The 109,788-nt window shown below is 64.1% G+C and carries 123 protein-coding genes (2 of these 123 running past the window's edge); 101 read left to right on the plus strand and 22 right to left on the minus strand.

What is annotated here, in order from left to right; translation table 11 throughout:
• The 11 genes from rfbD to ACPYIS_RS05805 all read left to right on the plus strand — a co-directional run.
• A protein-coding gene (gene rfbD / locus ACPYIS_RS05755; RefSeq protein WP_425973968.1) for a dTDP-4-dehydrorhamnose reductase crosses the window boundary here: on the plus strand, positions 1-446 show its final stretch. 496 nt of this gene lie to the left of the window's left edge; the window shows 446 of its 942 coding nt (coding positions 497-942); its start codon lies off the left edge, out of view; its stop codon occupies positions 444-446.
• A gap of 4 nt (positions 447-450) precedes the next feature.
• Positions 451-1,335 carry a glucose-1-phosphate thymidylyltransferase RfbA gene (gene rfbA, locus ACPYIS_RS05760; protein ID WP_424859782.1) on the plus strand — a complete coding sequence of 295 codons (885 nt, stop codon included), beginning with the start codon at positions 451-453 and terminating at the stop codon, positions 1,333-1,335.
• Positions 1,336-1,340: 5 nt separating this feature from the next.
• A complete protein-coding gene (gene rfbC / locus ACPYIS_RS05765; RefSeq protein WP_424859781.1) occupies positions 1,341-1,898 on the plus strand; it encodes a dTDP-4-dehydrorhamnose 3,5-epimerase in 558 nt (185 codons plus the stop codon).
• Between the two features lie 96 nt (positions 1,899-1,994).
• Positions 1,995-2,618 carry a hypothetical protein gene (locus ACPYIS_RS05770; RefSeq protein ID WP_424859780.1) on the plus strand — a complete coding sequence of 208 codons (624 nt, stop codon included), beginning with the start codon at positions 1,995-1,997 and terminating at the stop codon, positions 2,616-2,618.
• A 47-nt stretch (positions 2,619-2,665) separates the two neighbouring features.
• Positions 2,666-4,360: a type I secretion system permease/ATPase gene (locus ACPYIS_RS05775; RefSeq protein WP_424859779.1), complete on the plus strand. Its 1,695-nt coding sequence runs from the start codon at positions 2,666-2,668 to the stop codon at positions 4,358-4,360.
• Positions 4,357-6,102, plus strand: coding sequence for a type I secretion system permease/ATPase (locus ACPYIS_RS05780; protein ID WP_425973970.1), 1,746 nt, complete (start codon positions 4,357-4,359; stop codon positions 6,100-6,102). Before ACPYIS_RS05775 ends, ACPYIS_RS05780 begins: the two co-directional genes overlap by 4 nt.
• A 39-nt stretch (positions 6,103-6,141) precedes the next feature.
• Positions 6,142-7,497 carry an HlyD family type I secretion periplasmic adaptor subunit gene (locus tag ACPYIS_RS05785; RefSeq protein WP_424859777.1) on the plus strand — a complete coding sequence of 452 codons (1,356 nt, stop codon included), beginning with the start codon at positions 6,142-6,144 and terminating at the stop codon, positions 7,495-7,497.
• Positions 7,498-7,500: 3 nt separating this feature from the next.
• Complete coding sequence (locus ACPYIS_RS05790) at positions 7,501-8,862, plus strand: TolC family outer membrane protein (protein ID WP_424859776.1); 1,362 nt, start codon at positions 7,501-7,503, stop codon at positions 8,860-8,862.
• An 81-nt stretch (positions 8,863-8,943) separates the two neighbouring features.
• The gene (locus tag ACPYIS_RS05795; RefSeq protein WP_425973972.1) at positions 8,944-9,708 is read left to right on the plus strand and encodes a glycosyltransferase family 2 protein; all 765 of its coding nucleotides are present in this window, start codon (positions 8,944-8,946) and stop codon (positions 9,706-9,708) included.
• Positions 9,705-10,511, plus strand: coding sequence for an ABC transporter permease (locus ACPYIS_RS05800; RefSeq protein ID WP_424859774.1), 807 nt, complete (start codon positions 9,705-9,707; stop codon positions 10,509-10,511). The genes ACPYIS_RS05795 and ACPYIS_RS05800 overlap by 4 nt, the downstream gene beginning before the upstream one ends.
• Entirely contained in the window at positions 10,429-11,760 is a 1,332-nt protein-coding gene (locus tag ACPYIS_RS05805) for an ABC transporter ATP-binding protein (RefSeq protein WP_424859773.1), read from the plus strand. Before ACPYIS_RS05800 ends, ACPYIS_RS05805 begins: the two co-directional genes overlap by 83 nt.
• A 169-nt stretch (positions 11,761-11,929) precedes the next feature.
• Here ACPYIS_RS05805 and ACPYIS_RS05810 read toward each other — a convergent pair whose 3' ends face one another.
• From ACPYIS_RS05810 to ACPYIS_RS05825, 4 genes are all read right to left on the minus strand, one after another.
• The gene (locus tag ACPYIS_RS05810; protein WP_066708478.1) at positions 11,930-12,919 is read right to left on the minus strand and encodes an IS5 family transposase; all 990 of its coding nucleotides are present in this window, start codon (positions 12,917-12,919) and stop codon (positions 11,930-11,932) included.
• A 74-nt stretch (positions 12,920-12,993) separates the two neighbouring features.
• Positions 12,994-13,512 carry a hypothetical protein gene (locus ACPYIS_RS05815; protein ID WP_424859772.1) on the minus strand — a complete coding sequence of 173 codons (519 nt, stop codon included), beginning with the start codon at positions 13,510-13,512 and terminating at the stop codon, positions 12,994-12,996.
• Between the two features lie 614 nt (positions 13,513-14,126).
• On the minus strand, positions 14,127-15,245 hold the full coding sequence (wecB, locus tag ACPYIS_RS05820; protein ID WP_424859771.1) for a non-hydrolyzing UDP-N-acetylglucosamine 2-epimerase: 1,119 nt from the start codon (positions 15,243-15,245) through the stop codon (positions 14,127-14,129).
• The gene (locus tag ACPYIS_RS05825) at positions 15,242-17,152 is read right to left on the minus strand and encodes a glycosyltransferase (protein ID WP_424859770.1); all 1,911 of its coding nucleotides are present in this window, start codon (positions 17,150-17,152) and stop codon (positions 15,242-15,244) included. Before ACPYIS_RS05825 ends, wecB begins: the two co-directional genes overlap by 4 nt.
• Before the next feature lie 275 nt (positions 17,153-17,427).
• Between ACPYIS_RS05825 and ACPYIS_RS05830 the strand changes: the two genes are divergently transcribed.
• Together ACPYIS_RS05830 and ACPYIS_RS05835 are read left to right on the plus strand one after the other, a co-directional pair.
• Positions 17,428-19,185, plus strand: coding sequence for a PIG-L family deacetylase (locus ACPYIS_RS05830; protein ID WP_424859769.1), 1,758 nt, complete (start codon positions 17,428-17,430; stop codon positions 19,183-19,185).
• A 25-nt stretch (positions 19,186-19,210) separates the two neighbouring features.
• On the plus strand, positions 19,211-20,137 hold the full coding sequence (locus tag ACPYIS_RS05835; RefSeq protein WP_424859768.1) for a GNAT family N-acetyltransferase: 927 nt from the start codon (positions 19,211-19,213) through the stop codon (positions 20,135-20,137).
• Here ACPYIS_RS05835 and ACPYIS_RS05840 read toward each other — a convergent pair.
• Both ACPYIS_RS05840 and ACPYIS_RS05845 read right to left on the minus strand, forming a co-directional pair.
• Entirely contained in the window at positions 20,110-21,150 is a 1,041-nt protein-coding gene (locus tag ACPYIS_RS05840; protein WP_424859767.1) for an acyltransferase family protein, read from the minus strand. The genes ACPYIS_RS05835 and ACPYIS_RS05840 overlap by 28 nt on opposite strands.
• Positions 21,147-21,821: a Crp/Fnr family transcriptional regulator gene (locus tag ACPYIS_RS05845; RefSeq protein WP_424859766.1), complete on the minus strand. Its 675-nt coding sequence runs from the start codon at positions 21,819-21,821 to the stop codon at positions 21,147-21,149. The genes ACPYIS_RS05840 and ACPYIS_RS05845 overlap by 4 nt, the downstream gene beginning before the upstream one ends.
• Before the next feature lie 99 nt (positions 21,822-21,920).
• On the opposite strand from ACPYIS_RS05845, the gene ACPYIS_RS05850 reads away from it, so the two are divergent.
• The 7 genes from ACPYIS_RS05850 (at position 21,921) to ACPYIS_RS05880 (ending at position 31,290) form a co-directional block, all read left to right on the plus strand.
• Positions 21,921-23,255 carry a FecR family protein gene (locus ACPYIS_RS05850; protein ID WP_424859765.1) on the plus strand — a complete coding sequence of 445 codons (1,335 nt, stop codon included), beginning with the start codon at positions 21,921-21,923 and terminating at the stop codon, positions 23,253-23,255.
• On the plus strand, positions 23,252-25,294 hold the full coding sequence (locus ACPYIS_RS05855; RefSeq protein WP_424859764.1) for a CHASE2 domain-containing protein: 2,043 nt from the start codon (positions 23,252-23,254) through the stop codon (positions 25,292-25,294). The genes ACPYIS_RS05850 and ACPYIS_RS05855 overlap by 4 nt, the downstream gene beginning before the upstream one ends.
• Positions 25,291-26,607, plus strand: coding sequence for a tetratricopeptide repeat protein (locus ACPYIS_RS05860; protein ID WP_424859763.1), 1,317 nt, complete (start codon positions 25,291-25,293; stop codon positions 26,605-26,607). Before ACPYIS_RS05855 ends, ACPYIS_RS05860 begins: the two co-directional genes overlap by 4 nt.
• A gap of 169 nt (positions 26,608-26,776) precedes the next feature.
• The gene (locus ACPYIS_RS05865; protein WP_425973974.1) at positions 26,777-29,401 is read left to right on the plus strand and encodes a beta strand repeat-containing protein; all 2,625 of its coding nucleotides are present in this window, start codon (positions 26,777-26,779) and stop codon (positions 29,399-29,401) included.
• Positions 29,402-29,578: 177 nt separating this feature from the next.
• Positions 29,579-30,196 carry a hypothetical protein gene (locus ACPYIS_RS05870; protein ID WP_425973975.1) on the plus strand — a complete coding sequence of 206 codons (618 nt, stop codon included), beginning with the start codon at positions 29,579-29,581 and terminating at the stop codon, positions 30,194-30,196.
• Between the two features lie 82 nt (positions 30,197-30,278).
• Complete coding sequence (locus tag ACPYIS_RS05875) at positions 30,279-30,680, plus strand: hypothetical protein (protein ID WP_424894951.1); 402 nt, start codon at positions 30,279-30,281, stop codon at positions 30,678-30,680.
• 4 nt (positions 30,681-30,684) lie between these two features.
• Entirely contained in the window at positions 30,685-31,290 is a 606-nt protein-coding gene (locus ACPYIS_RS05880; RefSeq protein WP_424894950.1) for a hypothetical protein, read from the plus strand.
• A 156-nt stretch (positions 31,291-31,446) separates the two neighbouring features.
• On the opposite strand, the gene ACPYIS_RS05885 is transcribed toward ACPYIS_RS05880, so the two are convergent.
• Positions 31,447-31,596 (minus strand): hypothetical protein, encoded by a 150-nt coding sequence (locus ACPYIS_RS05885; protein WP_424894949.1) that lies wholly within the window; start codon positions 31,594-31,596, stop codon positions 31,447-31,449.
• A 414-nt stretch (positions 31,597-32,010) separates the two neighbouring features.
• Here ACPYIS_RS05885 and ACPYIS_RS05890 point away from each other — a divergent pair, with 414 nt between their 5' ends.
• The 11 genes from ACPYIS_RS05890 (at position 32,011) to ACPYIS_RS05940 (ending at position 41,970) form a co-directional block, all read left to right on the plus strand.
• Positions 32,011-33,282, plus strand: a complete 1,272-nt coding sequence (locus tag ACPYIS_RS05890) for a glycine hydroxymethyltransferase (RefSeq protein ID WP_424894948.1) — start codon at positions 32,011-32,013, stop codon at positions 33,280-33,282.
• Positions 33,279-34,286 carry a hypothetical protein gene (locus tag ACPYIS_RS05895; RefSeq protein ID WP_424894947.1) on the plus strand — a complete coding sequence of 336 codons (1,008 nt, stop codon included), beginning with the start codon at positions 33,279-33,281 and terminating at the stop codon, positions 34,284-34,286. The genes ACPYIS_RS05890 and ACPYIS_RS05895 overlap by 4 nt, the downstream gene beginning before the upstream one ends.
• Positions 34,287-34,652: 366 nt before the next feature.
• On the plus strand, positions 34,653-35,228 hold the full coding sequence (locus tag ACPYIS_RS05900) for a hypothetical protein (RefSeq protein ID WP_424894946.1): 576 nt from the start codon (positions 34,653-34,655) through the stop codon (positions 35,226-35,228).
• Positions 35,228-36,226, plus strand: coding sequence for a ParB/RepB/Spo0J family partition protein (locus ACPYIS_RS05905; protein WP_409710419.1), 999 nt, complete (start codon positions 35,228-35,230; stop codon positions 36,224-36,226). The genes ACPYIS_RS05900 and ACPYIS_RS05905 overlap by 1 nt, the downstream gene beginning before the upstream one ends.
• Positions 36,219-36,755 carry a hypothetical protein gene (locus tag ACPYIS_RS05910; RefSeq protein WP_425973977.1) on the plus strand — a complete coding sequence of 179 codons (537 nt, stop codon included), beginning with the start codon at positions 36,219-36,221 and terminating at the stop codon, positions 36,753-36,755. Before ACPYIS_RS05905 ends, ACPYIS_RS05910 begins: the two co-directional genes overlap by 8 nt.
• 215 nt (positions 36,756-36,970) lie before the next feature.
• The gene (locus ACPYIS_RS05915; RefSeq protein WP_425973979.1) at positions 36,971-37,579 is read left to right on the plus strand and encodes a hypothetical protein; all 609 of its coding nucleotides are present in this window, start codon (positions 36,971-36,973) and stop codon (positions 37,577-37,579) included.
• Between the two features lie 10 nt (positions 37,580-37,589).
• A complete protein-coding gene (locus ACPYIS_RS05920) occupies positions 37,590-38,444 on the plus strand; it encodes an ATP-binding protein (protein ID WP_424894884.1) in 855 nt (284 codons plus the stop codon).
• A gap of 6 nt (positions 38,445-38,450) precedes the next feature.
• On the plus strand, positions 38,451-39,086 hold the full coding sequence (locus tag ACPYIS_RS05925; RefSeq protein WP_425973981.1) for a hypothetical protein: 636 nt from the start codon (positions 38,451-38,453) through the stop codon (positions 39,084-39,086).
• 15 nt (positions 39,087-39,101) lie between these two features.
• Complete coding sequence (locus tag ACPYIS_RS05930) at positions 39,102-40,796, plus strand: DEAD/DEAH box helicase (RefSeq protein ID WP_425973983.1); 1,695 nt, start codon at positions 39,102-39,104, stop codon at positions 40,794-40,796.
• A complete protein-coding gene (locus tag ACPYIS_RS05935) occupies positions 40,793-41,233 on the plus strand; it encodes a DUF6511 domain-containing protein (RefSeq protein WP_425973984.1) in 441 nt (146 codons plus the stop codon). The genes ACPYIS_RS05930 and ACPYIS_RS05935 overlap by 4 nt, the downstream gene beginning before the upstream one ends.
• Positions 41,233-41,970: a hypothetical protein gene (locus tag ACPYIS_RS05940; protein ID WP_425973985.1), complete on the plus strand. Its 738-nt coding sequence runs from the start codon at positions 41,233-41,235 to the stop codon at positions 41,968-41,970. The genes ACPYIS_RS05935 and ACPYIS_RS05940 overlap by 1 nt, the downstream gene beginning before the upstream one ends.
• Positions 41,971-41,986: 16 nt before the next feature.
• On the opposite strand, the gene ACPYIS_RS05945 is transcribed toward ACPYIS_RS05940, so the two are convergent.
• Positions 41,987-42,307 (minus strand): helix-turn-helix domain-containing protein, encoded by a 321-nt coding sequence (locus ACPYIS_RS05945; protein ID WP_425973988.1) that lies wholly within the window; start codon positions 42,305-42,307, stop codon positions 41,987-41,989.
• A complete protein-coding gene (locus tag ACPYIS_RS05950) occupies positions 42,297-42,578 on the minus strand; it encodes a BrnT family toxin (protein WP_425973990.1) in 282 nt (93 codons plus the stop codon). The genes ACPYIS_RS05945 and ACPYIS_RS05950 overlap by 11 nt, the downstream gene beginning before the upstream one ends.
• 50 nt (positions 42,579-42,628) lie before the next feature.
• Here ACPYIS_RS05950 and ACPYIS_RS05955 point away from each other — a divergent pair, with 50 nt between their 5' ends.
• From ACPYIS_RS05955 to ACPYIS_RS06025, 15 genes are all read left to right on the plus strand, one after another.
• Positions 42,629-43,114, plus strand: a complete 486-nt coding sequence (locus ACPYIS_RS05955) for a hypothetical protein (RefSeq protein WP_425973991.1) — start codon at positions 42,629-42,631, stop codon at positions 43,112-43,114.
• Positions 43,107-45,281, plus strand: a complete 2,175-nt coding sequence (locus ACPYIS_RS05960; protein ID WP_409707868.1) for an AAA family ATPase — start codon at positions 43,107-43,109, stop codon at positions 45,279-45,281. The genes ACPYIS_RS05955 and ACPYIS_RS05960 overlap by 8 nt, the downstream gene beginning before the upstream one ends.
• 307 nt (positions 45,282-45,588) lie before the next feature.
• A complete protein-coding gene (locus tag ACPYIS_RS05965; RefSeq protein WP_424894944.1) occupies positions 45,589-45,864 on the plus strand; it encodes a hypothetical protein in 276 nt (91 codons plus the stop codon).
• The gene (locus ACPYIS_RS05970; protein ID WP_425973992.1) at positions 45,861-46,328 is read left to right on the plus strand and encodes a crossover junction endodeoxyribonuclease RuvC; all 468 of its coding nucleotides are present in this window, start codon (positions 45,861-45,863) and stop codon (positions 46,326-46,328) included. Before ACPYIS_RS05965 ends, ACPYIS_RS05970 begins: the two co-directional genes overlap by 4 nt.
• Positions 46,325-46,693 carry a hypothetical protein gene (locus ACPYIS_RS05975; RefSeq protein ID WP_424894942.1) on the plus strand — a complete coding sequence of 123 codons (369 nt, stop codon included), beginning with the start codon at positions 46,325-46,327 and terminating at the stop codon, positions 46,691-46,693. The genes ACPYIS_RS05970 and ACPYIS_RS05975 overlap by 4 nt, the downstream gene beginning before the upstream one ends.
• Positions 46,690-47,268: a hypothetical protein gene (locus ACPYIS_RS05980; RefSeq protein ID WP_424894941.1), complete on the plus strand. Its 579-nt coding sequence runs from the start codon at positions 46,690-46,692 to the stop codon at positions 47,266-47,268. Before ACPYIS_RS05975 ends, ACPYIS_RS05980 begins: the two co-directional genes overlap by 4 nt.
• A gap of 59 nt (positions 47,269-47,327) precedes the next feature.
• Positions 47,328-47,606 carry a DUF1778 domain-containing protein gene (locus tag ACPYIS_RS05985; protein ID WP_424894940.1) on the plus strand — a complete coding sequence of 93 codons (279 nt, stop codon included), beginning with the start codon at positions 47,328-47,330 and terminating at the stop codon, positions 47,604-47,606.
• On the plus strand, positions 47,603-48,109 hold the full coding sequence (locus tag ACPYIS_RS05990) for a GNAT family N-acetyltransferase (RefSeq protein WP_424894939.1): 507 nt from the start codon (positions 47,603-47,605) through the stop codon (positions 48,107-48,109). Before ACPYIS_RS05985 ends, ACPYIS_RS05990 begins: the two co-directional genes overlap by 4 nt.
• Before the next feature lie 178 nt (positions 48,110-48,287).
• Positions 48,288-48,491, plus strand: a complete 204-nt coding sequence (locus ACPYIS_RS05995; protein ID WP_424894938.1) for a hypothetical protein — start codon at positions 48,288-48,290, stop codon at positions 48,489-48,491.
• Entirely contained in the window at positions 48,478-49,047 is a 570-nt protein-coding gene (locus ACPYIS_RS06000; protein WP_424894937.1) for a hypothetical protein, read from the plus strand. The genes ACPYIS_RS05995 and ACPYIS_RS06000 overlap by 14 nt, the downstream gene beginning before the upstream one ends.
• A 256-nt stretch (positions 49,048-49,303) precedes the next feature.
• Positions 49,304-49,834 carry a hypothetical protein gene (locus tag ACPYIS_RS06005; RefSeq protein WP_424894936.1) on the plus strand — a complete coding sequence of 177 codons (531 nt, stop codon included), beginning with the start codon at positions 49,304-49,306 and terminating at the stop codon, positions 49,832-49,834.
• The gene (locus ACPYIS_RS06010; RefSeq protein ID WP_424894935.1) at positions 49,831-50,073 is read left to right on the plus strand and encodes a hypothetical protein; all 243 of its coding nucleotides are present in this window, start codon (positions 49,831-49,833) and stop codon (positions 50,071-50,073) included. The genes ACPYIS_RS06005 and ACPYIS_RS06010 overlap by 4 nt, the downstream gene beginning before the upstream one ends.
• 79 nt (positions 50,074-50,152) lie before the next feature.
• Positions 50,153-51,556 carry a site-specific DNA-methyltransferase gene (locus ACPYIS_RS06015; protein WP_425973995.1) on the plus strand — a complete coding sequence of 468 codons (1,404 nt, stop codon included), beginning with the start codon at positions 50,153-50,155 and terminating at the stop codon, positions 51,554-51,556.
• A complete protein-coding gene (locus ACPYIS_RS06020; protein ID WP_425973997.1) occupies positions 51,543-52,811 on the plus strand; it encodes a DNA modification methylase in 1,269 nt (422 codons plus the stop codon). The genes ACPYIS_RS06015 and ACPYIS_RS06020 overlap by 14 nt, the downstream gene beginning before the upstream one ends.
• A gap of 118 nt (positions 52,812-52,929) precedes the next feature.
• Positions 52,930-53,166, plus strand: a complete 237-nt coding sequence (locus ACPYIS_RS06025; protein ID WP_425973999.1) for a DUF7220 family protein — start codon at positions 52,930-52,932, stop codon at positions 53,164-53,166.
• Here ACPYIS_RS06025 and ACPYIS_RS06030 read toward each other — a convergent pair.
• The 6 genes from ACPYIS_RS06030 to ACPYIS_RS06055 form a co-directional block, all read right to left on the minus strand.
• On the minus strand, positions 53,142-53,348 hold the full coding sequence (locus tag ACPYIS_RS06030) for a hypothetical protein (protein WP_424894930.1): 207 nt from the start codon (positions 53,346-53,348) through the stop codon (positions 53,142-53,144). The genes ACPYIS_RS06025 and ACPYIS_RS06030 overlap by 25 nt on opposite strands.
• A gap of 10 nt (positions 53,349-53,358) precedes the next feature.
• On the minus strand, positions 53,359-53,727 hold the full coding sequence (locus ACPYIS_RS06035) for a hypothetical protein (protein WP_424894929.1): 369 nt from the start codon (positions 53,725-53,727) through the stop codon (positions 53,359-53,361).
• Positions 53,728-53,831: 104 nt separating this feature from the next.
• Positions 53,832-54,098 (minus strand): hypothetical protein, encoded by a 267-nt coding sequence (locus ACPYIS_RS06040; protein WP_424894928.1) that lies wholly within the window; start codon positions 54,096-54,098, stop codon positions 53,832-53,834.
• Positions 54,099-54,168: 70 nt separating this feature from the next.
• Positions 54,169-54,366, minus strand: a complete 198-nt coding sequence (locus tag ACPYIS_RS06045; protein WP_424894927.1) for a hypothetical protein — start codon at positions 54,364-54,366, stop codon at positions 54,169-54,171.
• Positions 54,363-54,959 (minus strand): DUF3489 domain-containing protein, encoded by a 597-nt coding sequence (locus ACPYIS_RS06050; RefSeq protein WP_424894926.1) that lies wholly within the window; start codon positions 54,957-54,959, stop codon positions 54,363-54,365. Before ACPYIS_RS06050 ends, ACPYIS_RS06045 begins: the two co-directional genes overlap by 4 nt.
• A 36-nt stretch (positions 54,960-54,995) precedes the next feature.
• Positions 54,996-55,241 (minus strand): hypothetical protein, encoded by a 246-nt coding sequence (locus tag ACPYIS_RS06055; protein ID WP_143902457.1) that lies wholly within the window; start codon positions 55,239-55,241, stop codon positions 54,996-54,998.
• A 100-nt stretch (positions 55,242-55,341) separates the two neighbouring features.
• Between ACPYIS_RS06055 and ACPYIS_RS06060 the strand changes: the two genes are divergently transcribed.
• Positions 55,342-57,198: a phage terminase large subunit family protein gene (locus ACPYIS_RS06060; protein WP_425974002.1), complete on the plus strand. Its 1,857-nt coding sequence runs from the start codon at positions 55,342-55,344 to the stop codon at positions 57,196-57,198.
• Here the strand turns inward: ACPYIS_RS06060 and ACPYIS_RS06065 are convergent, their stop codons facing one another.
• Positions 57,199-57,612, minus strand: coding sequence for a type II toxin-antitoxin system VapC family toxin (locus ACPYIS_RS06065; RefSeq protein WP_424894861.1), 414 nt, complete (start codon positions 57,610-57,612; stop codon positions 57,199-57,201).
• Complete coding sequence (locus ACPYIS_RS06070) at positions 57,609-57,857, minus strand: type II toxin-antitoxin system Phd/YefM family antitoxin (protein WP_424894860.1); 249 nt, start codon at positions 57,855-57,857, stop codon at positions 57,609-57,611. The genes ACPYIS_RS06065 and ACPYIS_RS06070 overlap by 4 nt, the downstream gene beginning before the upstream one ends.
• A gap of 84 nt (positions 57,858-57,941) precedes the next feature.
• Here ACPYIS_RS06070 and ACPYIS_RS06075 point away from each other — a divergent pair, with 84 nt between their 5' ends.
• The 31 genes from ACPYIS_RS06075 to ACPYIS_RS06225 all read left to right on the plus strand — a co-directional run bounded on the left by ACPYIS_RS06075 (position 57,942) and on the right by ACPYIS_RS06225 (position 84,578).
• Positions 57,942-58,154 (plus strand): phage head-tail joining protein, encoded by a 213-nt coding sequence (locus ACPYIS_RS06075; RefSeq protein ID WP_347286749.1) that lies wholly within the window; start codon positions 57,942-57,944, stop codon positions 58,152-58,154.
• A gap of 5 nt (positions 58,155-58,159) precedes the next feature.
• Positions 58,160-59,620 (plus strand): phage portal protein, encoded by a 1,461-nt coding sequence (locus ACPYIS_RS06080; RefSeq protein ID WP_424894859.1) that lies wholly within the window; start codon positions 58,160-58,162, stop codon positions 59,618-59,620.
• A gap of 9 nt (positions 59,621-59,629) precedes the next feature.
• The gene (locus ACPYIS_RS06085; protein WP_425974005.1) at positions 59,630-60,928 is read left to right on the plus strand and encodes a S49 family peptidase; all 1,299 of its coding nucleotides are present in this window, start codon (positions 59,630-59,632) and stop codon (positions 60,926-60,928) included.
• Positions 60,925-61,317 (plus strand): head decoration protein, encoded by a 393-nt coding sequence (locus ACPYIS_RS06090; protein ID WP_425974007.1) that lies wholly within the window; start codon positions 60,925-60,927, stop codon positions 61,315-61,317. The genes ACPYIS_RS06085 and ACPYIS_RS06090 overlap by 4 nt, the downstream gene beginning before the upstream one ends.
• A gap of 23 nt (positions 61,318-61,340) precedes the next feature.
• A complete protein-coding gene (locus ACPYIS_RS06095; RefSeq protein ID WP_425974008.1) occupies positions 61,341-62,369 on the plus strand; it encodes a major capsid protein in 1,029 nt (342 codons plus the stop codon).
• Positions 62,370-62,374: 5 nt separating this feature from the next.
• On the plus strand, positions 62,375-62,728 hold the full coding sequence (locus ACPYIS_RS06100; protein WP_425974009.1) for a head-tail joining protein: 354 nt from the start codon (positions 62,375-62,377) through the stop codon (positions 62,726-62,728).
• Positions 62,700-63,254, plus strand: coding sequence for a hypothetical protein (locus ACPYIS_RS06105; RefSeq protein ID WP_425974010.1), 555 nt, complete (start codon positions 62,700-62,702; stop codon positions 63,252-63,254). Before ACPYIS_RS06100 ends, ACPYIS_RS06105 begins: the two co-directional genes overlap by 29 nt.
• Positions 63,251-63,727: a phage baseplate assembly protein V gene (locus ACPYIS_RS06110; protein ID WP_425974011.1), complete on the plus strand. Its 477-nt coding sequence runs from the start codon at positions 63,251-63,253 to the stop codon at positions 63,725-63,727. Before ACPYIS_RS06105 ends, ACPYIS_RS06110 begins: the two co-directional genes overlap by 4 nt.
• Positions 63,728-63,771: 44 nt before the next feature.
• Positions 63,772-64,059 carry a PAAR domain-containing protein gene (locus ACPYIS_RS06115; protein ID WP_291454955.1) on the plus strand — a complete coding sequence of 96 codons (288 nt, stop codon included), beginning with the start codon at positions 63,772-63,774 and terminating at the stop codon, positions 64,057-64,059.
• A 79-nt stretch (positions 64,060-64,138) separates the two neighbouring features.
• Positions 64,139-64,501 (plus strand): GPW/gp25 family protein, encoded by a 363-nt coding sequence (locus tag ACPYIS_RS06120; RefSeq protein ID WP_425974013.1) that lies wholly within the window; start codon positions 64,139-64,141, stop codon positions 64,499-64,501.
• Entirely contained in the window at positions 64,498-65,352 is an 855-nt protein-coding gene (locus ACPYIS_RS06125) for a baseplate assembly protein (RefSeq protein ID WP_425974014.1), read from the plus strand. The genes ACPYIS_RS06120 and ACPYIS_RS06125 overlap by 4 nt, the downstream gene beginning before the upstream one ends.
• 37 nt (positions 65,353-65,389) lie before the next feature.
• Positions 65,390-66,964 carry a phage tail protein gene (locus ACPYIS_RS06130; RefSeq protein ID WP_425974015.1) on the plus strand — a complete coding sequence of 525 codons (1,575 nt, stop codon included), beginning with the start codon at positions 65,390-65,392 and terminating at the stop codon, positions 66,962-66,964.
• 33 nt (positions 66,965-66,997) lie between these two features.
• Positions 66,998-67,690 carry a hypothetical protein gene (locus ACPYIS_RS06135; RefSeq protein ID WP_424894912.1) on the plus strand — a complete coding sequence of 231 codons (693 nt, stop codon included), beginning with the start codon at positions 66,998-67,000 and terminating at the stop codon, positions 67,688-67,690.
• A gap of 15 nt (positions 67,691-67,705) precedes the next feature.
• Positions 67,706-70,867, plus strand: coding sequence for a DUF4815 domain-containing protein (locus tag ACPYIS_RS06140; protein ID WP_425974016.1), 3,162 nt, complete (start codon positions 67,706-67,708; stop codon positions 70,865-70,867).
• A 12-nt stretch (positions 70,868-70,879) separates the two neighbouring features.
• Positions 70,880-71,086 (plus strand): hypothetical protein, encoded by a 207-nt coding sequence (locus ACPYIS_RS06145; protein WP_347286763.1) that lies wholly within the window; start codon positions 70,880-70,882, stop codon positions 71,084-71,086.
• Between the two features lie 12 nt (positions 71,087-71,098).
• Entirely contained in the window at positions 71,099-71,659 is a 561-nt protein-coding gene (locus ACPYIS_RS06150; RefSeq protein WP_347286764.1) for a hypothetical protein, read from the plus strand.
• A 12-nt stretch (positions 71,660-71,671) separates the two neighbouring features.
• The gene (locus ACPYIS_RS06155) at positions 71,672-71,983 is read left to right on the plus strand and encodes a hypothetical protein (protein WP_424894910.1); all 312 of its coding nucleotides are present in this window, start codon (positions 71,672-71,674) and stop codon (positions 71,981-71,983) included.
• Positions 71,983-73,386, plus strand: a complete 1,404-nt coding sequence (locus tag ACPYIS_RS06160; protein WP_425974019.1) for a hypothetical protein — start codon at positions 71,983-71,985, stop codon at positions 73,384-73,386. Before ACPYIS_RS06155 ends, ACPYIS_RS06160 begins: the two co-directional genes overlap by 1 nt.
• Positions 73,383-73,832: a hypothetical protein gene (locus tag ACPYIS_RS06165; protein ID WP_425974020.1), complete on the plus strand. Its 450-nt coding sequence runs from the start codon at positions 73,383-73,385 to the stop codon at positions 73,830-73,832. The genes ACPYIS_RS06160 and ACPYIS_RS06165 overlap by 4 nt, the downstream gene beginning before the upstream one ends.
• Positions 73,832-74,164 (plus strand): hypothetical protein, encoded by a 333-nt coding sequence (locus ACPYIS_RS06170; protein ID WP_425974022.1) that lies wholly within the window; start codon positions 73,832-73,834, stop codon positions 74,162-74,164. The genes ACPYIS_RS06165 and ACPYIS_RS06170 overlap by 1 nt, the downstream gene beginning before the upstream one ends.
• A 79-nt stretch (positions 74,165-74,243) precedes the next feature.
• Positions 74,244-75,740 (plus strand): phage tail sheath subtilisin-like domain-containing protein, encoded by a 1,497-nt coding sequence (locus tag ACPYIS_RS06175; RefSeq protein ID WP_424894906.1) that lies wholly within the window; start codon positions 74,244-74,246, stop codon positions 75,738-75,740.
• Positions 75,740-76,252 carry a phage major tail tube protein gene (locus tag ACPYIS_RS06180; protein ID WP_424894905.1) on the plus strand — a complete coding sequence of 171 codons (513 nt, stop codon included), beginning with the start codon at positions 75,740-75,742 and terminating at the stop codon, positions 76,250-76,252. Before ACPYIS_RS06175 ends, ACPYIS_RS06180 begins: the two co-directional genes overlap by 1 nt.
• Positions 76,253-76,276: 24 nt before the next feature.
• Positions 76,277-76,528: a phage tail assembly protein gene (locus ACPYIS_RS06185; RefSeq protein ID WP_424894904.1), complete on the plus strand. Its 252-nt coding sequence runs from the start codon at positions 76,277-76,279 to the stop codon at positions 76,526-76,528.
• A gap of 170 nt (positions 76,529-76,698) precedes the next feature.
• Entirely contained in the window at positions 76,699-79,836 is a 3,138-nt protein-coding gene (locus ACPYIS_RS06190; RefSeq protein WP_424894903.1) for a phage tail tape measure protein, read from the plus strand.
• A gap of 30 nt (positions 79,837-79,866) precedes the next feature.
• Positions 79,867-80,766, plus strand: coding sequence for a phage tail protein (locus ACPYIS_RS06195; RefSeq protein ID WP_425974024.1), 900 nt, complete (start codon positions 79,867-79,869; stop codon positions 80,764-80,766).
• Positions 80,763-80,999 (plus strand): tail protein X, encoded by a 237-nt coding sequence (locus ACPYIS_RS06200; RefSeq protein ID WP_425974025.1) that lies wholly within the window; start codon positions 80,763-80,765, stop codon positions 80,997-80,999. Before ACPYIS_RS06195 ends, ACPYIS_RS06200 begins: the two co-directional genes overlap by 4 nt.
• 12 nt (positions 81,000-81,011) lie before the next feature.
• A complete protein-coding gene (locus tag ACPYIS_RS06205; protein ID WP_424894900.1) occupies positions 81,012-82,070 on the plus strand; it encodes a phage late control D family protein in 1,059 nt (352 codons plus the stop codon).
• A gap of 10 nt (positions 82,071-82,080) precedes the next feature.
• Positions 82,081-82,410, plus strand: a complete 330-nt coding sequence (locus tag ACPYIS_RS06210) for a phage holin family protein (protein ID WP_425974027.1) — start codon at positions 82,081-82,083, stop codon at positions 82,408-82,410.
• On the plus strand, positions 82,407-82,925 hold the full coding sequence (locus ACPYIS_RS06215) for a glycoside hydrolase family 108 protein (protein WP_425974029.1): 519 nt from the start codon (positions 82,407-82,409) through the stop codon (positions 82,923-82,925). The genes ACPYIS_RS06210 and ACPYIS_RS06215 overlap by 4 nt, the downstream gene beginning before the upstream one ends.
• A complete protein-coding gene (locus tag ACPYIS_RS06220) occupies positions 82,922-83,350 on the plus strand; it encodes a holin family protein (RefSeq protein ID WP_424894897.1) in 429 nt (142 codons plus the stop codon). The genes ACPYIS_RS06215 and ACPYIS_RS06220 overlap by 4 nt, the downstream gene beginning before the upstream one ends.
• 217 nt (positions 83,351-83,567) lie before the next feature.
• A complete protein-coding gene (locus tag ACPYIS_RS06225; RefSeq protein WP_424894896.1) occupies positions 83,568-84,578 on the plus strand; it encodes a Fic family protein in 1,011 nt (336 codons plus the stop codon).
• On the opposite strand, the gene ACPYIS_RS06230 is transcribed toward ACPYIS_RS06225, so the two are convergent.
• On the minus strand, positions 84,579-85,778 hold the full coding sequence (locus ACPYIS_RS06230; protein WP_424894895.1) for a tyrosine-type recombinase/integrase: 1,200 nt from the start codon (positions 85,776-85,778) through the stop codon (positions 84,579-84,581).
• Between the two features lie 123 nt (positions 85,779-85,901).
• On the opposite strand from ACPYIS_RS06230, the gene ACPYIS_RS06235 reads away from it, so the two are divergent.
• From ACPYIS_RS06235 to ACPYIS_RS06250, 4 genes are all read left to right on the plus strand, one after another.
• On the plus strand, positions 85,902-86,153 hold the full coding sequence (locus tag ACPYIS_RS06235; protein WP_424894894.1) for a helix-turn-helix domain-containing protein: 252 nt from the start codon (positions 85,902-85,904) through the stop codon (positions 86,151-86,153).
• 1,518 nt (positions 86,154-87,671) lie between these two features.
• Complete coding sequence (locus tag ACPYIS_RS06240; RefSeq protein ID WP_066708478.1) at positions 87,672-88,661, plus strand: IS5 family transposase; 990 nt, start codon at positions 87,672-87,674, stop codon at positions 88,659-88,661.
• Between the two features lie 177 nt (positions 88,662-88,838).
• Entirely contained in the window at positions 88,839-90,047 is a 1,209-nt protein-coding gene (locus ACPYIS_RS06245; protein ID WP_425974030.1) for a hypothetical protein, read from the plus strand.
• 175 nt (positions 90,048-90,222) lie between these two features.
• Positions 90,223-90,840 (plus strand): hypothetical protein, encoded by a 618-nt coding sequence (locus ACPYIS_RS06250; protein ID WP_424894893.1) that lies wholly within the window; start codon positions 90,223-90,225, stop codon positions 90,838-90,840.
• A 66-nt stretch (positions 90,841-90,906) separates the two neighbouring features.
• Here the strand turns inward: ACPYIS_RS06250 and ACPYIS_RS06255 are convergent, their stop codons facing one another.
• From ACPYIS_RS06255 to ACPYIS_RS06265, 3 genes are read right to left on the minus strand one after another with little or no spacing between them, the layout of a single operon-like run.
• The gene (locus ACPYIS_RS06255; protein WP_424894892.1) at positions 90,907-91,953 is read right to left on the minus strand and encodes an FRG domain-containing protein; all 1,047 of its coding nucleotides are present in this window, start codon (positions 91,951-91,953) and stop codon (positions 90,907-90,909) included.
• Between the two features lie 10 nt (positions 91,954-91,963).
• Entirely contained in the window at positions 91,964-92,812 is an 849-nt protein-coding gene (locus ACPYIS_RS06260; RefSeq protein ID WP_424894891.1) for a DUF2971 domain-containing protein, read from the minus strand.
• Positions 92,813-92,826: 14 nt separating this feature from the next.
• A complete protein-coding gene (locus ACPYIS_RS06265; protein WP_424894890.1) occupies positions 92,827-92,976 on the minus strand; it encodes a hypothetical protein in 150 nt (49 codons plus the stop codon).
• A gap of 409 nt (positions 92,977-93,385) precedes the next feature.
• On the opposite strand from ACPYIS_RS06265, the gene ACPYIS_RS06270 reads away from it, so the two are divergent.
• From ACPYIS_RS06270 to ACPYIS_RS06350, 17 genes are all read left to right on the plus strand, one after another.
• Positions 93,386-94,657 carry a glycine hydroxymethyltransferase gene (locus ACPYIS_RS06270; RefSeq protein WP_425974032.1) on the plus strand — a complete coding sequence of 424 codons (1,272 nt, stop codon included), beginning with the start codon at positions 93,386-93,388 and terminating at the stop codon, positions 94,655-94,657.
• Entirely contained in the window at positions 94,654-95,643 is a 990-nt protein-coding gene (locus ACPYIS_RS06275) for a hypothetical protein (RefSeq protein WP_424894888.1), read from the plus strand. Before ACPYIS_RS06270 ends, ACPYIS_RS06275 begins: the two co-directional genes overlap by 4 nt.
• 203 nt (positions 95,644-95,846) lie before the next feature.
• Positions 95,847-96,410 carry a hypothetical protein gene (locus tag ACPYIS_RS06280; RefSeq protein WP_425974033.1) on the plus strand — a complete coding sequence of 188 codons (564 nt, stop codon included), beginning with the start codon at positions 95,847-95,849 and terminating at the stop codon, positions 96,408-96,410.
• Positions 96,410-97,408 (plus strand): ParB/RepB/Spo0J family partition protein, encoded by a 999-nt coding sequence (locus ACPYIS_RS06285; protein ID WP_425974034.1) that lies wholly within the window; start codon positions 96,410-96,412, stop codon positions 97,406-97,408. The genes ACPYIS_RS06280 and ACPYIS_RS06285 overlap by 1 nt, the downstream gene beginning before the upstream one ends.
• On the plus strand, positions 97,401-97,934 hold the full coding sequence (locus ACPYIS_RS06290) for a hypothetical protein (protein ID WP_425974036.1): 534 nt from the start codon (positions 97,401-97,403) through the stop codon (positions 97,932-97,934). The genes ACPYIS_RS06285 and ACPYIS_RS06290 overlap by 8 nt, the downstream gene beginning before the upstream one ends.
• Entirely contained in the window at positions 97,934-98,806 is an 873-nt protein-coding gene (locus ACPYIS_RS06295) for an ATP-binding protein (protein ID WP_425974039.1), read from the plus strand. Before ACPYIS_RS06290 ends, ACPYIS_RS06295 begins: the two co-directional genes overlap by 1 nt.
• A 6-nt stretch (positions 98,807-98,812) precedes the next feature.
• Positions 98,813-99,457, plus strand: a complete 645-nt coding sequence (locus ACPYIS_RS06300) for a hypothetical protein (protein ID WP_425974041.1) — start codon at positions 98,813-98,815, stop codon at positions 99,455-99,457.
• Between the two features lie 14 nt (positions 99,458-99,471).
• Positions 99,472-100,329, plus strand: coding sequence for a P63C domain-containing protein (locus ACPYIS_RS06305; RefSeq protein WP_425974043.1), 858 nt, complete (start codon positions 99,472-99,474; stop codon positions 100,327-100,329).
• Positions 100,330-100,896 (plus strand): DUF6511 domain-containing protein, encoded by a 567-nt coding sequence (locus ACPYIS_RS06310; RefSeq protein ID WP_425974044.1) that lies wholly within the window; start codon positions 100,330-100,332, stop codon positions 100,894-100,896.
• The gene (locus ACPYIS_RS06315; RefSeq protein WP_425974046.1) at positions 100,896-101,444 is read left to right on the plus strand and encodes an HNH endonuclease signature motif containing protein; all 549 of its coding nucleotides are present in this window, start codon (positions 100,896-100,898) and stop codon (positions 101,442-101,444) included. Before ACPYIS_RS06310 ends, ACPYIS_RS06315 begins: the two co-directional genes overlap by 1 nt.
• Positions 101,431-102,186, plus strand: coding sequence for a hypothetical protein (locus tag ACPYIS_RS06320; RefSeq protein WP_425974047.1), 756 nt, complete (start codon positions 101,431-101,433; stop codon positions 102,184-102,186). Before ACPYIS_RS06315 ends, ACPYIS_RS06320 begins: the two co-directional genes overlap by 14 nt.
• Positions 102,186-102,659 (plus strand): hypothetical protein, encoded by a 474-nt coding sequence (locus ACPYIS_RS06325; protein ID WP_425974048.1) that lies wholly within the window; start codon positions 102,186-102,188, stop codon positions 102,657-102,659. The genes ACPYIS_RS06320 and ACPYIS_RS06325 overlap by 1 nt, the downstream gene beginning before the upstream one ends.
• Entirely contained in the window at positions 102,652-104,979 is a 2,328-nt protein-coding gene (locus ACPYIS_RS06330) for a phage/plasmid primase, P4 family (protein WP_424894878.1), read from the plus strand. The genes ACPYIS_RS06325 and ACPYIS_RS06330 overlap by 8 nt, the downstream gene beginning before the upstream one ends.
• A gap of 137 nt (positions 104,980-105,116) precedes the next feature.
• Positions 105,117-105,584, plus strand: coding sequence for a crossover junction endodeoxyribonuclease RuvC (locus tag ACPYIS_RS06335; RefSeq protein ID WP_424894877.1), 468 nt, complete (start codon positions 105,117-105,119; stop codon positions 105,582-105,584).
• A complete protein-coding gene (locus tag ACPYIS_RS06340) occupies positions 105,581-105,949 on the plus strand; it encodes a hypothetical protein (RefSeq protein WP_144326726.1) in 369 nt (122 codons plus the stop codon). Before ACPYIS_RS06335 ends, ACPYIS_RS06340 begins: the two co-directional genes overlap by 4 nt.
• Positions 105,946-106,533 carry a hypothetical protein gene (locus ACPYIS_RS06345; RefSeq protein WP_144326725.1) on the plus strand — a complete coding sequence of 196 codons (588 nt, stop codon included), beginning with the start codon at positions 105,946-105,948 and terminating at the stop codon, positions 106,531-106,533. The genes ACPYIS_RS06340 and ACPYIS_RS06345 overlap by 4 nt, the downstream gene beginning before the upstream one ends.
• Before the next feature lie 55 nt (positions 106,534-106,588).
• Entirely contained in the window at positions 106,589-106,852 is a 264-nt protein-coding gene (locus tag ACPYIS_RS06350; protein ID WP_424894876.1) for a type II toxin-antitoxin system ParD family antitoxin, read from the plus strand.
• Positions 106,853-106,914: 62 nt separating this feature from the next.
• Here the strand turns inward: ACPYIS_RS06350 and ACPYIS_RS06355 are convergent, their stop codons facing one another.
• Positions 106,915-108,153, minus strand: coding sequence for an IS256 family transposase (locus tag ACPYIS_RS06355; protein ID WP_132963481.1), 1,239 nt, complete (start codon positions 108,151-108,153; stop codon positions 106,915-106,917).
• Between the two features lie 63 nt (positions 108,154-108,216).
• Here ACPYIS_RS06355 and ACPYIS_RS06360 point away from each other — a divergent pair, with 63 nt between their 5' ends.
• Positions 108,217-108,528 carry a type II toxin-antitoxin system RelE/ParE family toxin gene (locus tag ACPYIS_RS06360; RefSeq protein WP_425974049.1) on the plus strand — a complete coding sequence of 104 codons (312 nt, stop codon included), beginning with the start codon at positions 108,217-108,219 and terminating at the stop codon, positions 108,526-108,528.
• Between the two features lie 248 nt (positions 108,529-108,776).
• Positions 108,777-109,788, plus strand: partial view of an IS256 family transposase gene (locus ACPYIS_RS06365; RefSeq protein WP_132963481.1) — the 5' portion only. The gene runs 227 nt beyond the window's last position; the window shows 1,012 of its 1,239 coding nt (coding positions 1-1,012); its start codon is at positions 108,777-108,779; its stop codon lies beyond the right edge, outside the window.

Here is a 109,788-nt window from a genome sequence, read left to right on the forward strand (position 1 = left end):
GCGTGCGGGGCGGTAATTTCGCTCGCACCATGCTGCGCCTGGCGCTCACGCGCGAGCGACTGACGGTGGTGGCCGACCAGATGGGTGCGCCCACGGGGGCCGACCTGATCGCCGACGTCACCGTCCACGCGCTGCGCCACGCGCTGGCCACGGGGCAGGGCAGCGGCACCTACCACCTGGCAGCAGCTGGGGTCACGTCGTGGCACGGCTACGCGTGCGTGCTGATCGAAGAGGCCCGGCGGCGCTGGCCCGACGCGCCGTGGCGCGTGCAGGCCATCGACCCGATTCCGAGCAGCGCCTACCCCACACCGGCCCAGCGTCCACGCAACAGTCGGCTCGATACCACACGCTTGCGCCAGACGTTCGGCCTGCACCTGCCGCCGTGGGAGTCCGGCGTGCGGCGTTGGCTGTCGTCTGTTTGCGCCGACCAGGGAATCACCTCGTGATCGTATGAATATTCGAAGCACTTTGCGCAAAGGCATCATCCTCGCGGGCGGCTCGGGCACCCGCTTGCATCCCGCCACGCTCGCGGTCAGCAAACAGCTGCTGCCGGTGTACGACAAACCCATGGTGTATTACCCCTTGAGCACGCTCATGCTGGCGGGCATCCGCGACGTGCTCGTCATCAGCACGCCACAAGACACCTCCCGTTTCGCGCAACTGCTGGGCGATGGCAGCCAATGGGGCATGAATCTGCAGTATGCCGTGCAGCCCAGCCCCGACGGACTGGCGCAAGCCTTCATCATCGGTGCCGACTTCGTCTCGGGTCAACCCAGCGCCTTGGTGCTGGGTGACAACATCTTCTACGGCCACGACTTGCAAGTGCTGTTGCAAGCCGCCAACGCCCAGGCGAGTGGCGCCACCGTCTTTGCCTACCACGTGCAAGACCCCGAACGCTACGGCGTGGTCGCCTTCGACGCGCAGGGGCGGGCGCTCAGCATCGAAGAAAAGCCCCAGCGTCCCCGGTCGAACTATGCCGTCACGGGCTTGTACTTTTACGACGAGCAGGTGGTCGACATCGCCCGCGCCGTGCGGCCCAGCGCCCGCGGCGAGTTGGAAATCACCTCCGTCAACCAAGCGTACCTGGAGCGCGGACAGCTCAACGTCCAGATCATGAAGCGCGGCTACGCCTGGCTCGACACCGGCACCCACGACAGCCTGCTCGATGCCGGCCACTTCATCGCCACGCTCGAGCGCCGCCAGGGGCTCAAAGTCGCCTGCCCCGAGGAAATCGCCTGGAGAGCCGGTTGGATCGACGACGCACAGCTGCAGCGCCTGGCTGCGCCGCTGGGCAAGACCGGCTACGGCCGCTACCTGCTGTCGCTGCTGGGGTGAGCCACATGCCCGTCACCGTCACCCCTACCGCGATCGCCGACGTGCTCATCCTCGAACCCCGGGTCTTTGGCGATGCGCGCGGCTTTTTTTTCGAGAGCTTCAACCTGCGCGACTTCGAGGCCGCCACGGGCCTGCAGGGCGTCACCTTCGTGCAGGACAACCACAGCCGCAGCGCGCGCGGCGTGCTGCGCGGCCTGCACTACCAAGTTCCCCCGCACGCGCAGGGCAAGCTCGTGCGCGTGGTGCGCGGTGCCGTCTTCGACGTGGCGGTCGACATCCGCCCCGACTCGCCCACCTACGGGCGCTGGGTCGGCGTCGAGCTCAGCGAATCCAACCACCGCCAACTTTGGATACCGCCGGGCCTCGCGCACGGCTTTCTGACACTCAGCGACGAGGCCGACTTCCTCTACAAAACCACCGACTACTACAGCCCCGCCCACGAGCGCTGCATCCGCTGGGACGACCCGACGCTGGCCATCGAGTGGCCGCTGGGGGGGAGGGCGCCTGTGGTTTCCGAGAAGGACGCCCGGGGCCAACCGTTCGGCGCGGCGGCCGATCGGTGACATTGCTCGGGGCCGCCTCCCGTTGATCGGTGCCAGTGTCACCGACGTAGCGACCAGCGTAACGCAAAGAGGAGTGTGCTACACTGAAACTCCTATATGAATATTCGTCGCATCGTCATCCCGCTGGACGCCGCCGCGCCGCACGTGGAGCAGCTGCGGGCGCTGCAGCGCGCGTTCGCCGACGCGTGCAACCTGCTCGCGCCAATGGTACGGGATCATCGGTGCTGGAACCGCGTCGCACTGCACCACCTGGCCTATCGCTCGTTGCGTGAGGCCATGCCCGAGCTGGGCTCGCAGATGGCGTGCAACGCCATTTACTCGGTGTGCCGAGCGGCGCGGTTCGTTTTTCAACACCCGAGCAGCCCTTTTCACGTCAGCCGCTGGGGTGAACGGCCGCTGCCCCTGCTGCGGTTTGCCCCCAATTGTCCGGTCTACTTTGATCGCCACACGCTCAGCCTGCGCAATGGGCGGGTGTCGTTATTCACGCTCGAAGGTCGTTTGCGCTTCGATGTGGGATTGAGCGCTGATGATGAACGGGCGTTTCGCGCCCTGCGCTTGCGTGAAGTGATGCTCACCAGCGGTGTCGACGGGCGTTACTACTTGACGTTTGTGTTGCAAGAAGACGAGCACGAGTCGTCGGGTGAACGAAGCTCGCCCAAACGGGTGGCAGAGGCGTCCAGCGATTGGCCGGAATATCTCATGGTCGAGGAAGCGCAATGACCCCTATTCAGAAGTCGTCCGAGCTCGCTCAAGCGGTGCGAGATCTCTTGCCATCGATTCGCCGTGCGTGGATTTATGCCACCGTCGCTTCACTGCTCATCTTCGCCCCAACGTTTTACATGTTCGAGGTGTACGGGCGTGTGCTCAACAGCCGCAGCGTCACCACGCTCGCCATGCTGACCCTGGCGGTGCTGCTGGTCTACGTCGTGATGGAAGTGTTGGAATGGTCCCGGTCGGAGATCATGCGCGAGGCGGGACACTGGTTCGACGAGCGACTCGTGCCCCGCGTGATCGATGCCATTCATGTGCTCAATCTTCAGCGTGGCGGGGCGGGCCAAATACAAGCCCTGAACGATTTGCGCACGGTGCGCGATTTTTTTCATCATCCCGCGGTGGCCGCCGTCATGGAAGCGCCGGTGGGCATCGTCTTTTTGTTGGTGCTGTTTTTGATTCACCCCATCTGGGGTTGGGCAGCGCTGATTGGTGCGGTGTTGCAGGTGGGTTTGGCGTGGTGGAACGAGTCGACGACGCGGCCACCGCTGACGCAGGCCAACCGCACCGCGATTGCCGCGCAGCAGTCCGCTGACGGCATGCTGCGCAATGCCGAGGTCGTGGAGGCCATGGGCATGATGCGCGCGCTACACGGGCGATGGTGGCGCCTGCAGCAGGAATTTTTGCGCTTACAGGCGCTGGCATCGGATCGCGCCGGGGTCTTCGCGGCCATCACCAAATGGGTGCAGACCGTGTGGGGCTCCTTGCTGCTGGGTCTGGGCGCGTGGCTGGTGCTCGAGAACGTGCTGCCCGGTGGGGCCGCGATGATGATCGTCGGCTCGGTATTGGCGGCACGCGTGTTGGCCCCTCTCGTGCAGCTCGTGACCCAGTGGCGGGGTGTGGTCGGTGCCCGCGACGCCTGGCAGCGCCTGGAGCAGTTGCTGCAACAAGTCCCACCCCAGCCGCCCGTCATGTCGCTGCCTGCGCCGCGCGGTGCGCTCAGCGTCGAGGGGGTGATCGTGGCTCCCCCCGGCACCCAGGTCCCTATTCTACGCGGCGTGGCCTTTGCCTTGCAGCCCGGTGAGGCGCTCGCGGTGGTTGGGCCCTCAGGGTCGGGCAAAACGACACTAGCGCGCGCGCTGGTGGGGCTGTGGCCCTCGGCGGGGGGCAAAGTGCGCCTCGACGGCGCAGACGTCTACGCGTGGCCCAAGGCCGAGCTGGGCCCCTACCTCGGCTACCTCCCTCAGGGGGTCGATCTCATTGAGGGCACGATCGCCGAGAACATCGCCCGCTTCGGCGACGTAGACACGCCCCGTGTGCGAGAGGCTGCGCGCTTGGTCGGGCTGGACGCGTTCATCGAATCCCTGCCCCAGGGCTATGACACCCCGGTCGGACCCGAGGGCGTCAACCTCTCTGGCGGCCAGCGGCAGCGCATCGCGCTGGCGCGAGCGCTCTACGGCGATCCGGTGCTTGTGGTATTGGACGAGCCCAACGCCAGCCTGGACGAAGCGGGGGATGCCGCCCTGGTCAACGCCATTCGCACCCTTAAAGCGCGCGGCACGACGTTCGTGGTCATCACGCACCGAACGAGTGTCTTGGTCGCCATCGACAAGATCCTCGTGTTGGCCGATGGAATGACCAAAGCATTTGGCCCGCGTGACGATGTCCTGGCTGCTTTGCGTCGTGCCCAGTTACCTGCGGAAGCCGGTTCGACCGCTGCCGCCCCACAACCGTTGGTGAAACCCGCATGAGCTTTTCCGACACCGCCCAGCGCTCCGAATTGCGCGCCTCGCTGTGGGCCTTTCGGCGCGAATTCTATGTGGTCGCACTTTTCAGCATGATTGCCAATGTGCTCATGCTGACTCCCACGCTGTACATGTTGCAGGTGTTCGACCGCGTCATGGTCAGCCGCAGCGAGCTGACCTTGCTGGTGGTCTCGATCATTGCGCTGGCGCTCTTGGCCATCATGGCGGTGACCGAATGGATGCGCTCGCGCGTGTTGGTTCGCGTGGGCATGCGCATCGACGATATGCTCAGCACCCGCGTCTTTCAGGCCGCTTTCGATGCCAGTCTGCGTCCGGATGCAGCCAGACAGGGCCGGGCCTTTGCCGATCTGACGGAACTGCGCCAATTCATCACTGGCAATGGGGTGTTTGCATTTTTTGATCTGCCGTGGATGCCGATTTATACCGCGGTGCTGTTCATCATGCACCCGCTCTTGGGATGGCTGGCCATTGGATTCGCCTGCGTTCAGGGTGGGTTGGCATGGGCCAGCCAACGGCTCATTCAGCAGCCTAGCGAGCGCCTGATGCTGGCGCAAGGCGACGAAGCGCGCACCCTGCAAAACAAGCTGCGCAACGCCGAGGCGGTCGAGTCCATGGGCATGCTCAAAGGGCTCAAGCAGCGCTGGCTGCAAAGGCATGCCGACGTCCTTCTGCAACATGGCCAAACACAGGGCTTACAGCACCGGCTCACCGCCATCAGCAAATTCGTGCGTTACAGCCAACAGTCCTTGGTGCTGGGGGCGGGCGCCCTGCTGGCGATCGAAGGCGAATTGACCCCCGGGGCGATGATCGCGGCTAACGTGCTCGCGGGGCGCGCCCTGGCGCCGATCGACCTGTTGGTGTCTACGTGGCGCTCGTTTGCCAGCGCTCGCGCCGCGTTTGCCCGTCTGGAACAGCTGCTCGCCACCCACCCTCCCCGAGACCCAGCGCTGCGCTACGTGGCGCCCAAAGGCGACGTCGAACTGCGCGGTGTCGCCGCCCGCGCTGCAGGAAGGATGTCCCCCATTCTCCAAGACATCAACCTGACCTTCGCGCCGGGGACCGTGACTGTGATCATGGGACCGTCAGGCTCTGGCAAATCGACGCTGGCGCGCGTCATCATCGGCATTTGGCCACAGGTCGAAGGCGAGGTGTTGTTGGATGACAAGCCCATCCGAGACTGGAGTCGCGACGACATTGGTCCCTTCATCGGCTACCTGCCGCAAGACGTCGAGCTGTTCGACGGCACAATCGCCCAAAACATCGCCCGCATGGGCGAGCCTGACCCCGAGCGCGTCATCGAAGCCGCCCAGATCACAGGGTTGCACGCCGTGATTCTGCGCTTTCCGAAAGGCTACGACACCCCGATGGGCGAGGCCGGCCAGCTCCTGTCGGGCGGGCAACGGCAACGCGTGGCGTTGGCGCGCGCGCTCTACGGCCAGCCCTCCCTCATCGTGCTGGATGAGCCCAACGCCAACCTCGACGACGCGGGCGAAGCCGCGCTGCAAAAGGCGCTTGCAACCTTGAAGACCATGGGCAAAACCGTGGTGGTTATTTCGCACCGCCCGGGCGTGCTGGCGGTCGCCGATCGCATCGTCTTGATGCGCGATGGCCGCGTGGTGGACGCCGGTGAGCGCGATGCGGTGCTGCGCCGACTGCAGGGCGCTGCCGCCCCCGCTCCGTCGCAACCCTTGCCGGACCCTGATGACCGCGCCGCAGCACCCGCCTAATGCCCCTTGTCGACGACTACCATGAGCAAAACACCTCCCATGAAAACCCACGAAGTCATCACAAAACCCGCCGACGTCGGGAACGATGCAGTGCTGGGGGCGCCGACCACCGTGCGGCCCCCCAGCCGTGCCGCGCGCATTGGCGCACTGGCCCTCGTGCTGGGGTTTGGGGCATTCTTGGCTTGGGCGGCGTTTGCCCCCTTGGACGAAGGCGTACCCACCCACGGCACCATTGCGCTGGACACCAAGCGCAAGGCTGTACAGCACCCCACCGGCGGCATCGTGCGCGAGATCCACGTGCGCGAGGGTGATGTCGTTCAAACCGATCAACTGCTGTTCGTGCTCGATGCGGCCATCTCTCGCGCCAACTACGAATCGGTGCGGCAGCGCTACCTGGGGCTGCGTGCCATGCAGGGTCGCCTGTTGGCAGAGCAGGCGGGCGCCGGTCGTATCGATTGGCACCCCGACTTGCTGGCGGCGCAGGATGACCCGTGGATTAGCTCGCAGATGATGGCGCAAGAGCAGCTGTTTCGCTCGCGCCGCGCCGCGCTGCAAGCGGAGTTGCAGGCCATCGAGGAGTCGATTCAGGGCCAACAAGCGCTGCTCAAGGCGCTGCGCGAGGCGCTGCCCAACCGACAGCAACAGCTCGCGCTGCTGCAAGAAGACTTGCGCAACATCAGCGCGCTCGCGGCCGAGGGCTACGCGCCCCGGGTGCGACAGTCCGAGCTGCAGCGGCAAGTGGCGGAACTACAAGCCAGTTTGTCCGAGCTGCAGGGCAACATCGCGCGCGTGCAGCGCGCCATCGCCGAGCTGCAGCAACGCGCCCAAGTGCGGCAACAAGACTATCGCAAAGAGGTCGAAGCCGATCTGACCCGTGTCAACCTGGACGTACAGGCCGATGCCGAGCGCTACGTCGCGGCCAAAGCCGACCTGGACCGCACCTACATCCGGGCGCCCGCTGCGGGCCAGGTCGTCGGCTTGGGCGTGCAAACCGTGGGCGCAGTGATTCAGCCGGGACAAAAACTCATGGACATCGTCCCCGAAAACGAGCCGCTGCTCATCGAAGCCAAGCTCGAGCCGCACCTGATCGACCGGGTGCGCGAGGGGCTAAAGACCGACATCCGGTTTTCGGTGTTTTCGCACTCGCCGCAGCTCGTGGTGGAGGGGGAGGTGATCTCCGTCTCCAAAGACCTGCTGGCCGACCCCCACACTGGCGTGCCATATTACCTGCTGCGCGTAGCGGTGACGCCCCAAGGCATGCAAACGCTGGGCGCGCGCCGCCTGCAGCCCGGCATGCCGGCCGAAGTCATTGTCAAGACGGGGGAGCGCTCGCTGCTGACCTACCTACTCAGCCCGCTGACGCGGCGGGTCGCTGCCAGCCTGACCGAGGAGTAAACCGTGCTCACACCGTTGCTGGCGCCGCTCGTGCGCCGACCCCTTCCCTGGTTGCTGTGGGCCTTATTGGCCGCACCGGCGGCCCACGGCATGGGCCTGGCCGAGGCGCACCGGCTAGCGTTGCAAAACGATGCCACGCTGCGCGCCGCCCGCGCCGCTGCCGACGTCCAGCGCGAGCGTCTGCCTCTGGCGCAGGCCCAGCTGCTGCCCAACGTGGCCTTGGGCGCCAGCCGCGTCTACAACGACCTTTCTCGCACCGCCTCCGACTTTTTGGGCCGACCGCAGCGCATCGACGAGCAATATCCCAGCTACAACGCGACGCTGTCGATCCGCCAGCCCCTGTACCGGCCAGCGCTGCGCGCCGGTGTCGAACAAGCGCGATCGGTGGTCGCCGACGCGGAAGCGGTGCTTGCCGCGGAGACCAACCGCCTGGCCGAGCGGGTTACCGCAGCGTACCTGGAGGCGCTGCTCAACCAAGACCAGCTTGAGCTCGTCCTCAAGCAGCAACAGGTGGCGTTGCGCCAGCTCGACGCCGCCGAAAAAGCCTGGAGGGTGGGCACGGGCATACGCACGGACATCGACGAGATACAAGCCCGGCTTGACCTTTTGCGTGCCGACGAGCTGCGCGCGCGCCAAGCGCACGACATGGCGCGCCGTCAGCTGGAAAACCTCACCGGCGTGAGCGCGTCTACCCTGTGGCCACTGGCGCCCGAACGACTGGTGCTCGAACCCCCGCAACCGTCCACACTGGCCGAGTGGCAGGCCGCTGCCGAAGCCAACAGCCCCGAACTCGCGGCACTGCGCGCCCGCCGCGATGCCGCCCGGCAAGAGATCGAACGCGCCCGTGCCGGCCACTTGCCCACGCTGGATGCCGTGGCACAGATCACGCGCAGCGCCAGCGAAAACGTCACCACCCCTAGCTCCAGCTACACCAACCGACTCATCGGGCTGCAGCTCAACGTGCCGCTCTATGCCGGGGGGGCGGTCGATGCCAGCGTGCGCCAAGCCGTGGCCGAACTCACCCGGGTCGAGGAAACCTTAGAGGCTACGCGCCGCGACCTCGGCCTGCGCGTGCACCGAGAATTTCGTGCCGTCACCGAAGGCGTTGCGCGCATTCGTGCCCTCGAGCAAGCCCTGCGCTCCGCCGATCAAGTCGTTACCGCCAACCGCCGCTCGTACGAGGCCGGCACGCGTACCGTGCTGGATGTCCTCAACGCCGAGCAGCAGCGCCAGTCCGTGCTGCGTGACCTGGCGCAGGCGCGCTATGAATACCTCCTGGCGCGTGTGCGGCTGGTCAGTTTATCGGGTGGCGATGTAGAAGGCACGATCGCGGGGGTCGATGGCGTGCTGCGGGGCGCGCAATAAAATTGCAAAAAAACGAAAAGGGAATTGGGCATCACTGATACCGGGCACGAACGCAAGTGCCGAGTCAGGCAAGATATTTCAATGTCTGTCACAAAAACAGTCACCGTTTCCATTGTTAGCCATGGTCATGGCGACATGATTCCCCTCCTGCTGCAAGATCTGGCGCAGCACGGGGCCACTGCTATCCATCGAGTGGTAGTGACGTTGAATATCCCTGAGCCGACACTGTTGCGGTGGATCACGAGTAGCTCGTGGCCTTTTTTTGTGCGTGTGTTGCAGAACGACCGTGCGCAGGGATTTGCGGCCAACCATAATCAATCCTTTGCCGAGTGTGACACGGAATATTTTTGTGTGATGAATCCGGATATTCACCTAATCGGGAACCCGTTTCCCGCCCTCATCGAGCGTCTGCAAGATGGGCGCGTGGGATGTGCTTACCCCATGCAGACCGATGGGCGAGGGCCGGCCAAAGACCTTGCACGAGAGGTGCCCTCTCCGCGGGGGTTGTTTCGCCGCTATGTTCCTTGGGGTAAATCGCAAGAAGCCCCCAAACACTGGATCAATGGTTCCTTTATGTTGTTTCCATCTGTTGTCTTCAAAGCCATAGGTGGCTTCGATGAACGCTATTATATGTATTGTGAGGACGTCGATCTGTGCCTGCGTATGCGCGCTCAGGGATGGCAGATTGCGGTGGCTACAAAGGCGATAGTACGGCATTCACCAAGGCGCGCGAGCCACCGCCACTGGCAGCATTTCTGGTGGCATTTGCAAAGTCTGTGGATGCTTTGGCATACACCCCATTATCGTGCTGTAATCAGCAAGCCCGTTCGATCTGTATGGCGATGACTTTCATTGCTTCCACCCGTCAAGGACTATATCTCTACCGACTATGGCTGAGACGGGAGATTCACGGTCGTTACCGTGGCTCCATGTTGGGGGTGGCATGGACATTGATTCAGCCAGTGCTGCAGTTAATGCTTTTTACCCTCGTGTTTCATGAATTCATGGGCATTAGATGGCCTATCGATGGGATGAGCGGAACTGCTACGGGCGTAGGATACTACATTGTGCAGGTCTTCGTGGGGTTGGCTGTGTTCAATTTTACGGCAGAGGTTTTGAACCGGTCGCCGCAAGCGATCCTCTCGCATGCCAATCTAGTGACAAAGGTTCGCTTTCCCGTGGTGCTACTACCGGTGGTAACCGTAGGCGCTGCAGCGGTGCAAGCCGTCTTAAGCTTGATTTTGGTTATGCTAACTGCCCCTTTTTGGGGAAAAGTGACACTCGCGTGGGTCGCTGTACCCGCCATTGTGGCTATTTTGGCCGTTTATGTCGTCGGATTGGCGTGGTGCCTTGCTGCGCTTGGTGTGTATGTGCGCGATACCGCGCAGATTATCCCCTTGGTGAGTTCGGCCCTTCTGTTTATTTCACCCGTATTTTATCCCGGTAGTTTTTTTCCTCCATCTTGGGATTGGTTGCTATGGGCAAATCCCGTCGCGTGGGCAATGGAGGCCGTGCGCTCGACATTGATGTTGGGGCGGCTATCGGATATTTCCTTGCTTTTCTGGCATGGCGTTTCTGCGCTTGGATTTGCCGCCGTGGGATACCTGTGGTTCCAGCGGCTACGTGAAGGGTTTTCTGATGTGCTCTGACTGGGTCATCGAAGCTGAGCAAATCGGTAAGTGCTATCGGGTTTTTCAGCGACCGATCGATAGGCTTCTGAATGCCTTGTGGCCACGGGCCGCAAGTGTTGGAAAAGATTTTTGGGCGCTTCGAGATGTGAGCTTTCGCCTGGCTCGCGGCCAGGCGATGGGAATCGTCGGTCTGAATGGCGCAGGCAAATCGACGCTATTACAGCTCGTCGCAGGCACCCTTGCCCCGAGCGAGGGGCGCATGCAAGTTCATGGACGCGTTGCGGCACTGCTGGAACTTGGGTCGGGCTTCAACCCAGAGTTTACTGGACGTGAAAATATTTATTTGAACGCAGTGACGTTGGGATTGAGTGAACAAGAGATCGCCCAGCGGATGGATGCGATCATCGATTTTTCTGGTATCGGTCACCATATCGATCAGCCCGTCAAGACGTACTCAAGCGGGATGTACGTCCGTCTGGCGTTTTCGATCGCCACGAGCGTCGATCCCGATATCCTCATCGTCGATGAGGCGTTATCGGTCGGTGACGGTGCGTTTGCGCGCAAGTCATTTGATCGTATTATGGAGATTCGGCAGCGTGGTGCAACCATTCTGTTTTGCAGCCATGCGCTTTACCACGTCGAAATCTTCTGCGATACCGCCATGTGGCTGCACGAGGGTCGGGTGCGTGAGCAGGGAGAGGTCAGCCGAGTGTTAGCGAAATATCAAGAATTTCTTGATCAATCGACCGGACAATTGTCCGACGCGAAGGGTCGATTGCACGAAGAGGAAGCACCAACCAATCCGCTCCATGCGCCTCCCTCGCCACGTGGTCATGCCAGGTTAGAAGCGGTGCGTGTTTTTCTCGATGGACAAATGGGGGATGAGCTTTATGGTCGCAGTGGTGAATCTAATTTGCGAGTAGAGATTGATGTGGAAAGTGATCCTGATATCCCGACCCCAACCGTGGCAGTCGTGGTTTCTGCGGAATCTGGGCGTATTCTAGCTACCCAATTTTCTCTCGATAGCGGGCGTCCTTTGTTGCGCGATCGAAAGGGGCGTTTAACCGCGATTATGGAGTGTGATCGTCTTCCATTCAACAAAGGTCGGTACCGCATCGGCGCTTACGTTCTGTGTGAGCGCGGGATGCACGTCTACCAGTGGATCGACCCCGTTGCTCACGTCAATCTTCATCGTGATACGCCGGATCTAGGATTCTTTGTCTGGGAGGGCCGTTGGTTGTCCAAGGCAAGCCGCGAGTGCGACTAGGGAACCTCTGCACTACCCCGCCCACTCGTTCGTGGCGACGAGTTCAGGGTCAATATCGTTTCGTAGGATGGGATCGAAACAGATGCTGAACGGTTCTTGGGCTCCAGCAAGCCCCTTCGTGGGCCCTCTGCAGCCTCATCCGGCCCCAGTGAGCCCACTGCGGGCGCACTTATCCCGTCGCAGCCAGCAAGGCTTTGCGCGCCAGCCACAGATTGACCAGCGCAAACAGGACGTTGAGCTGCGCGCCGTTCTTGGCCAAGCCTCGATAGGGCGTCTTGCGGTAGCCAAACTGGCATTTGAGTACCCGAAACGGATGCTCACCCTTGGCACGAATGCGCGCCTTGGTGCGTTCCAAGGCATCCATCACCTGGCCAAGAAAAGTGCGCTTGTCCAATGCCCGGCGCTTGCCCGGCCGCATGGCCACGTGCCAAGCGACTTGCTTGCCCTGGTTTTCCGCTCGCTTGTCCACTCCCTGATAGCCCGCATCGGCAAAGACGTCGGTCTCTTGCCCGTGCAAGAGCCGATGCGCCTGCGTCACATCCGAGACGTTGGCAGCGGTGGCCACCACCGTGTGTACCAGCCCTGTCTCGGCGTCGACCCCAACGTGCGCTTTCATGCCGAAGTACCACTGGTTGCCCTTCTTCGTCTGGTGCATCTCAGGGTCGCGCTCACGGCGGGCGTTCTTGGTCGAGCTGGGAGCAGCAATGAGCGTGGCATCCACGATGGTGCCGCTCTTGAGCATGAGGCCACGCTCGGTCAGGATGCGATTGACCGTCTCGAGGATACGCTGGCTCAGGCCGTGTTGCTCCAGCAGGTGGCGAAAGCGCAGGATGGTGCTCTCATCCGGCACGACATCCACCCCCAGGTCCAGACCAACAAAGCTCGCCAGCAGCGGCGTGTCGTACAAGGCTTCCTCCACCGCCGGGTCCGACAGACCAAACCACTGCTGCAAAAAATGAATCCTCAGCAGCTTCTCTACCGCAAAGGGTGGCCGCCCACCCTTGGGACCCGCCTTCGGCGCATACGGCTCGATGAGTGCGACCAACTCTGCCCACGGCACCACACGGTCCATCTGCTCCAAAAACGCACGCTTGCGGGTGCGCTTGGCGCGCAGCTCAAAGCCCGTATACATCGGCGCCTCCAGACTCATCTGCTTCATGTCGCTATTGTCCCATCCCGGCAGTCTGGCAGGAAGGTTTTGCAGACCTTCCCTAGAGGCCGACCGATAGCTGATCAGAGGGAAGCGGAGGAGCTGAACCAGGAGGCCAATCGTTCGAACCGCCGTGGCCAAGCGTTCAGCGCACAAAAACTTTGGCGGATAGTTTCATGCGATGCTGCCTTCGCGATGGCTTTCAGCTCTTGTGCCGTGGGTTGCGTATCGAAGAATAAAACCTGATCGTCGACGCCGCGATTCGCCATCGTTCCAAATCTTGTGCTCAGAACCCCCAGTCCTGCCGCACGGTATTCGTAATATTTTACGGGATCGACATGTTGCGTGAGCGAATTGCTCAAGAACGGAATCAGGCCGATGTCGGCTTCCTCCAACACGGTGGGGAGTTCCTCGTGCGGCAAGGGGCCGCAAAGAACCACGTTGGAGGGTGTGTCAGGGGGAGGCTTGCGGTAACAGGGGCCGTACAAACGGATGGGTGAAAATGGAAAACGCCTGGCGAGGGCGGTGACCACGTCCCAGTCGAACCAGTCTGCAATCACGCCGACATAGACGAAGCGCGGCGGTCGATCGATGGTGGACACCCGTTTAGCCGAGTGATTCGGAGGAGGTGGTTCCAGTCCGTTAGGGATTACGTTGACGCGAGGATCATTTGGATCGATTCCCAACCGAAACAGTAATGAGGGCGCCGAGACCACCACGCGTGTGCAGCACGTGGCGAGAAAGGCTTCGCAATGAGACAGCCAACGCTTAGATGCTCCGCTGCTAAACTCCGGTACGGCATCCATGACGTCGAACATCGTGGGGCGGTTGGCGTATCGACGACATAGGGTCAGCGCCAATGCACAGGGCTTGGCGAGTACTAGCCAGGTGTGCTCGTCGACCCAACGGTCGAGCTGGCGGATCGCGGAACGTTGCAGGCGGCCATTGATTGCACGGCCAACCGCCCAAGGTTCGAGTGGTATTGCAGGGAGGTGCAACCGCTCGATCCATGGTTGCTGCGTCCATGGACTCGCCAGCGCCCCACTACCGCCCGAGTTTAATATCAAACGCCGCACGTCAGCCCATCGCGGCAGCCGGGCGGGTGGGGGATCGATCCACAAGACACGCGCCCCGAAGCGTTCATGCACCCACCGGACGAAATGGTGGGGCCTCTGGGCAAAGCTTGCCAGTGGTACCGGTGCTAGGTAGAGTAGTTTCATTGGCGTGCCGCGGCGCGCAGATCGCCCATGAGGCGTGCGACGATGCGAACAGCCGCGTGTCCATCTCCGAATGGTGAGCCAGCGGCGGCCATGCGGGCGTAAAGCGCGGAGTCCTCCAACACTGCGTGGGTCGATGCAACGATATCCTCCGTCTGCGTACCCACAAGTCGGTTGGCGCCGATGGCCACGGCTTCGGGGCGCTCGGTTTCCTCTCGCAACACCAGTACCGGCACGCCAAGCGCAGGCGCTTCTTCTTGTATCCCCCCAGAATCGGAAAGGATGAGCCGTGCACCTTTCATTAGCCAGCAAAAACTGCCGTAGGGAACCGGCGCGATCAGACGCACATTGCTGACGCCGCTCAGAAGGCGCTGCAGAGACTCGCGCACGGCAGGGTTCGGATGCACGGGTACTATCCAATCGAAGCTGGGGTACCGGGTTGCCAATTGCCGCAACGCGTTGGCGATCCGAATCAGTGCTTCGCCATGATTTTCGCGCCGGTGTACAGTCACCAATACATAAGGGCGGTTTTCATCGACGGGAAGGTCCGCTGGCTTGGGCATGGCCAATACGTCGAGTAACGCATCGATCACCGTATTGCCTGTAACTTCAATCTGTGTCGCGGCGTGTCCTTCACGCAACAAGGCGGCGCGCGCGTTTTCGGTGGGGGCAAAATGCCAGCGAGCGACCTGTGCCGTCAGACGTCGGTTCATTTCTTCGGGAAAAGGCAGCAGTGGATTGCGTGTGCGCAAACCGGCTTCCACATGGGCAAACGGGATATGACGGAAAAAGCTCGCCAGCGAACCCGCGAGTACGCTCACCGTATCCCCCTGACCCAGTACCACATCGGGTTTTGCCGTCTCGAGCCAGCGATCCAATCCAGCCAATGCCCGTGAAGTCAGCGCCGCCAGCGACTGCTGCTCGCGCATCGCCTGCAAATCGTGTACGGCTTTCAGTCCGAAGAGATCCAAAATCGGTTGCACCAAGTCCCGATGCTGCCCGGTCAACACCAAACTGCAGTGCGCGTCATGCTCGGCCTCGATCGCTCGAACCACGGGTGCCATCTTGATCGCCTCGGGGCGCGTACCTATCAGCACTGCCAAATGCCAACGCTTCATACAGAGGTCTCCGGTTTATTTACGGGCGCCATGCGATAGCGGTGCGGCTCCCAGCGACCCCACTTCTCTTCGTATCGCTGCCGATTGCGTTCAAAGATTTCCCGCTTGCGTCGCGCACCTTCCTGGTCGAAGGTTGCCGACAGTTCGTGGTAGACGAACACGTCCTCCGCACACCCGATCTCAAATCCCGCGGCCTGCAGTCGCCGACAATAATCATCGTCCTCGAAAAAACCCGGGAAAAAACGCTCATCCATCGGGCCGATCTGCTCCCATACCCAACGTGGCAGCATCACGCAAAAGAAGGCTGCGGTTTGCAGAGGAAAACACTGCCCGGAATGACACCGGGTGTAAGTCCGTGCTGCGCGCAACACGGCTTCCAGTCCATCTGCGGGTAACTCGATCCGGGCCTCATTCCCGATGTTGTTCGTTACTGGACAAAGCAATCCCAGCCGCGGGTTGCGTTCGAAGTGCCGTCGCAAACCCCGTGCCCATCCCGGCGTGACGACGGTGTCGTTGTTGAGCACGACCAGGTAGTCACCCGTCGCGTGGGCCATGCCAGCGTTGACCCCGCCGGCGAAGCCAAGATTTTTTTCGAGGATGACCGCCCGACGTCGGTGTGGGTCTTGCGCTTGCCAGCGCTTTAGGCCTTGGGCGGTCTCGTCGCTAGAGGCGTTATCAACCGCGATGACCTGTGTGGGCACCCCATCGGTACACGCTTGCAGGCTGTCGAGACAGCGCTGGGTCAGGGGCCATTGGTTGTAGCAAACCACCACCACGCTCACGCGGGGTTCGGATACATCGTTGAGTGACGCCTGCAGGCTCTGTGCGCGTGCGTCCCACGTCTGTTGCCGAGCGAACGCCATCCGCCGCGCTTCCAATACCGTCTGGGTAACTGGCGATTCGGCCAGGGCGTTGCGAATCGCGCGCTCGAAGCCATCGACGTCGCTCGCCAGCGCCACTAACCCCTCATCGGCGAGAGGGGTCAATTCCGGCAGATCCGTGGCGACGACCGGTTTCCCGGCGCTCAAGTACTCGTAAACCTTCACGGGGTTGGTAGCCAGTGTCAGCGGTGTGCGTTTGAAGGGAATGAGACACACATCAAAGGAGGCCAACCATGACGGCAGCTCGGCATAGCGCACTTCGCCGGGTAAGCGGACGTGGGTATGGTGGGCCAACAACTGACGGGCGCCTACCGTGTCTTCGCCAATGAGTACCCAGTCGACATCCGGGATGCGGCTGGCAAGGGCATCGATCAGTGCCATGTCGAACCAGCTTGCGATGGCACCGTAGTAACCCACGACGGGCCGCGCCTTCGCAGGCGACGCCGGTGTTTGCGTCCGAGCCGCTCGAGAAAAGTGGGTGTAGTCAGCGGCGTTACGTATCATTGCTACCGCGCGCGCGTGAGGTCGTGCCCAGGTTTGCAGGAAGTCTGAAGTGACCACCGTCAAGTCACTCTGCGCCAGCAGTGCCAACTCCCGTGGCGCGTGGTCGTCCGCCGTGTTGTCGAATCCCGCGTGGTGATCCATGCAGTCATAAACCAGCAGCGCGTCGCCAAAGCCGCGGGCCAGCTCCAGCCAAAACGGGTGTTGCACGACGCAGACCGCTGAGCCGATCTCGGCATCCAGCCATAGGCGTGCGAGACCGGCGCGCAACTGGTCCAACGACTCGCCGTCGGCAACATGTTCATAGATGTTGGGGATCCGGGCCGTGTGCAAAGCGATCTGGTACACCGCCCTCTCGGGATCGACACACTCAGCCGCATAACCCGCACCCGCCACTGGCCGCAGATGCGGTGTCAGGTAAAAAACCCGTGCTTCGCATTGTCGCGCCAGCGCCAGCGCCAACTGCTGCGGTCTTTGATGGCGGAAGTGCCAATCGATCACCCCAAAAAAAATCCAGTCGCGCACCCCAGGTCGCGCAGATGGCCAAGAGGGGATCGCCCCGGCGTCGCTCCCCGCTGTCGAGGCCGCTGCCTCGTGTGACACGCCCTTCGCGCGCGCAACCTGCCAGCGGTGGCGCTGGGCTTGCAGCCAACGTTTCCAGCTCGGTGGCAGTGGGAGACGGTGATAAAGTTGGCGAAGCATGACATCCCATGACACGCCCGTGAGGGCGTTAGCAAAACACAAAACTATACCTGTAACCGAGATGAGAACCCAACGCTCGCTCAAGAGCCGTGCCGCCCATGCTCGATCGCCCGCATGACCCCGCATGGGGGCACCCGGCCCACCAGACGGCACTGGATCCGCGCGAACTCGGTCGCGTCCTGTGCGTCGCGCCCCATCCGGACGACGAGGTCCTTGGCGCGGGCGGCTTACTGGCGCAGCTCGCAGAGTCCGGCCTCGAGCCGCGAGTGTGGCTGTTGACGTCTGGCGAGGAGGGCTTCACCGACCGCGCAGTGGCCAACCCGCCCGTTGAGGATCGACTGCAGGAGTCGGCTGCGGCGGCGGCGCGGCTCGGGTACGCCCCGCCCATTCGTGTGCCGGGTCTTCGCGACGGCGCCGTACGCTACGGTCCGGCGCTCATAAACATGCTGGTGCGCGCCCTTGCCGAACACGCCTGCCAGACAGTGCTGCTGCCGGCGCTCACCGAGCCTCACCCCGACCATCAGGCCGTCGCCTTGGCCGGCGTGGCCGCGGTGGTCCAGGCGCTGGAAGCTGGACAGGCTGTCGAGCGTATCTTGTTTTACGAAGTGGGCGCACCCACGGTACCCAACGCCTGGGTCGATATCACGGCGGTGGCTGCGCGCAAATGGGCCGCCATCGAATGCTTCCAGTCCCAGCTGGCGTTACAGCCCTACCTCGAGCAGGCGCAGGCGCTCGCCCGTGTGCGCGCGTTCGGACATCCCGGTTGCGCGGCGGCCGAAGCGTTTCTGCTCGTGGATGCGGCGACACTGCGCCGTCAGGGACCGTCTGCCGCAGCCTGGTTTGCCCCGCGTCGCGCCCTGGCGCTGGCGCTGCAGCCAGCGGATTTGCCGCGCGTTGCGGTGCTCATCCGCAGCATGGACCGCGACTGCCTCGCCGACGCGCTCGCCAGCGTCGCGGCGCAGACCTATCCGAACGTCGAAGTGTGGGTGCTCAATGCCAGCGGCCGTCGGCACCGGCCTCTTCCATTGCTGGATCCGGCGCTGGCCTGCCGCTTGATCGAGCCCGGGCCCACCGTCAATCCGGGGGCGTTTGCCGATGGTGCGCCCCCGTTAGGGCGTGCCGAGGCCGCCAACCAGCTCCTCGACGCGTGCGATGCCCCCCTGGCCCTTTTTCTGGATGACGATGACGTTGTGCTGCCAGAGCACATCCAGCGGCTGGTCGCCGCGCTGGAGCGAGCCCCTCAGGCGGTCGCTGCCTACGCGGGTGTGCGCGTCATCGATGTGCTCGGCCAGACCGTGCGCGAATACGACCTGCCATGGGCGCCGCAGCGCCTTCACGGCATCAACTTTCTACCTATCCATGCAGTGCTCTTTCGGCGTGACGCGGTACGGCGTGCGCGGGCGCGTTTCGATCCTACCCTGCCTGTGCTCGAGGATTGGCATTTTTGGTGCCAGCTCGCCGCCCTTGGCCCCTTCGAGCACGTGCCCGGCGTCAGTGCGCTGTACCGCCAGGGGCAGGGCCATTCTCAGCTCGCCAACCCGGCGCATCCCCATCACTGGTCAGTTTGGCATCGTCGCATCCTCGAACGCGCGGCTGACCGATGGTCGGCGGCGCAGATCGCGGACGTGGTGGCGTGGCACGCCATCACCCTCGATGCGCGTGAAACCGACCTCGCCCGGGCGCACGTGCAGCTAAGCGCCGCCGAACAGGACCGGCACGCTACAGAGGCTCGCCTGCGCGACACCGAGGCCCGCTTGCGTCACACCGAAAGCGAGCTGGCTTTGGTTCTGGGTTCGCGGACCTGGCGCTGGACGCAGCCTTTGCGCTCGCTGGCACGGCGTCTGCGCGGAGGGTAAAGCGGTGGTGGTTCAGCTGCGGCCCATGACTGCGGACGACATCGAGTCCGCTTGCGCGCTTTTTCATACCGTTTTTGGCCATCCGCGTAGTCCACAAGAGTGGCGCTGGAAGTTCGCGCAAGCCCCGGGCTTGGGCGCGGTCAATATCGTCGCTGTCAACGGCAGCGGTCAGCTACTGGCCCACGCCGGCGCTCAGATGTTCGAGGGCCGTTGGGGCGACCAACCCGTGCGCTGGGTTCAAGTTTGCGATGTCATGGTCCATCCCCAGGCGCGTGGCGATTTGGGCCCGGGCAACCTCTACCGCAAGCTCATGCGCGCCCTCGATGACACGCTCCAGCCACTCGGCCCTGCATCGTGGCCGATGTTTATTTACGGTTTCCCAGGCATACGCCCCGCGCGCCTGGGCGAGCGCATGGGTCTCTACCGGCGGCTCTACACCTGTGCGGCGCAGCAAGGCGATGACCTTCCGCGCGGGCTGCTCGCGCGCTGGCGCGCCACCCAAGGTTGGCGTGCGCAGGCCGTGCCGTGGTCTGCCTTGCACGATCCAGGTTTGGCCGCGTTCTGGCGCCGCACCGCGGCGCCATCGGTTGCCGGCATCGGCCTGCTCAAAACCGCCGCCTACCTCGATTGGCGCTACGCCCGTCATCCCACGCAGCGCTACCGCCTGTGGCTGCTGCGCCGCGCCTGGGCATCGCCGCGGGGCTGGCTGGTCACGCGAGAAGCCGGCTCACCCGAGGTGATCGACGCCAGTCTGCCCGCAGATCTGCCGCTGCGGCCGGCACTGGCCGCTTTGGCTGCGGCCAGCCGAACCGGCGGCTGGTGCTGCTGGCTGCCAGGGGATTTTCCGATGGTCTCGACCCCGATCGTCGCGGTGGAGATCAGCGGCAACGGACGCTTCCACCCCGACTGGCCGCTGCCCCGGTTTCAGCCGGGTGACACCGACGTCTTTTGACGAATCCAAGCGGCAGCCCACTGCCGCCCCCAAGCGCGCGCGGGCGCTTCGACCAACCGGTGCAAGCCTTCGGCGCTCAAAATAAGCAACACCAAACCCAGCGCCAGTGCCTGCCATGCTCCGACTGCCGATCGCAGAACCACCAGCCACGGCAGCCATGCCATGTGCAGCAGATAAACCCCATAACTCAGTCGCCCAGCCCACCAACCCACATCACGCAACCAGCCCCAGACGGGCGTCGCGTGGGCCGTGCCGGCCAGCCACAACGCAAAGGCTGCCCCCGTTACCGCGCCGAGCTGCCCGTTCTTCCAATCGTGCCCGCCTGCCCAATGCTCGAGCACCGGGTACGCCCACACGGTCGCGACAGCCAGTGTTGCGCCCAGCACCGCGGCCAGGGGCCGCCGACTCTGGTTGGTTGTGCGCCCCCAGTGCCACGCCCACGCACCCAGCAAAAACTCCAGTATCAAGCCCGGCAGATGGTGCAGCGCGAGGTAAGCCAGGTTTTGCGACTGCGCATCCGCCGCTGCCATCAACCCCAGCCGCAGCGCGATGGCCGCGGCCAGCATCGCGGCGAACCCCCGCGGACCCCAGCGCGCACATACCCAGGCCAAGACCGGCAGCAGCGCGTAATACTCCAACTCCGCGGGCAGGCTCCAAAACGCCGGGTTGTAGTAAAACGCCATCTCCCGGCTTTGCAGATGTGCCAGCACCACATGTTGCGGCAGGTACAGCAGCGGCTTTCCGGCAGCGGCAGCCAAGGCGACATAGACTGCCAGCGCCACCCAGTAGGCCGGTAGCATCCGCGTGGCCCGCCGCACCGCATACGGCAGCAACGGCCCCACGCCGCCGAACAGACTCGGCGCAAACACAAAACCGCTCAGCACAAAAAACAGATCCACGCCCACGAAGGCATAGCGCCCATAGTTAGGCTCGAAGCCCAGCGGCACCGCCCAGTGCGCCCACACCACCAGCAGCGCCGCCGCGCCGCGCCATGCCTCTACCGACCAAATCATGTGGGGCTTTCCGGCTGCGCCAAGCGACGCAGCGCGTCGGGTTGATAAACCTGCCAGCGCTCGCCATCGCGCCGCACCACGCCATCCTGCTGCAGTCGCTGCAACACCCGCGTCACCGTCTCGCGTGTCGTATTCAGTCGCCAGCCCAGCTCCGCATGGGTCGGCAGCCGCAGACGGCCCCCTGGCTCCATCAGGTGCAGCAGGCTGGCGCACACCCGCGCACTCACCGGGTGGATGGCCAAAAACTTCTGCCATGCTGCCATGTCGTTGACTTGCTGCGCCAACCACCGCGCGGCGCGCAGCGCCACGGTGGGCATCTGCAGCCATTCCAAGGCCCGTGGTCGTGGCAAAACCGCCACCGTGGCTGGCCCTTGGACCGCCACCCAGTGCATGAGCAGCGGGCGATCGGCCAGCAGCTGCGCCAGTCCCAGCACATCGCCCGCAGAGGCAGAGACCAGCGGCGCCTCGCGGCCATCCAAGGTTCGCTCCACGGCTTGCACCGTTCCCTGAACCACCAGCGCAAAACCCGCAAACGGCCCTCCATTGGGGGGCAGAACCTCGCGACGGCGCAGGCTCCACAGCTCCATATGGCTGGCAGCGAAGCTCAGCACGTTTTCGGGTGTCTCGGCAAAAAAAGGGCTGGCCTGCAAAACCAGGGCTGAGACCGGCAAATCCGCTCCTCTCTTAGCGTAGATTTCGTAAAATGGGAACGATTCGAAACCGTCGCGGGGCATATTTTGCCTTGTGTGCTGGTTCTCCGGGAGCCGATCATGTGCACGCCTGTCCGCCTTTTGCTTACACTCGTTGGGGTCATCGTCGCCGCGACGATGCATGCCGTCGCGTGGGCGCAGTCGTCCGCGGTGCCGGTCGCGCGCGTGGCGCTTGCCGTGGGGCAAGCGCAGCGCATTGATGTGCGCGGTCAGGCGCAGCCCATAGTGCTGGGGTCCGAGCTTGCCGAGCAAGACCGTATCGTCACTGGCAAGGACGGCATGCTCATGCTGGTGTTTAGCGACCAGGCCCGGGTCGCGGTTCGGCCCGAGACCGAGCTCGTCATCCGTCGCTACCGCATCGATCCTGCTGGGGTTGATACCCGCATTCACATCGACCTCATTCGCGGCGCCATGCGCCAAATCTCCGGGCAGGGTGCGCAGCTGCAGCCAGAGCGCTACCGCCTCAACACCCCCATCGCCGTCATTGGCGTGCGCGGGACCGACTTTCTTGCCAAAGTGGGCGACAGCTCCGTCGAAACCTACGTTCATGAAGGCATGATCGTCGTCCTGCCAGTGTTGGAGGCGGAAGGCACTCTCAGCGCCATGGCGACCTTGAGCGCCAGCAACGCGGCGCAATACCTCGTCGTACGGCCCGGCGGCCAGATCGAGCGGCGCCACGTTTCCCCCGCCGAGATCGAAGCCCTCTTCGGCATTCGTGTCTCTGTCAATGGCCGCCCCGCCGCTGCCGAGCCCTCGGCGCGCGCCCCGCAAACTACTGCGCTCGACACCCGTCGCGTCGATTCGGGCCTCGATGTCGCCGACAACCAAACCCCCTCGGTCGCCGAAGTCTTGGCGACCAGCCGCGAGATTCGGCCCCTCCCCGCCGTTCCCCCCATGCCCAAGCAGCTCGTCTGGGGCCGCTTCTCGGGCGCGGACGATCTGCCCTGGCGGCTGACCCTCGAGTACGCCGCTGCCGCGGCTGGTCGTCACCCCACCGTCGGGGAGTTGGGCCAATTCGCGTTGTTTCGCGACGATCCCCGGGCAAGCCTCGACCGCAATCTGCGCGGGCAGGTCGATTTTGCGCTTGCTGCGGCCGATGCCCTGCTCATCCAGGCCACGCAAGCCAGCCCCGTGCGCATCAGCGCCCCCGCGTTGTCGGTCGACTTCGACCGCATGCGTTTTGCCACCCAAATGACGCTCAGTGCGGATGGCCAGCCGCAGCAAACGTTGTCGGCCAACGGCAGCGTCAACAGCGACGGTATTTTGCTGTCGCTCGGCCCGCAACAGCGTGTCGCGGGCGCCCTCACGGCCAATGGCCGCGAGGCGGGGTACTTCTTCAACCTTCAAGCGCCCGCGGGCCTGTACCAGGGTATGACGCTCTGGTCAGCCAAATGACCCCCGTGGCGGCTGCGCGCGCGTGGCGTGATCACGCCGTGCCCGGGATGCTGGCCTTGGCGCTGTCCCTGGCGCTTGCAGCCGTGCTGGCGCGGTTGCCCATCAGCGCCGGGCTCGACCGTCTTTGGCAAGACCAACTCACGCGCTGGCAAACACCAGTACCGGCGCCAGACGACATCATTCTCATCGACATCGACGAACGTAGCCTGCAAGAACTGGGCCCCTGGCCGTGGCCGCGCCCCGTGCTGGCGCGCATCGCCGAACGATTGCGCAGCCTGGGCGTGCAGCTGCAGGTCTGGGACTTACTGCTGCCCGAGCCGGCCGCGGGCGACGCGGAGCTGCAACGCCAACTTGCTGTGGGGGACATCGTTCTCGGCCAGGTTCTCGTGATCGACCCCGCCGTCCTCGATCCCCCTCGGCTCGGGCGCCTGCTAGCCGCCGATGACGCTCCCCCGCTGTGTACCCCGGGGATCACACTGCATGGCTACCTCGGCCTGGCCGAAGGCTTGACGCCACGCGCGAGTGGCCACCTCAGCGCCACGCCCGACGCCGATGGCCGCCTGCGCCGACTGCCCGCCGTCATTTGTGACCCCGCTGCGTCAGACGGCGAAACAACCGGGCAAACACGGCCCCCCGCGCCGCAGCGCTACCCCCAGCTCGCCCTGGCGGCGGCGGCAGCGGCCAGCCCGGCCGACTCGTCCTGGCAACTGCGCTCGGGGGACGGCTGGCTCGACGCCCCGCAATGGCTCCAGCGCGGCCGCTGGCGCTTCGCGCTCGACGCCCAAGGGCAACTCCACATCCCGTACCGTCGCGCGCACACCCAGTGGCACGCCATCAGCGCACGCCTATTGCTACAGTCCGACGCACCGCTGCCCCCGCTGCAAGGGCGCATCGCCTTTCTCGGTGCCACCGCGGTGGGCGTGGGCGACGTCATTCCCACCCCGCTACACCCCCGCGCCCCCGGCGTCAGCATCCATGCCGAGCTGGTCGCGCAATCGCTCAGCCCCGGGCCCTGGCCCGGCATCCCCCTGCCGCATCCAGTGACGCTGGCCGCGGGCATCACGGGGCTGGCGGCCTTGGCGCTGTGGCCCTGGTGGCGGGGGTTGGTGCGGCTCCGTGGGCGCCTCCTGCGTACCCATGGCTCGGTGCCGGCCGCGTTGCCCCATGACGCTGGCGGGTCCCGCACATCCGCGGCCGCGTGGGCTCCCCACGGTGCCAGTACGCTGGCGGCCTCGGCCCTGCTGGCGCTGGCCCTGCCCCTGCTGCTGAGCGCTTGGGCGCGTCTCCAGGCCGGGCTCTCCCTGCCCATGGCGGCTCCCACGGCTGCCGTCATGGGCCTGTGGGTCGTGCTGCTGGGGGCGCAGTGGATGGCCCAGCGCCGCCGCGCGCAGGCACTCGCGCGCATGCTCGAGAGCTTTGTGCCGCCACAGCTCGCGCACCGTATCGCGCACCAAACCGCCGACGGCGACAGCCTGGGACAAGCCTGCCAAGGCAGCCTGCTGGCGCTGCGCATCGAGGGGCTCGACGCCTGGGTGGCGCGGGTCGACAGCCTACAGGCGCTCGCCCTCATTCATGCCCTGCACAGCACCGTTCAGGACATCGCCCAGCAGCACGGCGGCACCATGGAGCACGCCCAAGGCGGCATCCTCTACCTAGGCTGGCCAGGCCAATCCCCGGTCGAGGCGCGCGCTGTCCTGGCGTGCGCCCGCGTGTTGCATGCCCAGCTCACGCCTTTGCTGCGCCAAAACGAGCACCCGGCCTGTCCCCTGTCCGCCTACATCGCCGTGGAGTGCGGCAGCTACCTGCTCGGGCTCGTCGGCGGCCCCCGCAGCCGCCGCAGCGTGCTGCTCGGGCCGGCGGCCAACGACGTCGCCGCCATGCTCGCCCTCGGGCCCGAACTGGCAGCCCCCATCCTCGTCGGCTCGGCGGCGGCGCAACGCCTACAGCAAGCAGACGCCGCGCCGCCGCTGCAACCCCTGGGCCACTTCCTCCTCCCGGATCGGCCCCAGTCGCAACCGCTGTGGTGGTGCGCCCCGTGACGTTGCCCTTGCTTGCGCATCGCTCGGGCGGCGCGATCGCGGTCGGCCCCGCACTGATACTTGCTGCGTCGTTGGCCTGGGGGCCGGCGGTGGCGCAGCCCGCAGTGGCCGACGCCGCGCCCGGCCCCGGCGCGGAATCCACCGCCCGCCCATCCCCCGATCTATCCCCCGAGGCCCAGGCCGCCTGGCAAGAAGCCCAAAGCGCGCTGGCCCGGCAGGACTGGGTGCAGGCCGAGCTCTGGCTCGAGCGTACCCTCATGCTAAGCCCCGAGCACGCCGAAAGCCTCATCCAGCTCGTGCTCGTGCTGCTGCACCGGGGTCGTACCGAGACCGCGCAAGCCCTCATCGCCGCGCTCGAAGCCGACCCCCGCACCCCCGCCGACCAACGGGCCCGCCTGGCGCAGCTGCGCCTGAGCGCGGTTGGCTCCATTCTGCCTGGGCCCGACACCCCCGCGCGCACCACCGTCCAAGTCGGCTTGGGCCGCAGCAGCAATCCGCTCGCCCTCACCGGCGCGCGCGAAATCCGCCTCACCCTGCCGGAAGGCGACGTTTTCGCGACCCTGAGCCAGCGTCCCCAACCCGCCGCCATCGCCAGCACCGAAGTGACCCACCAAGCCGCAAACGGCAGCCAATGGGGCCTGCAGCTGCGCCGCAGCGACCTGCCCGACACTGCGACCGCCTGGCGGCTGCGGGTTTGGGCTCCCCTGGGGCAGGGCGACGCGGCCACGCCCGCCGCGGCCAGCCAATGGGCGCTACAACTCGGCGCCCAGCGCGACCTCGACCACAGCGCCCGCGCCAACCTGCAGCTCATCCACCGCTGCGCTGACGCGCCCGATACGGGCACCGTCTGGCTCTGCGGCCTGGGTTGGTTCGACGAAAACAACGGCCGCCGTGGCCTGCTCGTGCGCGCGCTACGCACCCAAACCGCCCCTCGTCCAGCAGCGCGGTGGCCTTGGCCCTCCGCCACGCAGGCGTGGGCCGAGGCCGACATCCTGCGCCACGCCACACAGCCCAACCAAGTTCGCCTGGGCGCGCAGTTGGCGTGGCAGCTCGCGCCCCACTGGCAGCTGCTCGGCGCCCTGCAGTGGCAAAGCGACACCTCGGGCTACAGCCCCTTGCTCGCCAACGGCGCGCGCCGCCGCTTGCTCACCGGGCAAATCGTGCTGCAGTGGCGCCTGCCCATCGACCCCTCTGTGGGCCAATGGACCCTGCAACTCGCCTCCACCCGTCGGCACGCCAACCTGCCCCTATTTGCGTGGCGCGAGCACAACGTGCAGCTGCTGTGGCAGCGTACCCTGCCTAACGGCCGTTGACGTCGCGTACTGTTGTGCACACGCCACATGTTTTTGGGCAACCGTGTGACCGCCATCACATCCCGTGGAACCGCCGGCGGCGGCCGGTGACATACAATGTGCTCGGGCACCCGCAGCCTAAGCCTGCTTCGGGGTCGATCCATCTCTTTCCTTTCAAGGAGTGCAACCCATGGCTATGACCACTCAGCAACAAACCGATGCCTATCGGTTCTTTGCCATCGCGTTTGGTGCCGCCCCCGGCGTCACTTATATGAACCAAATCGCCGATGCCTACGCGGCTGGCATGACGACCAAGCAAATCGTCAACGTCTACACCACCAAGCCGCAGTTCACCTCGGTGTATCCCAACTTCTACACGAACGCGCAGTTCGCGAACGCCTTGATCGAAAACGTCGTTGGCACCTCCGCCAGCGCCGCCGCCAAGGCGCAAGCCAAGGCCGACGTCGAGGCTGCCCTCAATATCGGCTGGAGCCGGGGCGACGTGATCTACCAAATCTTCACCAACCTGGCCAACAAGCCCTTGACGGATCCCGACTGGGGCAACACCGCCAAGCTGCTGGCCAACCAAGTGGCCGTTGCGCGGTACTACACCGAAGTCAAGCTTGGCAACACCACCGATCTGGCCACTCTCAAGGCAGTTATCGCCAATGTGACGCCGACGACCGACGTGTCGACGCCGGCGGCGCTGGACGCGGTGTTGGCCGGTGTGGCGACGGGGCAGACGTTTATGCTCACTACAGGTATTGACACCCTGACCGGTACGGCTGGTAATGACACGTTCGTCGCCTCGTCCGACGGTGCTGCTACCTCCACGTCCAACCTGGGCGACAGCATCGACGGTGGTGCTGGTATCGATACGGTCAAGATTTACTCCAACGCCGCTAATACCGTCATCCCGAACCTGACCAACGTCGAAAACCTGTGGATTCAGGACACCGTCCATGAGTCGTACAACGTCTCGACTATTGCTGGTCTGACCAATCTGTCGCTGAACTCCGGAACGACGGTCGATGGCGCCACTATCACGCAGACCCTTGGCGCTGGCCAGTCTCTGACACTGTCGAATATTACCGACGGTGACACTGCTGCAGCAGCACTGACCGATGGCGGTATTTCTATCGCCCAAGCCGCCAGCATTACTTCGCTGAACCTGAACCTCAATGCTGTTGGCGCTCAAACTGCAGCTACGGCGAACAACGCCCTGCAACTCGACCTGGCCGGCACGGGTCTGAATACTCTGAACGTTGTTGCCACTGGCACGAACAACATTGGCCTTGCCAACGCTGGTGGTGCTTTGACCACTGTGAACATCTCCGGCGCAGGCACGATCACCGTCTGGGGCACGACTGCTGCCACCATCACCACCTTCAACGCAGCTTCGAATACTGGCGGCGTGACGGTAGACTTGTCCGCTTCGACCGGTGCCAACCAGACCGTCAAGGGTGGCTCGGGTAACGACACCCTGACCGTGGACCTGGCTCGCAACATCACTCTGGACGCTGGCGCTGGTAACGACGTTGTCGTTCTGGCCAACGCGACCGCCGCTAACCTGTCTTCCACGACCGGCGCTGCTGACAGCATCGACGGTGGTGCAGGCACCGACACCCTGTCCGTGACGGCTGCTGGTGCTGTTGCACTGGCAGGCGACACTGCTGCCGACCGCGCTGTGATCAAGAACTTCGAGCAACTGCGTGTCTCTAACGATCTTAACGGCTCGACTTTCTCGATCGCCAACTTCGGTCTGAATTACCTCCAGATCGACGCCGCTACGACCACGGCTGCTGCAACGGTCAACGGTTTCACCTCGGGTGCAACGGTCGAATATCGTGCGAACGCTGACTCGACTGGCGCTAACGGCCAAGTCAACATTGGCATGACTGGTGCTACCAACGCTGGTACGCCGGATGACCTGCTGAACATCAAGCTGAACGCCAACCTCGCCAACCAAGCGACTGCTGCAGACGCGATCGAGTTCACTGCTGGCATTTCGGGCATCAACAAGCTCGTCATCACCACGGCGGATCGTGACAATACCGACGGCGCAACTGCACGTGACGATGGTTACATCCTTAATCTGGCTAACGACAACAGCCTGACCCAGATGACCATCTCTGGTGACCGTGAGCTGTCCTTCACCTCGACCGCTTCGACCGCTGCTCTGGCCACGGTTGACGCGTCTGGCCTGTCCGGCGACCTGATCCTGAACCTGGCTGTCAACGGCCTGACCCAGGGTGTGGTGGTTACCGGTGGTTCGGGTGCCAACACCATCACCGGTACCGGCTTCGCCGACACCATCACTGGTGGTGCGCGTGCTGACGTCATCACTGGTGGTGCTGGTGCCGACACACTGACCGGCGGTGCTGGTGCCGATACGTTCGTGTTTGCTGCTGCTGACTACACGGCTGCCTCTGCTGCTGCTCTGGCAGCCGCTGCTGACACCATCACCGACTTCGGTAAGGCCAGCGACATCATCCAGTGGGGCGCCAACCTGGCCGTCGTAACCAACGCTACGGCTGTGAACGGTGTTGCTGCCATCAACGCTGAAGGCAAAGCTTCCTTCACCGCTGACGATGACACCCTGGTTGAGCGCATCATTGCTGTTGAAGCTGCCATCAATGCAGGTGGCGCGGCAGCTTCCGGTCAAACGGCTTATTTCGAATTCGGCTCTGACACCTATGTCTTCATTTCCGAAGGCACGGATGGTGTCGGTGCTGGTGATGCACTGATCAAGCTGGTTGGTGTGACCGGTTTGAGCGATATCACCATTACTGGCGCTAACATGACGATCGCCTAATCTCCCCCGGAGACAAGCACCCGCCCTCGGGTAGGTGCTTGAGGTGAAAGCCAAACCCTGTCCTTCTCACGAGGGGCAGGGTTTTTTCCATAAGGGCCTTGCGGGTGAGCAGGGGCTTTACGGAAGAAATGACAAGGAGTTATCGCCATCGCCAAACCAGATCCTGCCCTGGTCGCCGTGCTCATCAACCGCGAGCACAGCCGCCTGTCTAGCCAGGTCAAGACGCTGGAGAAAGTGCTGCACGCGCCGTTCTCTGACAAAGAGCGCCAGCGACTGATCCAATTGGCCGCCAACTGGCGCGCGTTGCTGGCCTTTGACGACGGCGCTCCGAAGCTGGCCGACGCGCTGGAGGTGTTTATCGCCGCCTACCGGCAGCAGTCACCCGACCAGGAGAAGCTCCACGACGAGGTGGTCTTCCAGGCCGGCGTCTACCGCATGGGCCATTGGGCACTGGTCAAGCACTTCATCCCCGGCGTCACCGACTGCCTGGACAACTTCGGCAGCGTCCTGCCCAAGTACCGCGAAGCCTTCAAACCCCGATACGAGGCCGAGGGTAATCTGTCTGTCGAAGCGCAATCCCAACTGCTCAAAGCCCAGTACGCCTTGATCCCCAACCGCCGAGACCCATACCGGCACGAGGAATTGAAGCGCCGAGGGCTGGTTACCGCCGACGGCATCGTGCCGATGGGCGTGAAGGAAGCGCTGGCGTTAATTGAGCGCGAGGAGGCGCAGGCCGAGCCTCGGCCCAAGTGCGGAGTGGTGGCGTGGGTGGCGGATCGGTTTCGGCGGAGGTGATTCGACCACCTGAGCCAGGAGCGTCTGCGGGAGAATAAACGCAAAGATGCCCTGCTGACACGCACGATAGAGGGAGCGAAAAATGAACGACTGGTCGATTGTTCTCGGCGCACTGATCGGCTCAGTGGCTTGGCTGTACCAAAAGGCCTGGGAGCGCCGCAGCCAGCGCGCAGCCTTGTATGAGAAGATCGTTCGCCTGCTGCCCGCGGTTACCCTCGAAAGACGCAATCCACAACAGCTTGACCAGATGTTGGAGGAAGGACGCGTCTTGTGGCTGCACGCCCCAGACGATGTGGTGCGGGCCTTCCAGGCATGGATGGCTGCCATTCAGAATGCCGACGCCGTTAACGAACCACGTTTGAAAGACACCTTCCTGGCCCAGATGCGCCGCGACCTGACCTTCCAGTCGGCGCTCATCCCGCGTTTCTGGACAACTAGGATGGGGGTGGGGGATTTTCCGGTGCTGCACGCCCGCAAGGGGTGATGCAATGACGCCGCTGGTTACCCAACTGCTCGGTCAAAGTGCCTCGGACTTTGTGAACATCGTCTGGCCGGTGGTCAAGGAGCTGCCTCTGATTGGAGGCGGGCAACTGCAGCCTGTTGAGGCCAGCAGCGATGCCGAGTTTGCCAAGACGCTGGATATGCTTGCCGGCATCGATGCCTGGCAGGTACTCAGCAGCCCGATGGCGATGCGGGGCTTGGCCAGCCGCGTCCAATGGGGTCAGGCGCACAACACGTTCACGGTCCGTATTGCATTACCCAGCGGCGCCGAGACCGAATACCACAAGCGCATCCGCGCACTTGGCCAACGGGAGCAAGGCTTTCTCTACCCGCACCTGACCGTGCAGGCCTATCTTGATCAGGCGGGCGGTGCGCTGCTGTCGGCAGCCGTCGTGCGCACGGCGGATCTGTTCGAGAAAGCTAGGCTTTTGGTGGAAAACCGCAGCAAACTGCGCCTTGACGAGCGGAGCAGACTGTTCGGCTTCCGGCAAAACCCCGATGGCACCGAGTTCTTGTATATGAGCTGGAGCTACCTGCGGCACCAGGGCGTGCTCACAGCGGAAAACGTGTGGGGCGGTGTGGCCACCGAATAACGGATACCCGCTCGCTGGGCTATTGGCACTGATGGGGTTGCTGGTCTGGTGGCTGCTGTCATGAGTGCGTCCATGACCGCGCAGGCCGCCCGAAGTCCCAAGCCCCCAAGCGCGGTGTGGTGGCGTGGGTGGCGGATCGGTTTCGGCGGCGGTGAATCAATAAGGCTTCTGTTTTCGGGAAATGAACCGGTCGTAGTTATCCTCCACCGGCTCCTCGTCCTCATCCCGCCGCCGCCAGCGCTTCTCCGCCTCCGGCATCACCAGCAGGGTCAGCGTGTAGCCGTAGTTGCCGGCCACCTTGGTCATCTCGGTAATCGGCATCTCGGCCGGCTCGCGCGCGAACCAAGCCTGCGCTCGGGTTTCATGGGAAAAGCATACACCAGCTCTTGTGCTCATCAGCGCTTGACGATCCGCCCAGCGCTGGGTTCTGACAGGCTGGCATCGACCACCTGGTACCAGCGGATCAACAACAAACGTGGTAATTCCAGCGAGAGATAATTAGCTTCTCGTATATTCCATTTCGTCATATGCTGTACAAAATAACAGTGATAGAGTAGCTGCAATCCGTCAGCTGAACCTTCCCGGCACAAGTTCAGTGAAGTCACGTGTCGAGGTCGTCAATCAAGGTGCCGGGGCACTGCGAGACGGAGGGCCGGCGAGCGCGGGGCGGCTACTTGTCTTGGCGCGCAACGCCGATTTCAGGTTTGATACGGAGTTGCCATGAGCGTCTTCAACCCACCCCATTTCCTGCGTCACATTGGTATGCCGACGCTGCGCGAGTTCACCGAGGCCCATGTTCTCGGCCCGCACTTGACGCTGGACTGGACGCAGGAAGAGGCGACGCTGCCGGCCATGGTGAGTCAGGCGGTTGAAGCGCTGGCCACGGAACTGCCGACGCGTGAGATGACGCCCGAGGAGCGCAAGGCGATTGCCGATGCGCTGGGCTACTGGTATGACGACCTGCGCCGCTGCCACCTGATGGCCAACCCGCTGGCGGTCGAGGAATTCCAGCTTACGTGCGCCGACGATGAGGAGGTGTTGGCTGCCTTTGCCGACCGCGACGACCGTGAGAAGGCGATGTGGATGTTCACCTTCCGCGATGAGGCCTTCCGCCAGACCGAACTGCACCTGTCCTTCCTGGCCAAAACCCACGGCAAATACTGGAAGAAGCACCGGATCGAAGCCGGGCTTGATCCCACGGCGGATCGTGCAGCGCTGGAAGCGTTCAGTCAGGCGGTGGCCGACATTTACAAGAAGGCTGGTGCCGGCAAGTCCACGCACATCGAGGTCAGCCAGCGCGAGCACCACATCCAGATCACGCTCTACGTCGAAGGCCCGGTGACCGCCCTGGCGCATTTCAGCCAGAACCATTTCAGCCGCATCACCACCCGCATCGCGCTGGAAACGGCGCTGCTCTATGACCCGCAGACCGGGTTCGTCGAAACCATCGTCAAGGGCGGTGCCAAAAACCACAAGGCCGTACTGCAGCTCTTTGGCAAACACCTGGTCGGCCACGAGATCAAGCCCGAAGAAATCGAGCCCAAGCGCTACCGCCTCAACGCACTGCGCGATGGGCTGGCCCCCTTCGAGGACTGGAGCCACTACGGCATTCGCAAGGTGCGCCTGCGTCGTGCCCAGTTCACGCCGATGAACAGCAGCGGCGAGATCATTCACTTTGAAGCGTCGGAAGCCGAATCCGAACCCGATGCCTTGGCACTCGCCCGTGCCCGCCTGAAGGTCAGCCATGCTTTCGAGGCCGAGTACAACCTTGATGGCGCCACGCTGATGGTCTATCCCACGGAAAAAATCCGCCGAGGCCATTTCAGCTTCAACGTCTACTCCTCGGGTTCGTCCACCATCAAGAACCTGTCGGCCAAGCATCAGCCTATGGCCCAGGCGGTGCTGCGCGCCCTGAACGTCATCGATGGCGATGAGCCTGCCCCGACGATTGTGCTGGACAACGAGGCTGACGAGGAGGCGCTGACGGTATGAGCACGGCCCAGGTAGAAGCGACGGCGCTGATGTGCCGGTTGCTGGATCAACAAGACACCCGCATCAACGGCAAGGCGGTCTTCGAGGGGGAATGGTCGACAGCTGCCAAGACGTTGATGGAGGTGGGGTTGCTGGTCAAGGACGACGATCTGCCCTCGGCGATCTGCTACGACTGCTGGATCGAACGGGCACGCGTGGTCGATGATCCCCCGAAATCCTACGCAGTGCGTGAGGATCAGGTGCTTCAGATGTGTCCGCAGTGCGGTCCCATCGTGGCGCCAGCCTATGTCCGTCAGATGTACCGCCTGACGTTGCCACGGTTGATCACCAAGCTCCTGGTGGGCCTGGATTTCAGCCCCAACGGCATGAAGGCCATCGACAAGGACGTCTTCGCGGACGAACGGACCTGGCAGCTGTGGCGGCTGGGCACCAGTACGGCCAAGCGCGGCAAGGGTGTGACCTGGTACTTTGGCCGCCAGCTGCACCAAGTTGAAGTGGCGCTGCGTCTGCGCGAGCAGATTGCCGCCGATCAGGCTGTGCAATCCTGCGTGATCCTGACCAGCAGCGAGGTGCCACTACCCAAGGCTTCGCCGCTGACGGGCTTTGAGGTGCGCAGCCTCATCACTGTTGGCCAGATCGAAGCGCACAGCTTCACTTTCTTTGCGGATCGCCACCCTGCCCCGGGTGTACAGCGTCTGGAGGAAGCCGTACCGGGGACCACGCTTCGCTACCTCAAGCCCGATGGGGTGGTTTACATCGATGGCGAGGCCATCAAGCTCGAGCCACGCGAGCGCAAGTTACTGCTCGCGCTGATCGATGACCTGGACCACGAGATGGACAACGCCGGCCTGCGTGACAAGGTCGGGTCGGCAGCTGAGAAATTCAGCCCCAGCAAGGTCTTCGACCGCAAGCCCCGTGTCTATCGCACCTTCATCCGCTTCCTGCGCGAGGACGATCGCTATCAGCTGCAGATTCCGCCAGAGGACCGTAGCTGGCTGATCTGATCGTCCCCATTCATGTATCCGGCACCTGAGAAGGTGCCGACCCTGAGCATCCGGATTGCCCGGCTGGTTTGACCAGACCGGGCTTTTTTGCGTCTGAAGCTCGGGGCGGTCGTTCCGCAGCCGATTCCGCAGGACGTTCCGCAAGTGATTCCGCAAGTTCTGCGGAACGTGTTGCGGAACGCTGCCCGGGCTGGAATCGGCGTGGACAGGGGCTTTGCGAAGGTGATTCCGCAAACGCCAATGTGAGTTTGCGGAATCAGTCTGCGGAATCTGCGGAACGTCTTGCGGAACGCCGGCTGGAAAAGTTCGGGTCAAGGCACGGCGCGCGACGGGCCGATACCCGCAAACCTTCACAGGAGCATTTCCATGACCCGCAACACACTGAATCCGGCCCTCGCGGCCAGGGCTTCGGCCACCCCGCTGACCCCCACGCCGCTGGCGGCAGCGCTCTCCCAAAGCGGCATCTCGCTGCCCATCCCCTTCCTCGACCTTTCCGCCCAGGTCATCCGTGACCTGCCGCTGGAGAACGTCGCTGCCCTGCAGCGTTTCATCAGCGACGCCAAGTCGGAGCTCGCCACCCTGGCTGCGATGGTGCAGACGGGCCTGGAGATGCGCTACGCCGATGCGGCCCGCGCGCAACTGCTGGCCAAGGGCCAGGACACCGGTACTACGCACATCCTGGATGGCGACTTCGACATCACGGTCGAGGTCGGCAAGGACGTGAAGTGGGAGCCCAAGGGCCTGGCCGACCTGGTGGCCAAGATCGAAGCCACCGGTGGCGATCCGCGCGAATACGTAGAGGTCAAGTACAGCGTCAGCGAGGCCAAGTTCAAGGCCTGGCCGCAGACCCTGCGGGCACCCTTTGAAGCACTGCGCACCGTCACGCCCAAGGCGCCGAAGTTCGTGCTGCGCCGCCTGGACACGACTGGGGAGGGTAAGTGATGACCACTGCCTTTCCCCTGCATCCAGCCGCCGAGCTCTTCCCGGTCATGGATGAGGCGGCCTTCGCAGCCCTGGTGGCGGACATCGCCGCACACGGCCAGCGCGAACCGATCCTCGTTCTGGATGGCCAGGTCATCGACGGTCGCCACCGCCTGCGCGCTTGCGAGCAACTGGGACTGGAGCCCCTGGTGCGTCAGGTCAGCGCCGACGACGGCGACCCCTTCGGTCTGGTCGTTTCGCTCAATCTGCATCGTCGGCATCTGAGTGAAGGGCAGCGCGCCATCATTGCAGCGCGTTTGGCCACACTGCCTCATGGCAGGCCTGATGCAAATGCGCAAATTTGCGCATTTACCCAGGACGAGGCGGCTCAGCACCTCAAGGTCTCTCGACGTACTGTGCAGCACGCACGGGCAGTGCTCGATCATGGCATTGACGAGCTACAGGCCGCAGTCAAGGGTGGCGAAATTTCAGTCTCAGCAGCGGCCGAGCTCTCTCGTTTGCCCGCCGACACCCAGCGCGCAGCCCTCACCAAAACGCCCGAGGAGATCCGCGCCATCGCCCGCGAGGTGAAAGCGCGCATCAAGGAGGCCGGCGTCTGCGGTCCCTCGGCCGTGAAGATCTTCGATCAGGTCGCTGCCGATCAGCACCTCTCCGGCATCGAGCAGTGCGCCGTGGTCGAGGTGATCAAGGCCGAAGAACCGCCGCTGCCTACCCCCAGCGAGGCCAAGCGCATCGCCCAGCAAAACCGCACGCTGGTGCTTGGCTCCGACGGTCGCTACCACGGCCCGGAAGTCTCCCCCGAGTCCGCCCTTGCCACCGAACGGTGGCTGGCGCTGCGCGAAGGCCTGGAGTCGCTGTGCCGCATCGACACCGACCCGGAGTCGCTCATCGACTGCGTGCCGCACTACCAGCACCAGAACCTCTCGGCCTGGCTCGCGCAGGCCGTCCCCCTCATCACCCGTTTCGACCAAGCCTGGAAAGGAGCTCGCCATGCGTGATCCCGTCATGAGCCTGCTGCGCGAAGCCGTGCGCGCAGAAATCAGCAACGCCTTCGAAGTCATCGGCCATGCCCGCCCGCGTGAGGTTGCCCGTGTCGTCTGCGCCCTGCACCCGAGCGATGTGCAGAGCATCGGCGCCCGTCTGGCTGAGGACGCCCTGACCGACATCGCCCGACGTGAATTGAAGCGTCGTCCGAGCAAGAACGAGCGCACCCAGATCACGCTACCGGGCATACCCGATGCCTTGCAGGCGCATCTGCCGCCAGCCATCAGCGTGCCGCCACCGGGTGTGGAACTGGAGTCGGTGGATGACGAGGGCGTCATCTACAAGCCGCTCGCCCAAGCCACCTTGGCCGACGTCGATGCGCATCTGGCACTCCTGGGGGCACAGATCAGTGCCGACACCCGGCGCCACCGGGCCTTGAAGGAGTTGCGTGACCTCGCGCTTGCCGCCGGCGCCACCGACGACAGCCCGCTCTTGGCCACGCTCTCGACGGCCGACCTGCTGATGACGGAAGTGGTGTCGTGATCCGCGCGAAAGCACGCGTTCCCTGACAGAACACCGAGGTACCCGCAAGGCTGGGTTTGGCTCGGCGCGCACTGCCATGGCATGGCGGGGCAAGCAGCGGCATGGCTGGAGCAGCCCAAGGTGAGGCGTGGAACGACGTGATGTGGAACCGCATGGTGTGGCATGCCGTGGCGTGGCATCGCGTGGCAAGGATTTTTTTGATTTCTGGAGATTTGATGATGGAAACCCTTTTGAGAAACGAGGATGCCCTCGGCAACGGTGCCGAGTCGGCGGTCCTGATGGGGGCGCCTTACAGCGTCCACGTGGCCATCGAAGGCGTGGCGGACTTGTTGTTCCACCGCTGGAACTGCGAGGCAGTCGACGCCAAGGCCAAGGCAGCCAAGAACAGCGCTGCCAAAAAAACCGATGACATCGAGAGCTACGTCTACCGCGATGCTCAAGGCCAGCTGTGCATGCCCGGCGAGTATCTGCGTCAGGCGCTGATCGGCGCGGCCAAGTTCAAGCAGGACCCCAGGAGTCCACGCAAATCGGCGCAGGACATCACCAAGGCCGGCGTGGTTTCGCTCACCCACCTGGCCAGCCTGGGGACCGACCGCTGGGATTACGAAGACCGTCGCCGCGTGGTGGTGCAACGCGCAGGGGTCAATCGGGTGCGGCCTGCCATGCGTGCGGGCTGGCGTGCTGAGTTCGATCTGATGGTGGTGCTGCCCGAGTACCTCGACCGCGCCTGGATCAAGGACAGCCTGGATATGGCAGGCCGACTCATCGGCGTGGGCGACTTCCGTCCCACCTTTGGCCGTTTCACGGTCGTCTCATTCGAGTGAGGAGCCAGCCATGCCTTTACCAATCGTGACGGCCGACCAAAGACTCGCCGAAAAACGCTGCGCCAAGGTCGCCCTCGTCGGTGCGCCCGGGGTGGGCAAGACCTCCCAGATCCGCACGCTCGATGCCGAACGCACCTTACTGGTGGACACCGAGGCCGGCGATCTGTCGATCCTCGACTGGGCCGGTGACACCCTGCGTCCGCGCACCTGGCCAGAGTTCAAGGACCTGGTGGTGTTTCTCGCCGGGCCGAGCCCGAGCGCCTCACCCGAGCAGGCTTTCTCGCAGGCCCACTTCGACCACGTCTGCCAGAAGTACGGCGACCCGGCGCAGCTGGCCAAGTACGACACCTACTTCGTCGACAGCCTGACCGTGCTCTCGCGGATGTGCCTGGCCTGGTGCAAGACCCAGCCGGCCGCATTCTCCGAGAAGACCGGCAAGCCCGACACCCGGGGCGCCTACGGCCTCTTGGGCACCGAAATGATCGGCGCGCTCACGCACCTGCAGCACGTGAGGGACAAGCACGTCATCTACGTCTGCATCCTCGAAGAGAAGCTGGACGACTTCAACCGGCGCATCTACCAGCTGCAGCTGGAAGGCGCCAAGACCTCGGCCGAGCTGCCGGGCGTGCTCGATGAAGTCATCACGCTGGCCATCCTGAAAGCGGACGACGGCACGCCCTACCGCGCCTTCGTCACCGGCGCAGACAACACCTGGGGCTTCCCGAGCAAAGACCGCAGTGGCCGCCTCGACCCCATCGAAGAACCCCACCTGGGCAAGTTGATCGCCAAGTGCCTCGGCCGCAATGGCCCTGCTGCACCGGCTGCCTTCGCCCAATCCACCCCCTTCACGGAATCCAAGGAGTAATCCGCCATGAGTTTCTTTGACTTCAACACCGCCGACCAACAGCAATCCTTCGACCTGATTCCCAAGGGCACGCTGGCCCGGGTGCGCATGAGCATCAAGCCGGGCGGCTTTGACGATCCGAGCCAGGGCTGGACCGGCGGATGGGCCACCCAGTCCCATGACACCGGCGCCGTCTATCTCGCCTGCGAGGGCGTGGTGATGGAAGGCCCATTCGCCAGGCGCAAGGTGTGGTGGAACATTGGCCTGTACTCTGCCAAGGGACCGACCTGGGGCAACATGGGCCGCACCTTCATCCGTGCCGCGCTCAATTCCGCGCGCAACGTCCACCCGGCCGACAACAGCCCCCAGGCGCAGGCCGCCCGTCGCATCAGCGGTTTTGCCGACCTCGATGGCCTGGAGTTCGCCGCGCGCATCGACATCGAGAAGGACGGCCGGGGCGAGGACCGCAACACCATCAAAGCCGCCATCGAGCCGGATCACAAGGACTACGCCCTGGTCATGGGCGTGGCACCCAAGGGCAACATGGGCGGCGGCCAGTCCAGTGCACCGGCGGCTGTTGCTGCACCGGGCTACTCGCCAGCGCCTGCTGCGCGCCCGGCATCCTCCAGCGTCCCCAGCGGCAAGCCCGCCTGGGCACAGTAAGGGGAGGCCATCACCATGATGCTTCGACCCCGACAAACCCAACTGGTCGAGCGCACGCTGGCCGCACTCGGTCAGCACGGCAATACGCTGGCTGTCGCCCCGACCGGGTCGGGCAAAACCATCATGCTCTCGGCCGTCACCGGCCGGGTGCTGACCGAGCCCGACGCCAAGGCCTGCATCCTTGCGCACCGCACCGAGCTCACCGGACAGAACCGCGCCAAGTTCTCGCGGGTGAACCCGACGCTCACCACCTCGGTGGTCGATGCCAACGAGAAATCCTGGGCCGGCAACGCCACCTTTGCCATGGTGCAGACCCTGTCGCGCAAGGCCAATCTCGATCAGATCCCGACCCTGGATCTCTTGGTGATCGATGAGGCGCACCACGCGACGTCCCCGAGCTACCGGGCCGTGATCGAGCGCGCCCAGCAGAAGAACCCGAAACTGCTGCTCGCAGGCCTGACCGCCACCCCCAACCGGGGTGATGGCACGGGCTTGCGTGAGGTCTTCAGCAACGTCGCCGACCAGATCACCCTGGGCGAGATGATCGCCGCCGGGCACCTGGTGCCACCGCGCACCTTCGTGCTGGACGTCGGTGCCCAGGAAGCCCTGGGCAAGGTGCGCCGCACCGCCGACGACTTCGACATGAACGAGGTGGCGAGCATCCTCAACAAGGCGGTGATCAACGAGGCCGTGGTCGCCCAGTGGAAGGAGAAGGCCGCCGGTCGCAAGACCATCGTGTTCTGCTCGACGGTGGCCCACGCCCTGGATGTCTGCGTGGCCTTCAACACCGCCGGCGTGCCAGCCGGGTTGATCCATGGCGAACTGCCCGATGCCGAGCGCAAGGCCTGTTTGGCCGCCTATGAGCAGGGTGATCTGCAAGTGCTGGTCAATGTGGCCGTCCTGACGGAAGGCTACGACTACACCCCGACCAGCTGTGTGGTGCTGCTGCGCCCCAGTTCCTACAAGTCCACGCTGATCCAGATGGTGGGCCGGGGTCTGCGCACAGTCGATCCGGAGGAGTTCCCCGGCGTGGTCAAGACCGACTGCGTGGTGCTGGACTTCGGCACCGCCACCTTGATGCATGGCTCGCTGGAGCAGGAGGTCAATCTCGACGGTGAGATGCACAACGGCGAGGCCCCAACCAAGGACTGCCCAGAGTGTGACGCCGTCGTCCCGCTGTCGGTGATGGAGTGCCCGTTGTGCGGCCATGTGTGGGAACGCCAGGCCAAGGACATCGAGGTGCTGAGCGGTTTCGTGATGAGCGAGATCGATCTCCTGAAGCGCTCGAACTTCCGCTGGTGCGATCTCTTCGGCATGGACGATACCTTGATGGCCACGGGCTTCAACGCCTGGGGTGGCGTCTTTTACCTGTCCGGACGCTGGTACAGCGTGGGGGGTGCCAAAGGACTCCGTCCACACCTGCTGGCTGTCGGAGATCGCACGGTATGCCTGGCCAAGGCCGACGACTGGCTCAACGAACACGAATCCGAGGACTCGGCGCACAAGAGTCGCCGCTGGCTGAACCAGCCCGCCACGGACAAGCAGCTGCAGTACCTGCCGCCCGAGATGCGCACGGACTTTGGCCTGTCGCGCTACCAGGCCTCGGTACTGATGTCCTTCCAGTTCAACAAACGCGCCATCCAGCGTCTGGTGATGGAAGCCGGTGCGGCCCGTGCCCAGCACGAGTTGTTTGCCGAGGAGGTGGCGTGAAATGCCTCATCTGCACACGACACGCGCGTGGCCTGGGCCACAGCGACAACCGCTTCAAGCTCGGCGAGCCGCGCCGCTACCCGATGAACTGGACGTTCTGCAGTCGCCGGTGCCAGGACGCATTCCATGCGCGCTACACCGCCTGGCTCAAGACCGATCCGAAGCTGGAGGACGTGCTCATGGTTGATCCGACTGAATTCGAGCAAGCGGCGATGCGCCAGTGCCTGCGCTTCTTCGGCGAGGCGGCCAGCGAGATCGGCTTTGACAAACCGCTGGGGCAGTACAGCGAGACGGAAGCCTTGGCGGTGATCGAGGCCATCGTGACGGCCTGGACCGAAGCGATGGTGGCGCACCACGAGGCGAGCAAATACCCGCCCGTGCGAGGCCTCGAGCCCTACGAGACGACAGCGGCAACACCTGCCGCAGGGAGGGTGTGATGCTGGACTTCAATTCCACCACCACCTTCTCCGAGCGCTTCGAGGCGCTGGTCGATGCCGGGCTGCAGGCGCGCGAGCAACAGCAGGCACGTCGGCAGTACCTCGGGGCCTCGCGCCTCGGGGTGAGTTGCGAGCGCCAGCTGCAGTACGAGTACGCCCAGGCGCCGGTCGATCCGGACAAGGGCTTCTCGGGTCGCATCCTGCGCATCTTCGAGCGGGGTCATCGCATCGAGGATGCCATGGTCGGCTGGCTGCGGGCAGCGGGCTTCATCCTGAAGACCGAGGGCAAGGACGGCCAGCAGTTCGGCTTCTCGGTGGCCGATGGCAAGTTGCAAGGTCACTGCGACGGCGTCTTCGTCGGTGGTCCCGAGGGCTTTGCTTACCCGGCGCTGTGGGAGTGCAAGGCGCTGGGCAGCAAGTCCTGGAACGACCTCGCCAAGAAAGGCCTGGCGGTCTCCAAGCCGATCTACCACGCCCAGGTGGTGACCTATCAGGCCTATCTCGGACTGCATGAGCATCCGGCGATCTTCACGGCGGTGAATGCCGACTCGATGGAGATCTACACCGAGTTGGTGCCCTTCGATGCGGCGCTGGCACAGAAGATGTCCGACCGCGCGGTGCGGGTGATCCAGGCGACCGAGGCCGGCGAGCTCTTGCCGCGCGCCTTCGCCGAGGCCAGCCACTTCGAGTGCCGGTTCTGCAGCTATGCCGAGCGCTGCTGGGGAGGTGCGCAATGAGCACACCTATCCAGTTTCAATGCAAGGCTGCGAGGGCTGCCTCAGGGGCTTTATCGAGCACCTTAAGCAGTGCCTTGGCCGCGCCCGTTGGGCTGCGCTTGCCCTGTTCCCAGTTGCGGATGGTGTCCAGTGAGACATCGATGCGCTCGGAAAACTCGGCCTGGCTCAATCCCAAGCGCTTGCGGACACGACGCGCAAATTTTGCGGCGTCCTGCATGGCCTCCGCTTCGTCGGCAGCGGCTTGCTTGGCAATGTCCGCCTCGGTCGTGGCATCTACGCGAGCAGGGTCAATGCGCCCGGAGGCCTGTGTTGCCGGGACGGCCGGATCAATCGTCATGCGTACTGTTTTCATAGTGCTTGACCTCTCGTTGGTTGGCTTTGCGTGCCGAAATGATGCGGATGACGTCATGCCTGGGCGTGTAGACCACCACGAACAGGCGATGTTCGATCTTGCCCATCAGTTGGTAGCGATCTTCGCCGTAGCTGTGCCGAGTGTCGGCCTGGATCAGACGATCCGGGTCGAAGAAGGCTCTGGCGGCGTAGGCGAAATCAAACCCGCGCTCGGCAAAGCACGCATCGCTTTTCGCTTCATCCCATTCGAAATTCATGGTTCAAGTGTAGTTCATTGGCCTACTTTCGGCAAGTTTGGAGGTGCGCAATGAGCACCACCTCCAAACGCATCCCCGCACGCAAGACCTACCGCACCGTGTGGGTCGAGCGCTGGGCACCGCCCAAGCCCCTGGTCGGTGTGCATCCCATCGAGAAGATGCTCAACCGCCACACCTTCCTGGTGACGCCCGAGTCACGCCTGGTGGTTGCTGTCATTGCGCGGGCCATCGGTGACTGTCTGTCGCTGTCGGTTCGGCCACGCCGCGAGGCCCGGCGCTTTCTGCTCGGTGATGACTTTGGCCTGTGGTGCGACCTGGTTGGCTTGCATCCGGACTTCGTGCGCTTCGTCGCCAGGAAGGCCGGCTACCTCGCCGACGAGAAGGCGCATTGGCAGAAGGTGCCGATCAAGGTGCCCGTCCTGGCCCCATCCCCTGATCCCGGCATTGCCGCCAGCCACGAGACCGTGCGCTCTAGCGCTGTTGGCCTCTGCGCGGCCACCCCTTTGAACACTTCTGGAGAAACGACCCATGCTTGATTTCAACGATATTCCGCCCGTTGCAGGCGGTCCTGTGGACCTCAACGCCCAGCGCGATGAGCTCAAACGCGAACTGCTGGCGCGGCTGCCAGCGGTGCTGATGGCACTGTTTCCGGCCGGCAAGATCCGGGGCAACAAGTTCCTGATCGGCAACATCCAGGGCGAGGCGGGCGACAGCCTGGAAATTGCGCTCGATGGCGACAAGGCCGGGCTGTGGCACGACCACGCGACCGGTGAAGGCGGCGATGTCTTCGCCGCGATTGCCGGCCACCTGGGTCTGGATACCAAACGCGACTTCGCGGCGGTGCTGGAGGCCGCTGCCCGGCTGGTGGGCCGGTCCCTGGTCACGCCGATGCCCACCCGCTCGGAGGTGCCCATCGATGCACTCGGGCCCCACACCGCCAAGTGGGACTACCTCAGCGCTACGGGCGAGCTGATCGCCTGTGTCTATCGCTACGACCCGGAGCCCGGTAAGAAGGAGTTCCGCCCCTGGGATGTGCGCGCCCGCATGTGCCGCGCCCCTGATCCCCGACCGCTCTACAACTTGCCCGATGTCTCGCGCGCCGACAGCGTGATCCTGGTCGAAGGCGAGAAGTGCGCCGACGCCCTGATCCGCATGGGCATCACCGCCACCACGGCGATGAACGGCGCCAAAGCGCCCATCGACAAGACCGACTGGACCCCACTGGCGGGCAAAGCGGTGCTGATCTGGCCGGATCGCGATGCGCCCGGCTGGGACTATGCCGAAGCCGCCGCGCGGGCCTGTGTCAGTGCCGGCGCGGTGTCGGTGGCGATTCTCGTGCCGCCCACGGATCGGCCTACCGGCTGGGATGTGGCTGATGCCGTCGAGGAAGGGTTCGAGGTGCAGGCCTTCCTCGACACGGGCGAGCGGCGCATCGTCAAGGCCGCCCCGAGCCTGTTGCCGACCTATAGCCTGGGCCATCTGCTCGATGACGATTCCCCCTTGCCACCGGATCTGATCGAGCCGCGCGTGCTCACCCCGGGCGGGATGCTGGTGTTTGGTGGTGCGCCCAAGGTGGGCAAGAGCGATTTCCTCTTGTCGTGGTTGACCCACATGGCCGGTGGCGCGGCGTTCCTGGGCATGCGCCCGAGCCGTCCGCTGCGCGTCTTTTACCTACAGGCCGAGGTGCAGTACCACTACCTGCGCGAACGGGTGAAGGGCATTGCCCTGCCGCCCAGCCGCGTCCTGGATGCGCGCACGCACTTCGTGGCCACGCCGCAGCTGCGCCTGATCCTCAACGACGAGGGGCTCGCGCAGGTGATTCCAGCGATGGAGCGTGCCTTCAACGGCTCGCCACCGGACGTGATCGCCATCGATCCGATCCGCAACGTCTTCGACGGTGGCGAGGGCCAGGCCAGCGAGAACGACAACGCGGCGATGCTCTACTTCCTGTCGCAGCGGGTCGAGCGTCTGCGCGATGCGGTCAATCCCAGCGCCGGGATCATCTTGGTGCACCACACCCGAAAACTCGGCAAGAAGCAGTTCGAGGAAGACCCGTTCCAGGCCTTGGCCGGGGCCGGCAGTCTGCGCGGCTACTACTCGACCGGGATGCTGCTGTTCCGCCCGGATGAGACGCGCACGCCACGCGAGCTGATCTTCGAGCTTCGCAACGGCGTGGCCATCCCGCAAAAGCACATCGACAAGATCGAGGGCGAGTGGCGCGAGATCAACCCCAGCGTGCGCCTGGCGATGCAGGACTACGGCGCCAAGCTCGATGCGGAGCGGCGGCGCAAGCATGACGTCATCTTGCAGATCATTTTTGAGGAAGCCTCCAAGGGGCGCTGCTACCTCGCGAGCCAGTTCGCCGACGCCTTTGAAAACGCCGATGGCCTGGGTGGCAAACGCACCATCCTCGACCGCCTCTCGGTGCTCGCCACCAAGGGCTACATCAAGTATTTCCGCAACGCCCATGACTACGGGCTGCCATCGGTCGGGCGCAGCAAATACGGCTACCTGTGTGTGGAAGACATGGTGCTGACCAGCACGCTCGATGAGATCGATCCGGCCACCGGCGAGCTCAGGAAAGTGCCCCTGCGCGTACTGCCCACCCACTACAAATCCCCGCTCACCGGTGCGCTTGTGGACGTCGAGAACCCTGACGTCTGGGTCTATCGGGACGAAGCCAGCCAGGAGTCCAATCCATGAAAAAAATCACCCGATACCCTGTCCAAACCGGCCTGCAATCTGGGCAGAAGTTTTGCATTCTGCATTCTGGCTGCACAGCCAAGCTTTTGATTCATATGGTTTTTCGTGGAAATTCAGACTGCAGAATGCAGCCTCGAAAAAATCGTCTGCATTCTGAAAAAACCAATGCACATCAACAACTTAGGTGCCAGCCAACACTGCACTGCAGACCCCCTATCTCTTATAGAGATAGAGAGGTAATACCCGCTGACGCGGTATTACCTCTCAGCTACTGCGTAAGGGGTGTGCGCGCCCGGGAGGTGGTGTGATGAAAAAACAGCCCCTGTGCTTCAGCACACCTCCTGGCCTGGGTGCCCGATTCTCGCTCGAGGGCCAGTCCTATGTGCTGGTCAAGACGCAGCCCCATATCCGCCGCGACGGCCAGCCCTCCGTGATCCTGACCTGGCGCAGCCAGTGCCTGAGTTGCGGTGCGGATTTCGAATTCACGACGGGGCTGTCGCTGCTGTACGTCAATCGTCGCTGCCCGGCGCACCACGCGCCCGGTCGGCGTCCCCGCGCCCAACGGGCAGGAGGTGCACAATGAACACGAGCATTCTGGCCCTGGATCTGGGCACGACCACCGGCTGGGCCTTGGTCAGCCGCGACGGACTCCTCGACGGTGGCAGCGAGTCCTTCAAGACCACCCGTTTCGAGGGTGGCGGCCTTCGCTACCTGCGCTTCAAGCGCTGGCTCACCGACATCAAGCAGTGTGCCGACGGACTCGACTGGGTGGTGTTCGAGGAAGTACGTCGACACATGGGCGTTGATGCGGCGCATGCCTACGGTGGCTTCATGGCGCACCTGACGGCCTGGTGCGAACACCACCAGATCCCGTACCAGGGCGTGCCCGTGGGCACGATCAAGAAGCACGCCACCGGCAAGGGCAATGCCGGCAAGGCCGAGATGATGGCGGCCGCCAAGGTACGCGGCTTCGATCCGGTCGACGACAACCACGCCGATGCGCTGGCGCTGCTGGACTGGGCGATGGCCCAAGGGGGTGTGGCATGAGAACTCACACCGCTTCCATCCCCTGCGCCCTCGGGCGCCTGGCGCCAGCATCACCCGCCAGCAGCGACGAACTGCGCGCCATGCGTGCGGCAGCCTGGCACAAGCAAGGCATCGTGGTCGTGCCGCTGGAGGACATTTACGATGAGTGGGATCGGGCATTTCTGACCGGCATCGCCACCAAGCTCTACGGCGCGCGCACTGTGGCTTCCCGCAAGAGCACACCTTGGGCTGAGGGTGAGGTGATTGACCGGGGCGATGGCGAGACCTGGACGGTGATCGCCACGACACCGAAGTCAGTCACAGTGCAGCGCAGCCGCGATGGTGCGCTGGCGACCCTCGGGCAACTTGGGGAGGGACGGTCATGACCAAGAAGACGCAACGCGCCAAGGCCCGGGCAGAACGCAAACCCCGTCTGGGTGAAGAGCACATCCGCCCGGATGGCAGCGTGATCCGCTACGTCCGCGAGGAGGACGATGACCAGAAGCCGGTTGACCATTACCGCACGGTGGACACGCTGGCGCTGATGCTCAGGAACGGCAGTATCACCGGCGCCATGCACGATGCGGGGCAGCAGTTCTCGCAGGATTTCGCCCGGGCCTTTGCCAGCGGCGTGGCCAGTAGCCGGCTCGATGGACTGCCCTGCGGCACGGCACCGGGGGAAATGCTGATTGAGCGCAACGCCAGTGCCGCCCGAGCGGTTCGGGATGCGCTGGAGGCGGTGGGCGGCAGTGGCTCTCCGGCAGGATCGGCGCTGTGGTACGTGGCTGGGCTGCAGATGTCGATCCGCGATTGGGCATTGCGCGATGGCTGGAACGGTAAGCGTGTCGAGAAAAACGAGGCCAAGGGCATCCTGGTCGCTGCACTCGGCGTGCTGGCCCGGTACTACGGCTATGAGCGAGCGCCCAGGTCTCGGCGCCGAGAGACATCAACGCACGTCTGACTTGTCAGGACATCGTCCGGACGCTATTATGGAGGTAGTTTCATAACATGGGGGTTGCCATGAGCACCTTGAACCTCTCCAAAACCGAACGGATCGATGTCCGCGCCAGCAGCGCTGTCAAGCAGCTGCTGCAGGAGGCTGCGCGTTCTTGCCACAAGAACGTCAGCGAATTTCTGCTGGATGCCGGGGTGATCGCGGCCAACCAGGCGCTGGCAGATCGTCGTCACTTTGTGCTGAACGACGACCAGTGGCAGGCGTTTCAGCAGGCGCTGGATCGCCCCGTGCAAGCCAAGCCGCGCTTGAAGAAACTGCTCAGTGAACCCGGGGTGCTGGGTTGAGTGCAGCGTATGAATCGGTCCGCAAGCTCGCACCAGCGGATTCGACGGAAGGCTTTGACTGCGGGCAACCGTCGCTCAACCAGTTCCTGCAACGCTATGCCCTGGTCAACCAGAAGGCCAACAGCGCCCAGACCTACGTGTGCTGCCTTGGCGGTGAGGTCGTGGGCTTCTACAGTCTGGCGGTCGGCAGTGTTGATCCGGAGGATGCGCCAGCTCGCGTCATGAAGGGCTTGGCCCGGCATCCTGTGCCAGTCATGATCCTGGCGCGACTGGCCGTGGATCGTGATCACCAGGGAAAGGGTCTTGGCAAGGCGCTGCTCAAGGACGCGCTGCTGCGCACTGCACAGGCGGCTGACATTGCGGGCATTCGTTGCCTGCTGGTTCATGCCAAGGATGAGGCTGCGCGGCGGTGGTATGAGTCTTGGGAGTTCGAGCCCAGCCCAACCGATCCCTATCACCTGTTCCTGATGCTCAAGGATCTCAAGGCGCTACTGGCGGGGTGATTCGATCAGAAGCGGAAAATTTTTTGAGGTTGTTTTCCGAAACCTGATTGAATCCCGTCCGGACACAAGGTACAGTGTTCATGTACTGCTGATAACTGCGCCCACCGGGGAGACCTTGGTGGGCGTTGTCGTTTCTGGGCTTGGCCTTCGCCTGTCTGCCCAGCCTTGGAGACCCCCCATGAAAATCCTCATCACCCGCCCGGTGGTTCTCACCGGCGACGGTGGCGTGCGCTCGTTCGTCCCCGGCCTGACAGTGGATGTCGATGTGCCTACCGCCGAACAGATCCTGGCGCAGCAGGCCGGCATTGCTTTCGAGTCTGCTGACCAGCACGACACTCCAACCGCCCCACGCCGCCGGAAGCCTGCCGATGCTGAAACTTGACGTCACCGCCGATGTGGCCAAGGCGACTGAGTACCTGTCGGACGTTGCCGCCAAGCGCATCCCGGATGCCGCTGCCAAAGCCCTGACCCGAACAGCATTCGATGCCCGCGATGCGGTGCGCGAGGGTCTGCCCGAGCGCTTCAACCTGCGCCGCCCGTGGGTCAGCCGGGGCATTGGCGTCACGCCGGCCAAGCCCCGCACGCTGATGGCCGAGGTCTGGTCGCGCGACCGCTTCATGGCGCTGCAGGAAACCGGGGGCACCAAGACCGGCAAGCTGGCGATTCCGGTCGGGCCGATGGCGCAGAAGGCTCGCACGCAGGTGATCCCCAAGAGCCAGTGGCCGGGCCAGATGCTGGCGAAGAAGAACGTGTTCTACCGTGCCGGTGCCGTGTTCGAGCGTCGTGACGAGAAGCGCATCCTGGCCTTGTACCTGCTGCGTCGCCAGCAGAAGGTCGAGCCGCGCTTTGGCATGGCCGACACGGTGCGCAGCGTGGCGCTGCGGGAGTACCAGCGGCAGATAGAACGGGCGCTGCGGGAAGAACTGACGAAGGGCTGATCAGCGCGTCGGAACACTGAAAGTCGATAGCCCTAAAACGCGATAGGAAGCCTTTTGAGCGACTTTGCGATGCAGGCATCACCGAGTATTGCCAGGGTCGCAATCGCGCCTCTGGCGACGATTAACGGGTCCTCCCGGGCCATCTGAAGCGCGGGGGCCGCGCGCAGCGCGACGCTTGCCTAGCGTCAGACTCAAAAAATAGGTGGTCAGGTGGTCAGTGGTCACCCGGACTGCCATCGACCCCTTGGAGACCCCCATGAGCATGAGCTTGCGTGCCTACGCCCGGCATCGCGGCGTGGCCCTGTCCGCTGTCCAGAAGGCGATTGCCACCGGGCGCATTCACCCCGAACCCGATGGCAGCATCGATCCGGCCAAAGCCGATGCCCAGTGGGATCGGCACACGCGCACCGCCCAGCCGACCACCCCGAGGGTGACCACCGCCCGACCACCACCGGTGTCCCAGCCCACTGCACCGCCGCCGATGCACCCGACCAGTGACGAGGCCCGGGGTGTCGATTACCACAAGGCCCGGGCGGTGCGCGAAACCTACTCGGCGCGCCTGGCCAAGCTCGAATTTGAAGAGCGCACCGGCAAGCTGATCAGCAAGGACGAGGTCGACATCAAGTATTTCCAGCTGGCCCGCCAGCTGCGCGACCGCATGCAGCAGATCCCGCGCAAGGTTGCCCCGGAGATCGTGGCGCTGGTCGTGGCCGACCCGGATGTACGCGGCGTCACCGACATCCTCGATGTCGCCATTCGTGAAGCGCTGGAGGATCTGGCCCGATGAAGAAACACCCGATCAAAACCCACCCGATGTGGAACCCCAAGGAGCCGACCTACGCCGATGTGAGCGACGTGGTCGGCAAAGCCTTCGCAGCGGGCCTGCGCCCCGATCCCGTCGAGGAGCCCGCAGCGGCGGACTTGTCGCCCGAACTCCTCGAAGCCCTGGTGCGCGACATCCTGCGCCAACACCTTGATGCATTGATTCCGGTGATCGCCCGCGAGATCACCCAGCGCTTGCGCTGACTTCTTCGTCAGATCCCCCTGACGAATGTTTCAACACTTTCGTCGAGGGTCATCCATGACGACTCCCTTCACCCCTGCCATGGCCCGCCGCATCGAGCTGTGGCCGCTGGACCGGCTCAAGCCCTACGCCAAGAATGCGCGCACCCACTCCGATGCCCAGGTGGCGAAGATCGCCAGCAGCATCGTCGAGTACGGTTTTATCTCGCCGATGCTGGTGTCCGGAGAAGGCGAGGTCATGGCCGGGCACGGTCGCTTGGCCGCCGCGAAGAAACTCGCGCTCGACGTCGTGCCGGTGGTGGTGCTCGATCACCTGACACCCACCCAGCGCCGCGCATATATCCTGGCGGATAACCAACTGGCGCTGCAGGCAGGGTGGAATGAGGAGTTGCTGGCGGCCGAACTGGCCGAGCTGTCCGCCGCCGGGTTCGACCTGGCACTCACCGGCTTCAGCGACGAGGAGATCGACGACCTGCTCGGCGATGCCGATCCGGGCGACGAAACAAATCCGCCCATGGGCGGATTTACCGAAAGCACCGACGAGGACATCCCGGAGGCGCCCGCCACCCCGGTCAGCCGAGCTGGCGACATCTGGCAACTGGGTGCGCATCGCCTGATCTGCGGCGACTCGACCGATCCGGCCGTGGTCGCGGCGCTGATGGCGGGCGACCAGGCGAGCCTGTGCTTCACCAGCCCACCCTACGGCCAGCAGCGTAACTACACGCAAGGCATCGCCGACTGGGATGCGCTGATGCGCGGTGTCTTCGCCAACTTGCCGATGGCCGGCGACGGTCAGGTGCTGGTGAACCTCGGCCTGATCCACCGCGACAACGAAGTGATCCCGTACTGGGACGGCTGGATCAGTTGGATGCGCACGCAAGGCTGGCGGCGTTTTGGCTGGTACGTCTGGGACCAGGGGCCGGGGATGCCGGGCGACTGGGCCGGACGCCTCGCACCCAGCTTCGAGTTTGTCTTCCACTTCAACCGCCAAAGCAGGAAGCCCAACAAGATCGTGCCGTGCAAGCACGCCGGCCAGGACTCGCACCTGCGCGCCGATGGCAGTTCCACGGCGATGCGCGGCAAGGATGGCGAGGTCGGTGGATGGACCCATGCCGGGCAGCCCACCCAGGACTTCCGCATCCCGGACAGCGTGATTCGCGTGATGCGCCACAAGGGCAAGATCGGCCGGGACATTGATCATCCGGCGGTGTTTCCGGTGGCCCTGCCCGAGCACATCCTGCTGGCGTACTCGGACCCGGGGGACTTGGTATTCGAACCCTTCGGCGGTTCGGGCACCACGATCCTGGCCGCCCAGAAAACTGGACGACAGGCCCGTGCCATCGAACTGGCCCCGCAGTACACCGACGTGGCGGTCAAGCGCTTCCAACAAAACCACCCGGACATCCCGGTGACGCTCATCGCCACCGGACAGACCTTTGCCGAGGTCGAAGCTGAACGATTGGAGACGGCAGATGCAACTGAGTGACCTCAAACTCGAACACTGGCCGACCAGCCGGCTGATCCCCTACGCAAGAAATCCCAGGAAGAACGACCACGCCGTCGAGCAGATGGCCAGCGCTATCCGGGATTTTGGCTTTCGCATCCCGATCATCGCCAAGAGCACCGGCGAAATTTGTGATGGTCATCTTCGTTACAAGGCTGCGCTGCATCTTGGCTTGGAACAGGTGCCAGTCATCCTGGCTGACGACCTGACCGAGACGCAGCTCAAGGCCTTTCGTATCTTGGTCAACCGCTCGGCTACCTGGGCGGACTGGGATGAGGATCTGCTGCGCCTCGAACTCGAAGAACTCAAGCTCGACGACTTCGACCTGGCGCTCACCGGCTTCGATGCCGACGAGTTGCTGGAAATCATGGCCGGCGAGGAGACCACCACCGAGGGCAACACCGACGAGGATGCCGCCCCCGAGGTGCCGGTCAGACCGGTCTCCAAACCCGGCGATGTCTGGATCATGGGCCAGCACCGGCTGCTTTGTGGCGATGCGACCGATCCGGCAAGTTACGACACGCTGCTGGGCACCGAGCGGGTGGCGATGATCTTTCAAGATCCGCCGTACAACGTGGACTATGCCAACAGTCCCAAGGACAAGCTGCGCGGCAAGCACCGACCTATTCTGAACGACAACCTGGGCGAAGGCTTTCAGGCCTTCCTGCTTGCCGCACTCAAGCCTGCGCTACAGCGGTGCGACGGTGCAATCTACATCGCCATGTCCTCCAGCGAACTCGACACACTGCAAGCGGCTTTCCGCGCCGCCGGCGGCAAGTGGTCGACCTTCATCATCTGGGCCAAGCACACCTTCACGCTCGGGCATGCCGACTACCAGCGCCAGTACGAGCCCATCCTCTACGGTTGGCGTGAGGGGGCTAATCGGCACTGGTGCGGTGATCGTGACCAGGGCGACGTGTGGGAGATCAAGAAGCCCGCGAAGAATGCCTTGCACCCGACCCAGAAGCCGGTGGAGGTGCCTGAGCGCGCGATTCGTAATTCCAGTCGTCCGGGCAGTCTTGTTTTGGACTGCTTCGGCGGTTCGGGTAGCACGCTGATTGCCTGCGAGAGGACGGGCCGCGTTTGTCGGGTCATGGAACTCGATCCGAAGTATTGCGACGTTATTGTTCGTCGCTGGCAAGACTGGACCGGACAGAAGGCGCAGCGCGCCGACGATGGCTTGCTGTTCGATGAGCTGGCGAGCGATCAGCCCCTCGAGGCAGGGATGATCGACTGAAGGTCGTAAGGCAGGGTGTGGTCCAGGTCCGGTACCGCATGCCAAGCCCCGGCGTGGCGAGATCTGGCGTGGAAAAGGCATGGCATGGAATCCACGCCCGGGAAGCTGAGGAGGCAAGATGAAGCAGTCGCGCTGGATGTCGCTGCTGGAAGCCGTGACCAATGTGCTGGTCGGCTACGGGGCGGCGGTGGCGACCCAGTGGGCGGTGTTTCCGCTCTTTGGCCTGCACGCCACGCTGCAGGAGAACTTGCTGATCGGCCTGATTTTTACCGTCGTCTCTTTGATTCGAAGCTACCTGCTGCGCAGGGTGTTTGAGGCGCTGCGCGTGCGTCAGCTGTCCGCAAACTCGGGGTAAAGGTCGCCGCTGCTGATGTCGGCGCGGTACGTGACGTTGCGAAACTCGTCCGGGGCGTCGGCCAGGATCACGCCACCGACCGACTGGATGGCGATGCCGTACTTGCGGGTGAGTACCGTCAGCTCGGCGATGAACTGGTCGTAGTTGGCTTCGAGTTGTGGGCTGGTGGGTGCGACGGCCATGGTGTGCTCCTTATGCCGCCAGAGACTCTTCGACGATCTCGCAGTGGATCACGAAGCCCGTCAGGTAGGGAAGGCCCTTGGGGATGCCGTGCTGTTTGCTGGTGCTGCGGCCAATCGTCCAGCCCATCCAGCGCTGCGTGGCAGCGTTGATCGCGTCGGCCAGGGTGGCGCCGGCGTAAAGGCCGTTTTGCACATCGTCGGCAAAGTGGCGACCGTGGCGGCTGTCGAGGAAGGTGCGGACCGACTCGAGCGGCTGGCAGGTGGCATCCGAGATCGCAGTCATGGCCAACGGCCAGGCAGCTTCGGCCTGCTCGTTCATCGTGCCGTAAAAGCCCCACGACACGTTCTGGGTAGCGGGGATTTGGGTGGTGGTGTTCATCTCTGGCTCCTGGTGGTTGATCGTTGCGATACCCAACGTGCCGCGCTTCGGGCGATGGAAGCCAAGCGCCTGTTCGATCTTTTTTGCGCTTGGCTCGGGGTTCCTTATTTCATCGTGTCGGCGCGCACCAGTTCCGCCTGGGCGCTGGCGATCAGGTCCAGGCGCAGGTTCGGCGTGATGCTGCAGGCCAGTTCGTTCAAGGTCCAGTTCATCACATCTGCCTTGTCGCGCAGCGACTTGGCCTCCTCGAAGCGGCTGGTGTAGCGATCCAGTTCGCGCAGGGCCCGTTCCAGGGTGGATCGGGCCTGGGCCAGGGCCTCGCGGGCGCGGCGTTCGGCGTGCTGGGTCTGAAATTCGCGGGGGGTGTTCATGGTGTGCTCTCCTTCTCAGTTGATCGTTGCGACACCTGTATGAACGCGCTTCGGGCCACTGAAGTCAAGCTCAATCTGCATCGTGCTGGGCATCAAGGGCTTCAATCGCCAGCACCAGATCGGCGATGCGGTCGGCCTCGAAGCCAAAGCCCCGGTGGCGCAGAAGGTGCTCAATGCTCGGATGCTTCATCCGGGCGATCTCCCGGCAGGCATCGAGCAAGGCCTGCAGCGGTGCTGCCGGGGTCAGGGCGTCAGGCTGCGTGCTCACGCGGTGGCTTCCTCGGCAATGCGGTAAAGGCGCTGCCCTGCACCTGGCGTGCCGGCGGGGCCTTCGATCTTCTCGGAGACGATGGTCAGGCCCAACTTCTTCTTGAGTGCGCCGGCAAAGGTGCCGCGTACCGTGTGCGCCTGCCAGCCCGTGGCCTCGCAGATCTGCGCGATGGTGGCGCCCTCCGGGCGCTTCAACATCTCGATCACCAGCGCCTGCTTGCTGTGCTCGCGACCGCGCTTTGGGGCGGCATCGGGCTGGTCCTGCTGCCAGCTGGCCTCGGCGGCGGCGACTGCTGCTTCCAGTTCCGGATCGCTGGCCAGCGGCGGCGTGGCAACGCGGGTGGCCACCGTCGGCGGCAGGACATCTTCCGGCTGCGCCTCGCCCTTGATGATCGCGATGGCTGCTGGGCTCAGGCGCCACTGGCCGCCTTGCTGCTCGATCAACCCCCGCTGCGCGAGGCTGGCGATCATCTTGAGCTTGGCGCCGCCCTTGAGCTCGAGCAGCGGCTCGATCAGGCCATTGGCATCGCAATGGGCGCGGGTGATGAGATCGAGTTGGCGTTCGGTGATGGGGGAAGTTTGTGCAGACATGGTGTTTCTCCTGGTCGTTGGATGGATCGGCGCGAGTCAGTCTTCCCACAGGTGCTCGCCATCGAGGCTGATCCACAGGCGCGCATCGCGCGCGGTGGCCATCTCGCGCACCGGCAGGCCGGTTTTGAGGTTGGTGCCGGTCTTGCCGGTGAAGTCGTAACGCTGGCCGTCGTACATCACGGTCGCTGGGCCTTGATCGTTGAACTCGACGCGGATCAGGCGGGGGCCGAGGGCGTTGCCGTTGGTGTCGGTGACCTGGGGTTGGCGGATGCGCAGGGTCATGGTCTGCTCCTTGGTGCGTGGTGATCGGGTGAGGTGATGAACGCGCTGTTCAAGCAGAAAGCCAAGCGTTCGGTCCATCTATTTCGCATCGGAGTGGCTTGTGTTCGACACTGCTGAATCGGCGGTCGAATCCGCCTGGAAACGGGGGCTCGCGCCCGACCCCATCCTCACCGTCGATGACTGGGCCAACCGGCACCGGATGCTCTCGTCGGTCGCCTCCGCCGAACCCGGGCGATGGTCGACCAGCCGCACCCCGTACCTGAAGGCGGTGATGGATGCGCTGTCGGCCACCTCGCGCATCGAGCGTGTTGTGTTCATGGCCGGAGGGCAGGTGGGTAAAACCGAATGCGGACTCAACTGGGTCGGCTACGTCATCCACCACGCCCCGGGGCCGATGCTCTTGGTACAGCCGACCGTCGAAGGGGCCAAGCGCGTCTCCAAGCAGCGGGTGGATGCGCTGATCGAGGCGAGCCCTGAACTCGCCAGTCGGGTGAAGGACCCACGGTCACGCGATTCCGGCAACACCCAGCTGATGAAGGAATTCCCCGGTGGCGTGCTGATCATGACCGGCGCCAATTCGGCGGTGGGTTTGCGCTCGATGCCGGTGCGTTACCTGTTTCTCGATGAGGTCGACGGCTACCCAGGGGATGCCGATGGTGAAGGCGACCCGGTGGCGCTCGCTGTGCAACGGGCGGCGACCTTCGTCAATCGCAAGGTCTATCTCTGCTCGACCCCGACGCTCAAAGGTTTCTCGCGCATCGAGGCGGCCTACCTGGAGTCGGATCAGCGGGTGTATGAGGTGCCGTGCGACCACTGCGGGACGTATAGCCAGATACTCTGGCGCGACATCAAGTGGCCGACCGGCAAGATGAGCGAGGCCGCCTGGCACTGCCCGCAGTGCGACGGCATCCATCCCGAGTACCGCAAACCGGCACTGCTCGCCAATGGCCGCTGGACAGCACGGGCTGAGGGTGATGGCAAGACGGTGGGCTTTCATCTGTCGAGCCTGTACAGCCCGTGGCTGACCTGGGGCGAGATCGCCCAGGAGCACCATGCCGCCAAGGACGATCCGGTACGGCTCAAGGTCTGGGTCAACACCAAACTGGCTGAGACCTGGGAAGACCGGGAGGGCGAGACTTTGGACGCTGAAGGCCTGATGGAACGTCGAGAAGCCTACGGGCCGGCGATTCCTGCCGAGGTGGCACTGCTGACCTGCGGTATCGACGTGCAGGACGACCGGCTCGAACTCGAAGTGGTCGGCTGGGGCCGGGACGAGGAGTCCTGGTCCATCGACTACAAGGTGCTGTGGGGCGACCCGTCCGCGCCCGAGGTCTGGGCGCAGCTGGACGAGTATCTCGCGCAGCGATTTGAACACGAAACCCTGGCCAACGGCCTGACCATCGAAGCCGCGTGCCTCGACACCGGCGGCCATCACACCCTGGCGGCCTATGCCTTCTGCAAGGGCCGGGAGCGCAAACGCATCTGGGCGATCAAGGGGGGCTCAGGCAAACGGCCGATCTGGCCCAAGCGACCGAGCAAGGCCAACAAGGGCAAGGTCAATCTGTTCACGGTGGGCGTCGATGCCGCCAAGGAAGCGATCTACGCCCGGTTGAAGAAGTCAGACGCCGGGGCCGGCGCGATGCACTTTCCGCTGGATCGGGATGCGCAGTATTTCGAGCAGCTGACGGCGGAACGGATTCGCACCCGTTACGTGAAGGGCTTCCCGCAGCGCTTCTGGTGGAAACCGGATGGCCGGCGCAACGAAGCCCTGGACTGCCGGGTGTACGCCTACGCGGCATTGCACGGCCTGCTGTCGATGGGGCTGAACCTGAACAAGCGGGTAGAAGCGCTGCCGCCGGTCCCGACCAGTCGCCAAGGCAAGAGCACACCTGTTTCGGCCCCGATGACCGCCAGCCCGCGCCGTCGGCGCATGGCGATTTCTTCGAACTACGTTTGATCAGTTCGACCAGGGGTTGAATATCTGGACTGGCAAACCTGCGAAGTCTTTGACGTTACGCGTGACTAATACCAGATCGTGCTCCAGTGCGGTGGCAGCCAGCAGGCTGTCGATGGCAGGAAGAGGTCGGCCTGATGCTGCGACCAAACGTCCCCAGCGATCGGCTACGGCGGCATCGACCGGCAGTACCCGGCCAGTGAAGAAAGTTGGCAAGTCTGTCTCCAACCAATCGAGCAGCGACTGGCGGCGCAATTCATCGCTGACGCCTTCAAGGCCTTTACGGATTTCACCCAAGGTCAGCACAGAGAGATACAGGGTGGACGGTGGTCGCCGCGAGAACCAGGCAACAACCCCGGGGTCGGGTGCCTTGCGGCGCAATTCAGACAGCACGTTGGTGTCGATCAGGTAGCTCAAAACGCTACCTCCCGGGTCAGGCTCTGATCGCGCTCAAAAGTAATGTCATCCGCCCCATAGAGCGGCGAGCGCCGCATGAAATCCACCAGCGAGTCCTGTGATTGCGACAAGCGATCAAAGGTCTCGCGCGAAATCACCACGGCCACCGACTTGCCATGCAGGGTGATGTCTTGGGGTTGGTTTTGTGCGCGTTTGACCACTTCAGACAACCGCGCCTTCGCTTCTTGCATTTGCCAGGTTTGCATTGGGATCTCCTAGTCTGACCAGACAGGTCAGAGTTTAGTGCATGCTGCCCCTTATTTCAAGGCGCTTGCCTGGAAAGGCTTTTTATGACCCTCGAACAACTCAAGGCCCAGCGCGAGGCGCTGCAGGCCGCCCGCTTCAATGGGGTGCTCACCGTCAAGGCTGGCGACAAGTGGGTGACCTACAAGTCGGACGCCGAACTGCAGTCGGCCCTGGGAGACCTGGATCGTGAGATCGCCAAGGCAGAAGGCCGCCCGCGCGCCAGGCGCATCCGCGCTTACGCCGGGAAGGGGTTGTGATGGGGATGCTCAAGAACTTGCGCCGCAAGGTCGGTGCCATGGTGGGCGGCTTCGAAGGTGGTTTATCCGCGCGACGCCTCAAGACCTTCGCCGCCAGCCGTGCCCACGTCAACACGCTGATCCAGGCCGCCGGCGCCGACATGACCGCCCGCGCCCGGTACCTGATCCGCAACAACGGCTATGCCGCTAATGCGGTCGAGTCCTGGGCGGGCAATGCCGTGGGCACGGGCATCAAGCCCTCGTCGGGCATCGCCGATGCCGTGCTCAAGGATCGGGTGCAACGCCTGTGGCTGCGCTGGACCGACGAGTCGGACGCCGAAGGGCTCACCGATTTCTATGGCCAGCAGCGCCGCGCCGCTCGGGAACTGTTCATCGCCGGGGAGGTGTTCTTCCGTATTCGCCCGCGCCGCCCAGAGGATGGTTTGAGCGTGCCGCTGCAGTTGCAGATGCTGCCGGCCGAGATGCTGCCGCTCAATCACAACCAGGCGCTCGACAACGGTCACCGCATCCGCCAGGGCATCGAGTTCGATCGCATCGGCCGACGCGTCGCTTACCACTTCCTGCGCCGCCACCCGGGCGACATCACCGATCCAGGACTGGCCGGGGAGACCGTGCGGGTGCCGGCCGAGTCGGTGCTGCACATCGTTGATCCGGTGGACGCCGGGCAACTGAGAGGCGTGTCGCGCTTCTCGCCGGCGCTCGTGAAGCTCTTTCTGCTCGACCAGTACGACGACGCCGAGCTGGATCGCAAGAAGGTCGCCGCGATGTTCGTCGGCTTCGTGCGCCGGCCCGAGCGTGACTTCGACAACGGTGGCGAGACCGATGACCGGGGCGAGCCGCTGCTGCCGCTCGAACCCGGGCAACTCCAGATCCTGGACGACGGCGAGGACATCACCTTCTCGACCCCGGCCGATGTCGGGGGCAACTACGAGTCGTTTCAGTACCGCACCTTGCTGCAGGTGGCCGCCGCGCTGGGCTTGCCCTACGCGAACCTGTCGGCCGATATGTTGAAGGCCAACTACTCCAACACCCGGGCAGCACTGCTGGAGTTTCGCCGCCGCATTGAAGCCTTCCAGCACTCGGTGCTGGTGTTTCAACTGTGCCGAGCGGTGTGGGCGCGCTGGATGGACACGGCGGTGCTCTCTGGGGCGTTGGACCTGCCGGACTACGAGCAACGCCGCGCCGACTACCTGGACTGCAGTTGGCTACCGCCCCGCTGGGACTGGGTCGATCCCTTGAAAGACATCCGCGCCGAGATCAACGCCATCGAGGCCGGGCTCAAGTCGCGCACCCAGGCGATTGCCGAGCGCGGGTTTGATGCCGCGATGGTCGATGCCGAGATCGCAGGCGACCACCGGCGCGAGGACAGCCTGGGGCTGCGATTTGGACGTGAGCCTGCACCGGTCCCGGCACCGGTCCCGGCACCGACTCCTGCGCAGGCGCCGCCGCCAGCCCCCTCGAACTGAGGAATTCCCATGACCGATTTGCCCTACCTGGCGTCCCGCCTGTATGGGACGCCACTCCTCATTGCGCGCCCCAAACTCGAAGTCATCCTCGGAGTGGTGGCCAGAAAGCTCGCAGGCGACACCCTGGCCACGCCACCGCCCAGCCGCACTGATAGCGGACTGGGGGGCGACCTCCAGGTTCAGGACGGCATCGCCATCCTCCCGATCCTCGGCACCCTGGTGCGTCGCTCTTCGTATATCGGTGCAGCCAGTGGCCTCACCAGTTATCACGACATCGAGGCCATGGCTGAAGCAGCCTTTGCCGATCCAGAGGTCCGCGCCGTGCTGCTGGAGATTGACTCCAGCGGTGGCGAGGCGGGCGGCGTGTTCGATCTGGCGCAGCGCCTACGGCAGTTGGCTCAAGCCTCCGGCAAACCCCTGTGGGCCATCGCCGATGAGGCGGCGCTGTCGGCAGCCTACGCCATTGCCTGTGCCGCTGACCGCCTCTGGCTCACCCGCACCGCCGAGGTCGGCTCCATCGGCGTGGTGGCGGTGCATGTCGATGAGTCGGTCGCCGATGCCAAAGCCGGTCTGAACTACACCTTCCTGCACGCCGGCGCCCACAAGGTCGACGGCCATCCGCACGCGCCGCTGCCGGCATCGGTCGCCGCCGACATCCAGGCCGACATCGAGCAGCTGCACGACCAGTTCATCGCCTTGGTCGCCGGATTTCGCCGCCTGACACCCGAGGCGATTCGTGACACCGAGGCTCGCGTCTATCGCGGTGAAGCCGCCCTCCGCGTGGGCCTGGCCGATCGGATCGGTACCCGCGCTGATGCGATCACGGCCCTGCAACGCCAGCTTGCCATGCGTGACGGACGCAGGTCGCGCAATGAGTCGGCCGCCCGCGCATCCCATCCATCTCAACTGACCCAGAAGGAGACCTACATGATCGATCACAACACCACCGATGCGCCGGTGGAGGATGTCCACGAGGACGGCGCGCCGAACTCAAGCCCGACCCCGCCGACGCTCGATGAAGCGGCCATCACCGCCCAAGTCGAGCAGCGACTGCGCCGCCAGCTTGCCGAGCTGACCGAGATCGCCGCCCAGGCCAAACGCATCGGCGTAACGGTCGATCCCGCCCTGGCCCTAGCGCGCGGTGTCACCCCGGATGCGCTGCGCCAGTCGGTACTGAAGCAGGCCGCCGAACGTGATGCGGCGCAAGACATCGTCGCCGAGGCACCGCAGCAACCCCACACCAAACCCCAATCCGTCGCTGACAGCCCTCTGGTCAAAGCGGCCCAAGCCTATGGAGGTCGTAAATGAGCACACCTTTGATTTCTCCCGCGACCCTCGGTGATCTGATCAAGCGCGAGTCCGACCCGGACTACACCCGCGAGACCGTAACCCTGAAGGCCGGCACTGCCTATCCCTTGGGGGCCGTGCTCGGTCGCATCACCGCCACGGGTGTCTATACGTTTTCGCCGGCGGCCTCCACCACAGGGCTGGAAGGCGCTGAGATTGCCTCGGCCGTGCTGCTGCACCCGGTGGCCGCCAGCGACACCGATACCCAGGCCGTCGTGCTCGCGCGTGGCCAGGTGATCGTTGCCGACCGTGCGCTGGCCTTTGATGCCTCGGTCACCGATGCCGCCGCCCAATCCCTCAAACACCAGCAACTGGCTGCTCACGGCATCGTCGTGCGCGCCGCTGCTTGATTCGAATTCACAGGAGTTTTTCCATGACCGTGATCGTCAATCCGTTCGACGCCGGCGGCTTTACGCTGGCCGAGATGTCGGCCGCCATCCAGATGCTGCCCAATCCCTATGGCCGGGTCGGCCAACTGGGGCTGTTTGCGCCCGAACCCATTTCCCAGCGCAACGTCACCATCGAATCCATCGAAGGCGAGCTGCGTCTGCTGCCAGCCGTCGCCCCAGGCGCGCCTGCGACGGTGGGCACTACCGACAAGCGCTCGGTACGCTCGTTTGCCGTTCCCCACATCCCGCACAACGATGTGGTGCTGCCCGAGGAGATCCAGGGGATTCGTGGCCTGGGTCTGGCCGCTGGTGAAGACCCGCTGGTCACCGTGATGACACGCAAGCTCGCCCGGATGCGTGCGAAACACGCGCAGACGCTGGAGTACATGCGCGTTAATGCACTCTTGGGTATCACCAAGGATGGTGCTGGCAACACCCTCTACAACTGGCACGACGAGTTCGGCATCCAGAAGCCCGAGGTGGATTTTGTGTTCGGCAGCACCGAGGACATGGTCATCCACTGCACCCAGGTCGCGCGCCACATCGAGGAGAACCTCAAAGGCGAGATGATGACCACCATCCACGCCCTGGTCAGCCCCGAGTTCTTCGATGCACTGGTCAAGCACAAGACCGTCAAGGAGGCCTATACCTTCTACCAAGGCACGGCCGGTACCAATCCGCTGCGCGATGATGTCCGCCGTGGCTTCCGTTTTGGCTCCATCCTGTTCGAGGAGTATTTCGGCACGGTGACGCTGGCCAATGGGCAGACCGAGCGGCTGATTCCGGCCAAAGAGGGCGTGGCGTTCCCGCTGGGCACGCTGGACACCTTCCGCACTTATTTTGCCCCGGCGAACCTGATGGACGCCGTCGGCACCTACGGCCAAGAGCTCTACGCCTACCAGCTGGCACGGCCCAACGGCACCGGCATCGACATCTACACCCAGTCGAACCCGCTGCCCATCGTGAAGCGCCCGGCGCTGACCGTGCGGCTCTTCTCCAGCAACGGCTGGTGATGGTCATGACGGCCTTCGGTGACCTGACTCGGGCGGTGTCATCCATCGTGCTCGACACCTTCGGCGAGCCGGTGGTGTTTCACCTCGAGGGGCAAGCCCAGGCGCTGCCGGGCCGGGGCGTGTTCTCGGCGGCGCACCAGGAGGTGGATGCCAGTACGGGTGTGCCGGTGTCCATGGTCCAGCCTGTACTGGAGGTGCGGCTGGCGGATCTGCCGGCCACACCGACCGAGGGTGATGCCGTGACGGTGCAAGGCGTGCACTACTTGATCGTCGAGGTGCGACCCGATGGGCACGGTTTTCTGAAACTGATGCTGCACAAAGGGGGCGGCCATGAAGCATCCACGCACCCTGATTCGTGAGGTGGTGGCCGCGCGACTCATCGATGCTTTGCCGAAGGTCGATGCGCGCATCACGCCGCAGCGCATCAGCATCCACCGCAGCACGCCGCTGTTTGCCGGCAAGTTGCCAGCCGTCCTGATCTACACCCGTGACGAGCGCATCGAGGAGCAGCCCAATGCCGATCCAGGGCTGCGGCGTCGCTTGCTCGAACTGTCGGTGGAAATCATCGCCAGCGGTGACGCCGCTGCCGAAGAGGCCGACACCTTGGCGCAGGCGGTGGAAGCCACCCTCGATGCCGACGAAACCTTGGGCCTGCTGGTCGAAGGCACGCGCCTCACCCGCACCGAGGTCGATCAGGGCGGTGAGGGTGACACGCCGGTGCTGGCCGCTCGATTGTCGTTCGAGGTCAGCTACTGGACCCGACCGGCGGAAACACCCGAGGGGGCGCTGCCATTGCAGGTGCTCTACAGCTGGGCGCCGCGCATTGGGATGCCGCACGAGTCCGAGTACCAACCCCTGCTTGATCCCGCCGGAGCGATGCCATGAGCGAGCGCCATCTGCACCAGGATATGACCGAGGCTGAGCGGCGGCTGAGCAATGTGGTGATGCTGGGGCAAGTCGCCGAACTCGATGCGAAGAAGGCCCGGGTGCGGGTACAGGCCGGTCCCATCCTCACGGCCTGGCTGCCGTTTGCCACCGTGCGTGCCGGCCCCGACCGCACCTGGCATGCGCCGGAAGCGGGTGAGCAGGTGGTGCTGGTCGCGCCAGGCGGCGATCTCAACCAGGCGGTGGTGGTGGGTTCGCTCTACCGCGACGCCTATCCTCCGCCGGCCGACAGCGCCGACATCACCCGCACCCTGTGGCAGGACGGCGCGGTGATGGAGTACGACCGGGCTCAGCACCACTGGCGTCTGTCGGTACCGTCAGGCGGCAAGATCGTCCTGGAGATCGGCCCCAGCAAGATCGAGATGACGGACGCCGGCATTCGCCTCACCGCTCCCCGGATTGATCTGAACTGAACCTTCCGCAAATTTGCGGAAGGTTGGCAACCGAGGAGAAAGCAATGCCTGCAGCCACACGTTTGGGGGATCGCTGCACCGGTCACGGTTGCTGGCCACCCCGGCCTTCTACCGCAGCGAGCGCCACGGTTTTCATCAACGGCATGGGTGCGCACCGCCAAGGCGACAGCTGGGCCACTCATTGCTGTGGACTGGCCTGTCACGCCAGCACGCTGGCCCAGGGCAGCGGTTCGGTGTTCGTTGAAGGACGCGGCTTGGGGCGCATCGGCGACCCGGTCGCCTGTGGGTCACGGGTGGCGCAGGGCTCGCCGAATGTCTTTGCGGGTGGGTAGGCAACAGCTGACCCTTGAGCGCGACGTAATTGCGCAAATTTGCGCATTTATCCGAATGGGATGAAGGGGGTGCTTTGCGATGAATGGCTTCAACGCCCACACCGGCCAGCCCCTCGCTGGCCTCGATCACCTGCGCCAGAGCATCGCCGACATCCTCTCCACCCCCCTGAACACCCGGGTGATGCGCCGTGACTATGGCTCGCGCTTGCCGGAGCTGATCGACCAACCCATCACGCCACGTCTGGCGGTCGAACTTTACGCCGCCACCGCCGAGGCGCTGCGCCGCTGGGAGCCGCGCTTCAAACTGACCCGCGTGCGCCTGACCAACGCGCGGGCCGGCTGGGTGGAACTGACCCTGGAAGGCGAAGTACGGCTGCAGGGCTTTGAAGGCCAGACCGTCACCCTGTCGGGGCTGAGCATCGGCACTGGAGGACCTCCATGAATTTCACCCCCTCGCTGGCGCCAGAGCTCGCCGGCCTGCCCACGCCGCAGGTGCTGGAGACCCTGCGCTTCGAGACCGTGTTCGATGCGCTGCTGCGCGACTTTCAGGTGCGCTACCCGCAGTACAGCGCGCTGCTGGCCTCCGACCCGGCGATCAAGCTGATCGAGGTGGCGGCCTACCGCGAGTTGCTGCTGCGTGCCCGCATCAACGAAGCGGCGCGAGCGAATTTGCTGGCCTTTGCGGTCGGCCACGACCTGGAGCACCTGGGCGCCTTCTATGGCGTTTCCCGGCTGCCCCAGGAACAGGACGAGCCGCTGCGCCGGCGCATCCGGGCTCGCATCATGGGCTTTGCCAACGCCGGCGGCGCGGCGCACTACCGCTACTGGGCCTTGTCCGCCTCACCCGAGGTCGCCGATGTCGCCGTCGACAGCCCCGGCCCGGGTCGGGTGCGCATCAGTGTGCTGCCCACCGGCCACAGCGACACCGTGCCTGAAGCGCTTCTGGAGACGGTGCGTGCGACGGTCCTGCGCGACGACGTGCGGGTGCTGACGGATACCGTGGAAGTGGTGCCGGTGAGTCTGGTGCCAGTGACGGTATCGGCCCAGATCTGGCTTTACCCCGACACGCCCATGGCGGTGTTTGAGGGGCTGACCCCACGGCTCACCCGAGAACTCGCCCAGGCTGCCGTGCTCGGCTGGGATCTCACCCGCTCCTGGCTGATTGGGCAGCTGCAGCAACCTGGCATCCACAAGGTCGTGCTGATCCATCCGGATGCCGACATCCGCATCCACAGCACCCAGGCGGTGCGCCTGACCGATGTCCAGCTGACCTTCGTGGGCAGAGACCGGTAAGCGCGCTGCCCTGGGGTTTTTCTCCCCAGGAGGGCGCATGACACCCAACGATCTGTTGCCGCCCAATGCCACGGCACTCGAATGTTCGCTGTCGCTCTCGAGCGACCTGCTGACCCGACTGGGACACCAGACTGAGGCCCTGGCTGGCTTCAAGACTGACCCTAGCGACAGTCTCTTGCCCTGGCTGATCTGGGAATATGGCCTGGGCGAATTGCTGCCCTACCTGCCTGATCCTCGCCGGGCCATTGCCGAAGGCATCCGCTGGCAACGCCTGCGGGGCACGCCAGCGGCACTTACCACAGCGCTATCCTGGATCGGTGCGACCGCCACGGTCGAACAGGAAACGCCCGGCATTCACTTCGCCGAGTTCCAGTTCGATCCGGGTCAGGTGCTGGATGACGATGCCCTCATCGCCAGCCTGATCGCTATTGCCCGGCTGTCGGCACCGGCCCGATCCCGCCTGTCGCGCATCTACCACGGCTGGGATCTGCGCCGGCTGGTGCTGGACGAGAGTCGGCTGGGCGAAGCGCTGCTGTCGGACCATAGTGGGGTGTTCTGGACAGACGGGCAGACCAAGCTCTCCTTTGGCCGGGTCCGCCAATTGGCGAACCCTCCGCCCGACATCGTGCTGGCGCCCGCGCGAGAGGCCGTGCGCTTTGCAGTGGCCCGGCTGATGGACCGCTACCTGCTGAGCTTCTCGGCGCTGGGCGATCCCGGCCATACGCCGAACGAGGAGATCCTGCATTCGCACCTTTTTACGCTCGCCAATGCGCTGGGGGTGCCCGACCCGGTTGGGATGCGACCCGAGCGCAAGTTCTGCCGGGCGATGGTGGTGCTCTCGGACAGCACGCCCTTGGGCGACATCAACGCCAACCTGCCGAGATTTGTCTGGCAGGAGGAGGGGCAAGTCCTGACCCTGGGTAGTGGCGACAAGCTATCGTCCACACCGCATCGGCTGGTCAGGGTGGAAGTGCTGGAACGTTGGGCTGCCCAGCATCCAGGCGCGCTGGTCGTACCGACCCTGAGTCTGCAGGCCTACCGCGACCATCGGGTCGCTCATCGCGTCCAGGCCCGCGCCGATCAGTCGCTGGGGATGTGGGCCTTGGGCGAGTCCGTGCCCAGCCTCGACCGGGGTTTTGTGCGGCGTGATCACACCCGAGGCAACTTGGGCCTGCCCGATGCTGCTGGCTGGCGGCCAAGCCTTTACCAACGGGCGCAGGTGGTGCTCAGTGAGGGCATTCTGGGCGAGGTCAATACCCGTACGCCCCGGCGAGCACTGTTGCGCAACCGGCCGCTGCCCACCCTCGGCGATCTCACCTTGGGGGATGTGGCCGAGGTCGAGTGGCGAACGCTGACCGAGATGCACATCGCTATCTCGAGCTTCACCGATCTGGCGCCTTACGGGTTTGCCGATTCACCGACCAGCCTGCAGCGCCTGCTGACCCGAAGCACCGAGCGCAACACCAGCGCGTTGGCCTCGCCATCACGCATTGCCTTGGCCAGTACCCATGCCGGCTGGCGCGGCCAGACCTGGACCGGCGTGCGCTGGCCGACTTCGACCTGGACCGACACCCGCGAGCTGATCGGCAGCGCCCACAGCACGCAGTCCTGATTTCTTGACCACATTCATTTCCTGGAGCACCCGATGGCCATCCTGACTGCCAGCGGTCGCGCTGCGCTTGCCGCCGCGATCAAACAACAGACCTTGCACCTCGCCCTGGGCGAGGGCGACCCCTTGTGGGACACCACCAAGGCGATCAGTACCCCTTTTGATGAGGCGGGGGTGATCGAGCTGGGTTTCCAGCATCTGGCCGACATCCGCGTCACCTCGCTCGATGACCAGACCGAGTACGTGTTGGATGCCGACTACAGCGCCAATGCCCGCGAGGGCGTGATCCGGCGTCTGCCGGCGAGCACGATTCCCGAAGGCGGTGACGTCACGGTCCACTTCAAGGTTTCCCATCCGCCCGAATCCATCGGCCAGACGGCGCTGCTGCGCGAAGTCGGCCGGCGCGTCGTCGATGAGGTGCATTTCGTCACGGCCGACCCTGAAGGCGAGATCGTCGTGCCGACCGGTCGCTACCGACTCTCGGTTGAGCCGACCAACCATCTGTTCATCCGGGTGCGTTTCGACTTCGAGGACGCCGCCACCAGCGTGGTGCGCGAGCAAGGCCTCTTCGTCGGCACCCAGACAGATCCCGCTTTGCCCATCGGACAAAAGTTCTTCATTCCAGCCCAGATCACCGATCCGGGCATTTTGCTCGTGCTGCAGAACTCGGTGCCCATCGTGCGCCAGCCCAGTACGCGCGAGACCTTCGAATTCGTCGTCACTTTCTAAATCGCGAGGCCCCCCATGATCGAGCGTTACTACAACCTGTTTGACCCGGCCAAGCACTACACCCAGTTGCTGTTCCGTGCCGGCGATGGCCTGCAGTCCCGAGAACTCAACGAGATCCAGACCACCCTGATCCACCGCCTGCAGGGCGTGGCCGATGCCTTGCTCAAGGACGGCGACATCGTCAGCGGCGCCAACCTGCAGATCGATGCCGACACGGGCTTGGTCACCCTGGAGGCGGGGCGCGTCTATCTGCGCGGTGCCGTGCGCGAGGTGCCGGCCACCACTTTCACGGTGCCGACCACCGGCCGCATTGCCGTCGGCGTGCGCTTCACCACCCGCACCGTCACCGAACTCGAAGACCCCACCTTGCGCGAGCCGGCGGTGGGCGTGCGCAACTACCAGGAGCCGGGGGCCGGCCGTCTGCAGGAGACCCTCGCCTGGGGCTGGGAAGGTGCCGGCACCAGTGACGGTAAGCCCGGAGATTTCCACGCCGTCTATGCGTTGGACAACGGTCTGCTGGAGAACCGCCGCCAGCCGCCTGTGCTCGATGGGGTCATTTCGAGCCTCGCGCGCTACGACTACGACGCCAACGGCCACTACGTCACCGAGGGGCTGGGCGTGCGCTATCTCTCCCAGGACAGCGACAGCCAAGAGCACATCTTTTCCGTGGCGGAGGGGCGCGCCAACATCGACGGCTTCAAGGTCGAGCGCACGCAGTCCCAACGTCTGCGGCTGCCTATCGATCCCGATCTACAGCGCGTCTCCAGCGAACCGCAGGTGTTCAATGACAGCGGCGATGGGTCGATGGTGGTGACCATCAACCGGCCGCCGCTGGCGCAGGTGCTCGACATCAAGGTCACGCAGCAGAAAACCGAGACGGTGGTCCATGGCGCCTTCACAGGCAGCCGCGATGTGCTGACCGAACCGACGGTCGTCGCCGTGCTGGAGGTCAAGCAAGGCGGCACCACCTACGCCCAGGGCACCGATTACAAGGTCGTGGGCGATGAGATCGACTGGTCACCCGGCGGCGCTGAACCGGCCCCGGGATCGAGCTACCAGGTCACCTACCAGTACATCGCCAGCATCACCCCAACGAACCTGACCGACACCGGCTTCACCGTCTCGGGCGTCGTGCAGGGTTCCACGATGTACATCGACTACCTGTGGAAGCTGCCGCGCGTGGATGTGCTGGCGCTCACCGCCGATGGCCAGGTGGAGCGCATCAAGGGCATCAGCCAGGTGAGGAACCCCGTCGCGCCCACGGTGCCCGCCTCGCGCCTGGCGCTGGCCGAGATCGCCTATGACTGGCGCAGTGGTTCGGAGCCGGTTGTGCGTAACGTGGCGATTCGCACCATCAAGGTCTCGGAACTCACCGCGATGCAGCGCCAGATTGCCGACCTCTATGACCTGATGGCGCTCGAACGCCTGCGGGTCGATGCCAACATTCGGGAGCCGGCCGCCAAGAAAGGTCTCTTCGTGGACAACTTCCTCGACGACGATCTGCGCGACCAGGGCGTGGCGCAAACCGGGGCCATTGTGGCCGGGGTGCTGACCCTGCCGATCACGGCCAGTGCGCAGCACGCCAAGGAGAACGGCAACGCCCTCATCACGCTGGATTACACACTGACCCCGGTGATCGAGCAGCTGGCCCGTACCGGGTCGATGAAGATCAACCCCTACCAGGCCTTCGAACCGGTGCCGGCCCGGGTCACCTTGAACCCAGCGGTTGACCAGTTCACGGTGACCAACACCACCTGGGCGTCCAACGTCACCGAGCGCCTGGTCATCGGCAGCGGTGTGCTCGAGCAGGTCGTGGAGACGCGTCGTTCGGAGCAGGTGCTGGCCTCCTCGAGTGAGGAAGCCCAGTTCCTGCGCAGCCTCAGCGTCGCCTATCGGTTGGAAGGTTTCGGGCCGAGTGAGGCGCTGGCTGCCTTGCGCTTCGACGGTATCGGGATTTCGCAGCCGGCCGGCACGGCCGCCAATGCCTCGGGCCTGCTCACGGGCAGCTTCCAGATCCCGCCAGCGATTCCGGCCGGTGCGAAGCTGGTGGAGTTTCTGGGGGCCGGTGGCAGTTACGGCTCGGCGACTTATGTAGGACGAGGCCAGATCGTCACCGAAACGCGCCGGCGGATTCTGACCACCGTGGTACGCCGCTGGGACCCGCTGGCGCAGACCTTCACGCTGCCCGAGCGCCGCACCATCGGCGGGCTGGAGCTGTGGTTCACGACCAAGGGCGGCACCGCGCCGGTGATCGTGCAGATCCGCGAGACGCAGGTTGGCCTCCCGACCACCACAGTGCTGACGGAAGGTCGCCTGGCGGCCTCGGACATCAAGACCGACGGCAATCCGACCCGGATCGCCCTCGATCCGGTGGCACTTGAGGCCAACCGCGAGTACGCCATCGTGGTGCTCACCGACGATGCCAATCACGCCGTGTCGGTGGCCGAGCTCGGCAAGTACGACCCGCGCACCGGTTGGGTCACCGCTCAGCCCTACCAGATCGGCGTGCTGCTCTCATCGAGCAATGGCATCACCTGGACACCGCACCAGACGCAGGACCTGACGTTTCGGCTGCTCGGCTGCCGCTTCACGCAAACGAGCAAGACGGTCTCGCTGGGCCAGTACACGGTGACGAATCTGTCCGATGTGATGGCGCTTGCGGGTGTCGAGCGTCCGGCCGCCGGCACCGATGTGCAGTTTCTGGCGACCGATGCCCAGGGGCGGATCTACACCTTGTCGGAAGACCGGGGTCTGGCCTTGAGCGAGAAGCTTTCCGGCAATCTGGCCGTGTCAGCCCGGCTGACCGGTACCGATACCGCCAGTCCGATCCTGTATCCGGGCACGCAGCTGGTGTTCGGCACGCTGGAGGCCGCTGGCGACTACCTGTCCCGCGCCATTCCGGCTGCTGCCACCTTCAATGTGGCGGTGACTTTCGATGCCCTGACACCTGGCACGTCCAGCGTGACGGTGCAGGCGGAGTCAGGCACGCCGGGCAGTTTCCAGACGTTGTCCTTGTCGTCGGGCGTGGAGGTGGGCAACGGCTGGGTGGAACGTACCTACAAGGCCAGCAGCCTCGTTGGCGTCGGTGCCGACCGCACCACGCGCGTGAAGCTGGCGTTATCCGGCTCACCGCAGCACCGGCCCTTCGTGCGCAACCTGCGCGTCATCGTCACCTGATGGGAGTGACCGATGACGCAGGAGCGCACGCCGCGCGGCTATCCCTTGCCGCACCCCGAGCACCTGCTGTCTGAAGACGTCCTCAACCTGCGTGAAGCCCTCACCCGCATCGATGCGGATGTGGCCGCGCAGGAGGCATCCGCTCAGCAGGGGCAAGACCAACTCACCGAACGGCTGCACCGCCAGCAACTGCGGGTGTTTCACCAGTTCGGCTTTTAAGGAGCACTCCCCATGGCCAAAGACCCCTTGCTGCGTGATGCGGTGCGCGCGATCAAAGCCAAGATCGAAACCGCCGCCGAGATCGCCACCCCGGAAGAACTGGCGTACCTCGGCACCGCCATCGACCGCATCGGTGGTCGCGCCACCGTCCTCGAGGTCGAGGAGATGGGCGACATCAAGATGGCGGAGATGTCGGCGCACGCCAACGCAGTGGAGTCGGCGACGCTCGACACCATTGCCACGGCCGCTGAGGTCGCGATTGCCAACGTCACGGCTACCAAGACAGCGGCCGAGACCGCGATCACCGCCACCAAGACGGCAGCGGAATCCTCGGTCACCCAGACCAAGAACGCGGCCTTGGCCGTGATGGCACAGACCGAGGCCAGCACAGTGGCCACCGTCAATGCGGCGGCCCAGACCGCGATCCAGCAATCGGCCAGTGCTCGCGACCAGGCGATTGCCGCCACGCAAAGCGCGGCCGATGCGGCCGTGGCCACGGCGCAAGCCGCTGCCAACAGCGTCACCCAGCAACTGGTGCTGGGGCGCAAGACCTTCTTCTTTGCCCAACTCTAAGGAGCCCCCTCGATGTCCATTCTGGGAACGGCGCTGCCAGCCGCCAACACGCTGGCAACCCTCTACGAAGTACCGACCGGCCGTCGCGCGGTGGTCAATGTCGCCGCCTGCAACAAAGGCTCGGCGGCCGCCAAGGTGCGCGTGGCGCTCACTGCATCGGCCACGCCAGCCGAGAGCGAGTTCATTGAATTTGATGTGAGTCTGGCGGCGACGGAAGTGCTGGAACGCACCGCGCTCTCCTTGGCCGCCGGTCAGAAGATCGTGGTGCAGGCTAGCGCTGGCACGGTCAGCTTCAACGCATGGGGAATTGAGGAGGTGGCGTAATGGGACGGTATCTATCCAATCCGCTCGGCCGCAGTGAGAGCGATGTGCGTTACGCCGTGTGCAACTTCGGGGGCAGCGGCGGCCACTACTACCGCCTGCTCGATGGCGACTTCAAACCGGCGCGCCAGATTCCGAATCTCGCGCCCGCGATGGCGCCCATCTCGGTCAGTGGCTACGCCTCCTACGGCACCGTCCAGCCTTCGGGGCTGGGGGTTTCGCTCGACCCGGTGTTTGCGCTGGGCGGGGCTTGGTCCGGGCCGGCCAACACCAGCGGCAACTCGTACTACTTCGACGGTGCCCAACAGCAGGCCATCAATTTTGGTGGTGCCACCACCGCCCCTGGCAGCAGCAACAGCAACTTCGACCACTACACCGGCCGCTGCGGCGAGTTCGGTCATGACCGCTGGAACCTCGACAACCGTGGCGCGATCCTGCTGCCTCAGCGCAGCCCGACCTTCGGGCTGGAGACCAAGACCGAGGCGAACGATGCCTTCGTCAATGGCGATCTGGCCGATGGGAGCCTCACGCTGCTGCTCTGGAACGGACGCCTGTATCTCACCCGCCGCACTGAGGTGGAAACGGTGGTGGTCTCCAACGGCGTCCGGGGCTGGATCAGCCGCTTCACCGTCGCGGGGCTGCCCAACGGCTACTTTGGCACGGCGTCCTACAACCGCACCCGCAACGAGCTCGTCATCTTGGGCGGAAGTTCCGCCACCTCCAGCAGTGGGATGTGGCTGCGGCTGTACCGCAATCTGCCGGTGCTCGACGAGACCAGCAACCTCGAGACCATCCTGTCGGCCATCACGCCGCTCGAGGTGGCGATCACCTGGTCGGGCTGGACGCCGGCAGCCAATGCCGAGGCGGTCGGTGGGGCCACGCCGGTGCTCACCGACAACGGCGATGTCTACATCGGCTTCTTCAACGCCAGTACTGCGCTGTACGTGGTGCGGGTGCCGCGTACCGGGGACACCACCTTCAGTGCCCTGGTCAACGCCATTTCCTTTGGCGTGACGACCAGCTACGGTCGTCATTCGGCCCGGGGTTCCGGGATGCAGGTGATGCAGACCCGCGATGGCAGCACCGTGGCCTTCTACAGCCAGTACTACTACTACGGCGCGGGCCTGGGGGTCATCACCGTCAACAAGCGCTCCAACAGCGCCCGGGTGATGTACGCCGACAGCCAGACCTCGGACGGTCGCAGTCTGCTGCACTGGGGTGCGTCGGGTTTTGCGGTGGCGTTCAATGCGTCGAGCAGCTACAGCGCGGCCAGCAGCGGTGCGGTCTACGGCTACGACTGTGCGGTGCAAACCGCTACCGTGTCCCCGTCGCAAATCGTGCTACCCATTCCCAACGGCTACAACACCGGCGGCACCTATCCGTTCTATGTGGAGGTCAGCGTATGAGTGTCTATTTCGATATCCGCAACGATGCGGTGGCGGTGATTGAGACCGACGCACCCGAGACCGGCTGGATCAAATTGACCACCAAACAGTCGCGGCTGGCGGCCCGCTACCGGGTCGAGGCGGGCAAGGTGGTGGACGCCTATCCCGGCAAGACGGACGAGGAGGTGCTGGCGGCCATCGAGGCCACGCAGGTGGCGCTGACCACCCCGCCGGCGGTGCCGACCCGGGTGATCACCAAGCTCGCCTTCATGAACCGCTTCACCATGGAGGAGTTGGCCGCGATCTATACCGCTGCCAAGACCGAAGTCATGGTCGAGGTATTCCTGGACAAGCTCAAACTGGCGGAATACGTCGATGTCACCGATCCGCAGACCATTGCGGGCCTGCAGGCGCTCGCCGCCAGCGGGCTTCTGACGGAGGCCCGAGTCCAGGAGATCCTGCAGTGATGGCCGCCTTGGCTCGTGTCCTCCTGCACCGTCTGTCGCTGCTCGGGTTGTGGGGGCTGTGCCAGATTGCGGCGGTGATCGCGTCGCTCTGGATGCTCATCGCTGCCCTGGCCGGTAGTCGACGCGCTTGGACCCTGGCGGTCGCCCACGACCAACTGGCGAATGCGGCCTTCGGTGGTCACGAGGACGAGACGCTCTCCAGTCGCGCCGGGAAAGCTGCTCGCGAGGGAAAGCGCTGGGCCTGCATCTTCTGTCGGCTGCTGGATCGGTTCGATCCGAACCATTGCGAGAAATCCATCGAGCCGGACGAGGGCAAGTCGCTGCGGTCGTAGCCGATCACTCGCCTGCTTGCTTCCTGAAGTTTCTTTTTATTCCGCCCATGGGCGGATTTTTTGTTTCTGGAGAACCGTTATGGCAGACCGATTCCTGCACGGGATTGAACTCATCGAAATCGAGGACGGCGGGCGCACGGTGCGTACCGTCAAGTCCTCGGTCATTGGCCTGGTGGGCACGGCGCCCCAGGCCTCCACTGCCCGCACCGCCACCCTGACCCTGGGCCAGGGCGAGGCCGCACTGACTTTCACCGCCAAAGCCCCGGGTGCGCTGGGCAACACCCTGCGCGTCCAGATCCACGCCGCTACAGCACCGGAGGCACCACTGGCGGTCAATCTGGACACCCGCAGCCCAGGCACCCCTCTGATCGACGTGACCCTGGCGACCAACACCCAGGGCGAGCGCATCAGTACGGCCGCTCAAGTCGCCCAAGCGCTAATGGCCGAACCGACGATTGCTGACCGCGTCAGCGTTACGGCCGGCGGCGATGGCTCGGGGGTGGTGGCGGCCACCCTCGGTTCGCGGGGCCTCGACGGCGGGATGGACGAGCCGTTTCCGCTCAATGTCCCGGTGCTGGTCAACAACCGGCGCTTGGCCGCCCACCTGGGCGAATCCGGCACCTTGCCCCAGGCGCTGCGGGCCATCCAGGACCAGGCCTCGCCCTTTGTCTACGTGGTGCGCGTCCCGGAAGGGACGACGCTAGATGAGACGATCAATGCCGTCATCGGCGGCCTCGATCCGGCGACTGGGCAACTGGCAGGCATCGCGGCACTGCAGGAAACCCGCGCGGAAATGAAGTCGCGCATCCTGATCGCCCCGGGGTTCAGCCAGCACAAGGCCGTGGCCGATGCACTGATCGCAGTGGCCCAGAAGACCCGGGGGATTGCCGTGATCGATGGGCCCAACACCAACGATGAGGCCGCCATCAACTACCGCGCCGAGTTCGGCAGTGACCGCGCCTACGTGGTCGATCCCTGGCTGGTGGTGCGCGCTCGCGATGGCTCGGAGCTCGTCGAGCCGCCTTCGGCGCGCGTCGCCGGCCTGATCGCCCAGTCCGACGAGACGCGGGGCTTCTGGTTCAGTCCGTCCAACCAAGTGGTGGCTGGCGTGCTGCGACCCGCGCGTCCGGTGTCCTGGGCGATCAACGATCCCAACACCCAGGCCAACTACTTGAACGAGTTCTCGGTGGCGACCTTCGTGTCGCACGACGGCATCCGGCTGTGGGGCAACCGTACCTGCGCCACCGACAGCCGCTGGGCCTTCCTGTCGGTGCGGCGCACCGCCGACATGATCAACGAGTCACTGGTCAAAGCGCACCTGTGGGCGGTGGATCGCAACATCACCCGCACCTACGTCGAGGAAGTGACCGAGATGGTCAACGCCTACCTGCGCCAGTTGAAGGCCCAGGCAGCGATTTTGGGTGGACGCTGCTGGGCCGACCCAGAACTCAATACCGCGCAGGCCATTGCCGATGGGCGGGTGTACTTCGACTTTGATTTCACAGCGCCGTACCCGGCCGAGCACATCGTGTTCCGCTCGCACCTGGTGGGTGACTACCTCGAGGAGATTCTGTAATGGCCATCGAACTGCCGCACGTCTTGAAGAACATGAACCTGTTTGTCGATGGCCGGGGTTACGCCGGGCGGGTCGATGAGATCAAGCTGCCCAAGCTCACCCTGAAGACCGAGGAGCATCGCGCCGGAGGGATGGACATCCCGGTCGAGCTCGAACTGGGCATGGACAAGCTCGAAGCCGAGCTCACCCTCTCGGACTTCGATCCGGAAGTCTTCAAGCTCTTTGGGCTGCTGGATTCCACCCGCACCCAGATCACCCTGCGCGGGGCGATTCAGGCCCAGGGCACAGTGGCCCGGCCGGTGATCGTCAATCTCGCCGGCGGCTGCAAGGAGATCGAGGCCAGCGCCTGGAAGCCCGGCGACAAGAGCACGCTCACCCTACAGGTGGCGGCGCATTACTACAAGCTCACCGTCGCTGACGAGGAACTCGTCGAGATTGACGCCGTGAACCTCGTGCGCAAGGTCGGCGGAGTCGATCAGATGGCCGAGATTCGTGCCGCGATTGGCGTTTGATCACACACCCAGGAGAACGATCCCATGAAACCCATCCCCGAACGCATCACCCTCAATTTCCCCATCGAACACGACGGTCTGCCGATCCAGGAGATCGCTTTGCGCCGCCCCACGGTGGGCGACCACCTGGCTGCGCAGAAGTCGGCCGGCACCGATGCCGAGCGCGAGATCCGGCTGATCGCCAACCTGGCCGAGCTGCCGCCGGCCGCCATCCACCAGCTGGACATGAAGGACTACGCCCAGTTGCAGAAGGTGCTGGGCGGTTTTTTGCAGTGAATCCGGGTGAGCTCTCCGCCCTCGTGGTGGAGCTCGCCCTCTACACCCACTGGCCTCGATCCGAGTTGCTTGCCCTGGAGGTGAGAGAGTTGGTCGAGGCCTTGTCGTTGGCGCGGCGGCTGTCGCCTGCCACGGCCACATCCTGATTTTGTCGTTTCCCGAGGTACGCCATGGCCACTGCGCATCCCGTTCAGATCAGCATCGGTGCCACGCTGGCGGCTTCCCTGGGCTCGGCGGTGCGCGGTGCTCAGGCCCAGCTCAACCAGTTGGGCAGCACGATGGCCGAACTGGGCAACAAGCAGTCGGGTATCAAGCAGCTGGAGACCTTGCGCACCCAAGCCAAGGATGCCGCCCTGGCCATGCGTGCTGCCCAGCAGAAGGTCTCTGGACTGGAAGCGAACATCGCCAACCAAGGTGGCGAGCCTTCGGCCAAGCAAGCCCGCGAACTCGAACGGGCGCGTGCCGCAGCGACGCGTGCCGAGGAAGCCTACCGTCGCCAGCGCTCGGCCGTCGATGAACTTAGCGCCTCTTTGCAACGTGCTGGCGTCAACACCCGTGCCATGGGCAGCGAGTCTGCGCGCCTCGGTAGCCAGCTGGAGACCCTGCGCACCCGCACCGAAGCCCTGACCCGTGCCCAGCAGGCACAGGCCCGCAACCTGGAGAGCCGCAGCGCCTACCGTGCCCAGATGATGGATGCGGTGGCCCTGGGCGGTGCGCTGTATGGCCTGGTGCAACCGGCTGTCCAGTTTGAGTCGGTGATGGCCGACGTCAAGAAGGTGGTCAACTTCGATACGCCGGATCAGTTCGGGCAGATGAGCAAAGATGTGCTGTTGATGTCGACGCGCATCCCGATGGCCGCTGACGGCATCGGCGCCATCGTCGCGGCCGCCGGCCAAGCCGGCATCGCCCGCGAGGAATTGCTGCGCTTTGCCGAGGACGCCGCCAAAATGGGCGTGGCCTTTGACCTGTCGGGCCAGCAGGCCGGCGCGGCGATGGCGGGCCTGCGCTCGATCTTCGGGTTGACCCAGGACGAGGTGGTGAAGTTGGGGGATGCCATCAACCACCTCTCGAACAACATGGATGCCAAGGCGTCCGATCTCTTGAACATCGCCAACCGGGCCGGTTCGACCGCCAAACTCTTCGGCCTGTCCGGCGCACAGTTGAATGCTTTGGGCGCGACCTTTCTGGCGCTCAAGACGCCCCCGGAGGTGGCGGCTACCGGCATCAATGCCTTGCTGATGAAGTTGGCCACCGCCGACAAGCAGAACGAGAAGTTCCAGCAGGGCTTGCAGGACATCGGGCTGTCGGCCGAGGTCATGAAGCAGATGATCCAGCGTGACGCCCAAGGCGCGCTGACCACCTTCCTGCGGCAGGTCAAAAACGCCCCCGACCTGATGGGCACGCTGTCGGATCTCTTCGGCATGGAGTACGCCGACGACATCGCCAAGCTGGTGGGCTCGATGGAGACCTACGAGAAGGCAGTGGACCTGGTGGCCGATCAGACGGCCTACGCCGGCTCGATGCAGAAGGAGTACGAGGCGCGCTCGGCCACCACCGCCAACAATCTGCAGCTCCTCAAGAACCAGATGAGCCGGCTGGGCATCACGGTGGGCAATGCGCTGCTGCCGGCCTTGAACAGCCTGGTGGGCGCGTTGATGGGGCCTATCGATAGCCTGGCCCATCTCGCCGAACGGTTTCCCATCGTCACCCAGGTGGTGGTGGGCACCGTCGGTGCCGTGCTGGGCTTGAAGGTGGCCACCATCGCATTGGGCTATGCCTGGACCTTTGTGAAGGGGCCGATCCTCGGTGCCCAGGTGGCGTTTCAATCGGCGCGGGCAGGACTTGCGCTGTTGCAAGTGCAGGCAGCAGCGACCGGTGCCAGCAGCGGGTTGTTGTCACTGGCCTGGGCGCGGATTCAGACGGGCGCCCTCGGGCTGATCGCGCCGATCAAGTCGGCGGCGCTGGCTTTCTGGGGCATGCTGCCGGCCATTGGTGCCACCACGACTGCGCTCTTGACCAACCCGATCACCTGGATCGTCGCTGGCATCGGGGTCGCCGTCGCAGGCCTTGCCTTGGTGATCCGCAAATATTGGGACCCCATTGCTGCCTATGTGGGTGGCGTGTTCCAAGGCATTCGCGCCGCAGTGCAGCCGGCCATCGCGAGCCTCTCCACGGCGCTGGCGCCACTGGCACCGATTGGGCGGGCGGTCGCGTCGGTGTTCGGATTCATCGCCGATGCGATCAGCGGCCTGGTCGGCTGGGTGGGCGATCTGCTCGCTCCAGTGACGCTCTCCAAGGATGAATTCGACAGCCTCTCGGCATCGGGCCAGTCCCTGGGGACGGTGATCGGCAGCGTGTTGAGCACGGCTTTTACGGCACTGACGTTTCCGATCCGGGCCGTGGGCACCCTGGTGGGCTGGGTGATGGAAGGCTTTCGGTGGCTGGTGTCGTTCTCGCCGCTGGCTGCACTGCAAGCCGCCTGGCAACCCCTCTCGGGGTTCTTCGGCGGCCTGTGGGGCAGCGTGGTCAGTGGTGCGCAGTCGGCCTGGCAGCAACTCACTGCGGCTTTGGGATCTTTCGCGCCCTTGCAGGCACTGCAGTCGGTTCTGGGGTCGATGCTGAGTGCGCTCGGCAGCCTGCCCGGCCAGTTCATGAGCCTGGGCAGTGCGATGCTGCAAGGCCTCGCCCAAGGCGTGCGCAATGCCGCAGAGCAGGCCGTCGCCGCTGTGGGAGAAGTGGCCGCTGGGGTGCGTGACCGCTTCAAGGCGATGCTGGGCATCCACAGCCCGTCGCGGGTGTTCGCCACGCTGGGCAGCGCGCTGTCGCTTGGCCTGGCGCAAGGGGTGGCGGCGGCCGGGCCGGCGGTGGTGAGTGAAGTCGGGCAACTGGCCCAATCGCTGCAGGCCGTGCCGTTGTCGCTGGCCAACCCTGACGTGGTATCGCCAGCACAGGGTCTGCGGCTGCCCTCGCCGGATCGGCCTTCGATGGGCTTGGCCGTGCCGCCGGACTGGGGCGTGTCGATCCGTCGTGATGGGGCCAATCAGGGTGACGAGCCTGTTCTCCCTCGTTCAATGCGTGCGGTGCCGTCTGGTCAGATCTCCACACCCGGGAGCCCGTCACTGGCGGCACCGTCTTCGTCCAGCGCACCGCACACGCCCGGTGCGCCCTCGATCCACTTCGCGCCGCAGATCACCATCCACGCACCTGCGGGCAGCGACCCGCAGGCACTGGCCGATCTGCTCGACAGTCGGCTGCGCAGCCTGATCCGGGAGGCGCTGCGCGGCTCCAGCGCGGCACTGCACGACTGATTTGCTTCTTTCCTGTTGCGGAGGTTGGCCATGGCCGAACGTGTGATGTTGGCCCTGGGGCCGTTTCGTTTCGAGATGGGGCACGCGACCTACCAGAGCCTGGCCATGAGCCAGTCCTGGCGCTGGCCCGAGCAGGCCCGTATCGGGCGCGAACCCGCGCTGCAGTTCACTGGCCGCGAGCCTGCCGAGATCCGGCTGCAGGGCGTGCTGTTTCCGGGGTTCGATGCCGGCTTGGCACAAGTCGAAGAGATGCGCGAACTGGCCGACCGAGGTGAGCCGCTGCAACTGGTCGATGGCCTGGGCCGGGTGTGGGGGTCGTGGGTGATCGTCGAAGTGGGCGACACCCGCAGCGTGCTGATGGACGACGGCCAGCCGCGCCGGGTGGGCTTTGAAGTGAAACTCAAGGCCTACGGTGAGGACGAGACCGTCACCGATTACTCGGGTGGTTGGAGCCCGTTCGCGGTGCTTTCGGTCATCGATTCGGTGCTCACCGATCCCATTGGCGCCATGGATGACCTGCTCGGATCGTTGCCCGGTTTGCTGGAAGAAACAGGGACCAGGAGCGATGTGAGCACGGTGACCTCGGTCCATACCGCCCTGAAGGAGCTGCTCGCCGCCTTCGGCCCCAGCCTCAACGGCCTGCACAGCCAGCTGAGGTCGGCCGGCCTCACGATCCCCGCCATCGATCCGCTGGTGCAGCAGGTGATCACGGCTTCCAATGCACCGCTGAGTTCCTCTGCTGCGCTGGACACACAGATCACCGCCTTGCTCACCGCCATCAATGCGCTGTGGACCACGGCCGCCCAGATCCAGGCGCGCATCGACCCGGTGCTCTACAGCCAGCGCCACAGCGAGATCGCCGGCGAGCTCATCGCCTTGCTGGAAAAAACCCGCACCGCCTTGGTCTGGTTGCAGGAGGCCTTGCCATGAGCCGCAAGACATTCGACGCCCAGGTGGTTACCGCCCGCGAGGGCGAGATGCTCGATGCCCTGGTCTGGCGGCACTACGGCCGCCTCGACGTGCTGCCGCTGGTGATCGAAGCCAACCGGCCACTGGCACGGCTACCGGTGGCGCAGATGCTGCATTTGCCGGGAGGTACGCCGGTGTTGATGCCCGCACTTCGCGACCAGCCCGTGCTGCCGCTGGTGCGGATCTGGTCGTAGAGGAGACGTGCGATGCAACCCACCTTCCTGATCCTCGCGGACCGCACCGACATCACCCGCGCCGTGGCCGACCGGCTGCTCGAACTGGTGGTGACCGATGAAGCCGGTCTGTCCTCGGATACCCTGCGCCTGACGCTGGATGACCGACGCCGCGCCGATGGGGCGATTGCGCAGTTGCCCAAGATCGGCACGGTGCTCGAAGTCTCGCTGTCCTACGCTGGCCGCGCCTGGGTGGCGATGGGCAAGTTCATCGTCGATGAGATCGAAATCCGTTCGCCCCCAGCGACGCTGTCGGTCTCAGCCAAGGCGGCCGACATGGTCGGGCCGTTTCGCAGTCCCAAGACGCGCTCCTGGGAGGCGACGACGCTCGGGGCCGTGGTCGAAGCCATCGCTACAGAACACCGCTACCAGGCCAAGATCGACCCCGAACTCGGTGCCATCGCTGTTCCCCATCTGGACCAGACGGCCGAGTCGGACATGGCGTTGCTGACGCGTCTGGCCACGAAGCACGATGCTGTAGCGAAGCCTGTCGCGGGCTTTCTGGTGCTGGCTCGCCAAGGTGCGGCCAAGACCATCACCGGTCAGGTGCTGCCGACGCTACGGCTGGAACCCGAGCAACTGGCGCAGTGGCGCTACCAGCACAGCGCACGCAAACCGGCTGGTACCGGCAGCGCCCAAGGGGAAAACGGCCAGTCGCCCCCGCAGGTCAGCACCGGCGGCACCAAGGCTTATTGGTGGGACTTCGAGAAAGGCGAGCGCCGGGAAGTGACCACCGGATCGCCGCCCTTCGAGGAAATCCGCTACGTCCATGCTACGGAAGCCGAGGCCAAGGCCGCAGCGGCCACCCGCAAGAACACCGGTGAACGCGGCCAGGGCGAGCTCTCGTTCAGCCTGCCGGGCGATCCCAGGCTGGCGGCAGAAGGCCGGCTGTCCATCCATCTGCGCCCGGGCATCCCCACCGACTGGCGCATCAAGCGCGTCGAGCACCGCCTCGGTGCCCAGGGCTACACGACGCAGGTCGAGTGCGAGCGCTTCACCGCCGCCCCCGTTCCCATCACCCAATCTGAGTAAGGAGGCCACTGTGCCCGAAAAAGATCCTTCGACCTACGGCCTGATCACCTACCTGTGGGTGACGGGTCTGGCTGCCTGGGGTGGCCTGGTCAATTTCTATCGCAAGGTGAAGTCGGGCGAAACCCGGGCCTTCAACGTGGTCGAGCTCATCGGCGAGATCGCCACCTCGGCGTTTGCCGGGCTCATCACCTTCTGGCTGTGCGAGGCCGCGCAGTTCAATCCGCTGGTCACGGCAGCCTTGGTCGGTATCTCCGGCCACATGGGCAGCCAGGCCATCTACCAATTGGAGCGCTGGGCGCAGACGCGCTTGGGTAATTCGACCAGCAAGGAGCGGTCATGAACCCCATCGAACAGATTCTGGATGACATCCTGCGACGGGAAGGCGGCTACGTGAATCACCCGGCTGACCGGGGCGGGCCGACGAACTTCGGCATCACCGCGCAGACGCTGGGCAACTGGCGCAAGCTCGGTCGCCCCGCCACGGTTGCTGAAGTGCAGGCGCTGACGGAAACCGAAGCCCGTGCCCTCTACCGCCAGCAGTACATCACCGGCCCAGGGTTCGAGGTCATCACGCATCCGGCGCTGCTGCATTTGCTGGTCGATGCCGGTGTGCATTCCGGACCGAAGCGAGCGGCGCAGTGGTTGCAAAGCGCTCTCGGCGTCACGGCCGACGGCGTGATCGGTCCCAAGACCAGCGCGGCACTCGCACAAGCTGACCAAGGTGTGCTCTACGGCAAGGTGCTCGGCCAGCGCCTACGCCACCTCGGTCGGCTGATCACCAACGATCCGAAGCAGTCGGCCTTCGCCGCTGGCTGGATGAACCGAATGGCGGAATTCGTGGAGGGCACGGTATGACCCCGATACTTACCACCTTGGCCCCGGGCTTGCTCGAAGCCGGCAGCCGACTCATCGACCGCCTGGTGCCTGACCCAGCCGAACGTGAGAAAGCCAAGCTCGCGCTGCTGCAGGCCGAGGGGCAGCTGGCGCTGCAGGAGATGCAGACCAGCCTCTCGGCGATTCTGGCCGAGGCCAACTCGGCCGATCCCTGGACCAGCCGGGCACGCCCGACGTTTCTGTACGTGATCTACGGCGTGATCCTGCTGTGCGTGATTGGCGCCATCATCGGTATCTGGTGGCCCACGCACGTCTTCCAGGCGGCGGAGAACCTCAACAAGCTGCTGGGTGCGGTGCCCGAGAGTCTGTGGTGGCTGTTCGGTGCTGGCTACCTGGGCTACACCGGCGCGCGCAGCTTCGACAAGTGGCGCGGGCCGGCTCGGTGACTGGTGCTGCCCGGCACGACAACCTGAAACGACGATCCCCCGATCTCACTGCCTGCATGGGTAGTGGGGTCGGGGGTGTTGCGTTTGGGTTGCCACCAGGCCTTCTTGAATGGATCAAATCAGGTCATTTTTTGGTATCGACTTGCAAAATGGGTCTAAATGGGTCTATTATTGGATCATGTTACGAACTGATACCCTTCGGATCACCCCAGAGATCTTGGCGCTGATCGCCAAGATCGATGAGTTCAAAGGCGCTTGGCGTGCCTTGGGGACTCTTGCGCCAGAGCGTCTGTCGGCTTTACGACGCGTGGCCACCATCGAGAGTATTGGCTCTTCGACGCGGATCGAGGGCAGCAGGTTGACCGATCGCGAGGTCGAACAGCTGCTAGCCAACCTAGAGATCAAGCGGTTCGAGACGCGTGACGAGCAGGAAGTCGCGGGGTACGCCGAGGTGATGGACGTAGTGTTCAACGCCTGGCAAGACATCCCCTTCACCGAGAACTACATCAAACAACTGCACCAGATTCTGCTCAAGTACAGCGACAAGGATGCTTGGCACCGGGGACAGTACAAGACCAGCACCAACAGCGTGGCCGCCTTCAACGAGCGCGGTGAGCAGATTGGTGTCGTCTTTGAGACTGCCTCCCCGTTCGACACGCCACGGTTGATGACAGAACTCGTCAATTGGGTGAATGAACAGCGCGAGTCCAAGCTGTTGCACCCACTACTGATTGCAGCGATCTTCGTGGTGGTGTTTCTGGAGATTCATCCCTTTCAGGATGGCAATGGCCGGCTCAGCCGTGCCCTCACTACGTTGATGCTCTTGCAGGCGGGCTATGCTTATGTGCCATACAGTTCACTCGAGAGCGTGATCGAACTCAACAAGGAAGCGTACTATCTGGCGCTGCGCCAGACCCAAGGCACGATTCGTACCGAGGCTCCGAACTGGCAGCCATGGCTGGTGTTTTTTCTGCGTTCCCTGGCCGAGCAGGTGCGGCGGCTGGAGAAGAAGATCGAGCGCGAGAAGCTCTTGCTTGCCAAGCTTCCGGAATTGTCGCTGCAGATCGTGGAAATGGTTCGCGAGCGCGGGCGGGCCACGATGGCTGAGATTGTTCAAGTTACAGGCGCCAACCGCAACACGATCAAGCACCATCTGCGTCGTTTGGTAGAACACGGACACCTCAGCCAGCAAGGCAGCGGCCGAGGTGTTTGGTACACGTTGCGCTGATCACACCCTGCCTGCCAGCGCCTGCCCTGCCACCGGCCTCCGCCCCACGACACTCCCCACCACATTGACCGCCTCGAGCATCGCCTGTGGCGACAGGTGCGCATAGCGCATCGTCACCTTGGGATCGTGGTGGCCGAGGAGCTTTTGCACCTCGTACAGCGACCGTCCGGCATTGACCAGGAAACTCGCGTAACTGTGGCGCAGGTCATGCAGCCGTACTTCCTCCAGCCCGACCTTTTTGCGGATCGAGTCCCAGGCATAAAAGATCGACACCGGCGGCTTCTTCGTCTTGGGGTTGAAAAACACCCAGGGGATGTCCTCCTGCCGTGGCAGCGCTTGCAACAACTCGATGGCCGCATCCGACAGCGGAATGTGGCGTGGCTTCTTCGACTTCGAGCGCGCCGCCGGCACCGTCAGCATCCGCCGGTTGAAATCGATCTCATCCCAGCGCGCATCCAGGATCTCCCGCTTCCTCGCCCCGGTGTAGAGCAGCAGCCGGATCACCTGGCCCACCTGCACATTGCGGTTGGTGTCCAGCTCGTCAAACAGCCGCTGCACCTCCTCGGTGGTCAGGTACCGTTCTCGCGCACCGTGGTCCTCAAAGGGCTCGACGCCATCGCAGGGGTTGCTCTTGGGCGGCAAGATGTCCCAGCGGATCGCGCAGTTGTAGATGAACTTCATCAGCACGATCATCCGGTTGCAAGTCCCGGCCGCGTAGCCCTTCTCGAACACCGCGTGGTGGAAGGCCACCACATCCGAACGGGTGATCCGGTTCATCCGGAAATCGGCAAACACCGGCAGCAGGTGATTGCGCAGCATCGTCTCATCCGTTTCCCAGCTGCGCTTCCTCGTCTTGGCGTAGGGCAGATAGCGCTCGGCCACGAAAGCACCAAAGGTCGGCACATCCTTGAAGCGGTGGCTCTCCACCTTGGGGTCACCACCCTCGGTCACCATCTGCTTCATCTTGTGCGCCTTGGCCCGGGCGTCCGACACCGAAATCTCATCGGCCCGGCCAATCCGGTTCAGTCGCACCTTGCCGGCGGCATCGCGGTAGCGGAAGTAGAAGGTCGCTCCGCCACTGGCGCGATGCTCCAGCAAGAAGCCCTTGATCTCCGTATCGAAGTAACTCACGGCCCCGGAGGCAGGCTCGCGACCTGGCAGCGTGGCCAGGAATTCGGTCGTCAACGCTTGTGCAGGCATCGTCGTGCTCCTCTATCTATTGAGGGTCATGTTACGATACAATGCGCCGAAAAAGACACAAAAAAAGTCTAATCAAGCAGAAATATTTACCTACCAAGACCGAGCAAAAAGAAGGAGTCGACCATGATCGACGGAAGACAAATCCGCGCCGCGCGCGCGATGCTGGGCTGGAGCCGGGAAGACCTGCTCAAGGCCTCGGGCATCTCGATGTCAGCGCTGCTGCGCATGGAAGGAGCGCTGGCCGACAGCCGAGGCTCCACGCTGAACAAGGTGGTCAAGGCCCTGACCCTGGCCGGCATCGAATTCGTCACGCGCGATGACGGCGCGATTGGCGTCATTCTCAAGGCACAAAATCCGCCTGATCCGCCACAATGAGCACAGCATCCTGTGCCACCCCAAAAGGCACAAAGGCCACCTGATGAGACACATTGGGTGGCCTTTGTACTAGATGGCTTCGGTTGGTAGGTAGTTGGTACGTCGGATTGGCTGCAAATTGCGTCTATATAGATAGGTGACGCGGCTAAGTCTTTGAAAAGACAAAGGAAATATCCGATCAGACTGAAAATATGCCTTTTGCGGTAGGAAAGTGGTCGGAAGTGGGTGCTTCGAGGGCTGCGAAACGCGCGTAAGTCTTTGACTTACAAAGGGATTGCAGAGTAGCTGGCTATTACGCTCACTACGGGTACGGACAATCTGACCGGCACGTCGGGCAACGACACTTTTACCGCTGGCGAGTCCGGTGGCGTAGCAACCCTGACGGTTGGCGACCAGATCAACGGTGGTGCAGGCAACGATACCCTGAACTGGATTCAAACCGCTGCCGTCACTGGCCTGCCCACTGGTGTGACTCTGACCAGCATTGAAACCGTCAACGTCACCTCTGGTGGCGCTATCACGCTGAATACCGCGTCTAATTTTGCAGGCCTGACTGCGCTGAACACCACGACTTCTGGCGCTCCGCAAACCTTGACCGCTGGCGCGACCACTGATGTCACCGCAACTGCTGGCGCCCAAGCTGCTAACGCCGTTGCTGTCAATGGCGGCAAGAATGTGACCGTGAATGCGACCGGTGTGACGACCGGTACCGTTACCGTGGGCGGCACGACGGCTGCGGCTGGTGCAGTGGTGGTTAATGCAGCAGGTACGCTGGCTGATGGTACAGGCGGCACGACGCTGACGATGGGCCAAGTCTCCGTCACGGGTGGCACGAAGGTTAATGTCGACGTGAAGGGTACCGTCACGGGCGGATCGGATGACGCGACTGATGCATTGACATTGAGCGCGGTCAACGTTACCGGCAATGCCTCGACGACCGAAGTTAGCGTGTCTCAAACCGCTGCTCAGACTCGAGTCGCTGGCGCCGCTGGTGTGGGGCGTGCAGCAATCGTAAACGGCCAAGTGACTGTCACCGATGTCAACGCTGCTTCGGCTACTGCTGCAGGCACGATTGCTACCGTCACCCTCAACAACTACGGCAACTCCACCATCGACTCCAGCGCGCTGACCACCGTCAATCTCTCTGGTACTGGTGGCACCCTTGGAATTAGCCGTGGCGCACTGACCGCTACCCCGACCGCCAACACGCTGAACCTGAACGTGAGCGGCCTGACCGCTGGCGCGATCACCGACGCAGAAGCTGCTTCTGACGATGGTTTCACCACCATCAACTTGGCTTCCACCGGTACCGCTTCCACCATCGCGGACCTGATCGCTGCTGACGCAACCGCGCTGAACATCTCTGGCGACGCCAAGGTGACTCTGACGGCTCAGACGATGGCCAATGTCAAGACCATCACCGTGACCAACACCGGCGGCGCTTCGCTGGGCACCGCTCTGGCTAAGGAAGGTCTGCAAAACCTTCCTGCCAGACTGCCGGGATGGGACAATAGCGACATGAAGCAGATGAGTCTGGAGGCGCCGATGTATACGGGCTTTGAGCTGCGCGCCAAGCGCACCCGCAAGCGTGCGTTTTTGGAGCAGATGGACCGTGTGGTGCCGTGGGCAGAGTTGGTCGCACTCATCGAGCCGTATGCGCCGAAGGCGGGTCCCAAGGGTGGGCGGCCACCCTTTGCGGTAGAGAAGCTGCTGAGGATTCATTTTTTGCAGCAGTGGTTTGGTCTGTCGGACCCGGCGGTGGAGGAAGCCTTGTACGACACGCCGCTGCTGGCGAGCTTTGTTGGTCTGGACCTGGGGGTGGATGTCGTGCCGGATGAGAGCACCATCCTGCGCTTTCGCCACCTGCTGGAGCAACACGGCCTGAGCCAGCGTATCCTCGAGACGGTCAATCGCATCCTGACCGAGCGTGGCCTCATGCTCAAGAGCGGCACCATCGTGGATGCCACGCTCATTGCTGCTCCCAGCTCGACCAAGAACGCCCGCCGTGAGCGCGACCCTGAGATGCACCAGACGAAGAAGGGCAACCAGTGGTACTTCGGCATGAAAGCGCACGTTGGGGTCGACGCCGAGACAGGGCTGGTACACACGGTGGTGGCCACCGCTGCCAACGTCTCGGATGTGACGCAGGCGCATCGGCTCTTGCACGGGCAAGAGACCGACGTCTTTGCCGATGCGGGCTATCAGGGAGTGGACAAGCGAGCGGAAAACCAGGGCAAGCAAGTCGCTTGGCACGTGGCCATGCGGCCGGGCAAGCGCCGGGCATTGGACAAGCGCACTTTTCTTGGCCAGGTGATGGATGCCTTGGAACGCACCAAGGCGCGCATTCGTGCCAAGGGTGAGCATCCGTTTCGGGTACTCAAATGCCAGTTTGGCTACCGCAAGACGCCCTATCGAGGCTTGGCCAAGAACGGCGCGCAGCTCAACGTCCTGTTTGCGCTGGTCAATCTGTGGCTGGCGCGCAAAGCCTTGCTGGCTGCGACGGGATAAGTGCGCCCGCAGTGGGCTCACTGGGGCCGGATGAGGCTGCAGAGGGCCCACGAAGGGGCTTGCTGGAGCCCAAGAACCGTTCAGCATCTGTTTCGATCCCATCCTACGAAACGATATTGACCCTGAACTCGTCGCCACGAACGAGTGGGCGGGGTAGTGCAGAGGTTCCCTAACGACGTGCTGTTCGTTGGTGGCGCTGGCGCCGATGCCATCTCGATTGGCGCGACCACCAAGGCTATCAACATGGGTGCGGGTAATGACGTTGTGACCCTCTCTTCGGCGACCTTGGGCACCGGTGGTACCCTGAACGGCGGCGATGGCAAGGACACCCTGGTTGCCAACACCAACGGTTCTTCCTTCATTGCTGACCCGGCCTTTGGTGGCTTCGAAGTCCTGCGTGTTGCAGGTGCTGCTGCTCAAGGTAGCCATAACGCCAATGGTTTCATCGAGCTGGAAATCGGGAATACGGCTGGTGCGACGACCTTCACCAATGTTGCTGCTGGTGTCGGTCTGACCGTTCTGGGTAACCCGACCGGCGGTACCACTGTGACGCTGGCGAACGCCACCGGCACGAATGACACCTTCAACCTCACCCTAAAGTCTGCCTCCGCCTTGACTGCCGGTAGCGTGACCCTGGCCGGCGTTGAAACTGTCAACATTACGAGCACCGATACTGACACCACAGCACATACAAACACGCTGACCCTGGTGGCCACCGCTGCCAAGTCGGTTGTGGTGACCGGTAACGCTGGTCTGAACCTGACCAACACCGGCAACACTGCCATCACCAGCTTCGACGCTAGCGGTGTGACTGGCGCTGCTGCTGATGCAGCTGCTCTGGCTGTGACTTTCGTCTCTGCCAACGTAACCGTTGCTGAGAATGTCACGATCAAGGGCGGTTCGGGTAACGATTCGCTGACTGGTAGTGCCACGGCTAACGACAGCATCTTTGGTAATGACGGCGCTGATACCCTGGTTTACACCGGTGGCGCTGACGTGTTCACAGGCGGCGCAGGCAACGATACGTTTGTTGCCGGTGTAGCAGGCACAAAAACGGCCTACCTGACCATCGCTGATGCAACTGCTGGTGACATCATTGATTTGTCTGCATTGGGTACTGTCGCAGCAAAAACTGCTGCTCAAATGCTCGCAGCTAAGGTCACGCTGGGTGCTGCCGCTACATTTGACCAGTACTTGGACGCCGCTGCAGCAGGTGCTGCCAACACTCTTGCGTGGTTCAACTTTGGTGGTGACACGTACTTGGTCGTTGACCAGTCCGCCGGTAATTCCTTCGTGTCGGGCACCGATGCCGTCATTAAGCTGGCCGGCGTTGTGTCCTTGGGCACATCGAGCATTTCTGCAACTGAGCTGTTGACTATTGCCTAATCTCCCCCGGAGACAAGCACCCGCCCTCGGGTAGGTGCTTGAGGTGATTGAAACCCTGTCCTTCTCACGAGGGGCAGGGTTTTTTCCATAAGGGCCTTGCGGGTGAGCAGGGGCTTTACGGAAGAAATGACAAGGAGTTATCGCCATCGCCAAACCAGATCCTGCCCTGATCGCCGTGCTCATCAACCGCGAGCACAGCCGCCTGTCGAGCCAGGTCAAGACGCTGGAGAAGATGCTGCACGCGCCGTTCTCTGACAAAGAGCGCCAGCGACTGATCCAATTGGCCGCCAACTGGCGCGCGTTGCTGGCCTTTGACGACGGCGCTCCGAAGCTGGCCGACGCGCTGGAGGTGTTCATCGCCGCCTACCGGCAGCGCTCACCCGACCAGGAGAGGCTGCACGACGAGGTGGTCTTCCAGGCTGGCGTCTACCGCATGGGCCACTGGGCACTGGTCAAGCACTTCATCCCCGGCGTCACCGACTGCCTGGACAACTTCGGCAGCGTCCTACCCAAGCACCGCGAAGCCTTCAAACGCCGATACGAGGCCGAGGGTAAACTGTCTGTCGAAGCGCAGTCGCAACTGCTCAAGGCCCAGTACGCTCTGATCCCCAATCGCCGCGACCCGTACCGGCACGAGGAATTGAAGCGCCGAGGACTCGTCACCGCCGACGGCATCGTGCCCATGGGCGTGAAGGAGGCGCTGGCGCTGATTGAGCGCGAGGAGGCGCAGGCAACACAACCGGCCAAGCGCGGTGTGGTGGCGTGGGTGGCGGAGAGGTTTCGGCGGCGGTAATCCGCCCACCTGAGCCAGGAGCGGCTGCGGGAGGCGGTGGAGGTGGTGGCTGTGAGGTGAGGCTGCTTACCCGTAGGCAGCCATGCGGAATCGGACGCGATCAACAACCTCTCTGAACTGCTCCATCAATCGCTCCTCTGAGGTTTCAATATCGAGGCCGCTCCAGTTCAGTCGTGGTGTTGCAACCACCTTTATCCCTGTTGTCGTCTGGATTTGGACTGTGTCGATGGGATTGTCAGTTTCCGCAGTCCATTCGGCCAGCCGTTGCAACGCACGCTCGATTTGGCTTTCGGTGAATTCGCTCAGAGATTCGGCTCGACGGGCAAGCTCGGCGGCCGCGTCTGCCGGGAATAGTGCAGCGCCCTGGTCGAAAGCATTCCAAATACGGTGCGAGATGTGCGCCTGGTGCAGGAAACGAAATGTCTCGACGGTAGGCAGTGAAGTGAAATCCTGGCCGGGCTTCATTTTTACGACAAAAGCGCGCTGTTGCTCAGGTCGGGGAAGCGGCTGCCAGCCGACGATATGCACTGGGCCGAACGGTTCATCGGGTCGCGCCATGCTGCACATGAGCGCAGGGGTGATTCGGTAGATGACGCCAGTAGCGAGATTGTCGGTGACCGGCTCATATTTGCGCAGAACTGAATTCCATGCACAGGTGGCGAAGAAACTGGCAACGTCAAAGTTGCTGGTGACATCCAGCATATCGGTGGCCAGTCCGTAGTGTTGCGCGAGTCCCTCTCGGTCAACGTACAGGGGCGAATCCCAAAGCCTTATCCGTTCAGCCAAGTTCACCATCGGGTGCTCGCCAATGGCATCCTCGAAGGCGATACGGCGGCATAGGGCCAAGAACTGATCCTCGACTTTCTCCAGCCTGGCCAGCGTGGGGATGCAGCGCGGATATGCCTGTGCCTGCCCCCTGTACATCTGCATCGAAAACTCGGTGCCAGAGATCAATCGGATGCAGCCATTCTCGTCGGCAATGGCATGCAGGCCTTCCAAGTCATCGGTGACTAGGCCGGCAGCGTGGCCAAAAAGGTGGATCTGTCGGCCGGTGTTAATTGCCGGGATCGCGAGCCGGTCACGGAGTTCGTCAAGGTTGGGCAGGATAGGCATTCTGCGAAGCTCACACCGGGATCAGCCGAACTTCCATCGGCGTCGGAATGGCGCTGAGTTCGCCATGGGTGAATTGCCAGTGCGTCGTCTCGACGGTTGGGTAGTAAGCGCGCAAGAGTTGCATGATCGCGCCCCAGTGCTCACCATCCGTACGGACAAAGTGGACGCGCTTCAGAACCTCGCCCAGAACTGGAAGCGCGCCAGATCTTGGCGCCAGTAGGCGAATTTCTTTTTCATGCGTCCAGTCGGTGTGTTTGATCGAGGCGGCTCGTGTTGCAGTCCGGCGTCCCCATTCTCGGCTGACTTCCTCTTCAAGTGACAGCTTGTGCAAAGCATCAAGACTGGCGTCGGGATGCTCTTGGGCGAGCTCAAGGAACACATGGCGCCAGTCCTCGGCACGGTTATGAACGCGCGTCTCGCCGTGGTACTGCACGTCCGTTGCCCAGAGCTGATGTCGCTCAGCGATCTCATGGCTCCATTCCAACTCGAAACAAACACCAGATGCATTGTCGGCATAGTAGGCCCACATCGCTTGGTGATCCGGGCGTTGCGCTGCCGAGAAAATGCCGATCTGGTCTGTGAAAGCCTGCAGGTGCTGGCATTCCCGGGCGTGAGCTTCCGCTATATCAGCCATGCCACGCTGATCGAGTTCGAGTGCAGGCCCACCGCGCTGCTGGCTGATCTCACTGTAGGTCTGCGCCATCACCCGAGTGAAGTTCTGTGGGGTGTCGTGGTCGTACTTGGCCTCAAGCGTGTCGTTGAGTTTCGACGGTTTGGCGAAGTACAGCGAGCCTTCCGCCAAGCAACGGAGCGCGGCAGCGGGGCTGCGGTATTTGAAGCAGGTCAGTCTTGTAGTCATGGATCTGAATGAACTCAATAAGGCTTCTGTTTTCGGGAAATGAACCGGTCATAGCTATCCTCCACCGGTTCCTGGTCCCGCCGCCGCCAGCGCTTCTCCGCCTCCGGCATCACCAGCAAGGTCAGCGTGTAGCCGTAGTTGCCGGCCACCTTGGTCATCTCCATGATCGGCATCTTGGCCGGCTCGCGCGCGAACCAAGCCTGCGCTCGGGTTTCATGGGAAAAGCATACACCAGCATCTTGTGCTCATCAACGCTTGACGATCCGCCCAGCGCTGGGTTCTGACAGGCTGGCATCGACCACCTGGTACCAGCGGATCAACAACAAACGTGGTAATTCCAGCGAGAGATAATCAGCTTCTCGTATATTCCATTTCGTCATATGCTGTACAAAATAACAGTGATAGAGTAGCTGCAATCCGTCAGCTGAACCTTCCCGGCACAAGTTCAGTGAAGTCACGTGTCGAGGTCGTCAATCAAGGTGCCGGGGCACTGCGAGACGGAGGGCCGGCGAGCGCGGGGCGGCTACTTGTCTTGGCGCGCAACGCCGATTTCAGGTTTGATACGGAGTTGCCATGAGCGTCTTCAACCCACCCCATTTCCTGCGTCACATTGGTATGCCGACGCTGCGCGAGTTCACCGAGGCCCATGTTCTCGGCCCGCACTTGACGCTGGACTGGACGCAGGAAGAGGCGACGCTGCCGGCCATGGTGAGTCAGGCGGTTGAAGCGCTGGCCACGGAACTGCCGACGCGTGAGATGACGCCCGAGGAGCGCAAGGCGATTGCCGATGCGCTGGGCTACTGGTATGACGACCTGCGCCGCTGCCACCTGATGGCCAACCCGCTGGCGGTCGAGGAATTCCAGCTTACGTGCGCCGACGATGAGGAGGTGTTGGCTGCCTTTGCCGACCGCGACGACCGTGAGAAGGCGATGTGGATGTTCACCTTCCGCGATGAGGCCTTCCGCCAGACCGAACTGCACCTGTCCTTCCTGGCCAAAACCCACGGCAAATACTGGAAGAAGCACCGGATCGAAGCCGGGCTTGATCCCACGGCGGATCGTGCAGCGCTGGAAGCGTTCAGTCAGGCGGTGGCCGACATTTACAAGAAGGCTGGTGCCGGCAAGTCCACGCACATCGAGGTCAGCCAGCGCGAGCACCACATCCAGATCACGCTCTACGTCGAAGGCCCGGTGACCGCCCTGGCGCATTTCAGCCAGAACCATTTCAGCCGCATCACCACCCGCATCGCGCTGGAAACGGCGCTGCTCTATGACCCGCAGACCGGGTTCGTCGAAACCATCGTCAAGGGCGGTGCCAAAAACCACAAGGCGGTGCTGCAACTCTTCGGCAAACATCTGGTCGGCCATGAGATCAAGCCGGAAGAGATCGAGCCCAAGCGCTACCGCCTCAACGCCCTGCGCGATGGGCTGGACCCCTTCGAGGACTGGGGGCGTTATGGCATTCGCAAGGTGCGCCTGCGTCGTGCCCAGTTCACGCCGATGAACAGCAGCGGCGAGATCATTCACTTTGAAGCGTCGGAAGCCGAATCCGACCCCGACGCCTTGGCACTCGCCCGCGCCCGCCTGAAGGTCAGCCACGCCTTCGAGGCCGAGTACAACCTCGACGGCGCCACGCTGATGGTCTACCCCACCGAAAAAATCCGCCGTGGCCATTTCAGCTTCAACGTTTTCTCCTCGGGCTCGTCCACCATCAAGAACCTGCCAGCCAAGCATCAGCCCATGGCCCAGGCGGTACTGCGCGCCCTGAACGTCGTCGATGGCGATGAGCCGGTGCCGACGATCACCGCGGAGTCCGATGCTGATGCGGCAGCGCTGGCGGTATGAGCACGGCCCAGGTAGAAGCGACGACGCTCTTGTGCCGACTGCTGGATCAACAAGACACCCGCATCAACGGCAAGGCGCTGTTTGAAGGGCCTTGGGCGCCAGCTGCGCACTCCCTGTTCAGGGAGCGACTGTTACGGTTCACCGGCGATCTGGCGTCGGCGACCTGCTACGACTGCTGGATCGAATTGGCACGCGTGGTCGATGATCCGCCCAAGTCCTATGCCGTGGGTGACAACCAAGTGCTGCAAATGTGCCCGGAATGCGGACCCATTGTGGCACCGGCCTACATCCGTAAAACCTACCAACCTGCCGCCGAGCAGCTGATTACGCACCTGATGATTGGCCTGGGGCTGATGCCGCAGGGCGTGCGTGTGATCCAGCCGGGTGTGGTCTGGCGGCTGGGCACCACCCAGCCTCGCGCCGGCCAACTGCATACCTGGTACTTTGCCCGCACTTTGCACGAGCTTGCTGTCGCCCAAGCCTTGCGTGAGCACCTCCAAGGCGAGGGCGTACTGCAAGATGCCATGATCCTGACTACCAGCGAGACGCCGCTGCCGGCCTTTTCGCCACTGGCCGGGGCTCAGGTCAGAACGCTGCACACAGTGGGGCGATTGGGCCAAAGCACCTTCGAGTTCTTCGACAACCGCCTCAAGACGGGCGGTGCCCAGGTCGTGGCAGCGGATGAGCGCTCGCATACCAACACACTGCGTTACACAGCCAGCGAGGCGCTTGTGTATTGGCAAGGTCAGGCGATCAGACTGACTCGCCAGCAAAAGGCCATCCTGGTGGCGCTGATCGACAGCCGCGATCACGAATTGGGGCGCGATGCATTACGGGCGGCAACGGGCTCCAAGGACGAGAAGTTCTCGCCCAGCAAGACCTTTCAGCGCATCCCCGAGGTCTACCATGGCTTCATCCACTACGACGATGACGAGGAGCGCTATGCCCTCAAGATCAGCGATGAGGATGCGTACTGGCTGAAATAGCACATCCATACCCCCCCCTCACACAAGAACCCGGCTGGCGATCCCAGACCGGGTTTTTTGCATTCTGCAGGCACGAAACGCGTTTGTGTAATGGGTCTGTGTAATGCGTGTAGCGCTCTGTGTAATGCGCCTTGAGGAAATGCACCTGTCGGCGGCGGCGAGTCCGCAACCGAATTCAGGCCAATTTTTTAAGGAGCATTTCCATGACCAGCAACACGCTGAATCCGGCCCTCGCGGCCACCCCGCTTGCCCCCACCCCCCTGGCGGCAGCGCTTTCCCAAAGCGGCATCTCGCTGCCCATCCCCTTCCTCGATCTCTCGGCCACGGTCATCCGTGACCTGCCGCTGGAGAACGTCGCGGCGCTTTTGCGCTTCATTGCCGAAGCCAAGTCCGAGCTCGGCACCTTGAGCAACCTGGTGCAGGCGGGCCTGGAGCTGCGCTATGGCGAGCAGGCGCGTGCGCAACTCTTGGCCCAAGGTCAGGACACCGGCACCACCCACATCCCCGACGGTGACTTCGACATCGCCGTCGAGATCGGCAAAGACGTCAAATGGGATGCCCAAGGTCTGGCCGAGCTGGTGGCCAAGATCGAAGCCACCGGTGGCGATCCGCGCGAGTACGTCGAGATCAAGTATTCGGTGTCGGAAGCCAAGTTCAAGGCCTGGCCCCAGACCCTGCGCGCGCCGTTCGAGGCCCTGCGCACCGTCACGCCCAAGGCGCCGAAGTTTGTGCTGCGCCGCCTGGACACGACTGGGGAGGGTAAGTGATGACCACTGCCTTTCCCCTGCATCCAGCCGCCGAGCTCTTCCCGGTCATGGATGAGGCGGCCTTCGCAGCCCTGGTGGCGGACATCGCCGCACACGGCCAGCGCGAACCGATCCTCGTTCTGGATGGCCAGGTCATCGACGGTCGCCACCGCCTGCGCGCTTGCGAGCAACTGGGACTGGAGCCCCTGGTGCGTCAGGTCAGCGCCGACGACGGCGACCCCTTCGGTCTGGTCGTTTCGCTCAATCTGCATCGTCGGCATCTGAGTGAAGGGCAGCGCGCCATCATTGCAGCGCGTTTGGCCACACTGCCTCATGGCAGGCCTGATGCAAATGCGCAAATTTGCGCATTTACCCAGGACGAGGCGGCTCAGCACCTCAAGGTCTCTCGACGTACTGTGCAGCACGCACGGGCAGTGCTCGATCATGGCATTGACGAGCTACAGGCCGCAGTCAAGGGTGGCGAAATTTCAGTCTCAGCAGCGGCCGAGCTCTCTCGTTTGCCCGCCGACACCCAGCGCGCAGCCCTCACCAAAACGCCCGAGGAGATCCGCGCCATCGCCCGCGAGGTGAAAGCGCGCATCAAGGAGGCCGGTGTCTGCGGTCCCTCGGCCGTGAAGATCTTCGATCAGGTCGCCGCCGACCAGCACCTCTCCGGCATCGAGCAGTGCGCCGTGGTCGAGGTCATCAAGGCCGAAGAACCGCCGCTACCCACCCCGTCTGAAGCCAAACGCATCGCCCAGCAAAACCGCACGCTGGTGCTCGGCTCCGATGGTCGCTACCACGGCCCGGAAGTCTCTCCCGAATCTGCCCTTGCCACCGAGCGCTGGCTCGCGCTGCGCGAAGGCTTGGAATCGCTGTGCCGCATCGACACCGACCCGGAGTCGCTCATCGGCTGCGTGCCGCACTACCAGCACCAGAACCTCTCGGCCTGGCTCGCGCAGGCCGTCCCCCTCATCACCCGTTTCGACCAAATCTGGAAAGGAGCTCGCCATGCGTGATCCCGTCATGAGCCTGCTGCGCGAAGCCGTGCGCGCAGAAATCAGCAACGCCTTCGAAGTCATCGGCCATGCCCGCCCGCGTGAGGTTGCCCGTGTCGTCTGCGCCCTGCACCCGAGCGATGTGCAGAGCATTGGCGCCCGTCTGGCCGAGGACGCCCTGACCGACATTGCTCGCCGCGAATTGAAGCGCCGCCCCAGCAAAAACGAGCGCGCCCAGATCACGCTGCCGGGCATACCCGATGCCTTGCAGGCGCATCTGCCGCCAGCCATCAGCGTGCCGCCACCGGGTGTGGAACTGGACTCGGTGGACGACGAGGGCGTCATCTACAAGCCGCTCGCCCAAGCCACCTTGGCCGACGTCGATGCGCATCTGGCACTTCTGGGTGCCCAGATCAATGCCGACACTCGTCGCCACCGCGCCCTGAAGGAGCTGCGTGACCTGGCGCTTGCTGCCGGCGCCACGGATGACAGCCCGCTCTTGGCCACGCTCTCGTCGGCCAATCTGTTGATGACGGAGGTGGCGTGATGGCATTCCCGATCATCTCCGCCGATCAGCGCCTGGCCGAACGCCACGGCGTCAAGCTCGTCCTGCTGGGCAAGAGTGGTCTGGGCAAGACCACCCAGCTCAAGACGCTGCCTGAAGCGAGCACCCTGTTCGTCGATCTGGAAGCCGGCGATCTGTCGGTCAAGGACTGGCGCGGTGACTGCGTGCGCCCCAAGACCTGGCCCGAGTTCCGGGATCTAGCGGTGTTTCTGGCGGGACCGAATCCGGCCCTGCCGGCCGAGGCACCGTTCTCGCAGGCGCACTTCGACCATGTCTGCCAGCAGTACGGCAGCCCAGAGCAACTGGGCAAGTACGACACCTACTTTGTCGACTCGATCACGGTGCTTTCACGCCTGTGCCTGACCTGGGCCAAGAGCCAGCCGGCAGCGTTCTCGGACCGTACCGGCAAGGCAGATCTGCGCGGCGCCTACGGGCTTCTGGGCAGCGAAATGATCGGCGCACTGACCCATCTGCAGCACGCCCGGGGCAAGCACGTCGTCTTCGTGGCGATCCTGGATGAAGTCACCGACGACTTCAACCGCAAGGTCTTCGCGCCGCAGATCGATGGCGCCAAGACCAGTCTGCAGCTGCCCGGCATCGTCGATGAGGTCATCACATTGGCCGAGCTCAAGACCGACGAGGGCGAAGCCTACCGGGCCTTTGTCTGCCACACGGTCAATCCCTGGGGGCTGCCGGCCAAGGACCGTTCCGGCCGACTCGAGCTCGTCGAGCCCCCGCATCTCGGTCAGCTGATCGCCAAGTGCGCCCAGGCGCAAAGCGGCGCACGCGCTGCGTCTGCGCCCCTGACCACCGCATTGCCTTCTCTCAACGAATCCCACGCATCCCAGGAGTAATCCGCCATGTCATTCTTCGACTTCAACACCGCTGATCAACAACAATCCTTCGACCTGATTCCCAAGGGCACGCTGGCCCGGGTGCGCATGAGCATCAAGCCGGGCGGCTTTGACGATCCGAGCCAGGGCTGGACCGGCGGATGGGCCACCCAGTCCCATGACACCGGCGCCGTCTATCTCGCCTGCGAGGGCGTGGTGATGGAAGGTCCGTTCGCCAGGCGCAAGGTGTGGTGGAACATTGGCCTGTACTCTGCCAAGGGCCCGACCTGGGGGAACATGGGCCGCACCTTCGTGCGCGCCGCACTCAACAGCGCCCGCAACATCCACCCCGGCGACAACAGCCCGCAAGCCCAGGCTGCACGGCGCATCAGCGGCTTTGCCGACCTGGATGGCCTGGAATTTGCCGCCCGCATCGATATCGAGAAGGACGGCCGGGGCGAGGACCGCAACACCATCAAGGCCGCCATCGAGCCGGATCACAAGGACTACGCCCTGATCATGGGTGTTGTGCCCAAGGGTGGTACTGGCAATCCCGGTGGCAACTCTGGTGCGCCGGCAGCGGTCGCTGCACCCAGCTATACGCCACCAGCCGCTGCCGCACGTCCTACGTCTTCCACCGTCCCCAGCGGCAAGCCCGCCTGGGCACAGTAAGGGAGAGCGTGACGATGATGAGCACACCTATCCTGACCACCAGCCACTATGGCGTGGTGCGCTTCGGTGACCTGGCGGTGGAAGCCGTGGTACTGGAAGACGGCACCCGGGGTTATGTGCAGCGCCAGTTGGCCACCGCCATCGGCCTGCACGAATCGCGCCGGGGCAGCCAATTCAAAACCCTGCTGTCCGATGTCGCCCCGGGCGCAGCGGAGGTCTTGCAGGAGAACGCCTGCAGCATCCGCCTGCCGTCGGGGCAGACCACGGCGTTTTTTCCGGCCGGGGTGATCAGTGAGGTCGCCTCGGGCGTGATCGACGCCGCGCTCGAAGGCCGTCTGCACCGCAAACGCCAGCACCTGGTGCCCAACTGCCAGCGCATCCTGAAGGCGCTCGCCAAGACCGGCGAAGTCGCGCTGATCGATGAGGCCACCGGTTACCAATACCACCGTGCCCCCGATGCCCTGCAGGCCTTGATCTCGCGTTTGCTGCGTGAGCGGGTGGCCAGCTGGGAGCGGCGCTTCAGCCCCGATTACTACCGGGCGCTGTTTCGCCTCTTTGGCTGGCACTACCAGGGCCATCAGCAAAACCCGCCGGCGGTGATCGGCCAGATCACCCTGCGCTGGGTGTACGACGTGATCATGCCCCGCGAAATCATTGAGGAGATCCGTAACCGCAAGCGCCTCTCCGACAAGGCCCACCAGTGGCTCTCCGAAGGCGGTCTCGCCCTCCTGGAAAAGCAGATCCACGCGGTGACCATGATCGCGCGCTCGTCGATGACCTACCGGGACTTCGACACCCGCTGCGCCACGGCGTTTGGCAGCCAGCCGCTGCAGATGACCCTCTTCATCGGTGCGCTGGAGGGAGGGCAATGAATGGCCGGGCAGTGTTGGGTCTGCAAGCGGCAGGCCCGTGGCCTCGGCCACAGCGACAACCGCTTCCGGGTGGGCGAAGCCCGTCGGTATCCGATGGACTGGGTCTTTTGCAGCCGGCGCTGCCAGGACGCGTTTCACGCGCTCTATGGCCAGTGGCTGCGAACCGACCCCAGGCAGGAGGACGTACTCATGGTTGATCCAACCGAATTCGAGCGCGCGGCGATGCGCGCCTGCCTGAAGTTCTTTGGCGAGGCCGCTGGCGAGATCGGCTTTGACAAACCGTTGGGTCACTACAGCGAAGCCGAGGCCTTGCAGGTGATCGAGGCCATCGTCACCGGCTGGACGGAAGCCATGGCGGCGCTCCACCAACAGGCGAAGTATCCGCCGGTGCGGGGGATTGCGCCCTATGAGACGCAGGCGCCACAGCCGGTGGCCAAGCTGGAGCCGGCACCGGCAACGACCGCCTTCGATCCGGCCAACCCCTTCGCCGATCTGGAGGACGACCTGCCCTGGGAGACCGGGGAGTCGGTGGAGGCCAAGTCGGGCAAGCGTGGGAGGGCGAAGTGATGCAGAAAGACGCCACTCATCAGCCGAACACAGGGCGGTGCGTCGTTCGGCGCAAGCCTCTCCCCTTATCGGTACGGCTTTGGAGCCGCGTTGATCTGGGTGCAGGCCCCGATGGTTGTTGGCTGTGGCTGGGTAGCACCAACGTCAGGGGCTATGGACAGATCCGTCGCGAGCCAGAGGGCAATGCGCTTCGAGGCGCAAAGACCACCACTCACCGCGCAGCGTGGGAGCTTACCTACGGCCCTATCCCTGATGGGCTGCATGTCTGCCATCGCTGCGATACGCCACGTTGTGTGAATCCGGCGCACCTCTGGCTTGGGACACACGCCGAGAACCTGGCTGACATGAAGGCCAAGGGGAGAGCAGCTCGCGGAGAGCGTAGTAGTTCAGCACGTCTGAACAGCAAACAGGTACAGGTCATCAAGCGCCTGCTTGCAGTTGGTGCGTGCTCACCCAAGGAGCTATCGGTGCTGGCCGGGGTGACGCCCAGTGCCATCGACGCGATCAAGCACCAAAAAACATGGAGGCATATCGATGCTGGACTTTAATCACAGACCGGCTTTCCACGAGCGGGTAACGGGCTTCATCGATGCCGCCTTGGATGCCGAACGTGCGGAACAGACGCCGCGCGACTACCTCGGCGCCTCCCGTCTGGGTGTGGCCTGCGAACGGGCGCTTCAGTATGAGTACGCCGGTGCGCCGGTCGATCCCGGCCGGGGATTTTCTGGCCGCATCCTGCGGGTGTTCGAGGTCGGCCATGCGCTGGAAGACCTGGCTGTGCGCTGGCTGCGCATGGCTGGCTTCGAGCTGCACAACCAGAAGGCCAACGGCGGCCAGTTCGGATTCTCGGTGGCCGGTGGCCGGATCAAGGGCCACGTCGACGGGATCATCACGGCGGCACCGCCAGAGCTGGGCCTGTCGTTCCCGATGCTCTTCGAGTGCAAGACCATGGCCGACAAGCACTGGAAGGCCTGCGCCAAGTCTGGCGTGGCGGTCGCCAAGCCCATCTATGCCGCCCAGATCGCCGTGTACCAGGCCTACATGGAAGGCACGGTCGCAGGCATCAGCCGCAACCCGGCGCTCTTCGCCGCCATCAACAAGGACAGCGAGGAGCTGTGGTTCGAGCTGGTGCCCTTCGATGCGCCGCTTGCCCAGAAGATGTCCGACCGCGCGGTGCGGGTGATTCAGGCGACCGAGGCCGGTGAGCTGCTGCCACGCGCCTTCGCCGAGGCCAGTCACTTCGAGTGCAAGTTCTGCCCCTATGCGCAGCGCTGCTGGGGAGGTGTGTGATGAGCACAGCTTCTAAGCCCCGCAAGATCTACCGCACCGAGTGGGTGGATCGCTGGTCGCCACCCAAACCCCTGGTCGGGCTGCAGGCCATCGAGAAGGTGTTGAACCGTCACACCTTCCTCGTGTGCCCGGAGTCCAGACTGGTGGTGGCGGTGCTCGCCCGCGCCATCCACGACAGCCTGAGTTTGACCAACCGGCGGATGCGGCGCGAGGCCCGGCGCTTTCTGCTCGGGGACGACCTCACGCTCTGGTGTGACCTCGTCGGCTTGCATCCGGACTTCGTGCGCTTCGTCGCCCGCAAGGCAGGCTACCTCGCCAACGAGAAATCGCATTGGCAGAAGGTGCCGATCAAGGTGCCGGTGCCGCCAGTTCCTGCCGAGCCGGTGGTCAGCGCCAGCAGCGCGCCCGTGCATTCCATCACCTGCCACGCCGCCCACAACCATCCGCTACAGGGAGGACTGATCCATGCTTGATTTCAATTCGGTGCCACCGGTGGCCAATGCTTCTGGTGGTGATCTCAACCAACAACGCGACGCCATCCGTGCCGATCTGCTGGCGCGCCTGGAGTCGGTGCTGATGACGCTGCTGCCGGCCGGCAAGAAGCGTGGCCAGAAGTACCTGGTCGGTGATGTGCTCGGCAGTCCGGGCGACAGCCTCGAGGTGTCGCTCAAGGGGGAAACCGCCGGTCTGTGGCACGACCACGCCACGGGTGAAGGCGGTGACATCTTCGATCTGATCGCCGCTCACCATGGGCTCGACACTCAGGCGGACTTTACCCGGGTGCTGGAAATCGCCGGGCAACTGGTCGGTCGGGCCACCAGCCATCCGCCGAAGCGCAAGAAGGCCGAAGCCCCGGTCGACGAGCTGGGGCCGGCCACGGCCAAGTGGGACTACCTGGATGCAGGCGGCAATCTGATCGCCTGCGTCTACCGCTACGACCCGGCACCGGGCTGCAAGGAGTTCCGACCCTGGGATGCCAAGCGCCGCAAGATGGCCCCACCCGAGCCACGCCCGCTCTACAACCAGCCGGGCATCGTTGCTGCCGAACAGGTGATCTTGGTCGAGGGCGAGAAGTGCGCGCAGGCCTTGATCGAGGCCGGCATCGTGGCGACCACGGCGATGCACGGCGCCAATGCGCCGGTCGACAAGACCGACTGGTCGCCGCTCGCTGGCAAAGCTGTGCTCATCTGGCCGGACCGTGACAAACCGGGATTCGGCTACGCTGAGGCGGCGTCGCAAGCTGTGCTCATGGCGGGGGCTACCTCCTGCGCGATTCTTCTGCCCCCTGATGCGAAGACGGAAGGCTGGGATGCGGCGGACGCCTTGGCCGAGGGCTTCGATGTCACGGGTTTTATTGCGACCGGCCCGCGTATCACGGTGCAGCCCTTCGACGATGACCAAGCGCCATCGACTCACTTCGATGCTGCCGACCATGACGATGTTCACGACAGCGATGCCACGGTCTGGGGCACCGAAGATGCGCTTGCGGTGAGCTTTACCCGCCGTTACCAGCGCGACTGGCGCTACATCGCGGCCTGGGGCAAGTGGCTGATGTGGGATGGGCAGCGCTGGCGGGCCGAGGAGACGCTGGCGGCCACCGATCTGATTCGCCACGTCTGTCGCCACGCGGCGGTGCGTGCGGACAGCAGCAAGGTCGCGGCCAAGCTCGCCGCCAGCAGCACCGTGGGCGGGGTGGAACGTCTGGCCCGCACCGACCGCCGGCACGCAGCGACCACCGACGAGTGGGATGCGGACATCTGGCTGATCAACACGCCGGGTGGCGTGGTGGATCTGCGCACCGGTCGGATGCGCCCCCATGACCGTGCCGACCGGATGACCAAGATTGCTTCGGCCACCCTGGTGCCGGGGAGCACCTGCCCGACTTGGATGCGCTTCCTGGAACAGGTCACCGGCGGCGATGCCGAGCTGCAGTCCTACCTGCAGCGGGTGTTTGGCTACTGCCTGACCGGCGCGACCAGCGAGCACGCCTTGTTCTTCCTCTACGGCACCGGCGCCAACGGCAAGTCGGTGTTCGTGAACACGCTCTTCACGCTGCTCGGGGACTACGCCGCCAACGCGCCCATGGACACCTTCATGGAAACGCGTGGGGATCGGCACCCGACCGATCTGGCTGGGCTGCGGGGTTCGCGCTTCGTGGGCGCGACCGAGACCGAACAGGGTCGGCGCTGGAACGAGTCGAAGATCAAGGAGATCACCGGCGGCGACCGGGTGTCCGCGCGCTTCATGCGCCAGGACTTCTTCACCTATGTGCCGCAGTTCAAGTTGGTGATCGCGGGCAACCACAAGCCGGCCATCCGCAACATCGACGAGGCCATGCGCCGGCGCCTGCACCTGATCCCCTTCACGATCACCGTGCCCCCGGAAAAGCGCGACAAGCAGCTGCAGACCAAGTTGCTGGCGGAAGCCAACGGCATCTTCAGCTGGGGCGTCGAGGGGTGTCTTGCCTGGCAGCGCGAGGGGCTGCGCCAGCCTCAATCGGTGCTGGATGCGACGGACGAGTACTTCGAGGCGGAAGACGCGCTGGGCCGCTGGCTCGAGGAGCGCTGCGTGCGCCACCCCAATGCCAAGTCGCTGACGGCCGAGCTCTTCACCGACTGGAAGCAGTGGGCGGAGGCGGCCGGGGAGTTCGTCGGCTCGCAAAAGCGTTTTGCCGATCTGCTGCTCACCCGGGGCCTGGAGAAGTGGCGCAACGGCATGGGACTGCGGGGATTCCAGGGGGTGGGCCTCAAGGAGACCCCGAAGGACCGCTTCACGCCCTATGCCGACAACTGACCCAAACCATGAATCGACGCGGTTCTGACGGATCGGACAGACTCACTGATTTACGCCTACACGCGCGCACGCGTGAAGAGGGTAACCGGCAGACCTGTCCGATCCGTCAGACCGCCCACAACACAGGACTGACGAACATGACAACAACGATTTTGGCCCTTGATCTGGGCTCGCAACTTGGGTGGGCCTTGTCTGCCCGTGACGGACTCATCAACGGCGGCAGCGAGAACTTTCGCCCGCAGCGCTTCGAAGGCGGCGGCTTTCGGTTCTTGCGCTTCAAACGCTGGCTCACCGATATCAAACAATGCGCCGATGGCATTGATCTGGTGGTCTACGAGGAGGTGCGCAACCACAAAGGGGTGGATGCAGCGCACATCTACGGCGGCTTCATGGCGCACCTGACGGCCTGGTGCGAGCACCACCAGATCCCATACCAGGGCGTGCCAGTGGGCACGATCAAGAAGCACGCCACCGGCAAGGGCAACGCTGGCAAGGCCGAGATGATCGCGGCGGCCAAGGCGCGTGGCTTCGATCCGGTCGACGACAACCACGCTGATGCGCTGGCGCTGCTGGACTGGGCAATGGCCCAAGGGGGTGTGGCATGAGAACCAGCACCGCTTCCATCCCCTGCGCTCTCGGGCGCCTGGCCCCGGCGTCACCCGCCAGCAGCGACGAACTGCGTGCCATGCGCGCCGCTGCATGGCACAAACAAGGCATTGTGGTCGTGCCGCTGGAGGACATCTACGACGACTGGGACCGCGCATTTCTGTCTGGCATCGCCACCAAGCTCTACGGTGCCCGTACTGCGGCTTCCCGCAAGAGCACACCTTGGTCAGAGGGCGAGGTCATCGACCGGGGTGATGGCGAGACCTGGACGGTGGTGGCGACCACGGGCAAGTCCGTCACGGTGCAACGCAGCCGCGATGGTGCGCTGGCGACCCTCGGGCAACTCGGGGAGGCACGGCCATGACCAAGAAAACCCAACGCGCCAAGGCCCGTGCCGAGAAGAAGCCGCGTATCGGCGAGGAGCACATCCGCCCGGATGGCAGCGTGATCCGCTACGTGCGTGAGGAGGACGATGACCGCAAGCCCGTCGACCACTACCGCACTGTGGATACGCTGGCGCTGATGCTCCGAAACGGCAGCATCACCGGTGCCATGCACGATGCCGGCCAGCAGTTCTCGCAGGACTTTGCGAGGGCATTTGCCAGTGGCGTGGCCAGTCCCAAGCTCGATGGTTTGCCGCGTAGCACGGTGCCGGGGCAGATGATGGTCGAGAAGAACGCTGGTGCTGCGCGTGCCGTGCGGAATGCACTGGATGCGGTGGGCGGCAGTGGCAGTCCAGCCGGATCGGCGCTCTGGTACGTGGCCGGATTGGGGCAATCGGTCCGTGAGTGGGCACTTCGCCAAGGCTGGGCCGGCAAGGCAATCTCCCTGCACGAGGCCAAGGGTATCCTGATCGCTGGGCTGGGCGTGTTGGCTCGGTACTACGGTTATGACCGCAGTGGAAGCGGCCGTCACCGACGAACAGCATCGGCCGAAGCCACGCCTTGACAAAGGACTGGGGGCTGAGTTTAATAACTGTTATTAGTCGTCAGGAGAAATTGCGATGCCGACCAGTGTTGTGCTCAGCCCCCACTTCGAAACCTTCATCCGCCAGCAGGTCGACTCGGGCCGCTTCAACAACGTCAGCGAGGTCGTCCGCGCCGGACTGCGCCTGCTCGAGGAGCGCGAAGCCGAGCAAGCTGCCAAGCTGCAAGCACTGCGCGAAGCGATTGCGGTGGGCCTGGCCAGCGGGCCGGACCTGTCGGAGGAGGAAGTCTTTGACGAGTTGGAAGCCAAGCTGCAAGCGATGGCTGAAAAAGCCGAATGACGCGCTTGGGGATGTCCTGTTTTTTGTGTGTGGGGCGGTTTCTGAATCTGTCCTCGTGTCGTTCAGCGTGGTGCGAGGGTGAAGCGGTCGCCGTATAGTATCGCGAACTGGTTCATCGCCGATTTCCACTCCTTGCTCGCCCGCTTCCAGTCCGCGGTGATGTTGCGCAAGGCCAGCCAGATCAGCTTGGTGGCCGCCTCGTCGCTTGGGAAGTGCCCGCGGCTCTTGATGATCTTGCGTAACCGCGAATGCACGCTCTCGATGGCGTTGGTGGTGTAGATGATCCGCCGCACTTCGGGCGGGAACGCGAAGAACGGGATCACCCGGCTCCACGCCCGCCGCCAGGCCGCGACCACGGTCGGGAAGCGCTGGCCCCACGGCCCTGCCTCGAACGCGTCCAGCGCGCGCTCGGCGGCCTCCGCGCTCGGTGCGGTGTAGATCGGCTTGATCGCCGCGGCCAGCGCCTTACGGTCCTTCCAGCTCGCATAGTCGAGGCTGTTGCGGATCAGGTGCACGATGCAGGTCTGCAGGGTCGTGGCCGGAAACACCGCCTCCAGTGCCTCCGGCAGGCCCTTCAGGCCGTCGGCCACGCCGATCAGCAGGTCCGTGACCCCGCGGGTCTTGAGATCGTTGAACACCTTCATCCAGAACTTCGCGCCTTCGGTGTTCTCGATCCAAAGCCCCAGAATGTCGCGGGTCCCGTCCGGCAGCACGCCCAAGGCCAGATACACCGCCTTGTTGCGCACCACGCCGTCCTCGCGGATCTTCACCCGCAGGGCATCGAAGAACACCACCGGGTACATCGGCTCCAGCGGCCGGGCCTGCCAGGCCCCCACCTCGGCCATCACCGCGTCGGTGACGGCGCTGATGAACTCCGCTGACACCTCGATGGCGTACATCTCGGCCAGATGGCCCTGAATCTCGCGCACCGACATGCCGCGGGCATACATCGAGATGATCCGGTCGTCAAAGCCGGCAAACCGGCGCTCATGCTTCGGGATCAGCTGCGGTTCGAAGCTGCCGGCCCGGTCGCGGGGCACCTCGATCCGCAGCGGCCCGCCGTCGGTCAGCACGGTCTTGCCGCTGCGGCCGTTGCGATGGTTCCCGCAGCCGCCCTCGGGGCTGGCCAAGTGCACGCCCAGCTCAGCCCCCAAGGCGCGCTCGATCACGGCCTTCTTCAGCTTCTGGAACACGGCCTCGACGCCGGCGGCGTCCATCGGTCCGGGGATCAGCTTCTCAAGCAGCTCGTCGGGAAGAATGGCGTCCGGCTTCGCGGCGGGGGTGGTCTTCTTGCGTGGCATGGGGGCTCCTGGAAGTCGTCATGGTAGGCCCCTCACACAAAAATCCTGACACCCTCGACGCGCTTGGTCTATACCCCGCAGTCCAAGAAAGATCTGAACGACATTGGCCTGTACATCGCTCGCGACAACCCACGGCGGGCGATGAGTTTTGTTCGGGAGCTGCGGGAACAGTGCCGAAAGATCACGGAGGCGCCCAAAGCCTACCGGCCACGACCGGAGCTCGGCAAAGGCCTGCGCTCATGCGCCTACGGCAACTACGTCGTGTTTTTCTTCGAGGAGCCCGGTCTGGTGCGCATCGTCCGGGTGTTGCATGGCGCGATGGACATCGAAGCGCAGTTCGCTGAAAAAAATGCGGCGCCTGACGCCAAAACCTAGTTGAATCTTTGTACATGTAAGGTATAGTAATCCTGTACTGCTGATAACTGCGCCCACCCGATTCGTTCCGGTGGGCGCTGTCGTTTCTGGGCCTGGCGTTCGCCTCTCTGCCCAGCGCTGGAGACTCCCCCATGAAACTTCTCATCACCCGCCCGGTGGTCGTCACCGGCGACGGCGGCACGCGCTCGTTCGGAGGGTGTCAGGATTTTTGTGTGAGGGGCCTACCATGACGACTTCCAGGAGCCCCCATGCCACGCAAGAAGACCACCCCCGCCGCGAAGCCGGACGCCATTCTTCCCGACGAGCTGCTTGAGAAGCTGATCCCCGGACCGATGGACGCCGCCGGCGTCGAGGCCGTGTTCCAGAAGCTGAAGAAGGCCGTGATCGAGCGCGCCTTGGGGGCTGAGCTGGGCGTGCACTTGGCCAGCCCCGAGGGCGGCTGCGGGAACCATCGCAACGGCCGCAGCGGCAAGACCGTGCTGACCGACGGCGGGCCGCTGCGGATCGAGGTGCCCCGCGACCGGGCCGGCAGCTTCGAACCGCAGCTGATCCCGAAGCATGAGCGCCGGTTTGCCGGCTTTGACGACCGGATCATCTCGATGTATGCCCGCGGCATGTCGGTGCGCGAGATTCAGGGCCATCTGGCCGAGATGTACGCCATCGAGGTGTCAGCGGAGTTCATCAGCGCCGTCACCGACGCGGTGATGGCCGAGGTGGGGGCCTGGCAGGCCCGGCCGCTGGAGCCGATGTACCCGGTGGTGTTCTTCGATGCCCTGCGGGTGAAGATCCGCGAGGACGGCGTGGTGCGCAACAAGGCGGTGTATCTGGCCTTGGGCGTGCTGCCGGACGGGACCCGCGACATTCTGGGGCTTTGGATCGAGAACACCGAAGGCGCGAAGTTCTGGATGAAGGTGTTCAACGATCTCAAGACCCGCGGGGTCACGGACCTGCTGATCGGCGTGGCCGACGGCCTGAAGGGCCTGCCGGAGGCACTGGAGGCGGTGTTTCCGGCCACGACCCTGCAGACCTGCATCGTGCACCTGATCCGCAACAGCCTCGACTATGCGAGCTGGAAGGACCGTAAGGCGCTGGCCGCGGCGATCAAGCCGATCTACACCGCACCGAGCGCGGAGGCCGCCGAGCGCGCGCTGGACGCGTTCGAGGCAGGGCCGTGGGGCCAGCGCTTCCCGACCGTGGTCGCGGCCTGGCGGCGGGCGTGGAGCCGGGTGATCCCGTTCTTCGCGTTCCCGCCCGAAGTGC

This window comes from Tepidimonas sp. HKU78, from assembly GCF_049860815.1.
Classification (GTDB): domain Bacteria; phylum Pseudomonadota; class Gammaproteobacteria; order Burkholderiales; family Burkholderiaceae_C; genus Tepidimonas.

What these genes read in the sequence shown, in the direction of transcription:
- ACPYIS_RS05975 (WP_424894942.1), top strand. Translation starts at nt 46,325, where the DNA reads ATGAGAACTCACACCGCTTCCATCCCCTGCGCCCTCGGGCGCCTGGCG.
- ACPYIS_RS06085 (WP_425974005.1), top strand. Translation starts at nt 59,630, where the DNA reads ATGACCGATTTGCCCTACCTGGCGTCCCGCCTGTATGGGACGCCACTC.
- ACPYIS_RS06230 (WP_424894895.1), bottom strand. Translation starts at nt 85,778, where the DNA reads ATGCCTGCACAAGCGTTGACGACCGAATTCCTGGCCACGCTGCCAGGT.
- ACPYIS_RS06195 (WP_425974024.1), top strand. Translation starts at nt 79,867, where the DNA reads ATGGCCGAACGTGTGATGTTGGCCCTGGGGCCGTTTCGTTTCGAGATG.
- ACPYIS_RS06310 (WP_425974044.1), top strand. Translation starts at nt 100,330, where the DNA reads ATGGCCGGGCAGTGTTGGGTCTGCAAGCGGCAGGCCCGTGGCCTCGGC.
- ACPYIS_RS06170 (WP_425974022.1), top strand. Translation starts at nt 73,832, where the DNA reads ATGGCCGCCTTGGCTCGTGTCCTCCTGCACCGTCTGTCGCTGCTCGGG.
- ACPYIS_RS06130 (WP_425974015.1), top strand. Translation starts at nt 65,390, where the DNA reads ATGACACCCAACGATCTGTTGCCGCCCAATGCCACGGCACTCGAATGT.
- ACPYIS_RS06040 (WP_424894928.1), bottom strand. Translation starts at nt 54,098, where the DNA reads ATGAACACCCCCCGCGAATTTCAGACCCAGCACGCCGAACGCCGCGCC.
- ACPYIS_RS05795 (WP_425973972.1), top strand. Translation starts at nt 8,944, where the DNA reads ATGTCTGTCACAAAAACAGTCACCGTTTCCATTGTTAGCCATGGTCAT.
- ACPYIS_RS05915 (WP_425973979.1), top strand. Translation starts at nt 36,971, where the DNA reads ATGATGGAAACCCTTTTGAGAAACGAGGATGCCCTCGGCAACGGTGCC.
- ACPYIS_RS05895 (WP_424894947.1), top strand. Translation starts at nt 33,279, where the DNA reads ATGAGCACGGCCCAGGTAGAAGCGACGGCGCTGATGTGCCGGTTGCTG.
- ACPYIS_RS06235 (WP_424894894.1), top strand. Translation starts at nt 85,902, where the DNA reads ATGATCGACGGAAGACAAATCCGCGCCGCGCGCGCGATGCTGGGCTGG.
- ACPYIS_RS06070 (WP_424894860.1), bottom strand. Translation starts at nt 57,857, where the DNA reads ATGCAAACCTGGCAAATGCAAGAAGCGAAGGCGCGGTTGTCTGAAGTG.
- ACPYIS_RS05980 (WP_424894941.1), top strand. Translation starts at nt 46,690, where the DNA reads ATGACCAAGAAGACGCAACGCGCCAAGGCCCGGGCAGAACGCAAACCC.
- ACPYIS_RS06215 (WP_425974029.1), top strand. Translation starts at nt 82,407, where the DNA reads ATGAACCCCATCGAACAGATTCTGGATGACATCCTGCGACGGGAAGGC.
- ACPYIS_RS06140 (WP_425974016.1), top strand. Translation starts at nt 67,706, where the DNA reads ATGATCGAGCGTTACTACAACCTGTTTGACCCGGCCAAGCACTACACC.
- ACPYIS_RS06015 (WP_425973995.1), top strand. Translation starts at nt 50,153, where the DNA reads ATGGCCCGCCGCATCGAGCTGTGGCCGCTGGACCGGCTCAAGCCCTAC.
- ACPYIS_RS06035 (WP_424894929.1), bottom strand. Translation starts at nt 53,727, where the DNA reads ATGAACACCACCACCCAAATCCCCGCTACCCAGAACGTGTCGTGGGGC.
- ACPYIS_RS06350 (WP_424894876.1), top strand. Translation starts at nt 106,589, where the DNA reads ATGCCGACCAGTGTTGTGCTCAGCCCCCACTTCGAAACCTTCATCCGC.
- ACPYIS_RS05885 (WP_424894949.1), bottom strand. Translation starts at nt 31,596, where the DNA reads ATGACCAAGGTGGCCGGCAACTACGGCTACACGCTGACCCTGCTGGTG.
- ACPYIS_RS05785 (WP_424859777.1), top strand. Translation starts at nt 6,142, where the DNA reads ATGAAAACCCACGAAGTCATCACAAAACCCGCCGACGTCGGGAACGAT.
- ACPYIS_RS05810 (WP_066708478.1), bottom strand. Translation starts at nt 12,919, where the DNA reads ATGAAGCAGATGAGTCTGGAGGCGCCGATGTATACGGGCTTTGAGCTG.
- ACPYIS_RS06280 (WP_425974033.1), top strand. Translation starts at nt 95,847, where the DNA reads ATGACCAGCAACACGCTGAATCCGGCCCTCGCGGCCACCCCGCTTGCC.
- ACPYIS_RS05985 (WP_424894940.1), top strand. Translation starts at nt 47,328, where the DNA reads ATGAGCACCTTGAACCTCTCCAAAACCGAACGGATCGATGTCCGCGCC.
- ACPYIS_RS06055 (WP_143902457.1), bottom strand. Translation starts at nt 55,241, where the DNA reads ATGACCCTGCGCATCCGCCAACCCCAGGTCACCGACACCAACGGCAAC.
- ACPYIS_RS06335 (WP_424894877.1), top strand. Translation starts at nt 105,117, where the DNA reads ATGACAACAACGATTTTGGCCCTTGATCTGGGCTCGCAACTTGGGTGG.
- ACPYIS_RS06030 (WP_424894930.1), bottom strand. Translation starts at nt 53,348, where the DNA reads ATGGCCGTCGCACCCACCAGCCCACAACTCGAAGCCAACTACGACCAG.
- ACPYIS_RS06265 (WP_424894890.1), bottom strand. Translation starts at nt 92,976, where the DNA reads ATGGAGATGACCAAGGTGGCCGGCAACTACGGCTACACGCTGACCTTG.
- ACPYIS_RS05945 (WP_425973988.1), bottom strand. Translation starts at nt 42,307, where the DNA reads ATGACGATTGATCCGGCCGTCCCGGCAACACAGGCCTCCGGGCGCATT.
- ACPYIS_RS06205 (WP_424894900.1), top strand. Translation starts at nt 81,012, where the DNA reads ATGCAACCCACCTTCCTGATCCTCGCGGACCGCACCGACATCACCCGC.
- ACPYIS_RS05925 (WP_425973981.1), top strand. Translation starts at nt 38,451, where the DNA reads ATGAGTTTCTTTGACTTCAACACCGCCGACCAACAGCAATCCTTCGAC.
- ACPYIS_RS06110 (WP_425974011.1), top strand. Translation starts at nt 63,251, where the DNA reads ATGAGCGAGCGCCATCTGCACCAGGATATGACCGAGGCTGAGCGGCGG.
- ACPYIS_RS05970 (WP_425973992.1), top strand. Translation starts at nt 45,861, where the DNA reads ATGAACACGAGCATTCTGGCCCTGGATCTGGGCACGACCACCGGCTGG.
- ACPYIS_RS05835 (WP_424859768.1), top strand. Translation starts at nt 19,211, where the DNA reads ATGACTGCGGACGACATCGAGTCCGCTTGCGCGCTTTTTCATACCGTT.
- ACPYIS_RS05920 (WP_424894884.1), top strand. Translation starts at nt 37,590, where the DNA reads ATGCCTTTACCAATCGTGACGGCCGACCAAAGACTCGCCGAAAAACGC.
- ACPYIS_RS06325 (WP_425974048.1), top strand. Translation starts at nt 102,186, where the DNA reads ATGAGCACAGCTTCTAAGCCCCGCAAGATCTACCGCACCGAGTGGGTG.
- ACPYIS_RS05840 (WP_424859767.1), bottom strand. Translation starts at nt 21,150, where the DNA reads ATGATTTGGTCGGTAGAGGCATGGCGCGGCGCGGCGGCGCTGCTGGTG.
- ACPYIS_RS05780 (WP_425973970.1), top strand. Translation starts at nt 4,357, where the DNA reads ATGAGCTTTTCCGACACCGCCCAGCGCTCCGAATTGCGCGCCTCGCTG.
- ACPYIS_RS06075 (WP_347286749.1), top strand. Translation starts at nt 57,942, where the DNA reads ATGACCCTCGAACAACTCAAGGCCCAGCGCGAGGCGCTGCAGGCCGCC.
- ACPYIS_RS06340 (WP_144326726.1), top strand. Translation starts at nt 105,581, where the DNA reads ATGAGAACCAGCACCGCTTCCATCCCCTGCGCTCTCGGGCGCCTGGCC.
- ACPYIS_RS06185 (WP_424894904.1), top strand. Translation starts at nt 76,277, where the DNA reads ATGAAACCCATCCCCGAACGCATCACCCTCAATTTCCCCATCGAACAC.
- ACPYIS_RS05900 (WP_424894946.1), top strand. Translation starts at nt 34,653, where the DNA reads ATGACCCGCAACACACTGAATCCGGCCCTCGCGGCCAGGGCTTCGGCC.
- ACPYIS_RS06080 (WP_424894859.1), top strand. Translation starts at nt 58,160, where the DNA reads ATGCTCAAGAACTTGCGCCGCAAGGTCGGTGCCATGGTGGGCGGCTTC.
- ACPYIS_RS06145 (WP_347286763.1), top strand. Translation starts at nt 70,880, where the DNA reads ATGACGCAGGAGCGCACGCCGCGCGGCTATCCCTTGCCGCACCCCGAG.
- ACPYIS_RS06155 (WP_424894910.1), top strand. Translation starts at nt 71,672, where the DNA reads ATGTCCATTCTGGGAACGGCGCTGCCAGCCGCCAACACGCTGGCAACC.
- ACPYIS_RS05905 (WP_409710419.1), top strand. Translation starts at nt 35,228, where the DNA reads ATGACCACTGCCTTTCCCCTGCATCCAGCCGCCGAGCTCTTCCCGGTC.
- ACPYIS_RS06275 (WP_424894888.1), top strand. Translation starts at nt 94,654, where the DNA reads ATGAGCACGGCCCAGGTAGAAGCGACGACGCTCTTGTGCCGACTGCTG.
- ACPYIS_RS05930 (WP_425973983.1), top strand. Translation starts at nt 39,102, where the DNA reads ATGATGCTTCGACCCCGACAAACCCAACTGGTCGAGCGCACGCTGGCC.
- ACPYIS_RS05880 (WP_424894950.1), top strand. Translation starts at nt 30,685, where the DNA reads ATGACGCCGCTGGTTACCCAACTGCTCGGTCAAAGTGCCTCGGACTTT.
- rfbA (WP_424859782.1), top strand. Translation starts at nt 451, where the DNA reads ATGAATATTCGAAGCACTTTGCGCAAAGGCATCATCCTCGCGGGCGGC.
- ACPYIS_RS06240 (WP_066708478.1), top strand. Translation starts at nt 87,672, where the DNA reads ATGAAGCAGATGAGTCTGGAGGCGCCGATGTATACGGGCTTTGAGCTG.
- ACPYIS_RS06095 (WP_425974008.1), top strand. Translation starts at nt 61,341, where the DNA reads ATGACCGTGATCGTCAATCCGTTCGACGCCGGCGGCTTTACGCTGGCC.
- ACPYIS_RS05950 (WP_425973990.1), bottom strand. Translation starts at nt 42,578, where the DNA reads ATGAATTTCGAATGGGATGAAGCGAAAAGCGATGCGTGCTTTGCCGAG.
- ACPYIS_RS06175 (WP_424894906.1), top strand. Translation starts at nt 74,244, where the DNA reads ATGGCAGACCGATTCCTGCACGGGATTGAACTCATCGAAATCGAGGAC.
- ACPYIS_RS05995 (WP_424894938.1), top strand. Translation starts at nt 48,288, where the DNA reads ATGAAAATCCTCATCACCCGCCCGGTGGTTCTCACCGGCGACGGTGGC.
- ACPYIS_RS06025 (WP_425973999.1), top strand. Translation starts at nt 52,930, where the DNA reads ATGAAGCAGTCGCGCTGGATGTCGCTGCTGGAAGCCGTGACCAATGTG.
- ACPYIS_RS05805 (WP_424859773.1), top strand. Translation starts at nt 10,429, where the DNA reads ATGGCGTTTCTGCGCTTGGATTTGCCGCCGTGGGATACCTGTGGTTCC.
- ACPYIS_RS06320 (WP_425974047.1), top strand. Translation starts at nt 101,431, where the DNA reads ATGCTGGACTTTAATCACAGACCGGCTTTCCACGAGCGGGTAACGGGC.
- ACPYIS_RS06135 (WP_424894912.1), top strand. Translation starts at nt 66,998, where the DNA reads ATGGCCATCCTGACTGCCAGCGGTCGCGCTGCGCTTGCCGCCGCGATC.
- ACPYIS_RS06330 (WP_424894878.1), top strand. Translation starts at nt 102,652, where the DNA reads ATGCTTGATTTCAATTCGGTGCCACCGGTGGCCAATGCTTCTGGTGGT.
- ACPYIS_RS06345 (WP_144326725.1), top strand. Translation starts at nt 105,946, where the DNA reads ATGACCAAGAAAACCCAACGCGCCAAGGCCCGTGCCGAGAAGAAGCCG.
- ACPYIS_RS06160 (WP_425974019.1), top strand. Translation starts at nt 71,983, where the DNA reads ATGGGACGGTATCTATCCAATCCGCTCGGCCGCAGTGAGAGCGATGTG.
- ACPYIS_RS06090 (WP_425974007.1), top strand. Translation starts at nt 60,925, where the DNA reads ATGAGCACACCTTTGATTTCTCCCGCGACCCTCGGTGATCTGATCAAG.
- ACPYIS_RS06285 (WP_425974034.1), top strand. Translation starts at nt 96,410, where the DNA reads ATGACCACTGCCTTTCCCCTGCATCCAGCCGCCGAGCTCTTCCCGGTC.
- ACPYIS_RS05830 (WP_424859769.1), top strand. Translation starts at nt 17,428, where the DNA reads ATGCTCGATCGCCCGCATGACCCCGCATGGGGGCACCCGGCCCACCAG.
- ACPYIS_RS05890 (WP_424894948.1), top strand. Translation starts at nt 32,011, where the DNA reads ATGAGCGTCTTCAACCCACCCCATTTCCTGCGTCACATTGGTATGCCG.
- ACPYIS_RS06315 (WP_425974046.1), top strand. Translation starts at nt 100,896, where the DNA reads ATGCAGAAAGACGCCACTCATCAGCCGAACACAGGGCGGTGCGTCGTT.
- ACPYIS_RS06305 (WP_425974043.1), top strand. Translation starts at nt 99,472, where the DNA reads ATGATGAGCACACCTATCCTGACCACCAGCCACTATGGCGTGGTGCGC.
- ACPYIS_RS06295 (WP_425974039.1), top strand. Translation starts at nt 97,934, where the DNA reads ATGGCATTCCCGATCATCTCCGCCGATCAGCGCCTGGCCGAACGCCAC.
- ACPYIS_RS05850 (WP_424859765.1), top strand. Translation starts at nt 21,921, where the DNA reads ATGTGCACGCCTGTCCGCCTTTTGCTTACACTCGTTGGGGTCATCGTC.
- ACPYIS_RS06355 (WP_132963481.1), bottom strand. Translation starts at nt 108,153, where the DNA reads ATGCCACGCAAGAAGACCACCCCCGCCGCGAAGCCGGACGCCATTCTT.
- ACPYIS_RS06220 (WP_424894897.1), top strand. Translation starts at nt 82,922, where the DNA reads ATGACCCCGATACTTACCACCTTGGCCCCGGGCTTGCTCGAAGCCGGC.
- ACPYIS_RS05940 (WP_425973985.1), top strand. Translation starts at nt 41,233, where the DNA reads ATGCTGGACTTCAATTCCACCACCACCTTCTCCGAGCGCTTCGAGGCG.
- rfbC (WP_424859781.1), top strand. Translation starts at nt 1,341, where the DNA reads ATGCCCGTCACCGTCACCCCTACCGCGATCGCCGACGTGCTCATCCTC.
- ACPYIS_RS05965 (WP_424894944.1), top strand. Translation starts at nt 45,589, where the DNA reads ATGAAAAAACAGCCCCTGTGCTTCAGCACACCTCCTGGCCTGGGTGCC.
- ACPYIS_RS06010 (WP_424894935.1), top strand. Translation starts at nt 49,831, where the DNA reads ATGAAGAAACACCCGATCAAAACCCACCCGATGTGGAACCCCAAGGAG.
- ACPYIS_RS05855 (WP_424859764.1), top strand. Translation starts at nt 23,252, where the DNA reads ATGACCCCCGTGGCGGCTGCGCGCGCGTGGCGTGATCACGCCGTGCCC.
- ACPYIS_RS06165 (WP_425974020.1), top strand. Translation starts at nt 73,383, where the DNA reads ATGAGTGTCTATTTCGATATCCGCAACGATGCGGTGGCGGTGATTGAG.
- ACPYIS_RS06150 (WP_347286764.1), top strand. Translation starts at nt 71,099, where the DNA reads ATGGCCAAAGACCCCTTGCTGCGTGATGCGGTGCGCGCGATCAAAGCC.
- ACPYIS_RS06180 (WP_424894905.1), top strand. Translation starts at nt 75,740, where the DNA reads ATGGCCATCGAACTGCCGCACGTCTTGAAGAACATGAACCTGTTTGTC.
- ACPYIS_RS06020 (WP_425973997.1), top strand. Translation starts at nt 51,543, where the DNA reads ATGCAACTGAGTGACCTCAAACTCGAACACTGGCCGACCAGCCGGCTG.
- ACPYIS_RS06125 (WP_425974014.1), top strand. Translation starts at nt 64,498, where the DNA reads ATGAATTTCACCCCCTCGCTGGCGCCAGAGCTCGCCGGCCTGCCCACG.
- ACPYIS_RS06100 (WP_425974009.1), top strand. Translation starts at nt 62,375, where the DNA reads ATGACGGCCTTCGGTGACCTGACTCGGGCGGTGTCATCCATCGTGCTC.
- ACPYIS_RS06290 (WP_425974036.1), top strand. Translation starts at nt 97,401, where the DNA reads ATGCGTGATCCCGTCATGAGCCTGCTGCGCGAAGCCGTGCGCGCAGAA.
- ACPYIS_RS06255 (WP_424894892.1), bottom strand. Translation starts at nt 91,953, where the DNA reads ATGCCTATCCTGCCCAACCTTGACGAACTCCGTGACCGGCTCGCGATC.
- ACPYIS_RS05865 (WP_425973974.1), top strand. Translation starts at nt 26,777, where the DNA reads ATGGCTATGACCACTCAGCAACAAACCGATGCCTATCGGTTCTTTGCC.
- ACPYIS_RS05770 (WP_424859780.1), top strand. Translation starts at nt 1,995, where the DNA reads ATGAATATTCGTCGCATCGTCATCCCGCTGGACGCCGCCGCGCCGCAC.
- wecB (WP_424859771.1), bottom strand. Translation starts at nt 15,245, where the DNA reads ATGAAGCGTTGGCATTTGGCAGTGCTGATAGGTACGCGCCCCGAGGCG.
- ACPYIS_RS05960 (WP_409707868.1), top strand. Translation starts at nt 43,107, where the DNA reads ATGCTTGATTTCAACGATATTCCGCCCGTTGCAGGCGGTCCTGTGGAC.
- ACPYIS_RS06260 (WP_424894891.1), bottom strand. Translation starts at nt 92,812, where the DNA reads ATGACTACAAGACTGACCTGCTTCAAATACCGCAGCCCCGCTGCCGCG.
- ACPYIS_RS06115 (WP_291454955.1), top strand. Translation starts at nt 63,772, where the DNA reads ATGCCTGCAGCCACACGTTTGGGGGATCGCTGCACCGGTCACGGTTGC.
- ACPYIS_RS06190 (WP_424894903.1), top strand. Translation starts at nt 76,699, where the DNA reads ATGGCCACTGCGCATCCCGTTCAGATCAGCATCGGTGCCACGCTGGCG.
- ACPYIS_RS05955 (WP_425973991.1), top strand. Translation starts at nt 42,629, where the DNA reads ATGAGCACCACCTCCAAACGCATCCCCGCACGCAAGACCTACCGCACC.
- ACPYIS_RS06105 (WP_425974010.1), top strand. Translation starts at nt 62,700, where the DNA reads ATGAAGCATCCACGCACCCTGATTCGTGAGGTGGTGGCCGCGCGACTC.
- ACPYIS_RS06005 (WP_424894936.1), top strand. Translation starts at nt 49,304, where the DNA reads ATGAGCATGAGCTTGCGTGCCTACGCCCGGCATCGCGGCGTGGCCCTG.
- ACPYIS_RS06050 (WP_424894926.1), bottom strand. Translation starts at nt 54,959, where the DNA reads ATGTCTGCACAAACTTCCCCCATCACCGAACGCCAACTCGATCTCATC.
- ACPYIS_RS05875 (WP_424894951.1), top strand. Translation starts at nt 30,279, where the DNA reads ATGAACGACTGGTCGATTGTTCTCGGCGCACTGATCGGCTCAGTGGCT.
- ACPYIS_RS05910 (WP_425973977.1), top strand. Translation starts at nt 36,219, where the DNA reads ATGCGTGATCCCGTCATGAGCCTGCTGCGCGAAGCCGTGCGCGCAGAA.
- ACPYIS_RS06000 (WP_424894937.1), top strand. Translation starts at nt 48,478, where the DNA reads ATGCTGAAACTTGACGTCACCGCCGATGTGGCCAAGGCGACTGAGTAC.
- ACPYIS_RS06120 (WP_425974013.1), top strand. Translation starts at nt 64,139, where the DNA reads ATGAATGGCTTCAACGCCCACACCGGCCAGCCCCTCGCTGGCCTCGAT.
- ACPYIS_RS06200 (WP_425974025.1), top strand. Translation starts at nt 80,763, where the DNA reads ATGAGCCGCAAGACATTCGACGCCCAGGTGGTTACCGCCCGCGAGGGC.
- ACPYIS_RS06270 (WP_425974032.1), top strand. Translation starts at nt 93,386, where the DNA reads ATGAGCGTCTTCAACCCACCCCATTTCCTGCGTCACATTGGTATGCCG.
- ACPYIS_RS06300 (WP_425974041.1), top strand. Translation starts at nt 98,813, where the DNA reads ATGTCATTCTTCGACTTCAACACCGCTGATCAACAACAATCCTTCGAC.
- ACPYIS_RS05800 (WP_424859774.1), top strand. Translation starts at nt 9,705, where the DNA reads ATGACTTTCATTGCTTCCACCCGTCAAGGACTATATCTCTACCGACTA.